This is a genomic window from Pseudomonas saliphila, assembly GCF_008638345.1.
Classification (GTDB): Bacteria; Pseudomonadota; Gammaproteobacteria; order Pseudomonadales; family Pseudomonadaceae; genus Halopseudomonas; species Halopseudomonas saliphila.
On sequence record NZ_VTVA01000005.1, the window covers coordinates 1 to 115,343 of the forward strand.

General features: G+C 58.4%; 109 protein-coding genes (1 of these 109 running past the window's edge). 32 read left to right on the forward strand and 77 right to left on the reverse strand.

All coding sequences use genetic code 11. The features are described 5' to 3' along the window. Window positions 1-71 precede the first annotated feature (71 nt). The 7 genes from FHK95_RS07180 to FHK95_RS07210 form a co-directional block, all read right to left on the reverse strand. Complete coding sequence (locus FHK95_RS07180; RefSeq protein WP_150303922.1) at window positions 72-791, reverse strand: YebC/PmpR family DNA-binding transcriptional regulator; 720 nt, start codon at window positions 789-791, stop codon at window positions 72-74. A 111-nt stretch (window positions 792-902) separates the two neighbouring features. After that, entirely contained in the window at window positions 903-1,370 is a 468-nt protein-coding gene (locus FHK95_RS07185) for a DUF3429 domain-containing protein (RefSeq protein WP_150303923.1), read from the reverse strand. A 45-nt stretch (window positions 1,371-1,415) separates the two neighbouring features. Continuing rightward, complete coding sequence (locus FHK95_RS07190) at window positions 1,416-3,440, reverse strand: transglutaminase family protein (protein ID WP_150303924.1); 2,025 nt, start codon at window positions 3,438-3,440, stop codon at window positions 1,416-1,418. Next, window positions 3,437-4,396 (reverse strand): DUF58 domain-containing protein, encoded by a 960-nt coding sequence (locus FHK95_RS07195; protein ID WP_150304107.1) that lies wholly within the window; start codon window positions 4,394-4,396, stop codon window positions 3,437-3,439. Before FHK95_RS07195 ends, FHK95_RS07190 begins: the two co-directional genes overlap by 4 nt. Beyond that, on the reverse strand, window positions 4,396-5,313 hold the full coding sequence (locus tag FHK95_RS07200; protein WP_150303925.1) for an AAA family ATPase: 918 nt from the start codon (window positions 5,311-5,313) through the stop codon (window positions 4,396-4,398). The genes FHK95_RS07195 and FHK95_RS07200 overlap by 1 nt, the downstream gene beginning before the upstream one ends. Before the next feature lie 65 nt (window positions 5,314-5,378). Next, complete coding sequence (locus FHK95_RS07205) at window positions 5,379-6,731, reverse strand: TAXI family TRAP transporter solute-binding subunit (RefSeq protein WP_150303926.1); 1,353 nt, start codon at window positions 6,729-6,731, stop codon at window positions 5,379-5,381. Window positions 6,732-6,849: 118 nt separating this feature from the next. Beyond that, complete coding sequence (locus FHK95_RS07210) at window positions 6,850-7,098, reverse strand: acyl carrier protein (protein ID WP_150303927.1); 249 nt, start codon at window positions 7,096-7,098, stop codon at window positions 6,850-6,852. 408 nt (window positions 7,099-7,506) lie between these two features. On the opposite strand from FHK95_RS07210, the gene rnk reads away from it, so the two are divergent. Next, window positions 7,507-7,914, forward strand: coding sequence for a nucleoside diphosphate kinase regulator (gene rnk, locus FHK95_RS07215; RefSeq protein WP_150303928.1), 408 nt, complete (start codon window positions 7,507-7,509; stop codon window positions 7,912-7,914). A gap of 301 nt (window positions 7,915-8,215) precedes the next feature. On the opposite strand, the gene rmuC is transcribed toward rnk, so the two are convergent. From rmuC to FHK95_RS07245, 6 genes are all read right to left on the reverse strand, one after another. Continuing rightward, window positions 8,216-9,769 carry a DNA recombination protein RmuC gene (gene rmuC, locus FHK95_RS07220; protein ID WP_150303929.1) on the reverse strand — a complete coding sequence of 518 codons (1,554 nt, stop codon included), beginning with the start codon at window positions 9,767-9,769 and terminating at the stop codon, window positions 8,216-8,218. An 84-nt stretch (window positions 9,770-9,853) separates the two neighbouring features. After that, window positions 9,854-10,555, reverse strand: coding sequence for a TSCPD domain-containing protein (locus FHK95_RS07225; protein WP_150303930.1), 702 nt, complete (start codon window positions 10,553-10,555; stop codon window positions 9,854-9,856). A 50-nt stretch (window positions 10,556-10,605) separates the two neighbouring features. Beyond that, complete coding sequence (locus FHK95_RS07230) at window positions 10,606-12,759, reverse strand: adenosylcobalamin-dependent ribonucleoside-diphosphate reductase (protein WP_150303931.1); 2,154 nt, start codon at window positions 12,757-12,759, stop codon at window positions 10,606-10,608. A 245-nt stretch (window positions 12,760-13,004) separates the two neighbouring features. After that, a complete protein-coding gene (locus FHK95_RS07235) occupies window positions 13,005-13,598 on the reverse strand; it encodes a DUF1285 domain-containing protein (RefSeq protein ID WP_150303932.1) in 594 nt (197 codons plus the stop codon). Between the two features lie 14 nt (window positions 13,599-13,612). Beyond that, window positions 13,613-14,197, reverse strand: a complete 585-nt coding sequence (locus FHK95_RS07240) for a DUF4823 domain-containing protein (RefSeq protein WP_150303933.1) — start codon at window positions 14,195-14,197, stop codon at window positions 13,613-13,615. Window positions 14,198-14,458: 261 nt separating this feature from the next. Continuing rightward, window positions 14,459-15,352, reverse strand: coding sequence for a radical SAM protein (locus FHK95_RS07245; RefSeq protein WP_150303934.1), 894 nt, complete (start codon window positions 15,350-15,352; stop codon window positions 14,459-14,461). Window positions 15,353-15,510: 158 nt separating this feature from the next. On the opposite strand from FHK95_RS07245, the gene FHK95_RS07250 reads away from it, so the two are divergent. Next, window positions 15,511-17,157 (forward strand): carboxylesterase/lipase family protein, encoded by a 1,647-nt coding sequence (locus FHK95_RS07250; protein WP_150303935.1) that lies wholly within the window; start codon window positions 15,511-15,513, stop codon window positions 17,155-17,157. 31 nt (window positions 17,158-17,188) lie between these two features. Here the strand turns inward: FHK95_RS07250 and FHK95_RS07255 are convergent, their stop codons facing one another. The 15 genes from FHK95_RS07255 to FHK95_RS07325 form a co-directional block, all read right to left on the reverse strand. Beyond that, a complete protein-coding gene (locus tag FHK95_RS07255) occupies window positions 17,189-18,181 on the reverse strand; it encodes an amidohydrolase family protein (RefSeq protein WP_150304108.1) in 993 nt (330 codons plus the stop codon). Between the two features lie 218 nt (window positions 18,182-18,399). Further along, the gene (locus FHK95_RS07260) at window positions 18,400-19,044 is read right to left on the reverse strand and encodes a TetR/AcrR family transcriptional regulator (RefSeq protein ID WP_150303936.1); all 645 of its coding nucleotides are present in this window, start codon (window positions 19,042-19,044) and stop codon (window positions 18,400-18,402) included. A gap of 366 nt (window positions 19,045-19,410) precedes the next feature. Then, window positions 19,411-20,187 carry a TatD family hydrolase gene (locus tag FHK95_RS07265; RefSeq protein ID WP_150303937.1) on the reverse strand — a complete coding sequence of 259 codons (777 nt, stop codon included), beginning with the start codon at window positions 20,185-20,187 and terminating at the stop codon, window positions 19,411-19,413. Window positions 20,188-20,189: 2 nt separating this feature from the next. Next, window positions 20,190-20,543, reverse strand: a complete 354-nt coding sequence (locus FHK95_RS07270; protein ID WP_150303938.1) for a PilZ domain-containing protein — start codon at window positions 20,541-20,543, stop codon at window positions 20,190-20,192. Between the two features lie 75 nt (window positions 20,544-20,618). Then, complete coding sequence (locus tag FHK95_RS07275; RefSeq protein ID WP_235906731.1) at window positions 20,619-21,614, reverse strand: DNA polymerase III subunit delta'; 996 nt, start codon at window positions 21,612-21,614, stop codon at window positions 20,619-20,621. Continuing rightward, window positions 21,607-22,239 carry a dTMP kinase gene (gene tmk / locus FHK95_RS07280; RefSeq protein ID WP_150303940.1) on the reverse strand — a complete coding sequence of 211 codons (633 nt, stop codon included), beginning with the start codon at window positions 22,237-22,239 and terminating at the stop codon, window positions 21,607-21,609. The genes FHK95_RS07275 and tmk overlap by 8 nt, the downstream gene beginning before the upstream one ends. Then, a complete protein-coding gene (gene mltG / locus FHK95_RS07285; protein ID WP_408003592.1) occupies window positions 22,236-23,312 on the reverse strand; it encodes an endolytic transglycosylase MltG in 1,077 nt (358 codons plus the stop codon). Before mltG ends, tmk begins: the two co-directional genes overlap by 4 nt. Next, entirely contained in the window at window positions 23,309-24,133 is an 825-nt protein-coding gene (gene pabC / locus FHK95_RS07290) for an aminodeoxychorismate lyase (protein WP_150303941.1), read from the reverse strand. Before pabC ends, mltG begins: the two co-directional genes overlap by 4 nt. Before the next feature lie 8 nt (window positions 24,134-24,141). Next, the gene (gene fabF, locus FHK95_RS07295; protein WP_150303942.1) at window positions 24,142-25,383 is read right to left on the reverse strand and encodes a beta-ketoacyl-ACP synthase II; all 1,242 of its coding nucleotides are present in this window, start codon (window positions 25,381-25,383) and stop codon (window positions 24,142-24,144) included. Between the two features lie 194 nt (window positions 25,384-25,577). Beyond that, window positions 25,578-25,814 (reverse strand): acyl carrier protein, encoded by a 237-nt coding sequence (gene acpP, locus FHK95_RS07300; RefSeq protein ID WP_150303943.1) that lies wholly within the window; start codon window positions 25,812-25,814, stop codon window positions 25,578-25,580. 180 nt (window positions 25,815-25,994) lie between these two features. Beyond that, complete coding sequence (fabG, locus tag FHK95_RS07305; RefSeq protein WP_150303944.1) at window positions 25,995-26,738, reverse strand: 3-oxoacyl-ACP reductase FabG; 744 nt, start codon at window positions 26,736-26,738, stop codon at window positions 25,995-25,997. 2 nt (window positions 26,739-26,740) lie between these two features. Beyond that, window positions 26,741-27,688: an ACP S-malonyltransferase gene (gene fabD, locus FHK95_RS07310; RefSeq protein ID WP_150303945.1), complete on the reverse strand. Its 948-nt coding sequence runs from the start codon at window positions 27,686-27,688 to the stop codon at window positions 26,741-26,743. 79 nt (window positions 27,689-27,767) lie between these two features. Further along, window positions 27,768-28,793 (reverse strand): phosphate acyltransferase PlsX, encoded by a 1,026-nt coding sequence (gene plsX / locus FHK95_RS07315; RefSeq protein WP_150303946.1) that lies wholly within the window; start codon window positions 28,791-28,793, stop codon window positions 27,768-27,770. A gap of 52 nt (window positions 28,794-28,845) precedes the next feature. Continuing rightward, a complete protein-coding gene (rpmF, locus tag FHK95_RS07320) occupies window positions 28,846-29,028 on the reverse strand; it encodes a 50S ribosomal protein L32 (RefSeq protein ID WP_150303947.1) in 183 nt (60 codons plus the stop codon). Between the two features lie 19 nt (window positions 29,029-29,047). Continuing rightward, window positions 29,048-29,569, reverse strand: a complete 522-nt coding sequence (locus tag FHK95_RS07325; protein WP_150303948.1) for a YceD family protein — start codon at window positions 29,567-29,569, stop codon at window positions 29,048-29,050. 180 nt (window positions 29,570-29,749) lie between these two features. On the opposite strand from FHK95_RS07325, the gene FHK95_RS07330 reads away from it, so the two are divergent. Then, a complete protein-coding gene (locus tag FHK95_RS07330) occupies window positions 29,750-30,328 on the forward strand; it encodes a Maf family protein (RefSeq protein ID WP_150303949.1) in 579 nt (192 codons plus the stop codon). Between the two features lie 5 nt (window positions 30,329-30,333). Here the strand turns inward: FHK95_RS07330 and sppA are convergent, their stop codons facing one another. The 4 genes from sppA to rluC all read right to left on the reverse strand — a co-directional run bounded on the left by sppA (window position 30,334) and on the right by rluC (window position 34,416). Continuing rightward, the gene (gene sppA / locus FHK95_RS07335; RefSeq protein WP_408003593.1) at window positions 30,334-31,344 is read right to left on the reverse strand and encodes a signal peptide peptidase SppA; all 1,011 of its coding nucleotides are present in this window, start codon (window positions 31,342-31,344) and stop codon (window positions 30,334-30,336) included. A 2-nt stretch (window positions 31,345-31,346) separates the two neighbouring features. Further along, on the reverse strand, window positions 31,347-31,538 hold the full coding sequence (locus tag FHK95_RS20440) for an HAD family hydrolase (RefSeq protein WP_408003594.1): 192 nt from the start codon (window positions 31,536-31,538) through the stop codon (window positions 31,347-31,349). A gap of 22 nt (window positions 31,539-31,560) precedes the next feature. Continuing rightward, window positions 31,561-33,198: an NAD(P)/FAD-dependent oxidoreductase gene (locus tag FHK95_RS07345; RefSeq protein WP_150303951.1), complete on the reverse strand. Its 1,638-nt coding sequence runs from the start codon at window positions 33,196-33,198 to the stop codon at window positions 31,561-31,563. 240 nt (window positions 33,199-33,438) lie between these two features. Beyond that, window positions 33,439-34,416, reverse strand: coding sequence for a 23S rRNA pseudouridine(955/2504/2580) synthase RluC (gene rluC, locus FHK95_RS07350; RefSeq protein WP_150303952.1), 978 nt, complete (start codon window positions 34,414-34,416; stop codon window positions 33,439-33,441). 539 nt (window positions 34,417-34,955) lie between these two features. Between rluC and rne the strand changes: the two genes are divergently transcribed. Continuing rightward, window positions 34,956-38,342 carry a ribonuclease E gene (rne, locus tag FHK95_RS07355; protein WP_150303953.1) on the forward strand — a complete coding sequence of 1,129 codons (3,387 nt, stop codon included), beginning with the start codon at window positions 34,956-34,958 and terminating at the stop codon, window positions 38,340-38,342. Between the two features lie 122 nt (window positions 38,343-38,464). On the opposite strand, the gene murB is transcribed toward rne, so the two are convergent. The 8 genes from murB to FHK95_RS07395 form a co-directional block, all read right to left on the reverse strand. Continuing rightward, complete coding sequence (murB, locus tag FHK95_RS07360) at window positions 38,465-39,487, reverse strand: UDP-N-acetylmuramate dehydrogenase (protein ID WP_150303954.1); 1,023 nt, start codon at window positions 39,485-39,487, stop codon at window positions 38,465-38,467. Between the two features lie 2 nt (window positions 39,488-39,489). Then, entirely contained in the window at window positions 39,490-39,972 is a 483-nt protein-coding gene (locus FHK95_RS07365; RefSeq protein ID WP_150303955.1) for a low molecular weight protein-tyrosine-phosphatase, read from the reverse strand. Continuing rightward, complete coding sequence (gene kdsB, locus FHK95_RS07370; protein WP_408003595.1) at window positions 39,972-40,730, reverse strand: 3-deoxy-manno-octulosonate cytidylyltransferase; 759 nt, start codon at window positions 40,728-40,730, stop codon at window positions 39,972-39,974. Before kdsB ends, FHK95_RS07365 begins: the two co-directional genes overlap by 1 nt. Window position 40,731: 1 nt before the next feature. After that, a complete protein-coding gene (locus tag FHK95_RS07375) occupies window positions 40,732-40,917 on the reverse strand; it encodes a Trm112 family protein (RefSeq protein WP_150303956.1) in 186 nt (61 codons plus the stop codon). 20 nt (window positions 40,918-40,937) lie between these two features. Next, window positions 40,938-41,936 (reverse strand): tetraacyldisaccharide 4'-kinase, encoded by a 999-nt coding sequence (gene lpxK / locus FHK95_RS07380; protein WP_150304112.1) that lies wholly within the window; start codon window positions 41,934-41,936, stop codon window positions 40,938-40,940. A gap of 5 nt (window positions 41,937-41,941) precedes the next feature. Continuing rightward, window positions 41,942-42,373 (reverse strand): ExbD/TolR family protein, encoded by a 432-nt coding sequence (locus FHK95_RS07385; protein ID WP_150303957.1) that lies wholly within the window; start codon window positions 42,371-42,373, stop codon window positions 41,942-41,944. A 2-nt stretch (window positions 42,374-42,375) separates the two neighbouring features. Continuing rightward, window positions 42,376-43,050 carry a MotA/TolQ/ExbB proton channel family protein gene (locus tag FHK95_RS07390; RefSeq protein ID WP_150303958.1) on the reverse strand — a complete coding sequence of 225 codons (675 nt, stop codon included), beginning with the start codon at window positions 43,048-43,050 and terminating at the stop codon, window positions 42,376-42,378. Between the two features lie 81 nt (window positions 43,051-43,131). Then, the gene (locus tag FHK95_RS07395; protein ID WP_150303959.1) at window positions 43,132-45,384 is read right to left on the reverse strand and encodes a DNA internalization-related competence protein ComEC/Rec2; all 2,253 of its coding nucleotides are present in this window, start codon (window positions 45,382-45,384) and stop codon (window positions 43,132-43,134) included. Window positions 45,385-45,482: 98 nt separating this feature from the next. Here FHK95_RS07395 and FHK95_RS07400 point away from each other — a divergent pair, with 98 nt between their 5' ends. Continuing rightward, a complete protein-coding gene (locus FHK95_RS07400; protein WP_150303960.1) occupies window positions 45,483-46,007 on the forward strand; it encodes a DUF2062 domain-containing protein in 525 nt (174 codons plus the stop codon). 23 nt (window positions 46,008-46,030) lie between these two features. On the opposite strand, the gene FHK95_RS07405 is transcribed toward FHK95_RS07400, so the two are convergent. Next, on the reverse strand, window positions 46,031-46,522 hold the full coding sequence (locus tag FHK95_RS07405; RefSeq protein WP_150303961.1) for an Lrp/AsnC ligand binding domain-containing protein: 492 nt from the start codon (window positions 46,520-46,522) through the stop codon (window positions 46,031-46,033). A gap of 144 nt (window positions 46,523-46,666) precedes the next feature. Between FHK95_RS07405 and FHK95_RS07410 the strand changes: the two genes are divergently transcribed. From FHK95_RS07410 to FHK95_RS07420, 3 genes are all read left to right on the forward strand, one after another. Further along, complete coding sequence (locus FHK95_RS07410; RefSeq protein ID WP_150303962.1) at window positions 46,667-47,965, forward strand: D-amino acid dehydrogenase; 1,299 nt, start codon at window positions 46,667-46,669, stop codon at window positions 47,963-47,965. Then, complete coding sequence (locus FHK95_RS07415; RefSeq protein WP_150303963.1) at window positions 47,940-48,296, forward strand: RidA family protein; 357 nt, start codon at window positions 47,940-47,942, stop codon at window positions 48,294-48,296. The genes FHK95_RS07410 and FHK95_RS07415 overlap by 26 nt, the downstream gene beginning before the upstream one ends. Window positions 48,297-48,493: 197 nt before the next feature. After that, window positions 48,494-49,591 (forward strand): YkvI family membrane protein, encoded by a 1,098-nt coding sequence (locus tag FHK95_RS07420; protein ID WP_150303964.1) that lies wholly within the window; start codon window positions 48,494-48,496, stop codon window positions 49,589-49,591. Between the two features lie 79 nt (window positions 49,592-49,670). Here FHK95_RS07420 and lolD read toward each other — a convergent pair whose 3' ends face one another. Beyond that, a complete protein-coding gene (lolD, locus tag FHK95_RS07425; RefSeq protein WP_150303965.1) occupies window positions 49,671-50,357 on the reverse strand; it encodes a lipoprotein-releasing ABC transporter ATP-binding protein LolD in 687 nt (228 codons plus the stop codon). Then, a complete protein-coding gene (locus tag FHK95_RS07430; protein WP_150303966.1) occupies window positions 50,350-51,594 on the reverse strand; it encodes a lipoprotein-releasing ABC transporter permease subunit in 1,245 nt (414 codons plus the stop codon). The genes lolD and FHK95_RS07430 overlap by 8 nt, the downstream gene beginning before the upstream one ends. Window positions 51,595-51,688: 94 nt before the next feature. On the opposite strand from FHK95_RS07430, the gene FHK95_RS07435 reads away from it, so the two are divergent. From FHK95_RS07435 to FHK95_RS07445, 3 genes are read left to right on the forward strand one after another with little or no spacing between them, the layout of a single operon-like run. Next, window positions 51,689-52,270 carry a PilZ domain-containing protein gene (locus FHK95_RS07435; RefSeq protein ID WP_150303967.1) on the forward strand — a complete coding sequence of 194 codons (582 nt, stop codon included), beginning with the start codon at window positions 51,689-51,691 and terminating at the stop codon, window positions 52,268-52,270. Further along, window positions 52,267-52,566 (forward strand): phosphodiesterase, encoded by a 300-nt coding sequence (locus FHK95_RS07440; RefSeq protein ID WP_150303968.1) that lies wholly within the window; start codon window positions 52,267-52,269, stop codon window positions 52,564-52,566. The genes FHK95_RS07435 and FHK95_RS07440 overlap by 4 nt, the downstream gene beginning before the upstream one ends. Window positions 52,567-52,571: 5 nt before the next feature. Then, on the forward strand, window positions 52,572-53,318 hold the full coding sequence (locus FHK95_RS07445; protein WP_150303969.1) for a glycerophosphodiester phosphodiesterase: 747 nt from the start codon (window positions 52,572-52,574) through the stop codon (window positions 53,316-53,318). Window positions 53,319-53,335: 17 nt separating this feature from the next. Here the strand turns inward: FHK95_RS07445 and sthA are convergent, their stop codons facing one another. The 10 genes from sthA to FHK95_RS07495 form a co-directional block, all read right to left on the reverse strand. Next, window positions 53,336-54,733: a Si-specific NAD(P)(+) transhydrogenase gene (gene sthA, locus FHK95_RS07450; RefSeq protein WP_150303970.1), complete on the reverse strand. Its 1,398-nt coding sequence runs from the start codon at window positions 54,731-54,733 to the stop codon at window positions 53,336-53,338. Window positions 54,734-54,787: 54 nt separating this feature from the next. Next, complete coding sequence (gene nqrM / locus FHK95_RS07455) at window positions 54,788-55,021, reverse strand: (Na+)-NQR maturation NqrM (protein ID WP_150303971.1); 234 nt, start codon at window positions 55,019-55,021, stop codon at window positions 54,788-54,790. Between the two features lie 3 nt (window positions 55,022-55,024). Beyond that, complete coding sequence (locus FHK95_RS07460) at window positions 55,025-56,047, reverse strand: FAD:protein FMN transferase (protein ID WP_150303972.1); 1,023 nt, start codon at window positions 56,045-56,047, stop codon at window positions 55,025-55,027. A 1-nt stretch (window position 56,048) separates the two neighbouring features. Further along, window positions 56,049-57,272, reverse strand: coding sequence for an NADH:ubiquinone reductase (Na(+)-transporting) subunit F (gene nqrF, locus FHK95_RS07465; RefSeq protein ID WP_150303973.1), 1,224 nt, complete (start codon window positions 57,270-57,272; stop codon window positions 56,049-56,051). A gap of 15 nt (window positions 57,273-57,287) precedes the next feature. Further along, window positions 57,288-57,896, reverse strand: coding sequence for an NADH:ubiquinone reductase (Na(+)-transporting) subunit E (gene nqrE / locus FHK95_RS07470; RefSeq protein WP_150304113.1), 609 nt, complete (start codon window positions 57,894-57,896; stop codon window positions 57,288-57,290). A gap of 6 nt (window positions 57,897-57,902) precedes the next feature. Then, the gene (locus tag FHK95_RS07475) at window positions 57,903-58,574 is read right to left on the reverse strand and encodes an NADH:ubiquinone reductase (Na(+)-transporting) subunit D (protein WP_150303974.1); all 672 of its coding nucleotides are present in this window, start codon (window positions 58,572-58,574) and stop codon (window positions 57,903-57,905) included. 1 nt (window position 58,575) lies between these two features. Further along, on the reverse strand, window positions 58,576-59,352 hold the full coding sequence (locus tag FHK95_RS07480) for a Na(+)-translocating NADH-quinone reductase subunit C (protein WP_150303975.1): 777 nt from the start codon (window positions 59,350-59,352) through the stop codon (window positions 58,576-58,578). After that, window positions 59,342-60,556, reverse strand: coding sequence for an NADH:ubiquinone reductase (Na(+)-transporting) subunit B (locus FHK95_RS07485; RefSeq protein ID WP_150303976.1), 1,215 nt, complete (start codon window positions 60,554-60,556; stop codon window positions 59,342-59,344). Before FHK95_RS07485 ends, FHK95_RS07480 begins: the two co-directional genes overlap by 11 nt. Before the next feature lie 3 nt (window positions 60,557-60,559). Next, the gene (locus FHK95_RS07490) at window positions 60,560-61,897 is read right to left on the reverse strand and encodes a Na(+)-translocating NADH-quinone reductase subunit A (protein WP_150303977.1); all 1,338 of its coding nucleotides are present in this window, start codon (window positions 61,895-61,897) and stop codon (window positions 60,560-60,562) included. A gap of 376 nt (window positions 61,898-62,273) precedes the next feature. Beyond that, window positions 62,274-63,719 carry a glyceraldehyde-3-phosphate dehydrogenase gene (locus FHK95_RS07495; RefSeq protein ID WP_150303978.1) on the reverse strand — a complete coding sequence of 482 codons (1,446 nt, stop codon included), beginning with the start codon at window positions 63,717-63,719 and terminating at the stop codon, window positions 62,274-62,276. Window positions 63,720-63,882: 163 nt separating this feature from the next. Here FHK95_RS07495 and mfd point away from each other — a divergent pair, with 163 nt between their 5' ends. Next, a complete protein-coding gene (gene mfd, locus FHK95_RS07500; RefSeq protein ID WP_150303979.1) occupies window positions 63,883-67,368 on the forward strand; it encodes a transcription-repair coupling factor in 3,486 nt (1,161 codons plus the stop codon). Further along, a complete protein-coding gene (locus tag FHK95_RS07505; protein WP_150303980.1) occupies window positions 67,365-67,919 on the forward strand; it encodes a CsiV family protein in 555 nt (184 codons plus the stop codon). The genes mfd and FHK95_RS07505 overlap by 4 nt, the downstream gene beginning before the upstream one ends. Before the next feature lie 637 nt (window positions 67,920-68,556). Here the strand turns inward: FHK95_RS07505 and FHK95_RS07510 are convergent. From FHK95_RS07510 to FHK95_RS07525, 4 genes are all read right to left on the reverse strand, one after another. Further along, window positions 68,557-69,297, reverse strand: a complete 741-nt coding sequence (locus tag FHK95_RS07510; RefSeq protein WP_150303981.1) for an S-methyl-5'-thioinosine phosphorylase — start codon at window positions 69,295-69,297, stop codon at window positions 68,557-68,559. Beyond that, window positions 69,297-70,283 carry a beta-N-acetylhexosaminidase gene (gene nagZ / locus FHK95_RS07515; RefSeq protein WP_150304114.1) on the reverse strand — a complete coding sequence of 329 codons (987 nt, stop codon included), beginning with the start codon at window positions 70,281-70,283 and terminating at the stop codon, window positions 69,297-69,299. Before nagZ ends, FHK95_RS07510 begins: the two co-directional genes overlap by 1 nt. 75 nt (window positions 70,284-70,358) lie before the next feature. Then, window positions 70,359-70,844 (reverse strand): L,D-transpeptidase, encoded by a 486-nt coding sequence (locus tag FHK95_RS07520; protein ID WP_150303982.1) that lies wholly within the window; start codon window positions 70,842-70,844, stop codon window positions 70,359-70,361. Between the two features lie 56 nt (window positions 70,845-70,900). Continuing rightward, entirely contained in the window at window positions 70,901-71,584 is a 684-nt protein-coding gene (locus tag FHK95_RS07525) for a TetR/AcrR family transcriptional regulator (RefSeq protein ID WP_150303983.1), read from the reverse strand. A 222-nt stretch (window positions 71,585-71,806) separates the two neighbouring features. On the opposite strand from FHK95_RS07525, the gene lexA reads away from it, so the two are divergent. Then, window positions 71,807-72,415 carry a transcriptional repressor LexA gene (gene lexA, locus FHK95_RS07530; protein ID WP_150303984.1) on the forward strand — a complete coding sequence of 203 codons (609 nt, stop codon included), beginning with the start codon at window positions 71,807-71,809 and terminating at the stop codon, window positions 72,413-72,415. 30 nt (window positions 72,416-72,445) lie between these two features. Then, on the forward strand, window positions 72,446-72,949 hold the full coding sequence (locus FHK95_RS07535) for a SulA-like leucine-rich domain-containing protein (RefSeq protein WP_150303985.1): 504 nt from the start codon (window positions 72,446-72,448) through the stop codon (window positions 72,947-72,949). Window positions 72,950-72,978: 29 nt separating this feature from the next. On the opposite strand, the gene FHK95_RS07540 is transcribed toward FHK95_RS07535, so the two are convergent. From FHK95_RS07540 to FHK95_RS07570, 7 genes are all read right to left on the reverse strand, one after another. Beyond that, the gene (locus FHK95_RS07540; protein ID WP_150303986.1) at window positions 72,979-73,212 is read right to left on the reverse strand and encodes a hypothetical protein; all 234 of its coding nucleotides are present in this window, start codon (window positions 73,210-73,212) and stop codon (window positions 72,979-72,981) included. A 108-nt stretch (window positions 73,213-73,320) separates the two neighbouring features. After that, entirely contained in the window at window positions 73,321-73,830 is a 510-nt protein-coding gene (locus FHK95_RS07545; RefSeq protein WP_150303987.1) for a DUF6586 family protein, read from the reverse strand. Window positions 73,831-73,832: 2 nt separating this feature from the next. Further along, a complete protein-coding gene (gene topA, locus FHK95_RS07550; RefSeq protein ID WP_150303988.1) occupies window positions 73,833-76,460 on the reverse strand; it encodes a type I DNA topoisomerase in 2,628 nt (875 codons plus the stop codon). Window positions 76,461-76,561: 101 nt separating this feature from the next. Continuing rightward, a complete protein-coding gene (locus tag FHK95_RS07555) occupies window positions 76,562-76,780 on the reverse strand; it encodes a DUF1653 domain-containing protein (protein ID WP_150303989.1) in 219 nt (72 codons plus the stop codon). A 68-nt stretch (window positions 76,781-76,848) separates the two neighbouring features. Next, window positions 76,849-78,024, reverse strand: a complete 1,176-nt coding sequence (fadA, locus tag FHK95_RS07560) for an acetyl-CoA C-acyltransferase FadA (RefSeq protein WP_150303990.1) — start codon at window positions 78,022-78,024, stop codon at window positions 76,849-76,851. A 27-nt stretch (window positions 78,025-78,051) separates the two neighbouring features. Continuing rightward, window positions 78,052-80,199, reverse strand: coding sequence for a fatty acid oxidation complex subunit alpha FadB (gene fadB / locus FHK95_RS07565; RefSeq protein WP_150303991.1), 2,148 nt, complete (start codon window positions 80,197-80,199; stop codon window positions 78,052-78,054). A 326-nt stretch (window positions 80,200-80,525) separates the two neighbouring features. Continuing rightward, window positions 80,526-80,963 carry a hypothetical protein gene (locus tag FHK95_RS07570; RefSeq protein ID WP_150303992.1) on the reverse strand — a complete coding sequence of 146 codons (438 nt, stop codon included), beginning with the start codon at window positions 80,961-80,963 and terminating at the stop codon, window positions 80,526-80,528. Window positions 80,964-81,101: 138 nt separating this feature from the next. On the opposite strand from FHK95_RS07570, the gene FHK95_RS07575 reads away from it, so the two are divergent. Continuing rightward, the gene (locus FHK95_RS07575; protein ID WP_150303993.1) at window positions 81,102-81,548 is read left to right on the forward strand and encodes a universal stress protein; all 447 of its coding nucleotides are present in this window, start codon (window positions 81,102-81,104) and stop codon (window positions 81,546-81,548) included. 55 nt (window positions 81,549-81,603) lie between these two features. Here FHK95_RS07575 and FHK95_RS07580 read toward each other — a convergent pair whose 3' ends face one another. Continuing rightward, a complete protein-coding gene (locus tag FHK95_RS07580) occupies window positions 81,604-83,517 on the reverse strand; it encodes an ATP-binding cassette domain-containing protein (protein ID WP_150303994.1) in 1,914 nt (637 codons plus the stop codon). Between the two features lie 315 nt (window positions 83,518-83,832). On the opposite strand from FHK95_RS07580, the gene FHK95_RS07585 reads away from it, so the two are divergent. Next, window positions 83,833-85,788: a transglycosylase SLT domain-containing protein gene (locus FHK95_RS07585; protein WP_150304115.1), complete on the forward strand. Its 1,956-nt coding sequence runs from the start codon at window positions 83,833-83,835 to the stop codon at window positions 85,786-85,788. A gap of 89 nt (window positions 85,789-85,877) precedes the next feature. Here FHK95_RS07585 and FHK95_RS07590 read toward each other — a convergent pair whose 3' ends face one another. Together FHK95_RS07590 and nfuA are read right to left on the reverse strand one after the other, a co-directional pair. Further along, window positions 85,878-86,810 (reverse strand): chemotaxis protein CheV, encoded by a 933-nt coding sequence (locus FHK95_RS07590; protein WP_150303995.1) that lies wholly within the window; start codon window positions 86,808-86,810, stop codon window positions 85,878-85,880. A gap of 106 nt (window positions 86,811-86,916) precedes the next feature. Then, a complete protein-coding gene (nfuA, locus tag FHK95_RS07595) occupies window positions 86,917-87,501 on the reverse strand; it encodes a Fe-S biogenesis protein NfuA (protein ID WP_150303996.1) in 585 nt (194 codons plus the stop codon). Window positions 87,502-87,690: 189 nt separating this feature from the next. Here nfuA and metH point away from each other — a divergent pair, with 189 nt between their 5' ends. The 4 genes from metH to FHK95_RS07615 all read left to right on the forward strand — a co-directional run bounded on the left by metH (window position 87,691) and on the right by FHK95_RS07615 (window position 93,843). Further along, on the forward strand, window positions 87,691-91,383 hold the full coding sequence (metH, locus tag FHK95_RS07600; protein ID WP_150303997.1) for a methionine synthase: 3,693 nt from the start codon (window positions 87,691-87,693) through the stop codon (window positions 91,381-91,383). Between the two features lie 141 nt (window positions 91,384-91,524). Further along, window positions 91,525-92,049 carry an AAA family ATPase gene (locus tag FHK95_RS07605; RefSeq protein WP_150304116.1) on the forward strand — a complete coding sequence of 175 codons (525 nt, stop codon included), beginning with the start codon at window positions 91,525-91,527 and terminating at the stop codon, window positions 92,047-92,049. 150 nt (window positions 92,050-92,199) lie between these two features. Beyond that, a complete protein-coding gene (locus FHK95_RS07610) occupies window positions 92,200-93,549 on the forward strand; it encodes an MATE family efflux transporter (protein WP_235906733.1) in 1,350 nt (449 codons plus the stop codon). Between the two features lie 102 nt (window positions 93,550-93,651). After that, the gene (locus FHK95_RS07615; protein ID WP_408003600.1) at window positions 93,652-93,843 is read left to right on the forward strand and encodes a DUF2970 domain-containing protein; all 192 of its coding nucleotides are present in this window, start codon (window positions 93,652-93,654) and stop codon (window positions 93,841-93,843) included. A 43-nt stretch (window positions 93,844-93,886) separates the two neighbouring features. Here FHK95_RS07615 and FHK95_RS20335 read toward each other — a convergent pair whose 3' ends face one another. Continuing rightward, window positions 93,887-94,009 (reverse strand): hypothetical protein, encoded by a 123-nt coding sequence (locus FHK95_RS20335; RefSeq protein ID WP_268977555.1) that lies wholly within the window; start codon window positions 94,007-94,009, stop codon window positions 93,887-93,889. 247 nt (window positions 94,010-94,256) lie between these two features. On the opposite strand from FHK95_RS20335, the gene FHK95_RS07620 reads away from it, so the two are divergent. Further along, window positions 94,257-95,915 carry a nitrite/sulfite reductase gene (locus FHK95_RS07620; protein ID WP_150303999.1) on the forward strand — a complete coding sequence of 553 codons (1,659 nt, stop codon included), beginning with the start codon at window positions 94,257-94,259 and terminating at the stop codon, window positions 95,913-95,915. After that, a complete protein-coding gene (locus tag FHK95_RS07625; RefSeq protein WP_150304000.1) occupies window positions 95,899-96,396 on the forward strand; it encodes a DUF934 domain-containing protein in 498 nt (165 codons plus the stop codon). Before FHK95_RS07620 ends, FHK95_RS07625 begins: the two co-directional genes overlap by 17 nt. A gap of 63 nt (window positions 96,397-96,459) precedes the next feature. Here FHK95_RS07625 and FHK95_RS07630 read toward each other — a convergent pair whose 3' ends face one another. Further along, window positions 96,460-97,446 carry a YhdH/YhfP family quinone oxidoreductase gene (locus tag FHK95_RS07630; protein ID WP_150304001.1) on the reverse strand — a complete coding sequence of 329 codons (987 nt, stop codon included), beginning with the start codon at window positions 97,444-97,446 and terminating at the stop codon, window positions 96,460-96,462. A gap of 8 nt (window positions 97,447-97,454) precedes the next feature. Continuing rightward, a complete protein-coding gene (sohB, locus tag FHK95_RS07635; RefSeq protein WP_150304002.1) occupies window positions 97,455-98,474 on the reverse strand; it encodes a protease SohB in 1,020 nt (339 codons plus the stop codon). Window positions 98,475-98,640: 166 nt separating this feature from the next. On the opposite strand from sohB, the gene FHK95_RS07640 reads away from it, so the two are divergent. The 3 genes from FHK95_RS07640 to FHK95_RS07650 all read left to right on the forward strand — a co-directional run bounded on the left by FHK95_RS07640 (window position 98,641) and on the right by FHK95_RS07650 (window position 100,743). Further along, a complete protein-coding gene (locus FHK95_RS07640) occupies window positions 98,641-99,345 on the forward strand; it encodes a histidine phosphatase family protein (RefSeq protein ID WP_150304003.1) in 705 nt (234 codons plus the stop codon). A gap of 52 nt (window positions 99,346-99,397) precedes the next feature. After that, window positions 99,398-99,712, forward strand: a complete 315-nt coding sequence (locus FHK95_RS07645; protein ID WP_150304004.1) for an SCP2 sterol-binding domain-containing protein — start codon at window positions 99,398-99,400, stop codon at window positions 99,710-99,712. Window positions 99,713-99,975: 263 nt separating this feature from the next. Next, on the forward strand, window positions 99,976-100,743 hold the full coding sequence (locus FHK95_RS07650; RefSeq protein ID WP_150304005.1) for an SDR family oxidoreductase: 768 nt from the start codon (window positions 99,976-99,978) through the stop codon (window positions 100,741-100,743). A 31-nt stretch (window positions 100,744-100,774) separates the two neighbouring features. Here the strand turns inward: FHK95_RS07650 and FHK95_RS07655 are convergent, their stop codons facing one another. The 7 genes from FHK95_RS07655 to FHK95_RS07685 form a co-directional block, all read right to left on the reverse strand. Beyond that, the gene (locus tag FHK95_RS07655) at window positions 100,775-101,425 is read right to left on the reverse strand and encodes a hypothetical protein (RefSeq protein ID WP_150304006.1); all 651 of its coding nucleotides are present in this window, start codon (window positions 101,423-101,425) and stop codon (window positions 100,775-100,777) included. Window positions 101,426-101,452: 27 nt separating this feature from the next. Continuing rightward, window positions 101,453-102,292, reverse strand: a complete 840-nt coding sequence (gene nudC / locus FHK95_RS07660; RefSeq protein WP_150304007.1) for an NAD(+) diphosphatase — start codon at window positions 102,290-102,292, stop codon at window positions 101,453-101,455. A gap of 7 nt (window positions 102,293-102,299) precedes the next feature. Continuing rightward, entirely contained in the window at window positions 102,300-103,961 is a 1,662-nt protein-coding gene (locus FHK95_RS07665) for a ferrous iron transporter B (RefSeq protein ID WP_150304008.1), read from the reverse strand. Window positions 103,962-104,005: 44 nt separating this feature from the next. Next, window positions 104,006-104,818 carry a crotonase/enoyl-CoA hydratase family protein gene (locus FHK95_RS07670; protein WP_150304009.1) on the reverse strand — a complete coding sequence of 271 codons (813 nt, stop codon included), beginning with the start codon at window positions 104,816-104,818 and terminating at the stop codon, window positions 104,006-104,008. A 215-nt stretch (window positions 104,819-105,033) separates the two neighbouring features. Further along, window positions 105,034-105,756, reverse strand: a complete 723-nt coding sequence (dnaQ, locus tag FHK95_RS07675; protein WP_150304010.1) for a DNA polymerase III subunit epsilon — start codon at window positions 105,754-105,756, stop codon at window positions 105,034-105,036. Continuing rightward, window positions 105,749-106,210 (reverse strand): ribonuclease HI, encoded by a 462-nt coding sequence (rnhA, locus tag FHK95_RS07680; protein ID WP_150304011.1) that lies wholly within the window; start codon window positions 106,208-106,210, stop codon window positions 105,749-105,751. The genes dnaQ and rnhA overlap by 8 nt, the downstream gene beginning before the upstream one ends. Continuing rightward, the gene (locus FHK95_RS07685; RefSeq protein ID WP_150304012.1) at window positions 106,207-106,980 is read right to left on the reverse strand and encodes a class I SAM-dependent methyltransferase; all 774 of its coding nucleotides are present in this window, start codon (window positions 106,978-106,980) and stop codon (window positions 106,207-106,209) included. Before FHK95_RS07685 ends, rnhA begins: the two co-directional genes overlap by 4 nt. Before the next feature lie 74 nt (window positions 106,981-107,054). On the opposite strand from FHK95_RS07685, the gene gloB reads away from it, so the two are divergent. From gloB to FHK95_RS07715, 6 genes are all read left to right on the forward strand, one after another. Continuing rightward, window positions 107,055-107,834: a hydroxyacylglutathione hydrolase gene (gene gloB, locus FHK95_RS07690; protein WP_150304013.1), complete on the forward strand. Its 780-nt coding sequence runs from the start codon at window positions 107,055-107,057 to the stop codon at window positions 107,832-107,834. Between the two features lie 145 nt (window positions 107,835-107,979). Continuing rightward, window positions 107,980-109,524 carry a LysM peptidoglycan-binding domain-containing protein gene (locus tag FHK95_RS07695; RefSeq protein WP_150304014.1) on the forward strand — a complete coding sequence of 515 codons (1,545 nt, stop codon included), beginning with the start codon at window positions 107,980-107,982 and terminating at the stop codon, window positions 109,522-109,524. A gap of 158 nt (window positions 109,525-109,682) precedes the next feature. Beyond that, the gene (locus FHK95_RS07700; protein ID WP_150304015.1) at window positions 109,683-111,521 is read left to right on the forward strand and encodes an extracellular solute-binding protein; all 1,839 of its coding nucleotides are present in this window, start codon (window positions 109,683-109,685) and stop codon (window positions 111,519-111,521) included. Window positions 111,522-111,534: 13 nt separating this feature from the next. Further along, window positions 111,535-113,541, forward strand: a complete 2,007-nt coding sequence (locus FHK95_RS07705; RefSeq protein WP_150304016.1) for an extracellular solute-binding protein — start codon at window positions 111,535-111,537, stop codon at window positions 113,539-113,541. Then, window positions 113,542-114,615: a microcin C ABC transporter permease YejB gene (locus FHK95_RS07710; RefSeq protein ID WP_150304017.1), complete on the forward strand. Its 1,074-nt coding sequence runs from the start codon at window positions 113,542-113,544 to the stop codon at window positions 114,613-114,615. Between the two features lie 20 nt (window positions 114,616-114,635). After that, a protein-coding gene (locus FHK95_RS07715; protein WP_150304118.1) for an ABC transporter permease crosses the window boundary here: on the forward strand, window positions 114,636-115,343 show its 5' portion. Its footprint extends 309 nt past the window's final position; 708 of the gene's 1,017 nt are visible here — the first part of the coding sequence; the start codon lies at window positions 114,636-114,638; the stop codon falls past the right edge of the window.

Consider the following 115,343-nt stretch of genomic DNA (forward strand, 5'->3'; position numbering starts at 1 on the left):
CGACGCTGGCCGCCAGGCCAGCCGATCTAACCAGCATCACAGGCCGGAAAGCTCCCGGCCCCAAAAACAGCTTAAGCCACTTCCGCGTTATGGTAGATGTTCTGCACATCTTCCAGATCGTTGAGCATGTCGATGAATTTCTCGAACATCGGCACATCTTCACCGCTCACTTCGGTCATGATCTGCGGCAGGAACTGAATCTCGTCCACCGCAAAATCCACATCCCCCAACAAGTCTGCCAGCGCTTGCTTGGCCTTGGCGTACTCTGTGTGCGGGGTAAACACCGTGATGGTGCCGCCCTCATTCTCGATATCGCTCACGTCCACATCAGCCATCATCAGGGCTTCAAGCACCGCGTCCTCATCATCGCCGGCAAAGGCGAGAATGGCGCAGTGATCGAACATGTGGCTCACGCTGCCGCCGGTGCCCAGCTTGCTCTTGGTCTTGGTGAAGCAGTTACGAACGTCGGAAATGGTGCGATTGGGATTATCGGTCAGGCAATCGACGATCACCATGCAGTTACCCGGACCAAAACCCTCATAGCGCGCAACGGCGAAATCCTCACCGCCGCCGCCCTTGGCCTTGTCGATGGCCTTGTCGATGACGTGCCCTGGCACCTGGTCTTTCTTCGCCCGCTCGATCAGACCGCGTAATGTCAGATTACCCGTGGGGTCAACACCGCTTGATTTGGCGCAAACGTAGATCTCGCGAGCATACTTGCTGTAGACCTTGGTTTTTGCGTCAGCCGTTTTGGCCATTGATTCTTTGCGGTTTTGATAAGCGCGGCCCATGGGTGTGCTGTCCTGTAGGTTGTCGGAAAACTCCGGATTTTACGCTCAGATCCCGGCCAGATCCATTGCCATGGTCGTGGGCGGCGGGTATTGGCAGCGCGAGCTATGCACTCAAAGCAATGGCGTAACCGTTGCCAGCCAGGCAATCAGTAGAAAGATAACGACCACAATGCTCAGGGGTTTACGCAGCGCTGGATACCACACCGGTGCCAGCCCCTGTTTGACAGCCCAGATATCGGCGTAATACAGCGTGCCAAACGCAATCAAGAAAATGGGTACAGCAAAGTGAACCGGCAGGCTCAGCCCCAGCCAGCCAAGCAATGGCGGGATGACTGACAGCCCCAACTGAATCGGCGCTTTCTCACTGGACTCTTCAGCGCGCATGGCCAGCCCCCAGTGAATGGCACCCATAAAGGCCATCACGATCGCGGCGTAGGTGAGTAACTCCTCAAGCACGCGCTCGCGCCAGGCCTCGGGTGTGACCCAGATGCCAAGCGACCCGGTGATAAACGGGACCAGCCCGATGAAGCCCAGGCTGATAGCCAGTTTCGGGGGGCGGATGGCGCTGAAAGGGTGCATGAAAGCTCCGTTATCTGTAATTAAGCACTGAGTCAGACCACTCCCTCAGTCGATCAAGGTGACCGGGCCGGGCCGGCGCTTGCGTGGCAGGCGCTGCAATAAAGATCCTAGCCTGGATCTGAGTACCGCCGCGCTGGCTGGGTCGGCGACCGGCACGCTACGCGCATAGGTCTGCTGCACGTACTCGTCGAAGAAAGCATCCAGCTCAGGCTTCTGTGCGGGCAGCGCTGTCACCAATCGCGCATGCCAATGACGTGGTCCCTCCCCATCGCGGGCCTGGAGCCTGAGCCGCGCAAGTCGACGATTGAGCTTGTTCCATGCACGCTTGCGCGGGTCATTAGACCGCTTTTGCGGGCGCAACGTCCAGAGCGCCAGTGGCAGCATGACCACTGCGGCGGCAATCAGCGCGATGATGGCGATGCGTTGCCAGTCAGCGGTACCAAACCAACGGCGGAAAAAATCCAGCTGGCGTTCGCTCTCATAACCAAGCACATGCAGCTGCCAGCGGTAGTTCACATCATCCCAGGCCAGCCGGATGTTGTTGATCCAGCCGATGCTGCGATAACGCGCGCCGGACAAGGGCGAATCCTGCAAAAAGCTGCCTTCGCCGCGCAAAGCCTCCTGCAAGCCGCGCTCGATGCGCTCCGGTGCTACCTGGAAGGTGGGATCGACCGAGATCCAGCCGCGGCCCGGCAACCAGGCTTCGACCCAGGCGTGGGCGTCAAACTGATGCACCAATACATGGTTGCCACGCGGATTGACCTCCCCGCCCTGATACCCTGCAACGATACGTGAGGGTACGCCGGCTGCACGCAGCGCAAAGGTCATGGCGCCAGCGAAATGCGCGCAGAACCCGCGCCGCGTGTCGAACAGGAACTCGTCGTTGGTATGTTCCCCAAGCGTATCCGGACGCAGCGTGTAGTGGTATGGCTCGCGGTTGAAATGCTGCAGCATGGCCTGGATCAACTCGGCATCATCCGGGTATTGCCGCCGCAGGGTTTGAGCCCATTCCCGGGTGCGCGGGTCACTGCCCTCGGGAAACGCCAGATACAGCCGCCGTTGCAGCGCGTCCAACCCCTGTGGGTCGAGCAGACTGTCCGGCCAGGAGGTCGCGGAATACGCGGTGGTCTGACTGATCGGGCGTCTGGCGCGCAACATGAAATCCCGGGTCAGGACCAGTTCATCCGTCGTCGAGGTAGCGCCACGCAGGCTGAACAGCCAGGGCTGATGACTGGCGCCGGTTACGACGCGGTAGCCGATCGATGCACCCTCCACCTGTAACGCTCCAGGTCCACCGCCAGAGCCAACCGCCGTGTGGCTCCAGCGACGCCCATCAAATTGACTCAAGGTCATGGCGCGCCAGTACAGCTGCTCGTGTGCGGGAATCGGACCCTCGAAGTTGACCCGAAACGCCAACGCACCTGACTGCGCAAGATCTGCTACATCACCCGGCGCCATACTCTCCGAAAGCCCGGTGGTCGCCTGCTGCCCCGGTGAGTTGACTGCCCACAGCGGACCCAGCCGTGGAAATACCAGGAACAGCACCAGCATCAGCGGTATTGCCTGCGCCAACAGCACCCCAGCCGTGCGCAGGGCGCGTCCCGGATCGTTGCGCCCGGATGTCTGTTGCAGGCCTACCAGCGCCGCAATCAGCACCAGCAGCGAGACGCACTGGTACAGCGCCAGCAGAATGCTCTGGTTGAACAGGAAGGCTGTCGCGATGAGAAAAAAGCCCAGGTAGATCACTACCAGAGCGTCCCGCGGCTCACGCATTTCCAACAGTTTGAGCATGAACAACAGCAACAACAGCAACACGGCCGCATCGAGCCCGATCAACGTACCCTGGGTGACATACACCCCGACCACGCTGACCAGAATGGCCAGCGCCTTGCTCACTATGCCGGGATAACCCCAGCGCATGCGCTGAATCTGCACCCGCCATAACGCGCAGACCATCCAGAGTACCGCGACCCAGATCGGCAGACGTGGCAGATGCGGTAATAGTACGACCACCTGAGCGGTCAATAGCCACGCCAGACTGTTACGCGGGATCAGTGCCGAGCCCGTCATGGCGCCACTCCATACAGCGCTATAGCGAGCAGGCAGGCATCACGATGCGCGTCGCCGAGTGCGGGCCCCTGCTGCTCCCCTGCCAGGCTCAAACCATAGGGCTGGCTGGATTGCTCCAACTGCAGTATCCAACCCGCCAGACAACCGAGGCGCTGTTCCAGATCAACCCCCGGAGCAGCGTCAAGATCCAGCCAGATGCTGTCCTGCAGCGGCTCGGCAAACACCTTGCTGTGTAGGCCCTGTCCCCGTGACCAGGCGCGCCAATCCAGGCGCCTGCGTGAATCGCCTGGCTGATAGGCGCGCAACCCCTGAAAATCATCGACTCCTTCACCATAGGGCTGTTCACCCTCGCCTTCACCGCTACGCCCGGCACCGGGCAAGGGTGCATCTACAGGTTTGGGATACACCAGCACCTGCAGGTTCAGATCGACCAGACTCCAGGCGACAAACCAGCCAAGCGGGTAACGGGTCTCGATGCGCAAACGCCGCGGCTTGAACCAGCCCCGTTTTTGCACAGCGTGATAAAGCGTTACCTGCGCCTCCTGGTTGCTGTTTACATCCGCCTGTTGCGGCGTCTCCCCGGGCCACATCAGGCGTACCGACTGATGCTCGCGGTCCAGGGCGCGCAAGGTCAGATCGAAGGGAGCCGATTCGCCAGCAAATACCGGACGGCTGCCGGCGCCATGCACCTGCAGACCCGACAAATTGCGATAGGTATGGTACAGGCTGACCCAGAACAGGCTGGCTAGCACAAAAGTGACCGCGTATATCAGGCTGTTCTGGTAGTTGATTGCGCCGATGAGCATGATCAGCAACAGCAGCATCAGGCCCAGCCCCGCGCGGCTGGGCAGAATGAAAATGCGCCGGTGATTGAGCTGCACCTGGCTGGCGGGCGGTATGCGCTTGTTCAGCCACCGTGCAAAGACGCCACTGGCCTGGCCACCGAGGCGCGCGATCACACCGCTGGCACCCCGTTCAGCAGCCACTGCGCAAGCCCGCCCCCACCATGCCCTGCTGGATCCTCGCTGGCTCGCAAACGGTGACTCACCACAGCCGGCAACACCGCCTGCACATCCTCTGGAATCACGTAACCGCGATGTTCAAGCATGGCCCAGGCGCGGGCCGCGGCAAGCAGCCCCAGACTGGCGCGCGGCGATAATCCCCAGGCACATACCTGGCTCTCGCGGGTGCGGTTTACCAGCCGCAGAATGTAATCGATGATCGGCTCGCTGGCGGTGATCTCGGGGACGGCCTGCTGCAACATATGCAGCTGCTCGCGGGTCATCGCCGGCTCGATATTATCCAGCCTGGCACGTCGACCGCCGCGCAGCAGCAGCGCTTTCTCGGCGCTCAGGGACGGATAACCGAGCGACAGGCGCATCAGAAAGCGGTCGAGCTGGGATTCAGGCAAGGCGAAGGTGCCGCTTTGCGACACCGGATTCTGCGTCGCGATGACGAAGAACGGATCAGGCAACGGGCGAGTCGCACCGTCGACCGTCACTTGCCCCTCCTCCATTGCCTCAAGCAACGCACTCTGACTCTTGGGCGTAGCGCGATTGATCTCGTCAGCCAGGATCAGCTCGGCAAAAATAGGCCCCGGATGGAAGACGAACTCCGCGCTGTTACGGTCGAACACCGAGGTGCCGAGAATATCTCCCGGCAGCAGATCACTGGTGAACTGGATACGCTGATAGCTCAAGCCCATCACCCTGGCCAGCGCCTGGGACAAAGTGGTCTTGCCCATTCCCGGCAAATCCTCAATCAGCAAGTGCCCGCGGGCAAGGATGCACGCCACCGCCAGCTTTACCGCGTGCGGTTTGCCCAGCAGAACCTGATCAACCGCATGCAGCGCCCCGTTTAATACATCCCTCATTATTCACCTCGTATCTGTCCTGCCTTCCATGGTAGAGCTTGCCAGGCGCGGCGCAAAGCCCGTTGTCAGCCCTGGTCCGCCGTGTCCTGCTCGGCGGGCTCAGGCTTCATCGCCTCGAGGCGGTTGATCATGTAACGCACGTGCAGGTGCAGACTGTACAGCTCGTGGGCATAGGACAAGGGCACTTCCACCCGACTCAGATCGCTCTCCAGCGCGCGCAAGCCAGCGATCTCCGTGTCGATACTGCCCTCGATTTGGCCGTTGATGATCAACCGGTCAACGCGGCGCAGATGTTCGTACCATCTGAAAACTCGCGCGCGCATGCGCCAGGTGTAGATCGGGCCCATACTGCGCAGCAGCGGCAGCATGATCACAATGAAGGGGATCAGCAGGACGACATAACGGTCGGCAATGGAGGCAATCCAGAATGGCAGATGGCGCTGCAGCAGCGGCACGCCCTCGCGGTGGTAGTATTCAGCCTCACCGGTGAGTTCCAGCTCCATTGGCGCCGGCGCAGGGAAGGTATTCGGCGCATCGAGCAGATTGCCTTCACGCAGCACCTCACGTGAGGCTTCCAGAATCAAGGATGTCAGCGCAGGGTGGAATTCATTATTCGCGACCAGCATGGCCACCGGCGAAAGCAGCGAGGTGTCCTGGGGAGGCACATTGCCTGCCAGGTCCAACAGCCCCTCGGGCACGATGATATGTTCGAGGAAGGACAACCGCGATGCCAACGCCTCGCTCTGGGCCAAGTTTACCAGTTGAACATTTGGGTCGGAGATCAGCCCCGCCAGTAGACTGTTACCCACCGGGAGCACAAGAAAGGCCGCATCCAGCTCGCCGTCGAGCAACGCCCGAGCACTCGCGGCGCTACCCAGCGCCTGCCAGGTGCCGGCCTCAAGCAACTCCAGCGCACGCCCATTACCGACCTGCCCGAACAGGCTGCGTACCACCGACCAGGTTCCGCTGCCCTCGGTACCCACCGACACCCTGTGATCGTGCAGATCGGTTAGCCGCTGAATTTCGAGATCACTGCGCTGAAACAGCCATAAGGGTTCGCGGTAGAGCGCAGCCAGGCCACGCAACCGCCGCAGCTGCTGCCGCTCAAGCATGGCGGTAGTGCCGCTCTGGACCAGGCCAAGCTGTACGTCATCCGACCCATCGGTCAGACGCTGGAGATTGTCGACACTGCCACGACTGGGATACAGCTCAAGCGTCAACCCGTCACGTGCCAGACGCTCCTTGAGCTTCAAACCAAACTGATGATAGCCACCGTTTTCGCTGCCGGTCGTCATGCCGACGGTGCGTGGCGGAGCAGGATCCAGAAACCGAAAGAGTATCCAGATCACGCCCGCGGCCAGAGGAATAATCCAGAGATTGGCGCGAACGAATACTGCAGCCTGTTTAAAGACGTTCAATGACGGACTCCGGCGCGTTAGACGATCCACCCAGTCTAACCGCAGCCCGGTGTAACGGCGAATGGCTATCTGACACCCCGGTCTTCGGGTAGCGCCATTCAACCGCTAACTGAGCCTGCTATGAGCCCAGGCGCGCCGAGACGAATTCATACAGCGACCCTACGGTTGCAAACGCCTCGCCTTCGATCTCGTCATCGGCGATCTGTATACCAAAGGTGCTTTCGATTTCGCCAAGGATGACCACTACCGCCATCGAGTCGAATTCAGGCAGCCCCCCGAGCAGCTCGGTATCTGCATCCAGTACCACCTCATCATCGAGTTGCAAACTACGGCGCAGCAGTCCCTGGATTTCGGCAAATCGGTCCAATCAGATATCCTCCGGTCACATCGGGCTTATCCCGAAGAGCGGCGGATTCTGACAAATATCCACGGTCGCCGCTAGGGTCTATTAAAGTCGACACTGGCCGCATCGACCGCACTCAGGGCCCAACAGCTTCCGTCTGGTTATCTTTTGCCACAACCACGGCTTGCAACCTTGCCCGGTTCTGGTAGTGTCGAGGGGTGCCGGTGTTCTGCTGGCCATCGCTTCACAGGCACTTGAAATAGCCACCTGCGTTGCTGTTACCGGATCTGAAGTCGCGTCGATGAGCTCAGTTACGAGTCGTTAACTGCGCCTTTTCGGCGTTTGTGCCGTATCTGAACCAGTTTGCGCATGCTTTCAAGTCTTACAAAACCAATGAATTATTATTCCTGACAAGGAGTTGTGCCGTTCGCCATGAACAAATCACCCGCAATTGTGATGACAAAATTGGATATCCAGCGACTGGACGAGTTGCTCGCGACCATGGATGCGCCCATTGACCTGCTCGAAGCCCTCGAAGGCGAAATGCTCCGAGCGAGGGTAGTCAGTCACAAGCGCATTGCAGCCGACGTGGTCACCATGAATTCTACCGTCCGCTTCGTTGACGAGGCGAGCGAGCGCGAATTCGTCCTGACCCTCGTGTATCCGGAACAGGCCGGCCGTGCCGGAAGTATTTCGATTCTGGCGCCAGTAGGCATCGCCCTGCTTGGGCTGAAAAAAGGACAGAGCATTTCTTGCACGGGGCCCAATGGCCGACCGCAGAAGCTCAAGATCATCGATATTCTCTATCAGCCTGAAGCCAGCGGCGACTTTCACCTGTAAGACAAAAGGCCCGGTTAATCCGGGCCTGATATATCAACCACTCTTTCTTCTATCCTCCAAATTTGCCTCTACTCTCGCCTCTAGCCCCCAGCTCGACCAGCGGGGTTTCCTGCGCAGCCCTCTGGTTACGATGAAAACCTGACCTTACAACCGATCGCTTGGACCAGACGCGGGCAGTGGACGGTCGAGTTCCATCTCGACCAGCGGCGTGGCTGGCGAGTGCTATGGCCGGGATGGAACCCGGCCCTCCATAGCGCGCCGAAGCTTTCCATTCCGCACTCTTTTGGTAGCCAGCTTCTAATCAATCCGTCGACGCCGATGACTCCCGAGTCAACTCCAAACCCGCTCTATCCGTCCAGCCTTCTTCCAATTCGGCTTTAACAGACACACCCAAGCCCTTGAAATCACTAACTTGCTTGACGAGATTTCCGCGCCCATTCACCAACTGATCACAGGCCCGCTGATAGGCTTCCGTGGCGCGCTCCAGGCTCTTACCAATACCGTCCATGCTGCCGAGAAACGTGCGCAACTTGTCATACACCTTGCCTGCACGATCTGCCAATTCGGCGGTATGCCGGTTCTGATCCTCGAAGCGCCATAGCTGGCGTACGATATTCAGACTGGTCAGCAAGGTGGTCGGTGTCGCGACCAGCACGTTCTGTTCGATAGCTTTCTGAAACAGCGTCTCGTCTGCCTTCAGCGCCTCGACAAAAGCCGATTCGATGGGGATGAACATGAACACCATTTCCGGCGCGTTGAGCCCCGGCAACTCGAAATAGTGCCGATCAGACAGTTCCCGAATGCGCTCGCCAATGGCCTGCACGTGTTCGGCCAGGGCGATACGCCGCTCACCTTCGTCTTCGCTATTGATGTAACGCGTATAGGCATTCAGCGACACCTTGGCATCGATGATCAGATGCTTGTCCTGCGGCAGGTAGACCAGAACGTCCGGACGCTGGCGCTTGCCCTCGCTGTTATTCATGCTCACTTCGCGCTTGAAGTCCTGGCCCTGGCGCAGGCCTGAACGTTCGAGCACATTCTCCAGGATCAGCTCGCCCCAGTTGCCCTGGGTCTTCTTCTGCCCGCGCAGGGCCGTGCTGAGATCATGCGCCTCCTGGGTAATCTGTCGATTCAGCTCCTTGAGGTGCTGAAGCTCCTGAGCCAACGCGGCCTGCTGCTGGGTGTCCTTGTGGTGGATGTCCTCGACCTTGCTGCGGAACTGGTCGATCTGCTCGCGGAAGGGCTTGAGCAGCGCATCCAGCGACTGCTGGCTGTGCTGGGAGAACGCCTGACCCTTGGCTTCGAAGATGCGGCTGGCGAGCTGCTCGAACTCCAGCTTGAGCTGCTCGCGACTGTCCTTGAGCAACTGTTGCTGTTCGGTGAAGTGCTGCTGGCGTTGCTCCAGCGTGCTCAACAGGGTGGAGTGTTCGACGTTCAATTGCTCATGGGTGACCTGCAGATCCAGCAATCTGGTGTTGAGCGCTTCGCGTTCGCCGCGCAGTTCGGCCAGCTGCCGGACCTGCTCGCTGCTGAGCGTTTGCGCCCGCTCCGCCTGCACCTGCCATTGGTGACATTGCTGTTCGGCCTCACTCAGCCGTTTGCACACTTCGGCATGCTGGTCGCGCAGCACATCCAGTGTGTCCTGGATGTGTTCAACGCGCGCGTCCAGTGCGCCCTGACGGGCCAGCTGCTGGTGTGCTTCCATTTGCAGATGCTGGTAGCGCTCGCGCTGCGCTTCCAGCTCGTTGCGGGACTCGGCCTGACGTCGCGACATAAGCCAGACCGTTATCCCCCAACCCAGCACGGTTGCCAGCAGGACGCCGGGCATCAATGCTTCGAGATCGCTCGGGCTCATCACCTTTCTCCTTGTTACCGATGCAACTCACAGATGCAACAAAGCCCCTCGAAAGGGGCTCTGGTCACGTACAGGTGCTACAGCTCAACCGCACTTGCTGTCGCCGCAGCTCAGGCAAGTCATGCAGCCGTCCATCAGAACGGCCGCCTGCGTGTGGCACTTGGCGCACATCTGCGCGCCCGGTGGATACTCTTCAGTGCTGTCATCACACTCGGCAGACGCCTGGCTCTGGGCCGAAACGCCCATGAACTCGGCACGTTTCTGCTCGAGATACGCGCGCTGGTGGTCGTCCATCCCGTCCTGAATCATGCCGATGCGCTTGAGATGCTGGTCCAGCACTTCGCCAATCTCGGCCACCAGTGACGGCATCCAGCGCCCACCGCGCTTCATGTAGCCGCCCTTGGGGTCGAATACGCTGCGCAGCTCTTCAACCAGGAAGGTGCAGTCGCCGCCCTTGCGGAACACGGCAGAGATAATCAGCGTCAGGGCTGAAATCCACTGGTAATGCTCCATGTTCTTCGAGTTGATGAAGATCTCGAAGGGCCGACGCGTTTCATGATCACTGCCGTGATTGAGAATCACGTCATTGATAGTGACGTAGATCGCGTGCTCGGACGTCGGCGTCTTGATCTTGTAGGTAGAGCCTTCAAGAAACTCCGGACGCTTGAGCTTCTCATGCATCTCTTCCAGTTTCACCACAGGCGTCTGGACTTCCACTTCCCGGCTCGCGTCGTCCGGCTTGACGACCGAATAGTCGACAATCTTGCTGCTGATTTTCAATGCCATGTTAAATCCTTCCTCGCCCCGCCGCGACGGGGCTCAATCATATCTTGGGTTCAGAACTTGCCGTAATAGCCTTCTTTGAGGGCATCATACAGATTGGCGGCGCTGTGCATCTCGCCGTCGTACTCGATTTCATCTCCGCCCTTGGCTTCAACAAAGGATCCGTCTTCCAGCTTGAAACGATAGGTGGTGTTAGCCAGATCCTGCTCCTTGACCAACACGCCCTGGAAGGCTTCCGGGTTGAAGCGGAAAGTCGTACAGCCTTTCAGGCCCTTTTCGTAGGCGTACCGGTAGATGTCCTTGAAATCCTCATAGGGATAGTCGGTTGGCACGTTGGCGGTCTTGGAAATCGATGAGTCGATCCACTTCTGCGCCGCTGCCTGCACATCAACATGCTCGGTCGGTTTGACGTCGTCGGCGGCAATGAAATACTCGGGCAGATTGCGGGTGCCCGCCTCCATGCTCGGCAACGCTTCCGGATTGACGAAATGCCGGTAAGCCAGCAGCTCGAAGCTGAAGACGTCTACCTTTTCCTTGGACTTCTTGCCTTCACGGATCACGTTACGGAAATAGTGATGCGCAAAGCTCGGCTCGATGCCGTTGGAGGCATTGTTGGCCAGCGACAGCGAGATGGTACCCGTCGGCGCGATCGAGCTGTGGTGCGTAAAGCGTGAGCCCTTCTCGGCGAGTGCGGCAACCAGCTCCGGATCTTCAGCAGCGACCTGCTGCATATAGCGGCTGTATTTCGCCCACAACAGCTTGCCGGTCACCTTCTGCCCCGCCTTCAGACCGTCCTTGCGCATTTCCGGACGCTTGGCGAGCATGGCCTCGGTGACGATGAACTCTTCGTCCATCAGCGGTGCGGCGCCCTTCTCTTCACTCAGCTGCAGACCTGTGCGCCAGCCCTGGATGGCCATTTCCTTCGATACTTCTTCGGTGAACTCCAGCGACTTGGGTGAACCGTACTTCATGCACAACATGGTCATGGTCGAACCCAGACCGAGGAAGCCCATACCGTGGCGACGCTTGCGGTAGATCTCGTTGCGTTGCTGTTCCAGCGGCAAGCCGTTGATTTCCACCACGTTGTCCAGCATGCGCGTAAAGATATCGACAACCTTGCGGTACTCATCCCAATCGAAACGCGCCTTCTCGGTGAAGGGATCGCGCACGAACAGCGTCAGGTTGATTGAGCCCAGCAGACAGGCACCGTAGGGCGGCAAAGGCTGCTCGCCACAGGGGTTGGTGGCGCGAATTTCCTCGCAGAACCAGTTGTTGTTCATTTCGTTGACGCGGTCAATGAGGATGAAGCCGGGTTCGGCGAAGTCATAGGTCGAGGTCATGATCATGTCCCAGATGCGCTTGGCGCGCATGACCTTGGACACACGGCACGCCACCTTGCCATCGGCACGGGTCAGGTAGCGATCATTGGACGGCAGGTTACGCCAGATCACCTGATTTTCATCGTTCAGGTCGATGCCATCAGCGTCGACTTCGGACTGGGTAACCGGAAAGGACAATTTCCAGTCTTCATCAGCGGCAACCGCTTTCATGAAGGCTTCGGTAATCAGCAGCGACAAATTGAACTGACGCAGCCGGCCGCCTTCGCGCTTGGCCCGGATAAAGTCGGTGACATCCGGATGGCCCACATCGAAGGTTGCCATCTGGGCGCCACGACGGCCGCCAGCGGATGACACGGTGAAGCACATCTTGTCGTAGATATCCATGAACGACAGTGGCCCGGAGGTATAGGCACCAGCGCCAGACACATAGGCGCCGCGGGGACGCAGCGTGGAGAATTCATAACCGATACCGCAGCCGGCTTTCAACGTCAGCCCGGCTTCATGCAGCTTGGACAGAATGTCGTCCATCGAATCGCCGATAGTCGCCGACACCGTGCAGTTGATGGTCGAGGTCGCTGGCTTGTGTTCCAGCGCACCGGCGTTGGAGGTGATCCGTCCGGCCGGGATGGCGCCATGGCGCAGCGCCCACAAAAACTTGTCGTACCACTCTTCACGCAGTTCGGGAGCTTCGACATCAGAAAGTGCCCGCGCTACGCGCTGGAAGCTTTCATCCACAGTCTTGTCGATAGGTGACCCGTCCTTGGTCTTGAGTCGGTACTTGGTATCCCAAATATCTTCCGACGCAGGCTGCAAAGTGATACTGGTGACGACGTTATGCAGGCGCTGCACCTTGGCTGTCTGACTCATTGCTTTCTCCCGAAATACTAGGCTACGCCGGAAAAGTCCCACCTGAACAACAGCTTGCTGTCAATGGGCATCCGGAAACGAAAAACACTACTTGTAGTGCATAAAGCGCAATCCTAGCCCCACATATGGATTTGGGCAACTGCTTTAATTGTGATTTTTCAGGCTGCAGGAACTTGACAGGCGGGGAAGCGCGTCTTGACTGGGATCGGCGCCGTCGGAGCGACGACGCTGATCGATGACCGGTGTCAGCTAGCCGCTGACGTGCCGTCGATGGGGAAGAATGTGCCGTGGCTCCAGAGGCCGAAACGGCTTTTACCGTCGACCTTATGCTCTACCGCACGCTCAGCCAGGTCATAGAACACGTTGCGGTTGATCAAGGCTTCAAGATTGGTACGTAGCAGCACATAGGGCGAGGGTTCCTGCGTGTCAGGATCAACGACGACACGGATCGGGTTGTCCGGGCCCGCCTCAACGCTGTCATCAAGGTTGGTGGTAAAACGGAGCACCTGGTGTTCACCCTCCCCCTCGACCTCCAGCGAGACCGCTACAAAGGGCGCGTCCTCAACCTGAATGGCCCAGCGCTCGACTGGCGTGACCAGGTAATAACGTTGGTCCTCGTCGAAGCGCAGAATCCCCGCAAAAAGCTGGACCAGGGGTTTGCGGGTGATAGCGGTGCCTTCGTGGATCCAGGTACCGTCACGGGCAATACGCATGTCCATCTCGCCGCTTACCGGCGGATTCCACAGGTGCACCGGTGCCGGTGCCCGCCGCGGCGTACTCAGCTCAGGCTCGGGAATACTTTGCAGAATGGATTCGGCAGTCGGTTTTTCACTCGTCATGCTGTTACCTCGGGTCAACGGCCCAGCAGTTGACGGCTGTAATCCTCAAGGGGAGGACGTAACAGCGTCGATGGCTTGGCCTTGAAAAATTGAAGGAAGCCGCCCTTGGTTTCGATCGTTACAAAATCGACAACGTGACGGGTGGATGTTTCCATGAGAATGAGCTGCAGCATGGCTTTGTCGACGCCCAGTTCGCTCCACTGATCCTGCTGTTGTTTGGGCTCGGCACCTTCCGCACTGGCAAAGCGCGTGTAAAGCAGAAAGTCAGAGCGCTGCAAGCGTGCCTGATCCAGCGCCTCCTCCAGCCCTGCAGGCTGCTGCGCTCGTTGTACCAGGGGAAATACCTGAGCCGCCGCAGCAAAGGCCTCTTCGGCCACCACGTTCGGCCGCGAATAGGGATGGCCGACAGGCAAAAAATGACCCTGTGCGATATACAGGCTGGCATCGGACTCCAGGGTCCAGGTCGCGCTCCGGTTGATACGGTAGTTATTGGTCAGACCCGCATCGTCGAGGTAATACCGCGCGCTTTCGCGCATATCAGACGGCTTCATGCAGCCGGTCAGCACCGCCAGTCCCAGCAACAACGCAGTCCACCGCATGCTGTCTCTCCCTGTTTTTGAATACCCAGATCCCGGAACGAGCCGGGATATTCTTTAGTGAGCCATGGCTCAAAAGCCAATCCCCCTAGCCCCCTTTTTCAAAGGGGGAACCGGTCGGAGTGGCTGGTGGCTTATATCTCAAGCAATAGCCATTTATCAGAACGGCAGACATCCGCCAGGTCTCGCACGTACAGTCCCCCCTTTGAAAAAGGGGGCTAGGGGGATTCAGGGTTTCGATCCCGAATCCATGCGTCACCTACATCAAAGCGCACGCATCCATTCCGGCCGCAAACCGGCGCTGGCTGGGTGCCTGATGGCAGTACTTACCTGCTCCAGCATACGTGCCTTGTCGGCACCGAGCACACCTTTGAGCACCAGATAGTTCGATGCGTGGTCACTGCGAAATACCGTGTTCTCAAGTTCAAGCGCGCCCAGGAACTGTTCTATCTCACGGAACAGTCCAATCTGATCCAGCGGCTGAAAGTCCGGGAACTGCGCGCGGTAACGCTCCATGCCCTGCGGGAAGCTCACCACCAACGTAGAGAGAAACTCCGGCTGGATAGCGTTCATCAGACGCGCGGAGTTGAGAGCGTGCTGAGTGCTCAGGCTCTGTCCGCCCAGGCCGTTGAGTATCATCACCGAACGCTGCAGACCCGCCGCACCGGCCTTCAACAAGGCCTCTTCGGTCGATTGCCCCGTCTCGCCCTTGTTCACCCGCGCGAGCACTTCATCATCACCGGACTCCGCGCCGACATACAGCATCGCCAGGCCGGCATCACGCAACTCCTTGAGCTCCTCCACCGATTTGCGCTTGAGATTGCGCGGCAGGCAATAGGAGGTGACCCGCTCCACCGTCGGCATGTGCTCGCGAATAGCCTGCAGGATGGTCAGCAACCGACGCGTGGGCAGAATCATCGCATCGCCATCCGCCAGAAAGACGCGTTGCACGATCAATTGCTCACCGCTGCGACGTATCTCCTCCAGCACCTGCGACTCGTCCCGCGCACGGAATTTCTTCTGGGGGGCGGTATACATCTCGCAGAACGTACATTTGTTCCACGAGCAGCCATTGGTTACCGGCAGGATCAACGAATGCGCTTCGCTTGGCGGACGGAATACGGGTTCTATGTAATCGATGGGAAACGAATGGGACACAGGTTCTCCGGGGATACTGGACTGAGCGCCAGTTTAAACCAATCTATTTTCACCCGTATGGGTTTAGCGCCAGACCCGCGATTATTTTATCGTTCAGATTGAATCGGGACGATTTTAAATTCTGGCTCAACCTCATCTATGTTACGGATAATTAGAAAATGACGCTGACAACAATAAATAGAACCTCCCCAAAATTCTTGCTCTCAACCCTATCCGCCGTAGTGATTGCTGCAAGTTTGAGCGGCTGCTTGTCCAGTGGCGGTGGCAGTGATGACGACGATCATCAAGAACCCACAAACCCGCTGCAGCTATCAACACAGCAAGGGGACTACATTGGCATTTCGGAAAACGGTATGCGCGTCTACCGCGGCATTCGCTATGGCGAAGCGGAGCGTTTCGCCGCCCCGGCATTCCCTGCTGCACATTCGGCGCCCGTACAACTGAGCACTGAATTTGGCAGCGACTGTCCGCAGAACGCTAGCGCCTTTGGCACAGCCAGCGTCAACGAAGACTGTCTGTTCCTCAACGTCTACGCGCCAGAGGAGCCAGGCGAGTATCCCGTCATGGTCTGGATTCACGGCGGCGCCTTTATTTATGGCTCTGGCGGTGAAAGCTATGAGCCCGCGCGACTGGTTGACAAAGGCGTAGTCGTTGTCACCTTGAACTATCGTCTGGGTGCTTTGGGCTTTCTGCCACATGCAAGCCTGGGAGATAGCAACTTCGGATTGCAGGACCAGCAGTTGGCCTTGCAATGGGTGAAGGAGAACATCGGCGCGTTCGATGGTGATGCGGATAATGTCACCATCTTCGGTGAGTCTGCCGGCGGACACAGCGTCATGAGCCAGCTAGCCTCTCCCGCTGCAGAAGGTCTGTTTCATAAGGCGATTGTGCAGAGTGGATCCTATAACGGGGACCAAGTCTCGCTGCCGGTAGGTCAAGCACTATTTGGCAATCCCACTGTCGCCGCCACCGAGTGCGCAGACGATACCGGAGATCAGTTGGTGGCCTGCCTGCGGTCGCTCTCCGTAGAAGACATCCTTGCGGCTCAGCCGGGCAATATTCTGCCCGCGACCGGTACCGAGGTTCTGCCGATTTCCATCAACCAGGCACTGACTACCGGCGAGTTCAACCAGGTACCGGTAGTGATGGGCAGCAACCGCGATGAAGGTGCGCTGTTTACCCTACTGGCGCTGGGAGAGGGAAAGGATCTGTCCACCGGGGACGGATACGATGCAGCGGTCCAGGAGCTCTTATCTGAAGATCCCAGGCTTGACGCCAAGCAGATCGCCGACGATTACCTCGCTTTGCAACAACCGAGCCCCCTGTATTACATCAATGCCTACACAGCGATAGGCACCGATTGGCGCTTCAACTGCCCCAACGATGCGCAATGGGAGCTTTTACAAGGTCAGGTGAACACATGGGGTTACTGGTTTACTGATCGCGACGCGCCGAATGCACTGGAAGGCTTAAACCCGCCCTTCCCCCTTGGTGCCGCTCACTCGTTCGAGATCCAGTATGTACTGAGCTCCGAGGAGACACTAACCGAGCGTGGTGCCGGCCCTGACCAACTCGCGCTGGCAGAATACATGGCGCAATACTGGACCCATTTCGCGAAATACGGTAACGACCCGGCTATTGGACCTAATGGCACTGACGGAGCGTCAGAAGCCGTGGAGTGGCCACGCTTGACCGCTAATGGCAACATCCTTCGTCTTGACGCGCCGACACCAGCTGCCGTTGCCAGGAGCGAGTTCAGTACTACGCACCGATGCGACTTCTGGAACTCACCGCAACCCCAATAGGCCGTCTCCACGCACCGGGACTGAGCCGATCTCAGTTCCGGTTACCATCATTACGCTTCGCGCTGACGTCAGTCTTCGGCAATATCGCCAGGAAATTATCCCGCGCCACTCTTCGAGCGACATCTTCAGACAACGCATCAAGAAACACATCGAACCCCTTCATATTGCCACCTAAACTCTTGAACTTACCCACCACGTCCGAGCCAATCATAAAGCGGTCCGGGTAGGTTTCAACCAACTTCACCCAGTCCGGATCAGGCTGCCCCTCGTCGTCGAGCAGATACTCGTCGAGCATGCTCCAGGACAGATCGATATACAGGTTTGGGTAAATCTCCAGCATGCGTTCGAGGGTCGGGAAGATGAAATCCAGACTGCCCTGTCGGCGGTGAATCTCTGCGCTGGTGCCTGCGTGTGCCCAGATAAAACGCACCTGCGGATGCTTGCTTAACGGCTCCTCGAACTCCTGAAGGTACAGCGGGTTACGCTCTCTTTTTGAAGTGATATTGCTGTGAACCATCACCGGCAGATCGAACTCCTCGGCCAGGTAGTAGATCCGCGTCATGGCTTCACTGTTGGCGCGCGGCGCATCGCCGTGGGTGAGCGCAGTCAGATCATCGTGCCGGGTAAACACCTCGCCAATCCCTTTCCACATACCAGCATACATCTCCAGCATCCGCCGCAGATGTTCGTCCGAATTCTTGTCGTTGGGATTGAAGCCCGAGAGAAAGGGATGAAAGCGCTGACGCTGATCTTCCGGTATCTGCTGCATGGCATGGGCAATAATGGCGTCGGTGCCGCTGTACCAGTAGGCGCCGGCGTCGTCACCAGTATAGTAACGAGGACGCTTGGGCTCATTCTCGTGCCATTTCTTGGCGACAGGAATACCCGAGAACATGATGTGATCTATGTCGTGCTGGTCCATCTGCTGCAGCAGTTCCTGGACCCCGTCGCTTTCCTGGAAAAAGTCCACAAAATGCAGGTGTGCATCGGAGTAGGAATAATCGCGCGCGTGGGCTGAAGACATCAACAGAGCGGCAATAGTGGCGGGCACTAGGTAGCGTAAAGCGGGCAAGGAACTCTCCTGGAGGGGTACTCGGATGCGCCATGGCGCACACAACTAAGGCTGACGTCAGCCACCTGGCGGTGCAAGGAAGCAGATCGGCGCGACGCCAGTCGCACCCTCAGCAGGCAGCAAGACGGCATCCAAAAGACCACTTGGACCCCGGTGAGTTCAGCAACCGGTCAGGAGGTAACTGTATCTTCATCCTTCCGGCGCTTGGAACGGTTGCCCATGCGCACGCCTATATCCGTCAGAAACTGCATGTACCCCTCTTTGTCCTCTATGACATCCTGCCAGAAAGGTGAGTGATACATCGCCATGGCGCCGTGCACGAGTGCCCAGGCGGCGCAGTAATGGAAATAAGGGGGCACATCCTCAAGCTTCCCGTCGTCGATCCGTCCCTTGATCACGTCGGTGAGGTTGTTGAAGTTGGACGCGCGGATCTGATGGAGCTGCTCAATCATCTCCGGCATCTGGCTGGCCTTGACCACCTTCTCCTCCAAGCGGTCAAACAGGCGGTAGCGGTCAGGGTCGCTCATGCGGAACGCAAAGTACTCACGGGCCAGCGCTTCCTTGTCCCGCTCAATCGTCTCGGAATGCAGGAGTACCGCCAGCTCACGCTCATAATCGAGCATCAGGCGCAGGTAGATCTCAGCCTTGGATTTGAAATGCTTGTAGATGGTCCCTTTGCCAATACCGACTTCGTCCGCAATCATCTCGACAGTAACGCTGTCCTCGCCCTGCTCCAGAAACAGGCGCAGGGAGGTATCGAGAATTTCTTGTTCTCTTCGGCGAAACTCGCGGACTTTTCTGGATTCTTTTTGCATGCGGCGCACCCGGCTTCCCTAACGTCATTTAGCCGCATTATGCCAACTTTATGACCGAAGGGACATATTTGGTTCAAAGCTGACTGCAAGGTTCAACCGGGTAACAAATTGGCCGTCGAACTGAGTCTAAATAACAACGGTTCACGATAAGCGGAGTAGCGAACTATTCCGAATCAGTTTATCAACTGCGTGACACAGGCTGGAAAGTTCGGCGAAATGGTCAATACTCAAAGCTAACAGGGCGGCATTTCCCCCAATGCCGTCTTGTACGGTCAAGTTCAGGCTTGGCCTTGCAACACTCCTAATGGTCTTGACCCGAATCCATCCCCCAGGATTCGGGTTTTTTTTTGGCCTGCTTGGGGCTGCCTATGCGGCGCCGGTGAACAGCCGGTGAAAGTTTGTCGTGGTATTTTCCCAGAGCGACTCCACAGGCTCCCCACGCAACTCCGCCAGGAAGGCAGCGACCTCGCAGACGAACTGCGGCTCATTGGGTTTGCCCCTGTGAGGCACGGGGGCGAGATAGGGAGAGTCGGTTTCGACCAGCAGGCGGTCGGCAGGAATGCGCCGTGCGACGTCACGCAGGGCTTCGGCATTACGGAAAGTGACGATTCCCGACAGCGAGATGTAATACCCCATATCCAGGGCGGCCTCGGCCATATCCCAGTCTTCAGTAAAACAATGCAGCACACCTGCCTGAGACAGGTCCGCCTCGCGTAGCAGGGACAACGTGTCAGCCCGCGCTGAACGGGTATGAATGATGACGGGTTTGCCGGTCTGCTGCGCTGCCTGCAAATGCACTCGGAATGACGTCTGTTGCTGTTCGGCCATATCGGGTTCGTAGTGATAATCGAGCCCGGTCTCACCGATAGCGACGCACCGCGGATGGTCTACCGCCTGCACCAGCCAGGCGAGATCGGTCGGCTGTTCGCGGGTCAGATCCAGCGGGTGAATGCCGACACTGCAATACACGTCGGCGTACCGCTCAGCGAGCTGTTTCACGATAGGCGCGTTATCGGCATCAACGCCGATACACAGGAATTTGCCGATGCCGCGTGCGCGGGCCGCGTCAAGCGCGGCGTCGAGGGAGCCCTCATGGGCCGTCAGGTCCAGTCGGTCAAGGTGGCAGTGCGAATCTATCAACATGGTTACATCGTATGCGTAGGCCGGTCCGACTTGAGCGCACCAGCGAGGTAGGTTTCGATCTTGCTGCGTGCGGTGTTGTCCTGATCACTGAACTGGACGCCAATACCGGCAGCGCGGTTACCCTGCGCGCCCTTGGAGGTCACCCAGACCACCTTGCCGGCGACCGGGATTTTCTCGGGCTCGTCCATCAGGTTCAGCAGCATGAACACTTCATCGCCTGGCCGGTAGGTCTTGTTGGTCGGGATAAATAACCCGCCGTGCTTCACAAAAGGCATGTAGGCAGCATAAAGCACCGACTTGTCTTTGATCGTCAGCGAAAGAATACCGTTACGTGGCCCCGCGCTCGGATTGCTCATAATTCATTCAGTCCTTTGTATACTGGCTAGGGCCATGACGGTGCCTCACAGGCCCTCAAGCGTTGCGCAGTCAGGTTAACGTCTTTCAGCTAGCTGTTTCCACTGTATCAACAACGATTCGACAAACAGAATGCGGTTGAGATTAGCCTTGCCGAGAATCTTGCCGCGGTGGTCGAACAGCCAGGCCTGCCAGTCCATCAGCGGGCGGACGTCCAGCCGTTGCGCCATATAGCCGAGAACCTTGTCCATATCCTGGTTGGCAATCGTTTCAGCCGCTCCCGTTTTCAGCTTGAGCAGGTCCAGCGTCCAGCTGCAAAACCAGTCAACCAGAAGCTCCAGCGGCACGCTATTCCACCGCTCTGCGAGCTGCGAAGCGGAGCACTGATTCTTCAGCAGCTCCTTGGTGCCATCGACCACCAGCTTGCGTAGCGCCAGCGCGTCCATTTGATGCAACCCTACGGCGCGCAGCGGTGCCCCACCGGCCATCAACAAGAGTCCCGCGTGCTGCTCTGGCGAAAGATCTGGAAGTTCCTGGGCGAGCCAGCCAAGCGCTTCACCGGGCACAGGGGTCTTCAGCATCTGCACTCGGCAGCGGCTGCGTATCGTCGGCAACAGCCGACTCGGCTGATCGCTCACCAGTAACAGAAAGGTATCCCGGTTAGGTTCTTCCAGCGATTTCAGCAAGGCGTTGGCTGCGTTCAGGTTCATAGCTTCGGCGGGATGCAGGATCACCACCTTGCGTCCGCCCTGCTGAGCCGATTGCGCGATGAAATCACCGAGCTGACGGATGGCATCGACCCGTATCGCCTTGCCCTCTTCTTCCGGAGCGATGAGAAGATTATCCGGATGGGTGCCGGCCTTGCGTAGCAGGCAGCTGCGGCAACGCTCACAGGCCATGCCTCGCTGCGGGTCGGTACACAGGAGCAGCGCACTGAAGGCGGACGCGAAGCGGCGCTTGCCAACACCCGGCAGACCAGCGAACAGGTAGGCATGGGCGTGTTGCGACTGCTCAGCCAGCGCAGTCCACAGCGGCGTGTGCCAGGGGCATGGCAACAGGGCGGTATCAAGCACGCCAGCGCTCCAATACTTCATCAATAACAGGCTGCATGGCCTGCCGCACCTGTTCGAGGCTGCCACTGGCATCAATCACCCGGTAGCGCTGCGGGTTCAGGGCAGCGCGCTGCAGGTAGGTAGCCCGAACGGCCTCGAAGAAGGCAGTTTGCTCCTGTTCGAAGCGGTCCAGCTGGCTGCGCGCGCGAGCACGCGCCATGCCCAGCTCCACCGGGACGTCGAACATCACTACCAGATCCGGCCGTACCGACCCTTGCACCCATTCTTCCAGCGCTGCGATACGCTGCGGATCAATACCTCGCCCGCCGCCCTGGTAGGCGTAGGTGGCGTCGGTAAAACGATCACTGATGACGACCTGACCGCGCGCCAGGGCCGGCTTGATCAATGTATTCAGATGCTGTGCGCGCGCGGCAAACATGAGGAGCAGTTCTGCATCGGCATCCATCGGTTCATCATGGTGGCTGAGGAGCACTTCACGGATCCGCTCGGCCACCGGCGTGCCACCCGGCTCACGGGTAACCACCGCCTGACAACCCGCGTCGGCCAGCGCTTGCGCGAATACCTTGAGGTTGGTCGACTTGCCGGCGCCTTCCGGTCCTTCGAAAGTAACAAATAATCCACTCACTGCTGTGCCTCGCTGGTGTCTGGCTCGACCGGCGCCGGGCTCGAACGATAACCCTCCGCCCTGTTGAGCTGGTACTGCCGGACCGCCCGGTTATGCTCTTGCAATGAATCGGAGAAGACATGCGAACCGTCCCCGCGTGCCACGAAATACAGGCTGCTGCCCGGTTTCGGATTGACCGCTGCCAGCAAGGCTTCACGACCAGGCATCGCAATCGGCGTTGGCGGCAGACCGTCAATAACGTAGGTGTTGTAGGCGGTGGCGGCGCGCAGATCGCTGCGACGGATTTTCCCCGCATAGTCATCGCCCATTCCGTAGATCACGGTCGGATCGGTCTGCAGGCGCATGCCGTTTTGCAACCGGCGGGAAAACACGCCGGCAATTTCGTCCCGCTCGTGGGGCACACCGGTTTCGCGCTCGACAATCGAGGCCAGAATCAGTGCTTCGTAGGGTGTGTCGATCGGCAGACCCTCTGCCCGCTGTGCCCAGACCTCGGCCAACACCTTTTGCATGCGCTCATAGGCACGCAACAAAATGTCCCTGTCGCTCATACCCAAGGTGTATTGATAGGTATCCGGGAAGAACAATCCTTCGGGGTGCTCTTCTTCAAGTCCGAGTTCGGCCATCAGCTCACGGCCGCCCAGATCTTCCGGCAGCGTCTGGTTCAATCGTTCGGCGGTGCTCAGCGCTTGGCGGAACTGCGCGAAGTTCCAGCCATCGACGAGCGTGACGCTGCGCTGAAGCACATCACCGCTTTCCAACAGACTCAGCAGGGCATGAACATCCATGCCGGGCTGCAATCGGTACTCACCGACCTGCAGCACAGTACTGGGCATCTGCCACTGCCAGTAACGGCGAATCCAGGTTGAGCGTTCAAGAATACCCTGCTCTTCCAATGATCTCAGTACCTCGCCGGGCGTACTTCCCGGTTGGACTTCAAGCGTGTCCACCACCTGCAAATTCAACTGCTGATTCAGGGTTGCCTGCAGCACAAGGTATCCACCGATGCCTGCGGCCACCAATAAAAAACCAATAAATACAAAGAGTAATAATATATTTCTAATAAATGACTTCACATTAATACTCGCCTCGCCAGCGCTTGCGCCTGACGCGTAAATGATCCCGGGATCCAGGTTCTATCCATGAAGCCAGCCACCGGCCACACCCCGAACACGCTGTTGCAGCAGAACAGCTCTTCGCTATCGAGCAACTCCGGCAGTTCCACCGGCCGCTGCTTCACGGGCTCACCCTGCCCCGCAAGCGCGGCAACAAGGTAATCACGCATGACGCCGCGAACGCCACACTGATCCATTTCAGGGGTAACCCATACACCCTTGCTGCGCACGAAAAGATTGCTCATGGTGCATTCCACCGGTGTGCCCAGCATGTCGCACACCAGTCCTTCGCCGAATGGCGCCTGCCACTCTGCACGAGCCAGGACCTGTTCGAGCCGATTGAGGTGTTTCATGCCTGCCAATGCAGGCTGGAGCGCCAGGCGGGTTGTGCAGGGGTAAAGCACGACGCCCTGCTCTTGGCGTTCCGCCGGGTAAGGCGGAAGCGGGCTGCTTAGCATGATACGCGTGGCCGGCCCGTTGGTGGGCGCGTAGCCCCGTTCGCCGGCTCCCCGCGTGATGATGAGCTTGATCACCCCCTCGCCGAGTTGAGATGCCAGCTCAGAGGCTTCTGCCGTAAGGCATGCTACATCTACCGCGATACGCAGTCGGGCAGTGTCTCGAGCCAATCTGGCGAAGTGATAGTCGGCCAGCGTGAGCTGGCCCTGGCTAACCCGTATGGTCTCGAACAGTCCATCACCATACGCCAGGCCGCGATCCCCGACAGGGATCTGGCCAACGGGCTGTCCGTTCACAAGGCAAAGATCACCGGTGCCGGAAGCCATTGACTGAGTCATGCCGGGCGACGGAAGACCAGACTACCGTTAGTGCCACCAAAACCGAAGGAGTTGGAAACAGTGACCTCCAAGGATCGAGGTTGCGCCTCATGCGCGACGTAATCCAGGTCACAGCCTTCGTCAGGGTTATGCAGATTGATCGTCGGCGGAGCGACCTGATCGCGCAGCGCCAGGATACTGAAGATAGCCTCGACCGCACCAGCGGCGCCCAGCAAATGACCTGTCATGGATTTGCTGGAACTGATCGCCAGTTTCGCAGCGTGGTCACCGAATACCGTCTTCACGGCACGGGTTTCAGCCAGGTCCCCAGCCATGGTAGATGTGCCATGGGCATTGATATAGCCCACCTGCTCGGGGGTGACACCGGCATCGCGCAGCGCATTGGTCATGCACTTGGCTCCGCCACGGCCATCTTCAGGTGGCGCAGTCATGTGATAGGCATCACCGCTCATGCCAAATCCAATCAACTCAGCGTAAATGGTCGCCCCGCGGGCCTTGGCTTGCTCGTATTCTTCGAGCACGACCGCACCGGCACCGTCGGACAGTACAAACCCATCGCGATCCTTGTCCCACGGACGGCTTGCCGCCTGCGGGTCGTCATTTCGAGTAGAGAGTGCTCGTGCTGCACTGAAGCCACCGAGTCCGAGCCCGCTGGTCGCCATCTCCGAGCCGCCGGCAACCATAACGTCCGCTTCGCCATAGGCAATATTGCGCGCAGCCATTCCGATACTGTGGCTGCCCGTGGTGCAGGCTGTCGTCAGCGCATAATTCGGGCCTTGCAACCCGTACTGAATCGACAGATAACCGGCAACCATGTTGATGATCGAACCGGGCACGAAGAAGGGGGAAATCCTCCGGGGACCACTGGCCATCAACAACTCGTGGTTCTTCTCGATATTGGTCAAACCACCAATACCAGAGCCCATGGACACACCGATACGATCGCGGTTGGCATCGGTGACTTCGATTCCCGAGTCGCTCAACGCCTGCATACACGCCGCAACACCGTACTGAATGAACAGATCGAGTTTGCGTGCTTCCTTGGCAGCCATGTACAGCTCGATATCAAAGTCTCTGATCGAGCCACCAAAGCGAGTGCCAAAGGCGCTGACATCCATGTGTTCTATCGGGCCAATACCGCTTTTGCCTGCCAATGCGGCCTGCCAGCTACCTTCTACCGAATTACCCAGCGGGGTCAGCATGCCCAGGCCAGTTACCACGACGCGTCTGCGCGACACAGGAAACTCCTTATTCAACGATCGGGAACCACGGGAAGCCATGAGCTCCCGCGAGCGCGGTATTGTCGCATAATGCGCGACCACAGCAACTCAAGCGAGTACGTCAGATTTCCGAACGCTCGCTGCAGATACTAAAAAGCCGCAGTACTTAAGCAGGACTGCGGCTTTTTACTGGCCCTTATCAGGCTACGCAATTACTTCTGGTTAGAAGTTACGTAGTTGATAGCTTCCTGGACAGTGGTGATCTTCTCGGCTTCTTCATCCGGGATTTCGGTCTCGAATTCTTCTTCGAGAGCCATCACCAGCTCGACGGTATCGAGGGAGTCAGCACCAAGATCCTCAACGAAAGAAGCGCTGTTGGTCACTTCTTCTTCTTTGACGCCGAGCTGTTCGGCAACGATTTTCTTGACGCGTTCTTCGATGGTACTCATACCTTGTTCTCACTCCTATTTGCAGTTCCGAGAAGCCGGACTGCGGGTAGTTTATAGAAACGATTCGCGATTTTTCAAGCGCCAAAAGCATCTATGTGTAAACGATGCCGGCCATTTAGCCACCACCGAGAGATTTTTAACTGCGAAAGCATACCCTTGCCACTCGAAAGTGGATAGGGATTAGCTCATGAACATGCCGCCATTGACCGGAATTGTTGCCCCGGTAATGTAGCCGGCAGGCTCACTTGCCAGGAAGCCCACCACTGCTGCGATTTCTTCCGCCTGGCCCAGACGCCCCAATGGGATCTGCTCCAGCATCACTGATCGCTGACTTTCGTTAAGGGCCCGGGTCATATCAGTATCGATAAACCCTGGCGCCACGGAATTCACAGTAATCGATCTGGATCCTACTTCCCGTGCGAGCGACCGTGCAAACCCTTCCATGCCCGCCTTGGCTGCAGCATAGTTGGATTGTCCGCCATTGCCCATCCCGCTGACTACGGAACTGATGTTAATGATACGTCCCCAGCGCGCCTTGGTCATACCCCTGAGTACAGCCTTTGACAGACGGTACACGGAACTCAGATTAGTACTGATGACGTCATCCCACTCGTCCTCTTTCATCCGCATCAGCAAGTTATCGCTGGTGATGCCCGCATTATTGACGAGAATCAACGGCGCACCGAATTCGCTGGTGACGCGCTCCAGCACCCCGGATACCGACTGCGGATCACGCACATCGAGTTTGAGTCCGGTACCTTTGAAGCCTGCTGCAACGAGTTTTTCGGCGATGGCATCCGCACCCTTGTCGCTGGTGGCAGTGCCGATTACGACCGCGCCCTGAGCAGCCAGCTCATGGGCGATGGCCTGGCCGATACCCCGACTGGCGCCAGTGACCAGCGCTACCTTTCCTTCCAGACTCATGCTCAAGCTCCTTGTTTCAACGTTGCTCTGGCGGCTGAAAAACCGTCGACCGTATCCAGATGATGGGTATTGACCCCTTTCGCGCAGCGCTTGTTCAACCCTGACAATACTTTTCCGGGCCCGCACTCCACCAGATCGGCGACCCCTTGAGCCGCCAGATATTCAATGCTTTCTACCCAACGCACCGGACTATATAGCTGCTCAACCAACAGTGAGCGTAGCGCATCAGTGTCGACCGCCGGCCGCGCACTTACATTCTGTACCAGCGTAATGGCTGGAGTTTTCCACTCAAGCGCAGCAAAATCGACGGCCAGCTGCTCTGCTGCCGGCTTCATCAGTGCGCAATGCGACGGCACGCTAACCGGCAAGGCGATGGCGCGCTTGGCGCCGGCACCCTTGCAGGCATCAATTGCGCGCTGCACGGCGCTCGCCTGACCGGCAATAACCACCTGTCCTGGCGCATTGAAGTTGACTGCACTGACCACCTCGCCCTGCGCAGCGCCGGCGCACAGCTCGATGACCTGCGCGTCGTCCAGACCGAGAATTGCTGCCATGCCGCCCTCGCCCTCTGCCACAGCCTGCTGCATCAGCTGACCGCGGCGCTCAACCAGCCGCAGCGCGTCGGCAAATCCGATCACCTCAGCCGCCACCAGCGCCGAGTACTCACCGAGACTGTGTCCGGCAACGAAGCCCGGGCGCGCCTCACTCTGCACGCACCACAGACGCCACAAGGCGACTGACGCAGCCAGGATGGCTGGCTGGGTTCGATCTGTGCGGTTCAGCTCTTCAGCCGGACCGTTCTGGCATAGCTGCCACAGATCGTAGCCCAGCACACTGGACGCTTCAGCAAAGGTCTCGCCAATCAGCGACTCCTGCTTCGCTAGCTCCGAAAGCATGCCTACCGCCTGGGAACCCTGACCGGGAAATACAAATGCGAGGGATTGAGTCATACAGCCTTCCTCGTTATTGAAGTAATTGAAGGATTGAGTGGTTCTGAATGCAGGTTGGATGCATTACCGCAACGCCAGGTCACACCCCAGGCCGCCGGCAACTATCCAGCCGCTTTGCTATACGTTGCGACAGCCCCGCCTGACTGGCCAGTATCGCCTGCCCGATCGCTGCCTCGAAGGCCGCCTGATTGGCAGAACCGTGGCTCTTGACAACCACCCCCGACAGACCCAAAAGCGTCGCGCCGTTGTAACGACCAGGATCGTGACGATCAAAAACCGGGCGTAGTACGCGTCGCAAAAGCGGACCCATCAGGCGAAGCGTGCGACTGCTGGTCAAGGCGCGACGCGTCTCCCCGCGCATATAATCGGCCAGGCCTTCGCAGCTCTTCAGCATTATATTGCCGACAAAGCCGTCGCACACCACCACATCCGCCTGGCCCCGGAATAACCCGCCACCTTCTACATGACCGATATAGTTGAGCTCCTCACAGGCGCGCAACATCTCCGACACCTCCCGAACCTGCTGATTGCCCTTATTGATCTCCTCGCCGATGTTCAGCAGACCAACACGCGGCCGAGCAATGCCGGTCAGCTCGCTCACGGCCTCGGAACCCATGACCGCAAACTCGAACAACTGCTTTGCTGAGCAGTCGACGTTAGCCCCGAGATCAAGCACATAACAGGCATGGCCAGCTACCGGCAACGCCGCCATGATCGCAGGCCGCTGAATCCCTTCGAGCGTTCCCAGCACGGACTTGGCCAGCACCATCAGTGCACCCGTGTTGCCGCCACTCAGGCAACCATGGGCCGCACCGTCGCGCACCTGCTCGATCGCCACGCGCATGGAAGCGTCCGGCTTGGCGCGCAGGATGCTGGAGGGAGAATCTGTAGGGAGTATAACGTCGGAGGTGAACACGTATCGCACACGCTCGGGTGGCAAAACATGGTCTCTACACAGATGCTGCACTGGATCAGCGGAACCAACCAGCACGACATTCAGTTCAGGATGCTGCTGCAAGCAGCGAGATATGGCAGGGATAATGCAGCGGGGACCGAAGTCCCCGCCCATCACATCAATTGCCAAGGTGAGCTGACGTTTCGTCATGGACTGCGACGCACTGTCAACTGACCTCGAGCGAATTGATGCAGACAACGACTTACTCGTCGTTGTCCTTGTTGATCACCTGACGGCCGCGGTAGAAGCCATCTGGGGATACGTGGTGACGAAGGTGAGTCTCACCGGTAGTCTTGTCGACCGACAAGGACGGTGCGGTCAGGGCATCGTGTGAACGACGCATATCACGCGCGGAACGAGACTTTTTGTTCTGCTGTACAGCCATGACTATAAGCTCCTAAGCTTTAGGTATCACGTTTCAACTTGGCCAGCACGCTGAAAGGATTGGGTTTTTCAACCTCCTCCTCCGGCTCCGTGGTATCGGGCTGATAACCTGGCGGATGCTGACATGTTCCCGTTGGATGCATCGGAACGGCTGGCAATGCCAGCAAGAGCTCATCTTCGATCAAAGCGTGCAGATCGAGTTTCTCATCATCCAAGATAACCGGTTCATAGTTCCGGGGCAGATTTCGGGCCGCCTCGTCACTGTTTACAAAACCCACGACGCACTCACTGTCGAGCGGAACCATTACCTGCTCAAGGCAGCGCTGACAGATCAGCGCCACTTTGACCTTATAATGGCCGTGCATGGCATGCACGCCCTGTTCGTCACGCAAAAATGACAGTTTTACCTGCACATCTTCAGCGGGAGCGTCCAGTAAAGCGCCAAGACGCGTCAGCTTGCTCGCAGAAACCGTTCCTTCCAGAACGATGCTACGGTCAATCAGCTTGTGCGGCTCGATGTGTGCGGGTATAGGTCCTGACATAAGCGCGCAATTCTAGGGACCAGGCCCCCTGCTGTCAAAACTATTTGCAGAAAACTGACCAGGATCTGCTCTCGCTTCATCGCGAGCCGTGTTGCGGTGTCGCCCTGGGATCGCGACCGACGACACATCCGCCTTATGATAGCGCCTGTGACGCGCACTCCACCGCAAAAGGATCTCTCTATGCCTGCCCTGGTACTGGCTTCCAGCTCCCCTTATCGACGCGAGCTGCTACAGCGACTGCAACTTCCCTTCGAATGCGCAGCACCCCATATAAATGAACAGCCCGCACCCAACGAAACGGCAGAGCAATTGACCCTGCGCCTGGCGTTGGAAAAAGCCAGCGCCCTGGAGGAGCGATTCCCGCAGCATTTGATAATTGGCTCGGATCAGGTGCTGCTGCTGGGCGATAGACCGGTGAGCAAACCCGGGGATCATGCTGCTGCCAAAGACCAGCTACGGCAGTGCAGCGGGAAGACAGTCCGCTTTGTCACCTCGCTGTGCCTGCTCAACAGCGCAACGGGCGACTATCAGCAGGGCAATATACCCTTCGAAGTCGTATTCCGGACGCTGGATGAGGAGAGCATTGAACGCTACCTTGTCCGCGATACGCCCTACGATTGCGCGGGCAGCTTCAAAGCGGAAGGTCTGGGCATCAGCCTGTTCAGCGCACTACGCGGGGACGACCCCACCAGCCTGATCGGCCTTCCACTGATCAGGCTGTGCGAGATGCTCAGGCAGCAAGGCGTTGAGATCCCCTGACCGCCCTAGCGCAGCACTGGAGCCGGTGCAGTACTGGCCAACTCCAACTGCTTGGCGATTGCGGCGCCCATGCTTGCGCCGAGCTGCCGAGTGAATCGCGCCAATGGCGAATCCCGGTGGGTGAAGTCCACCGTTTCTTCAGCACCAATGATGTCGCGCGCGACACTGGACGTGCTGGCCAATCCGTCAATCAACCCCAGCTCGAGGGCTTGCTCACCGGACCAGACCAGGCCGCTGAACAGATCAGGGTGGTCAGCCAGACGATCGCCACGTCCAGCCTTCACCTGGTCGATAAACTGCTGATGGGTGTTGTTTAGCACCGACTGCCAAAACTGACGCTCCTCAGCCTTTTCCGGCTGGAAAGGATCGAGGAAAGTCTTGTGCTCGCCCGCCGCATAGGTGCGACGCTCTACACCCAGCTTATCCAGCGTACCCACAAAGCCGAATCCGGCCGCCGTCACTCCGATGGAGCCGACCAGAGAGGCCTTGTCGGCATAGATCTCGTCCGCCGCCGCCGCAATATAATAGGCACCCGACGCACCGATATCAGCGATGACCGCATACAGCTTGATATCCGGGTATTCGCCGCGCAGCCGCTTGATTTCGTCGTAGACATATCCGGATTGCACCGGACTGCCGCCGGGACTGTTGATACGCAGCACCACGCCCCTGGTGTGCTTGTCCTTGAAGGCGCGACGCAGACTGGTGACCAGATTATCGGCGCTGGCTTCTTCAAGATCAGCAATGGTTCCGCGCAATTCGACCACGGCGGTATGTGGCTTCGTTGCACTGGCGCCATCCCCACTGCCCCAGGGCGAGAACAACAGGAAAGCGCCGAGCAGATACAGGAATGTCAGTGTCTTGAAAAAGATACCCCAGCGACGAGACCGGCGCTGCTCCTGGATCGACGCCTGCAGCGTCCTGTCCAGCAATTGCCACGCCTTGCGATCTTCCTTCTCCACTGCAACCTCCTCCTTGGAGCGCATCGACCCTTCGGTCCACTCATCCCCTTGCATGCTCATACCTCAATTGTCTGGCGGGCACCGAAACGCGGCATCACCCTACCGTGAAACTCATTAAATTCGTCGATGCAATGTACCGGGTCGCAGCACAGCAACTGATTTCTGCTCCGCGCACCACAACTGACCGCAACACCCACCATGCTGGCGTTACGCGCCATGATCATATCGAACTCGTTGTCACCAATCATCAGTGCATTTTCAGGCGCAACATCAAGTGGCGGTAATATGAGCCCCTTCCAGATCGGCCAGCATGGCTTTGGCCAGCGCTTCGGCCACCTTGATGCCATCCACCCCCGCCGAAAGAATTCCGCCGGCGTAACCGGCGCCTTCCCCTGCCGGGTAAAGCCCTCGTGTATTCAGGCTCTGCAAGGTGGCGTTGTCCCTGCTAATGCGCACCGGTGAGGAGGTACGGGTTTCGATACCGGTCAGTATGGCGTCCTGTTGATCAAATCCGCGGATCTGCTTGCCGAAGGCCGGCAGCGCTTCGCGAATGGCATCAATGGCGTAAGCGGGCAAGGCAGCGGCCAGATCCCCGAGGCGGACACCCGGTTGGTACGAGGGCTCTACCGCACCCAGTTCGGTGGAGGGCCGGGCCTTGATGAAATCACCTACCAGTTGTGCCGGCGCGCAGTAATCACTGCCGCCCAGGATATAGGCATGGGATTCCAGTTGTTCCTGCAGCTCCACGCCGGCCAGCGGCCCGCCCGGGAAATCCTGTTCCGGGTGGATGGCCACCACAATGCCTGCGTTGGCATTGCGCTCATTGCGGGAGTACTGGCTCATGCCATTGGTCACCACCCGCCCGATTTCGGACGTGGCGGCCACCACCATGCCGCCCGGACACATACAGAAACTGTAGACCGCGCGGCCGTTGCTGGCGTGGTACACCAGCTTGTAATCGGCGGCGCCGAGCGCCGGGTGGCCAGCGTATTTGCCGAGGCGAGCGTTATCGATCAGCGATTGCGGATGCTCGACCCGGAAACCCACCGCAAAGGGCTTGGCTTCCATAAACACGCCGTTGCGATGCAACATGCGGAAGGTTTCCCGGGCGCTGTGGCCCAGGGCAAGCACTACATAGCGACTGTCGATCTGCTCGCCGCTCTCCAGCACAACGCCTTCCATCCGCTCGTCGCGAATGATCACCTCGGTCACTTTGCTTTCAAAGCGGATCTCGCCACCCAGCGCGATGATCTCCTCCCGCATGGCGGCGACCACGCCGGTCAGACGGAAAGTCCCGATGTGCGGCTTGCTGACGTAGAGGATTTCGTCCGGAGCACCGGCCCGCACGAACTCGTGCATCACCTTGCGGCCGTAGAATTTCGGGTCCTTGATCTGACTGTAAAGCTTGCCGTCGGAGAACAGGCCCGCGCCGCCCTCGCCGAACTGGACATTGGATTCCGGAGACAGCTGCTTTTTGCGCCACAGAGCCCAGGTATCTTTGGTTCGGCGGCGCACGTCCTTGCCCCGCTCCAGCACAATGGGCCTGAACCCCATCTGGGCCAGCAGCAGCGCAGCAAACAGACCGCAGGGGCCAAAACCGATTACCACCGGGCGCTCGCTGAGCCCCGCCGGCGCCTCGGCCACGGGATAGTAGCCGGTGTCCGGCGCCGGCCGAACGTGGTTATCGCCAGCAAAGCGGGCCAGTACGGCTTCATCGTCCCGGGTGGTCAGGTGGAGAATATAGACGAACTTGATCTCGGAATTCTTCTTGCGGGCGTCGTAGCTGCGCTTGAACACTGAGAAATCCAGCAGGTCAGCATCGCGGATATTCAACCGCTCGACAATGGCGGTGCGCAGGGCGCTTTCAGGGTGGTCCAGTGGCAAGGCCAGTTCGGTAAGGCGGATCATAAGTCAGTCCTGCCGGGAAGCACCCTGGGGATAAGCCCAGAGCGGGTTCCGGAAATGCCTGGTGGCGGTGTTGGTTGAGATCAGGTTTTAAAGTGCGACGATTGTACGTGCGCCGGGCCTGCTTGTCAGGGTCATGCCGCAGTCAGATGAGGTGCGTAAAATATCGCTCGGATTAATTCAGGTGCCGGGCGGTGCAAGACGCCTTACCTGAGAAAGAATCGCTAGATCAGGATATTGAACTCACTCATAGGCAGTCAGCCTGGCCAACGTGCTGTCCCACATCTGACCGGGCTCGGCGCTGATTTCAAGCACCGTACCGTCTGGCAGCTCTGTGCGCAGGGACGCCGCGTGGAGAAACAGTCGCTTGCCACCCAGCTCCTTTATCTTCTGGGAGAAGTCATCATCACCGTACTTGGGATCGCCAGCAATGGGATGCCCGGCATGGCGTGCGTGCACCCGGATCTGATGCGTTCTGCCGGTGATAGGCTGCGCCTCGACCAGCGTCGCAAAATCACCAAAGCGCTTCAGCACACGAAACTCGGTCAAGGACTCCTTGCCCTCTGCGTCCACCTCAACCATTCTTTCGCCAGAGCGCAGATTGTTTTTCTGCAACGGCGCATGCACCCGGCGTGTAGTGGCCGGCCAGCGTCCGCGAACCAGCGCAATATATCGTTTGGTCACGCTCTCGCTACCGCTGTCGCCGCGCAGGGCCGCATGAAGATGGCGTAACATGCTGCGCCGCTTGGCAATCATCAGGCAGCCGGAGGTATCACGATCCAGTCGGTGCACCAGCTCCAGCTGACTGCCATTTTCCGGCCGTAACTGGCGAATAGCCTCGATGACGCCAAAATCAAGACCACTGCCGCCATGCACAGCCAGCCCTGCGGGCTTGTTCACCACAATCAGCGCCTTGTCTTCATACAGAATACTGGCTTCCAGCGCCTGAAGGATGCCACGACCGACCAGCGCCGGTTCATTGGGCTCAGGCAGGCGTACAGGCGGGATCCGTATGCTATCGCCGGTCTTCAAACGGTAGTCCGGCTTGATCCGCCCCTTGTTCACGCGCACTTCACCCTTACGGAGAATGCGGTAGATCAGTGTTCTCGGAGCGCCCTTCAGGCGAGTGAGCAGGAAGTTGTCAATACGCTGACCGGCCAGGTCCTCAGGAATCAGCACAGTTTGCACGGCGGAAGGCACTTCAGATGCAGGAATTTTCATCCGCGCATCATACATTTTTTCATGCAATTGAAGCACTTAAAAAATGCTGATATAGTCCGGCGAGCTGCGGTTATTGCAGCCGGGGAAGAAGGATGAAAGACAATCCTGAAAATATCCCCAGAAATACCGAGATAGAGGCTTCGCCAGGCCAAAAGAGATGCCGGCTGCCACTATCATCGACACGCTGCTTGCCAAATGGGCAAACAGAATATAAACCCGCTCTCCGGAAAACGATGAGCGGCACCCGATTCAGATGGGTAAGTGTTTAGGTGGAGATGCACAGCTTCAGGATCATGTGACGAGCGCTGACACTTGCCATTTCATTGTGTCCCCGTTCCCAGTCCGGCTGATTCCTCCCTAAAGTAACGTTTCTCTGTACTCGCCACAGACTCAACTGTCGACGCCGATGGCGCGCGATATGATCTCTGACCAAGGGCAAGGTTTGGCCCAAGCAGAAACACACACCTGACACCTAACGGAAGAGTCGCAGGTGCCGTTCTCGTGTTACCCAGAGAAGCACTGGAACACAACGGTACTTCATGAAAAGAATGCTGATCAACGCAACTCAACCCGAAGAGTTGCGAGTAGCCCTGGTAGATGGCCAACGCCTGTACGATCTGGATATTGAATCCGGCGCACGCGAACAGAAGAAAGCCAACATCTATAAAGGCCGGATCACTCGAGTTGAACCCAGCCTGGAAGCCGCTTTCGTCGATTTCGGCTCGGAACGCCATGGCTTTCTTCCCCTCAAGGAAATCTCCCGCGAGTACTTCACCAAGCAGCCCGAAGGCCGCGTCAACATCAAGGAAGTGCTCAAGGAAGGCCAGGAAATCATCGTCCAGGTCGACAAGGAAGAGCGCGGCAATAAAGGCGCCGCATTAACCAGCTTCATCAGTCTGGCTGGCCGTTACCTGGTTCTGATGCCAAACAACCCGCGCGCTGGCGGCATCTCACGTCGTATCGAAGGCGAAGAACGCAACGAACTGCGCGAGGCGATCAATAGCCTGAACGTGCCACCAGACATGGGCATGATCGTACGCACCGCAGGGCTGGGCCGCAGCGCAGAAGAACTTCAATGGGATCTCGACTACCTGCTCCAGCTATGGGAAGCCGTCAAGTCCGCCTCCTCCGAGCGTAGCGCCCCGTTCCTGATCTATCAGGAAAGCAACGTCATCATCCGCGCGATTCGTGACTACCTGCGTCAGGATATCGGCGAAGTACTGATCGACAGCGAAACCGTGAAGCAGGAAGCACTCAACTTCATCAGCCAGGTCATGCCGCAGTATGCGTCCAAGGTAAAGCTGTATGAAGACAGCGTGCCGCTGTTCAACCGTTTCCAGATCGAAAGCCAGATCGAAACCGCCTTCGAACGCGAAGTAAAATTACCCTCCGGCGGCTCGATCGTTATCGACCACACCGAGGCGCTGGTATCCATCGATATCAACTCCTCGCGTGCGACCAAGGGTACCGATATCGAAGACACCGCGTTGCAGACCAACCTGGAAGCGGCAGAAGAAATCGCCCGCCAGCTGCGTCTGCGCGATATCGGCGGCCTGATTGTCATCGATTTCATCGATATGAGTCCGGCGAAGAACCAGCGTGCCGTTGAAGAGCGTGTCCGTGAGAGCCTTGAGGCTGACCGTGCCCGTGTTCAGGTGGGTCGCATTTCGCGCTTTGGCCTGCTGGAAATGTCTCGTCAGCGTCTGCGTCCGTCACTCGGCGAAACCAGCGGCATCGTCTGCCCACGCTGTAATGGTCGCGGCACCATCCGTGACGTTGAGTCCCTGTCGCTGTCCGTGCTTCGTCTGATCGAAGAAGAAGCGCTGAAGGACCGTACCGCCGAAGTGCGCGCACATGTGCCTATCGCGGTTGCTACGTTCCTGCTGAACGAGAAGCGCGAAGCACTGGCGCTGACTGAAGCCCGTAATAAAGTGCGCGTACTGATCCTGCCCAGTGAGGAAATGGAAACCCCGCACTTCGAAGTCCAGCGACTGCGTGATGACCACGAGTCAGTGCTGAACGGCGAAACCAGCTACACCATGAGCGCGGACATCGTCGCCGACGAGCCGACACCGGTCAGCCAGACCCGCGCCATCGTTCGCCAGGAAGCCGCAGTCAAAAGCATTGCCCCTTCCCGTCCTGCGCCGACCCCAGCTGCGCCTATCGCGGCAACACAGGTGATCCACGAGACCCAACCCGGCCTGTTCAAGGGCCTGATCAAATCACTGGTCAGCCTGTTTGCCAGCGATGAGCAACCTGCGGAAGAGAGCAAGCCTGCGGCGACAGCTACGCCCGAGCGCAAGCCACGCGAGAGCAATCGCAGCAGCGAGGGCCGCAACCCGCGCAACCGCCGTCAGCGTACTGACCGTGGTGATCGCACAGACAAGCCTCAGACGCCCCGCCCGCCACGTCCGGAACGCGCGCCGAAGCCTGAACGGGCCGAGCGCAACACCGAAGAGCAGCCAGCGGCAGCAGCGACGGCGACGCCAACGGCAAGTGAAAGCAAGCCGACTGAAACCCCAACGCGTCGCCGCCGCCGTAGTAGCCAGGAAACGCCCAGCGAGCCGCGGGTCCAGCAGGATACCGAGACAGCCCGCAGTGCCGCCCCAGCAGAGCGTCGCCCCCAGCGCAACGAAGAGATTGCGGAAACCACCACGGCTGATGAAGAAGCGGTGACTACCGATCTTCAGAGCGATGACGCAGGCAACGAGAGCGACCGTCCAAAGCGCCGTTCACGCAACAGTCAGCGCCGCCGCAACAACCGTCGCAGCCGTCCCGCTCAGGACGACGCCGCTGCAGCGGAGACCAATGCAGAGGCATCTGCCTCAAGCCAGGATGTCTCTGCTCCAGACAGTGATGCGGTGCCAGCGGCAGCAGCCATTGCGGCCACCGCCGCGATCGCCTCGTCAATGGGTGAAGAGCCGCAAGCTGTATCCGAGTCGCAAGACCAGCCGCAGACTGCCGACGTCGTGAACCCGCTGGATGAAGTGAAGATGCCGGTCGAGAGCGGCCTCAACCAGACCGCCGTCAACGCCGAGCAGTCAATTGAAAATGCTGTAGAAGCCTTCAGCCAGTCCAGCCGCCAGGATGCCGGCGACCAGACCGAAGAAGCGTCTACCCAGCCCGTTGCAATCGAAGCGCCTGCTGCATCACACGCAGTAGCCGCTGCGGAGTCAGAGGATCGTCCGGCCGCCAGCGTCAGCGAACATGCAGCTGAGAGCCCGGCGCGCGAAGCAGAGCCTGTTGTTCAGGACGCGATCAAGGAAGAGGCTCCAGTGGCAGAAGCGGTCGAGCAGCCCGCCGAAGCACCAACCCCTGAACCCGTTGCCGAGGTCCAGACGCCGGAGCCAGAAAAGGCAGCGGAACCAGCAGCGGCAGCAGAGCCTGTGTCCAAGCCAGCGCCAGCAGTGACTGAAAGCGGCCGTGCTTACAATGACCCACGGGAAATTCGCCGTCGCCAGCAGGAAGCCAAGCGCCTTGCCGAAGAGCAGGCTAGCGAAGCCGAAAAGCCAGCGGTCGCGGAGACACAGACGCCCCTCGAGACTGTGGAAGCGCCTGCATCAGCTAACGCGACTGGAGACGATCAGCACCCTGATACGCACGTATTGGATCAGCAGTTCGTCACGGCCGAAGAAGCGGCAACCGAGGCGCCAAAGGCAACGCACGATGCCACTCCAGACGAGACGCATCCTGCCACCAGCGCGGTGGAGCAGCAGCAAGAGCCGCTGAACCGTACCGACCTGGAAGCGACTGATGTGCTCCCGGAGCCCAAGGACCTGAAGGATCACCCGGACACCCATGTCCAGGCCCAGCAGCGTGACGAAGCAACCGAGAAGACGGCTACGACCGCGGACGGCACGGACCAGGAAGATGATTCCGAGGCCCGAGCACTGAAGCAACAACAGGATGAGCCCAGCAAGCACTAACGGGCGACCATAAAAAAGGGATGCTTCGGCATCCCTTTTTTTATGCTTCCCATTTGACCTGCCTGCACCGCAAGCTCGCCGGCTTTCCAGCCTGGCGTCCAAGCGAGCCATTGCGCTACGTCTTACTCTCCCAGTACGATCGGCTCCATCTCCAGCAAGACCCCAAAGCGTTCCTGAATATCGGCCTGGATGCGGCTTGCCAGGGTCATGATGTGCTCTCCCCTTGCCTCGCCGTAATTGACCAATACCAGGGCTTGCTCCCGATGCACTCCAGCATCTCCGTCGCGATAACCTTTCCAGCCTGCCTGATCAATAAGCCAGCCGGCGGCCAGCTTGTAGCGCCCATCCGGCTGCACAAAGCTTGGCAGTCCAGGCCACTGATGCTGCAACTGCAGCGCCAATTCAGCGGAGACCAGCGGGTTCTTGAAGAAGCTACCGGCATTGGCCAGTTGCGCAGGGTCCGGCAGTTTGGAGCGGCGGATCTGGCAAACAAGCTCACTGATGACCCGGGCATCGACGCGCTGCAGACCGGTTGCCTGCCAGGCATTGGCCAGCGGGCCGTAATCCAGTTTCGGCTCGGTGACTGATGACAACCGCAAGCGGACCCGCAGAATCACGTACCGTCCCGCTTCCTGTTTGAACAGGCTGTCGCGATAGGCAAAGCGGCACTGGCCGGGGCTCAACTGGCATGTCGTCGCGGTGAGTCGGTCATACACCTCAACGCTTTCGAGAACATCCTTCAACTCTACGCCGTAGGCACCGATATTCTGCACGGGGGCGGCACCAGCGGTGCCAGGGATCAATGACAGGTTCTCAAGGCCGGACAGACCCAGATCCAGAGTCCAGTTGACCAGAGCATGCCAGTTCTCGCCTGCCTCCGCCTCGATGACGACGCTGTGACCGCTACGAGTGATCACCCGGCGCCCCCGGCTGCGCATCACTACTACCAGCCCCTGAACCCGCCCGGCCAATACCAGATTGCTGCCGCCGCCAAGGAGTGTCACGGCCCAGGCATGCTGATCAGCGAGAGACAACGCTTCGGTTAACTCGCGGTCGTTCTCGACGAAGACCAGCCGTTCGACCTGTTCACTGATGCCTAAGGTATTGTGCGCGCGCAGGTCCGCATTTTCGATTAGCGCGAGCACTGTCAGCTGACCAGAGGTGATTGCGGGTGCTCTCTGAGGCTTGCCAGCAACCCCTGCGACGCGCGCTCGAGCATGTCGAGCACGTCCTCGAAGCCCTGCTCGCCGCCATAGTAGGGATCCGGTATTTCCTCACCGTCATCCGGGGCATAACTCATGAACAGTCGGAGCTTCGCGGCGCAGTCAGCCGGTGCGCGACGCATCAGCTCCTGCAGGTTGTCATGGTCTGCAGCCAGGATCAGATCGAATTCGGCAAAATCACTGTCAGCGACTCTTCTGGCACTCAGCATGCTGATATCCACCCCTCGCCGCGACGCCGCAGTAATGGCACGCCGGTCTGGCGGCTTGCCAATGTGATAATCAGCGGTACCCGCGGAGTCCACCTTGATACTGCCGGCAAGCTCATCCGCCGCCAGCAATTTCTCGAACACGCCCTGGGCCGAAGGAGAACGACAGATGTTGCCCAGACAGACAAAGAGCACCCGCATTACCGGGCCTCCAACACAGCGCGGACGCGATCCAGGTCAGCCGCTGTGTCCACACCGGCGGGTGGTATTTCACACGCCTGGGCAACATGGATCCGGCAACCGAACCAGAGCGCGCGCAGCTGCTCCAGGGCTTCCGCTGTTTCCAGAGGGCTCGGGGGCCAACGAACATAGTCGTGCAGGAAGCCGACTTTATAGGCATAGAGCCCGATGTGCCGCTGAAAAGGAACGCCATCCGGAAGGTACTGAGGTTTTTCGACGAACTGATCCCGACACCAGGGAATGGACGCTCGGCTGAAGTACAGCGCGAATCCGCGACTATCAGTCACCACCTTGACCGCATTGGGATTGAACAACGTCTCGATATCCGCCAGGGGCTCAGACAGCGTCGCAATGCTCGCCTCGGGGTATTTGAGCAGATTCGCAGCCACTTGATCGATCAATGCCGGGGGAATAAGCGGCTCATCGCCCTGCACATTGACCACACAGGCACTTTCGTCGAGACCCAGCTGGGTGACCACTTCCTGCAGACGATCAGTGCCCGAGGGATGGTCGGCACGGGTCAGGATAACCTCGGCGCCGAAGCCGCGGCAGGCGTCGGCGATTCGCTGATCATCGGTCGCCACGGTCACGCTTTCGGATCGGCTTTTATTGGCCTGGTTCCAGACGTGTTCGATCATCGGCTTGCCGGCAATGTTCTGCAGCGGTTTGCCCGGCAAGCGCGTGGATGCATAGCGAGCCGGGATGATGACGTGGTACATATCAGCGATCCAGCCGTTCGTCGGCGTCGAGCGACCGCGCCTCACTTTCCAGCATCACGGGGATGCCGTCGCGAACGGGAAACGCCAGACCGTCGGCGCGGCACCAGAGCTCGGTTTTGTCCTTGTTCTGGACCAGCGGCCCTTTGCACAAGGGACAAGCGAGAATATCAAGCAGTTTGGGATCCATGGTGCAACTCCTGGGAACAGTTAATGAGTGCTGCTTAGCCTGGCGTCCAACGCCTGAACGAAGGCATCGCTCAACTCGGCATCGACGGCCAGATACCACCAGCTGGCTTGCGCAAAGCTGATGCATTTGACCGCGTCTTTTTCCGTCATGATTATCGGCAGAGCTACATCCAGCCCGGCGAAACTGTCGGCATTGTAATCGGCATGATCACCAAAGGCATACTCCCGCGGACTGAACGACAAACGCCTCAGGGTATCGAAGAAACGACCCGGGTTACCGATACCGGCGACCGCGATGATCTCCTGGCCATGTGGCCAGTCATCGATACTGCAGCGTTCCCCGGACACCAGATTCACCAGCGCGGCTGGCCGCAGCTGCATAGCGAACCCATCAGAATGATCAGCCTCGGCGCCATTACGAATAACGAAATCGACGGTATCGAGCCGTTCGGCAGGTTCACGCAAGGGACCTTCTGGAAGGCACCGCGCATTACCCAAGCCACGGGCAGCATCGATCAGCACCAGCTCAAGCGTGCGCCCCATCCGGTAATGCTGCAATCCATCATCACTGATGATCAGATCAATGTCCCGTTGCGCCAGCAGTTGTCGGGCGGCACGGGAGCGGTCCGGGTCTATGACGACCGGCACATGGCAGCGTCGCGCTACTAGCAGAGGCTCGTCACCGACCTGTGCAGACGTGTCCGAGTCAGGATTGATCAGCCAGGGGAGTGCCGGCGGCGTCGCGCCATAGCCTCGACTGATCACACCGGGCCTGAGCCCTTGGCGCTGAAAGTGCTCGATCAGCCAGATCGTCATTGGCGTCTTGCCCGTGCCGCCCAGGGTAATATTGCCGACCACAATCAAGGGAACAGGCGGCTGCCAACTGGCGGCGGGATCAGTCAGGTAGGTGCGTCGGCGGCGTACCGCCACCGCCCGGTACAGCAGGGACAGGGGTCGCAACAACTTCAGCCACGCGTGTCCTTCATACCAGGCACGGAGCATGAATTGTTCGAGCGACAGCCGCTTCACTGGCCGGCGCCCGCCTCCAACTCGCTGGTGGTCAGTCGCAGACGGCTGAAGCCGAGCTGGCCTGCCGCGTCCATGACGGTGATCACCGACTGATGGGAGGCTTGGCCATCGGCAGTGATTACCACCGGCAAGCTGGTGTCGCCACCCGACTCACGCTGTAGTGCACTTTTGATGGTATCCAGTCCCGGTGCCAGCAACGCCTTGTCATTGATCGCCACTTCCCCCGCAGCTGAAATAGTCAGTTCAATCTGCTGGTTGCGACTTTCCACGGGATTGCCTGAAGCGGCTTCAGGCAGGTCGAGTTCCAGCTGAGTTTCGCGGGTAAAGGTCGTCGAGACCATGAAGAAAATCAGCAGCAGGAACACCACATCAATCAACGGAGTCAGGTTAACGCTGATCTCCTCGGGTCGTGTACGCCGGAAATTCACGGTCAGGCTCCCTTGCGGACGCTGCCGGGGCGCAACGCGATGCCATCCTGAGCGGGTACAGACGCATCCACATCACGATTGCCCTGAATCACTTCGACCAGCTTGGTGGCTTCCTGCTCCATGGCGATCACCAGCTCATCGATGCGGCGCATCAGAAAGCGGTGAAAGAACAGCGCCGGAATCGCGACGGTAAGACCCGCTGCGGTGGTCATCAGCGCCTTGGAGATGCCGCCAGCAAGGACGCCGGTATTGCCGGTACCCTGAGCCATGATTGCGCTGAACACATCGATCATACCGACCACCGTGCCAAGCAGGCCAAGCAGCGGCGTAATGGCTGCGATGGTGCCAAGGGTGCTCAGATACCGTTCCATCTCATGGATGACCTTACCGGCCGCTTCCTGAATGCTTTCCTTCATGATTTCGCGGCCATGGCGGGAGTTCGCCAGACCCGCGGCAAGAACCTCGCCCAGGGGTGAGTCGGCACGGAGTGTTTTCAGCTTTACCGCATCCAGCTTGCCTTCCTTGACCCAACGCCACACTTGCCCAAGCAGACTTGGCGGTGCGACCTTGCTGATACGCAGCGTCCACAGCCTCTCTATTACAATGGCGACGGCGATTACCGATGACACCAGGATTGGCAACATTAGCCAACCACCCGCACTGATCAATTCCCACACAAGCGATCCCTCTCCCAAATGGTTGAATACTCTAGCACAGGCCACGTAGACCGCGGCCCCGGCGCGATATCGAGCGCCGTTCTACTCGTGCCAGAAGCGCCTCGCATACTCGCGCCAGCTCCATAGTTGTGTGTTCTGCCCTTGTCCATTCAGGGCGAACCGCACAGCTCCAGACGTGGCAGTATAAACAGGTTCGGCGCCGAGTTCGCGGTAGCGTTGCACAACCGTCTGATGCGGGTGTCCGAACCGGTTGTTATGGCCCGCGCTGAACACTACCCAGCGGGGGGCAACTGCGCGGATAAAGGCATAGGACGAGGAGCTATGGCTGCCGTGGTGTGGCGCAAGGAGCAGGGTTGCCTGCACATCCTGTCCCAACAATTCGTATTCTCCGGCCATGCCCAGGTCGCCAGTGAGCAACAGGCTCGACTCGCCCGCCGATACCTTCAGCACACAGGATCGATCATTGGAATCAGCGGGCGCGTCTGCGGCAAAAAGAACCTCGAAATGCACGCCGTCCCATTGCCAGCCATCACCTGCATGGCACTGTTCTGCAGCCAGCACGGCTTCCTGTCGCTCCTGTTCCCCCGACAGGATTCTACGCACCGGCATCAGACGCTGGATAGCCGACGCGCCACCGGCATGGTCGTTGTCTGCGTGACTGAGCAGCATGGTATCCAGCTCCCTGACGCCGAATGACACCAGCGCCGGATGAACCACCGCCTCGCCCAGATCGAACCCACTGCTCAGCCGCGCCCCGGCATCATAGAGCAGTGCTTGCGTGCGGGTTTGAATCAGCACCGAAGCCCCCTGCCCCACATCCAGCACAGTCACCCACACATCTCCCTGCTGCGGACGTTCGCGTGCCGGCATTATTAGAACCACAAGACAGAAAACCGCCGGCACGAAGAGCAGCCGGCTCAGAGGGCTGAGCAAAGCAAGCGTACCGAGTGCGCCCAGCAGCCACCCCAGCCAGCCGGGAAAGGCCATTCTCAGCGGCGCCTGTAGAGCCGCTATCAGCGCCAAGCCGTCAAACAAAGCATTCAGCGCACGCGCTGCGGCCCATAACAACCACGGCCAGCCGAACACCAGCTCGATCACCGCCCCGAGCAGTGCAACCGGCACCACAACCAGACTGACCCAGGGAATCGCCAGGGTATTGACCAGCGGTGCCGATAGGCTGGCGGGCATACCCCAGAGCAGAAGCCAGGGCCATAGCCCGACGTAGATCACCCATTGCGCTTTCCCCCAGCGCAGCCAGATACCCCGCACAGCAAGCCTGCCGCTCATGCCAAAGATGAGCAGGCCCACTGCCATGAAGGACAGCCAGAACCCAGCCTGGAGCGGAGCAGCCGGGGAAACAATGACGACGGCGCACAAGGCAGCCAACCAGGTTACCCAGAGACCCGGTTGCCGGTACAGCAGGCGGGCAATCAGCACCAGCAGGATCATCAGCAGCGCGCGCTGGGTTGGGACTGCAAAGCCTGCCAGCGCGGCATAGCCGGATGCGAGCAATACCGCCAGCGGTGCGGCGAACCAGAATCGTGGCCAGCGCGCTGGAAACAGTCGTAACCGGGCAAGCACCGCCATGATCAGAAAAGCCATCGATGCCAGCATGCCGACGTGTAAACCCGAGATCACCATCAGGTGGCTGGTGCCCGTCGCCTGCATGATGGTCCAGTCGGCGGCGCTCAAGACACTGCGATCACCCACTATCAACGCCAGCAACCGCTGCTCGCCCGGACGGCTTTCGAGCGCGGTACCAAGTCGGCTTTTGATCAAGCTGCGCAAACCAGCCAACCTGACGGGCGGCTGCTCTATCAATCTGCCGGCACGAATGCTCGCCAGCGCACCGACCCCCTGTGCATACAACCAGGCTTCATAATCGAATCCACCCGGGTTGGACATTCCTCGGGGGCGTCGCAGGCTGGCTTCGAATTGCCAAAGCTGATTGTTCGCCACCGGCTCACCTGCGTACCAATGCGCGCGAATCAGCGGTAACGCCTCGCCAGTACCCACCACCCGGGCCTCGGTTACTTCAAAACGCCAGCCGGTAACGGTCGGCTCCGGCAGCCCTCTGATGCGCCCTTCAATTGATATGATCTGGCCGTCCAGCGCGGGTACGAGACGCTGCTCCAGCGCCTGGTGGTGAGAGTAACTGGCCCATATGACGCCCGCCAGACATGCCGCCATAACCCGGCCGTACGGACGCGACCATGCGGCTCCCAGCATGAACAGCAACGCGAGCACCAGCGACCATGCGGGCAACAGGCCTGGCAAGGCCAAGGGCGTGACAAGCCCTACAAATAAAGCAAAAAGCGTGGCTGACAACGCCATGGTGGAAACATCCTGTTCACCTGAACTGCCGCCAGCCGGTAGTTTGACCGTGACATTCCATGCATAATTGATTCACTTCCAGCAGCTGGCTAGTCGCAATGCCCCGCCGCCTTCTCAAGCGCTACATGCCAAGTCCTGAACGCATCAAGCAGAGCAAGTCCCTTCGCTTCATGGGCACTCTTTTGCACGATCCGAATCTCTGGCATCTCAATCGCCACAGCGTGGCGCGGGCAATGGCGATTGGGCTGTTTGTAGCGATGTTACCCATCCCCATGCAGATGCTGTTGTCGGCCTCCATCGCGCTACCCGCACGAGCCAACCTTCCGGTATCGATTGGCCTGGTCTGGTTAACCAACCCGGTGACCATGCCGCCGATATTCTTCGTTCAGTACAAGGTGGGAACGATGCTTCTGGGCACACCGGAACGCACCATGCCCATGGAACTATCCTTTGCCTGGCTTAGTTCCGAATTCCATCATATCTGGCAACCGCTGCTGCTCGGATCGGTGTTGTTTGGCATCCTGCTGGCCCTGCTTGGCTACGGCGCCACCATGTTGTATTGGCGAGTGTGGGTCTCGCGCAACTGGCAGCAGCGCAAACTGCGACGTCGTAGCCATAGCTGAGTGCCCGCGGCGCCCCGGCAGCCCTATCGTTCGGGCACGGGCAAGATCAACGACTCCTTTACCTCTTCCATCACGATGTAACTTTTGGAGTCTCGGACGTTAGGCAGCTTCAACAGGATATCGCCCAGCAATTTGCGGTAGGACGTCATCTCGTTGATGCGTGCCTTGATCAGGTAATCAAAATCCCCTGATACCAGATGGCATTCGAGGACATGCGGCAAGGTGAGCACCGACCGGCGAAACTCCTCGAAAATATCCGCCGACTTGTAGGACAGATTGATCTCGACAAACACCAGCAACCCGGCTTCCAGATGCTCCGGGTTCAACCTTGCCGAGTACCCCATGATTACCCCTTCGCGCTCCAGTCGGCGCACACGCTCAGTACAGGGGGTGGTCGAAAGACCAATACGCTCACCGAGTTCGGTAAATGCCAGCCGCCCCTCTGCCTGCAGCTCACGAAGAATCTGCCGGTCTATTCGATCTAGCTCTCGTTGCGTCTTGTATTTGGCTCTCATGGTTATATGCACTAGACCTTTGGCTAATTGAACGTCGATTTACCCTGAATATAACCGTTTATTCAGTGAATTCCACCATTCGACCTTTCCTATAATCCGGTGAAAGCAACGTGCCCTGAGCGGGCAATGACATTGGAGAAGCACATGCGCGTTCTAATCCTCGGTAGCGGCGTAGTGGGTACCACCAGCGCCTACTACCTGGCCCGGGAAGGATTTGAGGTTACGGTAGTCGACCGTCAGCCCGCAGTGGCAATGGAAACCAGTCACGCCAACGCGGGTCAGATCTCACCCGGTTACGCCTCACCCTGGGCCGCGCCGGGCGTTCCGCTGAAAGCTATCAAATGGATGCTGCAGCAACACGCGCCGCTTGCTATCAAGCCGACGGGTGATATCAATCAGTATCTGTTCATGGCCCGCATGCTGCGCAACTGCACCGCCGCGCGGTATGCGGTGAACAAGGAACGCATGGTGCGCTTGTCAGAGTTCAGCCGCGACTGTCTGGACGAGTTGCGCGCAGAGACAGGAATTGAGTATGAAGGCCGGCAGCGCGGTACCACTCAGCTGTTCCGCAGCCAGTCTCAACTTGAAGGGGCGGCCAAGGATATCGCGGTGCTCGAGCGGCTGTGCGTGCCATACGAACTGCTCGATCGCGACGGCGTGTGCCGGGCCGAACCGGCGCTGGCAAAGGTAAAGCACAAACTGACCGGCGGCTTGCGCTTACCCAACGATCAGACGGGTGACTGCCAGATGTTTACCACTCGCTTAGCCGAGCTGGCAGTGCAGGCGGGCGTTGAGTTCCGCTTTAATCAGAACATCGAACGCCTGGAATACAGCGGGGATCGCCTCAGTGGCGTGGTGATCGATGGCCAACTGGAGACCGCCGACTATTACGTGGTCGCGCTCGGCAGTTTCAGTCCGCAGATGCTCGCTCCGCTAGGCATCACGGCCCCCATGTATCCACTCAAGGGGTATTCGATCACCGTCCCGATTACCAACTCGGACATGGCGCCGGTATCCACCATGCTGGACGAAACCTACAAGGTGGCGATTACTCGGCTGAACGACCGGATCCGGGTGGGCGGCATGGCCGAACTCCGCGGTTATGACCTGAACATCGATGCACGCCGTGGGGAAACACTGAAAATGATCGTCAAGGATCTGTTCCCTGAAGGCGGCAACCTGGCAGATACCGAACTCTGGACCGGCCTGCGTCCAGCGACACCGGACGGCACGCCAATTATTGGTGCAACCCGTTACCGCAATCTGTTCCTGAATACCGGTCACGGCACCCTTGGCTGGACCATGTCCTGCGGCTCCGCTCGCTTGTTGGCGGACCAGCTGGCCAATAAAACATCCCGGATCAGCATCGAGGGTCTGGATATCTCCCGCTACACAAACACTAAAGAGGCCAGAAAATATGCACATCCAGCGACAGCACACTGATAAGCGCATGAGTCAGATTGTCATTCATCAGGGCACCGTTTACTTGTCCGGGCAGGTCGCTGACAATGTCAACGCTGATGTCGAGCAGCAGACTCGCGATACTCTGAAGGAGATCGAGAAGCTGCTTGTCGAAGCAGGCACCGATACGCGACACCTCCTCTCGGTGACCATATACCTCAAGGATATTATGCGGGATTTTGCAGGCATGAATACCGCCTGGGATCAGTGGCTGCCTGAAGGGATCGCACCTGCCAGAGCAACCGTCGAAGCAAAACTCTGCGACCCGGACATTCTTGTCGAGATGTCTGTTATTGCTGCTCTGCCCGCGTAATGTATCGACTTTTTGGCCAACCGTTAAGCACTGGCCACTGAGCCCTGCATCGCTGTTGAAAGCTACGGCCTCAACATGCATGGAGGCAGTGAGCGGTTCTGGAACAATCAATCGAACCTGAGTTCGCCCGTCATATCAACCACGGGCGCGGGCACCAATCGCGTCCGGGTTCATAATTCAAATAAGAGAAACATGAGATGAACAGACAGTCCCTTCAGATAGCCATGGCCTACATGTCCGTTGTTATCGGCGGCGGCTTTGCCTCCGGACAGGAAGTATTGCAATTCTTCACAGGCTTTGGAGTCATCGGCATTCTCGGCACTCTGGTCAGTGGCGTACTCTTTGCCTTCCTGGGTATGCAGATAGCCCGCATCAGCTCAAAAATGAAGGCCGACTCCCACAAGGCCGTGCTTTATATCCTGTTTGGGCAGAAAGCCGGATTCCTGGTGGACCTGGTGTTGTCGTTCTTCCTGTTTGGCGTCGGCGTCGTGATGCTGGCCGGTACGGGTTCGATTTTCAGTCAGCAGTATGATTGGCCCCCGCTTGCTGGCGGCATCCTGATGACGACGCTCGTTATCATTACGCTCTGCCTTAACGTCAAGAGCATCATTCGACTGATCAGTGCGGTATTGCCGTTCCTCCTGGGACTGGTGCTGATTATCACCACCTACTCGATCTTCAGCTACGACGCTCCCCTGGAAACCCTTGACCAGATAGCCAAGGAAGGTGACACAGTCAGCTCCAACTGGATCCTTGGCGCATTGCTCTACGCCTCATTCAATATCGCTGTCGGTTTTCCGATGCTGGCTGTCATTGGCGGCATGGTCAAATCGCAGCGAGCGGCCAGCCTCGGGGGCATTCTCGGTGGTTTGGGTCTGGGGCTTCTGATCCTGCTGCTGAACGTCGGTCTGTTCGCAAATATAAACCAACTGCAGGGTGTTGAGATGCCGACCCTGGCGCTGGCGGCGAACATCTCACCGGTTCTCTCGGCAATCATGTCGGTCGCCCTGGTCTGCATGATCTATAGCACTGCAGTGGGGATGTTCTTCGCTTTCAGTGCGCGTTTCGCAGCACCGGATACCCTGCAATTCAAGTCAGTCAGTACGATTTCCGTATTGATTGGTCTGGGTCTGAGCATGGCAGGCTTCAGCAAGTTGGTTGGCACCGTGTACCCCTTGCTGGGTTACGTTGGATTCGCCCTGATCCTGGCCATCGCCTTCAGCTGGATCCGCAACCGTCATCAACGTACTGACGATGCGCCAGAGATCACTGTGACCTCTGCCGAATCCAGATAATACCGACCCAGCGCAACGAAAAACGGCCGCTAAATCAGCGGCCGATTTTTTTTGCGGGTATACACCCAAGGGACCTGGATCAATCCACTCGCGCCTGCAGGTGACCCTCATGCAGGGTCAGCACGCGATCCATTTGTCCGGCCAGAGCCAAGTCATGGGTAACCACCATAAACGCCGTATTCAGACGCTGGCTCAGCTCCAGCATCAGCTCCTGAACCCCCCGCGCGGTGTGATGATCGAGGTTGCCGGTGGGTTCATCCAACAGCACGCAGGCAGGCTGATTGATCAACGCCCTGGCGATCGCTACCCGCTGACGCTCACCGCCGGACAGCTCAGCCGGCTTGTGCCGTGCGCGCTGGGCAAGCCCAACACTGGCGAGCATCGCGTTGCCACGCTCGCGCACCTGGGCAATGGGCATATTGCCAATCAGCAGCGGCATGCAGACGTTTTCCAGTGCGGTGAACTCGGCCAACAAGTGGTGAAACTGGTAAACAAAACCCAGACCACTATTGCGCAACCGGCCACGCTCGGATTCTTTCAATGCCGACATCTGATGGCCGGCTAGCCACACCTCACCTTCACTCGGCGTATCCAACCCACCAAGCATGTTCAACAGGGTGGTCTTGCCGGAACCCGAGCTGCCGACAATCGCTACGCGTTCCCCGGCCACCAACTTGAGATTGACTCTGTCCAATACTCTCAAGCGCTGAGGCCCGACGGCGTATTCCTTGCTCAGCTCGCGACATTCCAGAACAGCTTCAGTCATAACGCAAAGCCTCCGCCGGCTCGGTACGGGAGGCCCGCCACGCCGGATACAGTGTTGCAAGAAAACTCATGCCCAGGGCTGCAGAGCAGATAAGGATGACATCGGTCCAGATCAGTTGGGACGGCAAATAGTTGATGAAATACACATCCGAGCTGAGGAACTGCATTCCCAGCAGTTTTTCCAGCCCGGCCACCAGCGCGGAGACATTCAGCGCGGCCAGCACCCCCAATATTCCGCCTACCAGCGTGCCTACCACGCCGATCACCGAACCCTGCACCATAAAAATCCCCATGATGGTTCCCGGCGACGCACCCAGAGTACGCAGGATGGCGATATCGGCTTTCTTGTCAGTAACGACCATAACCAGCGTAGAAATAATATTGAATGCGGCAACGGCCACGATCAGCAGCAGCAACAGGCCAATCATGGTTTTTTCCATGCGGATCGCCGCAAATAGATTGCCGTGGCTGCGTGTCCAGTCCTGCGCGTAGTAATCACCCGATAACCCGGAGACTAATTCCCAGGACACAGTCGGGGCCTGGAACAGGTCATGCAATTTGACCCGAACGCCCTGCATCTGACCGGACGGCCAACGGCTCAGGCGAGCTGCATCGCCAGCATGGATAATGGCAAGTGAGCCATCCAGCTCGGCGCCCACCTTGAAGATCCCCTTGACCTCGAAACGCTTGAGCCGGGGGAATACGCCGGCTGGTGTCACGGAGGCCTCAGGAAGCACAAAGGTCAGCTTGTCACCCGGACGCACGCCGAAACGGTTAGCGGTCAGTTCGCCAATGATGATGCCGAATTCCCCATCCACCAGATCGTCGAGAGTGCCCTCTTCCATGTGCTGATCAATGATCGACACGCGTTTCTCAGCTTCGGGAATGATCCCGCTCACCAGTACCGGCGCCACGCTGCCGTCATGCGTGAGCATCCCCTGCAGCTGAATGAAGGGTGCAGCGGATTCAACCTGCGGATGCTCTTCCAGTTTGGACGTCAGCGTCGGCCAGTCATCGATCGGTTGATAACCGTTAATGGTGGCATGCGGCACCATGCCAAGAATGCGCGTGCGCAACTCCCGGTCGAAACCGTTCATGACAGACAACACGAGAATCATCACCAGCACGCCCAGGGTTAGACCCAGCATGGAGATTAGCGATATAAAGGAGATGAAATGATTGCGACGTTTCGCCCGCGTATAACGCAGGCCAATAAAGAATGGCAAAGGTCTGAACATGAAATATCAGGTCCCTGACGGGGGAATAGACCCGTAAGTGGCTATTGGGGCTGACATGTTACACTGAAATCGGTTGGGATAAACGGACGATGACATGCAACTGATAGACGAAAGTAATCAGGACAAAAGGGATTTTTACCGTATCGAGGATCAGCTAGCCCTCGACTATCGGGTTATCAACGGCCCAGACCTGGCTGATGCGCATTTTGGGTCTTCACAGTTCCAGATGCTCAGTGAGCTTCAGGTTCTGGAGCAGGAGTCTCAGCATCTGCTGCGCCAAATCAGTGAACGTGACCGCTCACTCGGTGGCTACCTTAAAATCATGAACAAGCGTATCGAACTGATCGCCAGAACACTGGTTAGCCAGGCGACTGATACGCCCACATGCAAACTGTCGGTGACGCTGAGTGAGGGCGGAATGTCTTTTGCAGCCGCCGAACGCCTCGATCCAGAAACCTGGCTGGCGTTACGCATAGTGCTCATGCCAACGCCGCTCGGACTGGTCGTTCCGGCGCGCGTACTGCGCTGCGACCCTGTGCCGAACGGCGAAGGCTGGACCATAGGGGTCAGCTTTGAAGCACTCAGTGATCCAGAGCGACAGCTGCTAGCGAAACACATTCTGCAGAAACAGGCACAGGAAATCCGTGCCGCAAAAACGGAAAGGACTCATACATGAACGACCTGAAAGCCCGACTATTCGCGCTCTCCTTGATCGTCACAACGCCGGTCACCTTTGCCGACACCCTCACCATCCCCGTCGGCCAACAGCACGGTTCAAGCATCTCAACTGATCTGCCGCAACGCGGCTTATCGGCTGCAACGGTACTGCAGCGACATGGCGACCCGGCGCTACGGCACGCAGCAGTTGGCGAACCGCCCCTCAGCCGCTGGGACTACCAGGGTTTCAGCGTGTACTTCGAGGCAGGCACCGTGGTGCACAGCGTGCTCCAACATCGTCCGAGGTCTAACTGAGCACAATGGCAATACTTTACGGTCACCGCGGGGCTCGCGGTGAAGCCCCGGAAAACACCCTCCCCAGTTTCCGCCAGGCGCTCGATGCGGGCGTAACGCGGATGGAGCTTGACCTGCATTTGTCGTCCGACCGCCAGTTGATGGTTATCCACGATCCCACACTCAAGCGCACCACTGGACTACGCGGCAAAATCGCACAGCACACGGCGGCGCAGCTGATGGAAATGGATGCGCGCTTCGCTCCGCCGGGCTGGCCGACCGCTTGCCCGATACCGAGCTTGAAACAGCTATTCGAGGCATTTCCGGAAATCGAGCATTATCAGCTTGAGGTCAAGTCGGGCTCGATAAACCAGTCGCGCATCGTCCTGAACGCCATCAATGCCTTGGTGGCGGCGTTCGGGTTGCAAGACCGCGTAGTGATTACCTCCAGCAGCCGGACACTGCTCAAGGTAGCGAAGGACACAGGGTTTAATTTGCCCACCGGACTAGTGGAAGAATATGGTCTGCTTGATCCGATACGCAGCGCATTGCGCTATGGCTGTCAGTTCCTGGTGTTGAACTGGAAACTTTGCAATCCCGATCGGATTAGTCGTGCGCAGCGTAAGGGTTTGCATGTGTCGGTGTGGACGGTTAATGATCCGGCTCTGATGGATCGGCTGGTCGACATGGGTGTCGACAGCATCATCACCGATGTACCGCACCTGGCTGTAAAGACCATAGGGTTGGGCACGTCAGACGAACTGCCCGGCTGAACGCCGGGCCTGTCACATCAGAATAAACGGTTCAGACCATCAAGCGCGGCCACGCGATAGGCTTCGGCCATGGTTGGATAGTTGAACGTGGTATTGACGAAATATTTGATCGAGTTGGAGTCGCCCTTCTGGGTCATTATGGCCTGACCGATGTGAACGATTTCCGACGCCTGGTCTCCGAAACAGTGGATACCCAGCACCTCCAGCGTTTCCCGATGAAACAACAGTTTGAGCATACCCACCGGCTCGCTACTGATCTGCGCCCTGGCCATGTTCTTGAAGAACGCCTGGCCAATTTCGTAGGGTACCTTTTCCTCAGTCAGTTCACGTTCGGTCTTGCCCAGCGAACTGATCTCGGGAATGGTATAAATGCCCGTCGGTACGTCGTCGACATAACGCCAGGCATCGTTACTGACGATATTACCCGCAGCGGAACGTCCCTGATCGAAGGCCGCACTGGCCAGGCTGGGCCAGCCAATTACATCGCCAACGGCGTAAATATTCGGCACTTCGGTGCGGTAATTCTCATCGGTGCTGAGCTGCCCGCGGCCATTGGCTTGCAGCCCGACATTCTCCAGACCGAGACCGTCAGTGTTGCCGGTACGGCCGTTGCACCAGAGCAACGCATCCGCCTTGAGCTTCTTGCCCGACTTCAAATGCAGCACCACGCCCCGGGTATCCAGCCCTTCGATCTTTTCATACTCCTCGTTATGTCGAATCAGCACCGCGTTGTTACGGAGGTGGTAACTCAGAGCATCAGAGATTTCGTCATCGAGGAAGCTGAGCAATCGATCGCGGTTATCAATCAGATCGACCTTCACCCCCAGTCCGCAAAAGATCGACGCATATTCGCAGCCGATTACTCCGGCGCCATAGATGATGAGGGTCCGCGGCGTATGGTTCAGCTTGAGAATGGTGTCGCTATCATAGATTCGAGGATGACTGAAGTTCACGTCGGCCGGACGATAAGGGCGCGAACCGGTCGCAACGATGATTTCCTTCGCTGCCAGGCGCTCTACCACGCCCTGGGCGTTTACCAGCTCGATGGTATTGGCGTCTGCGAAGCTGCCGCGACCAAAAAACAGATCAACACGGTTACGTGCATAGTAGCTGGTGCGCGAGGCGACCTGCTTGGCCATCACGCTTTCCGCACTTTTCAGCACGTCGGGAAAGGAGAACCAGCGCGGATCGCCAATAACGCGAAACATCGGGTTGGTATTGAAATGGATGATCTGCTTGACCGAATACCGCAGTGCCTTGGACGGGATCGTGCCCAGGTGAGTGCAATTGCCACCCACCAGGCTGTGGGCTTCAACCACTGCGACCTTGCGACCATGCTTGGCAGCATTCATCGCAGCGCCCTCGCCCGCAGGCCCCGAGCCCAGCACTACTACATCATAGTTATATACGGCCATACTTCGATTTCCTTGTTCCAATACCCGAATGCTTTCATAGTGCCAGCGTGCTAACTACTCGACCTTGGTCGCGTCGTAGGCCAGATCTGCTCTGGGCTTTTTCTTCGCCTCCAGGCTGCTTTCATCACACTTTTCGGCATTTCCGCCGCAAATCGAACAGCTCGAGTCCAGCCCCGTTGCGCCAATGCCGCCGCACGAGCCTGCGATCGGCTTGCGGCCCATCATCACACCAACAGCCATGCCGGCCACGACCAGGCACATCAACAAGAATGCCAATAACCAGACCATTTTTTACTCCTTGCCCTGTTTGAGGGCCTTGAATCGGGGCGTGCTTCGGGATTCGAAACCCACCCCTTTGCGTATTACAAATAGTGCAGCAATATCCTGCTCTACAGCATACAGCCAACCCTGCTCCGGACCCTTGACCAACAACAAGGTCGAGAGTCCGTCGGCCCGCGCTGTATCAGGATGCAGCACCGTCACGGCGGCCAATTGATGCATGACCGGCTGCCCGTTACGGGGATCAAAAGTGTGCGAATACCGTTTGCCGTCGAGTTCGAAGTAATTACGGTAATCACCCGAAGTGGAGACCCCATGACCATCAAGCGGGAGGATCAGCTGCGCGATCCGGCTGTCATCCCGGGGCTCTTCGATCGCTATCCGCCAGGGCACATCACCTGGCTTCAGGCCCGCCGCCTTGAGCTCCCCGGTGATTTCAACCATATAACTTGTGATGCCCTGTGCCGCCAGGTGTTCAACTACCCGATCAACCACATAACCGGCTGCCACACCGCTCAGATCCACTTGCACGTTGGCATCCTTGCACAGCTGACCGTCTACCGTACGCAGATGTTGCTGACCAACGTTCTGCAACACTTCGGCCAGCGCGGCGGCTTCGGGTATTGTCTGACTGGCCAGGCCGCCATGGAATCCCCATAAATCGAGCAAAGGCCCAATGGTGATGTCGAACCCACCATCACTGTGCTGGTGCAGCTCTTCGGCGAGCGACACCAGCTCCAGCACGGATTCGGGCATATCCTGGCACGAGCCAGCGGGCAGGCTATTGAAGCGCGCCAGATCGGAATCGTCACGCCAGGTCGAGACCTCGCTGTCAAATTCCGCTAGCAGCGCTTCGACACCCGTTTGTAACGCTTCCGGCGGCGGCGTCTCGTCCGTACCTACCCATTTTATCGAATAGGTACTGCCCATGGTGCCGCCGTAAATCTCGGAAACGGTTTCTGCAGAATTGAAACAGCCCGCTAACGCAGCTGCGAGAGCAACTACGAGAACGGGCCGAGTGGCGCTATGCAGCATGCTAGCCGCCGAAGTCATCGAGCAGGATATTCTCCGGCTCAACACCCAGATCTTGCAGCATCTTGATCACCGAGGCGTTCATCATCGGTGGACCACACATGTAGTACTCACAATCCTCAGGCGCCACATGGTCCTTGAGATAGTTCTCGTAAAGCACGTTGTGAATGAAGCCGGTTGGACCTTCCCAGTTGTCCTCAGGTAATGGATCGGACAATGCCAGGTGCCATTCGAAGTTTTCGTTCTCTGCCGCGAGTTTATCGTACTCCTCGACATAGAAGGCTTCGCGCAGCGATCGCGCCCCGTACCAGAAGGAAATCTTGCGCTTGGAGTGCAGTCGCTTCAGCTGGTCGAAGATATGCGAGCGCATCGGTGCCATGCCTGCACCACCGCCGATGAAGACCATTTCCGCCTCGGTATCCTTGGCGAAAAACTCACCAAACGGACCGTAGACAGTGACTTTATCCCCGGGCTTCAGACCGAACACCCAGGAAGACATCTTGCCGGGCGGCAGCTCATCACGACCGGGTGGCGGTGAAGCCACACGAATGTTGAACTTCACCAGGCCGCGTTCTTCCGGGTAGTTCGCCATGGAGTAGGCACGAATAACCGTCTCGTCGACTTTGGACACGAATTTCCAGAGGTTGAACTTGTCCCAGTCGCCGCGAAATTCCGGCTGAATATCGAAATCCTTGTAATGCACGGTATGCGGTGGGCATTCCAGCTGGACGTAACCACCGGCACGGAAATCGACGTTCTCGCCTTCCGGCAACTTCAGCGTCAGCTCCTTGATGAAGGTCGCGACGTTGGGGTTTGACACCACGGTGCATTCCCACTTCTTGACGCCGAAAACCTCTTCGGGCACTTCAATCTTCATGTCCTGCTTGACCGGAGTCTGGCAGGATAGACGCCACCCTTCTTTTGCTTCGCGCTTGGTGAAGTGGGTCTCTTCGGTGGGTAGCATTTCGCCGCCCCCGCTTTCGACTATGCACTTGCACTGAGCGCAGGTGCCGCCACCGCCACAGGCTGACGACAGAAAGATGCCGTTGGACGACAGCGTGTTCAGCAGCTTATCGCCTGCAGCAACAGTCACAGTGCGTTCACCGTTGATCTCGATGTTGACATCACCGCTGCTGACCAGCTTCGAGCGTGCAATCAGGATGACAGTCACCAGCGTCAGTACGATCGCTGTGAACATCCCTACGCCGAGATAAATTTCCATCTCCATCAGTTCAGCTCCTCTTTACAGTTGCACGCCGGAGAACGACATGAAACCGAGGGACATCAGACCCACGGCGATGAAGGTTATACCCAGGCCACGCAGGCCATCGGGCACGTCGCTGTACTTGAGCTTCTCGCGAATCCCCGCCAATGCGATGATCGCCAGCGCCCAGCCGACACCCGCGCCGAAGCCGTACACCACGCTTTCGCCGAAGGCGTAATCCCGCTCAACCATGAACAGTGCAGCACCCATGATCGCGCAGTTCACCGTAATCAGCGGCAAAAACACGCCCAGCGCGTTGTAGAGAGCAGGGACAAACTTGTCGAGCAACATTTCCATGATCTGCACGATCGCGGCGATAACGCCGATGTAGCTCAGCAGACCCAGGAAGCTGAGGTCGACATTGGGCAGGCCAGCCCAGGCTAATGCGCCATCCTTGAGCAGATAGGTATAGATCAGGTTGTTGGCCGGAACGGTGATCGTCAATACGACGACGACCGCGAGACCCAGACCAATTGCTGTCTGTACCTTCTTGGAGATGGCGATAAAGGTACACATCCCAAGGAAGAACGCGAGGGCCATGTTCTCAACAAAAATGGCCCGGACTGCGAGGCTTATATAATGTTCAATCATGGTTTACATAGCCTCCTTCACGGCACGGGACTGCGGCGCCATCGGGTAATCCTTCGCTTCAACCTGCTCGGTCTTCCAGCTACGCAACGCCCAGATAATCAAGCCGATGATAAAGAATGCGGACGGTGGCAGGAGTAACAAACCGTTGGGCTGATACCAGCCGCCTTCGCTGACCAGCGGCAGGATTTCGTAGCCCATCAACTTGCCCGCGCCAAGCAGTTCCCGAATGGTCGCAACCACAATCAGAATGAAGCTGTAGCCCAAGCCGTTACCCAAACCATCCAGAAAGCTGAGATGTGGCGGGTTTTGCATGGCGAACGCTTCGGCCCGTCCCATCACGATGCAGTTAGTGATGATCAGGCCGACAAACACCGATAGCTGCTTGCTGATATTAAAGGCATACGCCTTCAATACCTGATCCACCACGATAACCAGCGACGCAATGATCACCATCTGTACAATCATCCGGATCGAGCCAGGAATCTGCGACCGGATCACCGAGATGAAGGTGTTAGACAGAGCCACTACCGAGGTCAACGCCAGGCACATGACCAGGGTCACGTTGAGGCTGGTGGTGACTGCCAGAGCCGAACAAATACCCAGAATCTGGAGGGCGATCGGGTTGTTCTTGAATACAGGATCGAAAAGGACCCCTTTGGCACTTACGTTAGCCATGTCATGCCTCCCCTGCTTTCAGGTTTTGCAAGAAGGAACGGAAACCGGTGTCGCCCATCCAGAACCGAACCAGGTTCTCGACGCCGCGACTGGTTAGAGTGGCGCCTGCCAGACCATCAACCTTGTACTGACGACGCGGATCGCTGCCATCGACCGTACCTTTGACGACCTGCACGCCGACCTCGCCGTCGTCGGTGTATACGACATTACCTTTCCACAGCTCGCGCCAACGGGGGTTGTCCACTTCACCACCGAGACCGGGCGTTTCACCGTGCTGATAAAAACCCAGGCCACGGATGGTGTTCAGATCGCCTTCAAGTGCGAGAAAGCCGTACAGAGTGGACCACAGACCATAGCCATGAATTGGCAGTATCATGGTTTCGATGCCGTCTTCGTTCTCGATCATGTACACCGTAGCGTAATGCTCGCGACGACGAATGCTGGCGACATCTTCATGTGATTCCAGCGCCCGCGACAGATTCGGATCCCGCGCGGCGGCTTGCTGATCATAGGTCAACGGCTCTTCGGCATCGCTGAACTCACCGGTACGCAGGTCGACCAGACGCGCAGTAACCTGCTCGAACTGCTCGGCCACGCTCGGCCCTTCCTCCAGCAGACCGGCGATCAACAGAATGTTGCGCTGTTTGTCGAGCAACTGGTTCTTTACCTGCACCGGCTTGAGCGATACAGCAGCAACCGACACCACGATCGAGCACACCAGACAGACCAGCAGCGCGACGATAATGGTACGGCTGACGGATTCTTTTTTACTGGACATTACGTGCAAGCCTCCGTTTGATGTTGGCCTGAACGACGAAGTGATCGATCAGGGGAGCAAAGAGGTTGGCGAACAGAATCGCGAGCATCATGCCCTCCGGGAACGCTGGATTCACTACACGAATCAGCACCACCATTAAACCAATCAGCGCACCGAACACCCACTTGCCGGTATTGGTCATCGACGCCGACACAGGATCGGTCGCCATGAAGATCATGCCGAAGGCGAAACCACCAGTGACCAGGTGCCAGTACCACGGCATCGCGAACATCGGATTGGAGGTCGATCCCAGCACGTTGAACAACAGGCTGGTTGCGATCATACCGATCATCACACCCAGGACAATCCGCAAGCTGGCGATGCGGGTCATCAACAGCACTGCGCCACCAATGAAGATCGCCAGCGTTGAAGTTTCGCCCATCGAGCCGTGGATGCTGCCAAGGAAGGCATCCCACCAGGTGATACCCTGGCCAAGGACCGCTTCGAGACCACCCATCGCCATAGCACTGAGTGCAGTGGCACTGGCGTAGCCGTCAACCGCTGTCCATACCGCATCACCGGAAATTTCCGCGGGATAGGCAAAGAACAGGAAGGCCCGGCCGGTTAGCGCCGGGTTAAGGAAGTTCTTACCGGTACCGCCAAAGACTTCCTTGCCGATGACCACACCGAAGCTGATGCCCAGTGCAACCTGCCAGAGCGGGATATCCGGTGGAAGAATCAGTGCAAACAGGACCGACGTCACGAAGAAGCCTTCGTTGACCTCATGCTTGCGGACCGTTGCAAACACCACTTCCCAGAAACCACCGACCAGGAACGTCACCAGGTAGACAGGCAGAAAGTACGCCGCGCCGTGAATGAAGTTATCCCACAGACTGGCTGGATCGAAGCCGGCGAAAAGCTGGATCAACCCAATGCGCCAGCTGTCCTGCATGCCCAGCATCTCGGGGTTTTCAGCGTAGACACTGTTGGCCTGAAAGCCCACGTTGTACATCCCGTAGAACATTGCCGGGAAGGTACACAGCCAGACGGTGATCATCATCCGCTTGAGGTCCAGACCGTCGCGTACGTGAGCGGTAGTCCGGGTAACGCTGCTCGGCCGATACAGGAAAGTATCTACCGCCTCATACAAGGCGTAGTACTTCTCGTGTTTGCCGCCTTTTTCGAAGTTATGCTCGATCTTGTCAAGCAATGCACGAAGACCCATGGCTTAACCCTCCTTTTCAATGCGGGTTAGGTTATCCCGCAGAATCGGGCCGTATTCGTACTTACCGGCACATACGTAACTGCACAGCGCCAGATCTTCTTCGTCCAGTTCCATACAACCAAGCTGCTGCGCCACCTCGGTATCTCCGACAATCAGCGCACGTAGCAACTGGGTCGGCAGGATATCCAGCGGCATGACCTGTTCGTAGTTGCCCACCGGAATCATGGCGCGCGGGCTGCCATTAGTAGTGGTGGTCATGTCGAACAGCTTTGACGGATTGAGCTTGGACAGGAAGATATTCATTACCGAATGCTTGTCAGTACCCGCACGCAGATAATGCAACATTTGCCGGTCAGTGCCTTCGAGCAACACTGATGCCTGCAGATGGTAGCGGCCGAGGAAGCCCACCGGGCCACGGGCATGACGCCCGCCGAATACCGAACCGGAAATGATGCGGTTGTCGCCTGGCTTGAGCTCACCGGCGGTCAACTCCTCAAGGTTGGCACCCAGACGGGTTTTCAACAGACGTGGCTTTTCGACTTGCGGCCCACCCAGCGCAATGACGCGCTCGGTCCAGAGGCGGCCTTCGGTAAACAATTTACCGACCGCAATCACATCTTGATAGTTGATATGCCAGACCTGACGGGTTTCGCACACCGGATCCAGCATGTGGATATGCGTACCGGGCAAACCAGCCGGGTGCGGACCCGTAAAGCTTTCTGCGCGGACGCCATCAAGGTTTTCACCAGGGATCGTCGCGCCTTCAGCCTTGCATAGCCAGACGCGGGCTAATCGGGAAAGAACCTTCAGACCGTTTTCAAAAGCGTCAGCCTGACCGGCGAGCACGACAGCCGGGTCAGCTGCAAGAGGATGGGTATCAATGGCGGTGACAAAAATCGAACTGGGCTTTGCGTCGACCTCGGGGACTTTGCTGTATGGCCGCGTGCGCAGGGCCGTCCACATGCCTGAGTTGATCAGCTGCTCACGCACTTTGTCTGCATCAAGCGCGCCCAGGGTTGCCGCATCATGCGCATCGAATTCGACGGCGTCGTCACCTTCGACATCGATCACGACAGATTGCAAAACACGCTTTTCGCCACGATTGATGGCGCTGATTACGCCGCTGGCAGGAGCGGTATACACAACTCCAGGTGTTTTCTTGTCACTGAACAGGAGCTGTCCCAATCTGACCCGGTCACCCAATTGCACTTCCATGGTAGGTTTCATACCTTGGTAGTCGAAGCCGATTACGGCCACGCTGCGTACCTGACGGGCTTCGTCAATACGTTGCTCGGGCGACCCGGTGATTGGCAAGTCCAAGCCCCGTTTGATTTTTATCATACGAATAGCCTAATCACTGGTTGGAATCTATAAGGGTGTGCCGCTACCGAACCGGGAAACCCGACGATATGGCGCTGAAAACAGACGCGGAATCAATGCAAGACGGCAGCAAACCCCCACCAAAAATCCCGCTAAGTATAAAGACCCTGCCTAACCAAAGCTACTCAAGCACTTGAATATTTCGGGGTATCCGCTTCATCCGGCCGCAGTGACAATCAGTCGCATTTGATTCGCATCCCGAACAGGAGCGGCGCTTTGCGGCCACGCGCCTTCTGCGATTTCCGAGGCTCACTCCCCCTGCCCCTCCCACGGCCGGGCACCTCGAAATCTGAGCAACAAAAAAGGCGCCTGAGCGCCTTTTTTGTCAAACCGCTGTTCAGCCCTTCGACGGAAATGCCGGTGGGTTCACATTGGCCAGATCTTCAAGAATCCGTACAACCTGACAGCTGTAACCGAATTCGTTGTCGTACCACACGTACAGGATCACGCGATTGTCATTGCAGATAGTGGCTTCAGCATCCACTACGCCAGCATGGCGGGAACCGACAAAGTCGGTGGAAACCACTTCCAACGAGTTGGTGAAGTCGATCTGCTTGTGCAGGTCGGAGTGCAGCGCCATGTGGCGCAGGTAGTCATTCACCTCGTCACGGTTGGTGCTGCTCTTCAGATTCAGGTTCAGGATTGCCATCGAAACGTTAGGGGTGGGCACCCGAATCGCGTTCCCGGACAGCTTGCCTTCCAGTTCCGGGAGCGCCTTGGCCACGGCTTTGGCGGCACCGGTCTCGGTGATCACCATGTTCAGCGCGGCGCTTCGACCACGACGATTGCCCTTGTGGAAGTTGTCGATCAGGTTCTGGTCGTTGGTGTAGGAATGCACCGTCTCGACGTGACCATTCTCGATACCGTACTTATCGTTGATCGCCTTGAGCACCGGCACGATAGCGTTGGTGGTACAGGACGCAGCTGAAATAATCTTGTCTTCAGGGGTGATGGCAGCGTGGTTGATACCATGCACGATATTCTTCAGATCGCCCTTGCCCGGCGCGGTCAGCACGACCTGTGAAGCGCCCGGACATTTCAGGTGCTGGGACAGACCTGCTTCGTCACGCCATACGCCGGTGTTATCGACGACGATAGCGTCCTTTATGCCGTACTGGGTGTACACGACGCTGCTTGGGTCGCTGGCGTAAATGACCTGGATCACATTGCCGTTAGCTGTGAGCGTATTGCTCTCTTCATCAATGGTGATGGTGCCCTGGAATGAGCCATGCACGGAGTCGCGGCGCAGGAGACTGGCGCGCTTGGCCAGGTCATTTGCCGCACCCTTGCGCACGACGATCGCGCGCAGACGCAGACCGTCACCAGCGCCGGTCTTCTCGACCATAATGCGTGCGAGCAGACGACCGATACGACCGAAACCATACAGCACCACATCACGCCCTTCGCGACGCGCACCTTTCTTGCCGATGACTTCAGCCAGCTCATCACGCAGAAAGGAGTCCAGGTCATCGCCACCGGCAGCGCGGAATTTATTCACCAGACGGCCGAGATCGATCGATGCCGGCCCCAGATCCAGGTCCAGCAGCGCCTTGATAACCGGGAAGGTGTCATGCACTGACAACTCGTTATCATCAATCTGACGAGCGAAACGGTGAGATTTGAGCAGACTGATAACAGAACGGTTCACCAGACCGCGGCCATAGATTGAGGTCACCACGTTGTTCTCGCGGTACAGCCGACCGATCAGCGGAATCATCGCCTCAGCGGTGGCTTCTCGTTCAGTCCAGGCTTCCAGGCATTGATCGTATTGGGCTTGAGTCACGGTGTTTCCTTCCAGGTCTTGGGAGCTAAAGGGCCAATATTATGCGTTTCGCGGGCAGGAGAGGCAATCATCCTTGGAAAAAGCCGACAGACTAGAACAGTCCATGTCGGACAGACCGTACCAGACGGCGTTACACTAGCGCTTTTCCTGATGGACCCCAAGCATGCCCGCCAGTCAGACGATTTTACCCCTCGAAAAGTTCAACATTAATAGTGGCAAAGTTGCGTGGGGCCGGCTCGAGGGCGCGGCGCGCGCCCTGGCGATTGCTGAAGCGGCGAGTCGGCACCAGGGCCTTAGTCTGGTCATTACGCGGGACACCGCAATGGCCGATCGCCTCGAGCGTGAGCTGCGCTTCTTCGCACCCCATCTGCCCGTGCTCACTTTTCCCGACTGGGAAACCCTGCCCTATGATCGCTTCTCACCACACCAGGACATCATCTCTCAGCGTTTGAAAACGCTCTACCAGCTGCCCCAGGTCAATCAGGGCATTCTCGTCGTCCCGATGACCACCCTGCTCCACCGCATTCCGCCGCGCCCGTTCCTCGGCGGTTCGGTACTGATGATGGAAACCGGTCAGCAGCTGGATATCGACCGCATGCGTATGAACCTCGATGCCGCCGGTTACCGCTGCGTGGATACGGTCTATGAACATGGCGACTACGCCGTACGCGGTGCGCTACTGGACTTGTTCCCGATGGGCAGCAAACTGCCCTACCGGATCGACCTGTTCGACGATGAGATCGAGACACTGCGGACCTTCGATCCGGAAACCCAGCGCTCTATCGATAAGGTCGAGCGAATCCACCTGCTTCCGGCCCGTGAGTTCCCGCTGGACAAGTCCGCTCTCACCGGCTTTCGCGCGCGCTTTCGCGAACGTTTCTCGATTGACCATCGTAAGGTACCGCTTTACCAGGACATGTCCGAAGGCTTGATCCCGCCGGGCATCGAATACTACCTGCCGCTGTTTTTCGAGGAACTGGGAACGCTGTTCGACTATCTCCCCGACAATACGCTGCTATTCAGCGAGCCGGGGATCGAAGCCAGCGCAGAGCAATTCTGGAATGATGTGCGCTCGCGCCATCAGGACCAGAGCTTCGACCCGACCCGCCCTCTGCTTCCGCCCGCAGAGCTGTTTCTGACGGTGGAAGACTGCTTCGCCCAGATCAAAGCCTATCCGCGCATTGTCTGTCATACCGAAGAGGTAGCGCCTGGCGCCGGTCGCAGCAACCTGCCCTGCGAGGCGCCACCCGAGCTGCCGCTGGACAATAAGCGTGAGCGCCCGCTGGCGGAACTGGAAAGCTTCCTGCAGGCTTTCGCCGGCCGCGTGCTGTTCACGGCGGATTCGGCCGGGCGCCGGGAAGCCCTGCTCGAACTGCTGTCGCGCATCGACATCAAGCCGGAACAGTTTGATACCTGGCATGGCTTCACCCAGTCCCAGAGCCCGCTCGGCATTATCGTAGCGCCGGTGGACCAGGGACTGGTCGTGACTGAGCCGGCGGTTGCGCTGATATCCGAGACCCAGCTGTTCGGCAAACGCGTCATGCAGCGCAGGCGGCGCGGCAAGGTCACCGACCTGGGCGATGCGGTGATCCGCAACCTCACCGAACTGCGCGAAGGCGCGCCGGTGGTACATATCGATCACGGTGTCGGACGTTACTGCGGCCTGGTCAATCTGACGATCGAGGATCAGGAAGCAGAATTTCTCAAGCTGCTCTACGCCGACGAAGCGACGCTCTATGTGCCGGTATCGAACCTGCACCTGATCGCCCGCTACACCGGCTCGGAAGATGAAAACGCCCCGTTGCACCGGCTCGGCTCGGAGCAATGGCAGAAAGCCCGACGCAAGGCTGCTGAACAGGTGCGTGACGTGGCGGCCGAGTTGCTCGATGTCTACGCGCGACGCGCAGCGCGCATCGGCTTCAAATTCAGCGAGCCCGAGCATGACTACGAGGCGTTCGCCGATACCTTCCCGTTCGAGGAAACGGCGGACCAGCAGGCAGCCATCGAGGCCGTCATCAAGGACATGACCGGCGGTCAGCCGATGGATCGTCTGATCTGCGGCGACGTCGGTTTCGGCAAGACCGAGGTGGCCATGCGCGCGGCGTTCGTCGCAGTACACAGCGGCAAACAGGTCGCGGTCCTGGTACCAACGACATTGCTGGCTCAGCAGCACTTCAACAGTTTCAGCGACCGCTTCGCCGACTGGCCCGTCAAGGTCGAGGTTATGTCGCGCTTCAAGTCCGCCAAGGAGATGAAATCCGCCGTCGCCGAACTGGGTGACGGTAAGGTCGACATCATGATCGGCACCCACAAACTGCTGCAGCAAGACATCAGTTTCAAGGATCTGGGGCTGGTGATCATCGATGAAGAACACCGCTTTGGCGTTCGCCAGAAGGAACAGTTCAAGAAGCTGCGCAGTGAAGTGGACATCCTGACCCTGACCGCCACACCGATTCCGCGAACCCTGAACATGGCAATGTCGGGCATGCGCGATCTGTCGATCATTGCCACGCCGCCGGCCCGCCGGCTTTCGGTCAAGACCTTCGTCATGCAGCAGCAGCCCGCCGTACTCAAAGAGGCGATCCTGCGCGAATTGCTGCGTGGCGGGCAGATCTACTATCTGCACAACGAAGTACAGACAATCGAAAAGTGTGCAGCCGACTTGGCCGAACTGGTACCCGAAGCGCGCATTGGCGTCAGCCACGGACAGATGCCAGAACGCGCGCTGGAACAAGTGATGCGTGACTTCTATCACCGGCGGTTCAATATCCTGGTCACGACAACCATCATCGAGACAGGCATCGACGTCCCCAGCGCCAACACCATCATCATCGAGCGCGCCGACAAGTTCGGCCTGGCTCAATTGCACCAGTTGCGTGGCCGGGTCGGCCGCAGCCATCACCAGGCCTACGCCTACCTGCTCACCCCCCACGGCAGAAAAGTCACCGGGGATGCGGAGAAGCGCCTTGAAGCCATTGCCATGGCGCAGGATCTCGGCGCCGGTTTCACCCTGGCGACCCACGATCTGGAAATTCGCGGAGCTGGCGAGCTGCTCGGCGATGGCCAGAGCGGACAAATTCAGGCGGTTGGTTTCACGCTGTATATGGATATGCTGGAGCGCGCGGTCAAAGCGATCCAGAGCGGCAAGGAACCGTCACTGGACAAGCCGCTCGGTGGTGGACCGGATATCAACCTGCGTCTGCCAGCCCTGATACCAGACGACTATCTGCCGGACGTACATACCAGACTGATCCTCTACAAGCGCATCGCCAATGCCAACGATGAGGATGCATTACGCGACCTGCAGGTAGAGATGATCGATCGCTTCGGCCTGTTGCCAGGACCGGTGAAGACCCTGTTCCGGGTTACCTCGCTCAAATTGCGTTGCGAGCCGCTGGGGATCTCCAAGGTCGATGTGGGGCCGGAACATGGCAGGGTCGAGTTTGCGGGTGAAACCTCAGTCGACCCACTGGTACTGGTGCGCCTGATACAGGACAATCCCCAGCGCTATCGACTGGAAGGCGCCACCATGTTTCGTTTCAATGCGCCGATGGCTAATGCTGAGCTGCGGCTCAATACGGTCGAAGCGCTTATCGAACGGCTGGAGAAGCCGCCGATCGAACCGAAAGCCAAAGGAAAACGCAAATGAAAACACCCGTCTCTCGCTTGCACGCCATGCTGTTTCTGCTGATGTGCAGCGTGACATCCCTGGCCAGCGCACAGGACTACATCGTCGAAGTCGTGTTGTTCACCCAACCGAGCAGCCGTATCGTTGCGGGCCCAGCCCCGGAACTGGACTGGAAAGCTGACGCGGCCGAACTGGACAGCACCACACGGAGCAACGTGCGCCCCATTGATGACTCCCGCCATCGCCTGGCAAACGAAGCCAGAAAGCTGTCCGCCCAGGGGTCCAGGATTCTGTTTCACCAAGCCTGGACTCAGCCCGCCGGCACGCCGGTCGCCGTAACCAAAGGGGAAGACCTGACTGGCTTCGATTTGTATCCAGTGCAAGGCGTAGTCAGCCTGAGCCGTGACAACACGCTGGAGGCCAACGTCGCCTTCTGGGTTAATCACGAAGCAGCCTCGATGGATAGCGAGCCGGTCAGCGAACGCTTGAAACAGAGCCGCCGCCTGCGCCCTGACGAAGTTCACTACCTGGATCATCAAAGCCTGGGAATGCTGATTATCGTTAGCCGCTAGACTAAAAGTTGTCGGCGACTCCAATCTCCACCGCGGAGCGAGGCGGCAGGGTTGCGCTGACCGTCCGATGACATGGATGTCATCGTCGAGCTTACAGGGACGTACTTGCAGCGTGTCAGCGCGGCCCTGTCGCCTCGCGGAAGCTAGCTCAAAACTCATAAATATTGTGCTGCGATTCTGGAGCTCAGCGCCCGCCAACTGTCAGTGATTGCGCAAGACGCCGTGAACCCGTCCCTGGGGGCTTGACGAAAACATCCCTGTTTTCAACACTTGCTCCACCCTGACAGCCGACGGACTCGATCAGGCATAGATGCGGCAGCGAGATTAGAACCGATTTCAAGAACTGGCCGGCAACTCCAATCTCCGTGGCGGAGCGAGGCGACAGGGTTGCGATGACCGTTCGATGACATGGATGTCATCGCCGAGCTTACAGGGACGTACTGGCAGCGTGTCAGCGCGGCCCTGTCGACTCGCGGAAGCTAACTCACAACTCACAAATGCTGCGCTGAGACTCCGAAGCTAACCGCCCGCCAGCGCAAGACGCCGTAAACCCATCCATAGGGGCTTGGAGAAAACATCCCTGTTTTCAACACTTGCTCCACCCTGACAGCCGCGGAAGCAGACTTCAGATCACCGCTCAGGCCTCAGTGATCACACGAGTCAGGATATTCCTGACCTGCCCCATCCCCTCGGCGACCACCTGCTCGATAGACTCCATGCTGATCAGGTCTGAGTGCGTGCCTGCGGCAGGATTCACCACCAGGGCCAGACACGCGTATGGCAGTCCCAGCTCGCGCGCCAAGGCCGCTTCCGGCATGCCGGTCATGCCCACGATGTCACAACCATCGCGCTGAAGCCGACGTATCTCCGCCGCCGTTTCCAGACGCGGGCCCTGAGTCACCGCGTGCACGCCATGCGGACTATGCGCAATCGACTGGCGCGCCATAACGCCGACCAGCTTCTTGCGCAGACTTTCATCGTAGGGATAGCTGAAATCGATATGGGTGACGTGGTCAAGATCGACCTCGAAGAAGCTGCCTTCGCGGCCCCAGGTATAGTCAATCAACTGGTCAGGCACACAAAAGTGCCCCGAGCCCATCGCGCTGTGGATGCCGCCGACAGCGTTTATCGCTATCACAGCATCGGCACCCGCCTCTTTCAGGGCCCACATGTTGGCTCGGTAGTTGATCTTGTGCGGTGGCAGGCGATGCGGATTACCGTGGCGAACCAGAAATAGCACTTCACGACCGGCGAGCAGGCCTTTTATCACCGGACCTGATGCCCTGCCGAACGGAGTTGCCGGATCCAGTTCCGCAGTTATCTGCAACTCATCCAGTGTGCTCAGCCCGGTGCCACCAATGATCGCGACGCTATCCATCAGAGTAACTCCAGACTTTTCAGCAGACCTCTGGCCTGCAACCATGTCGGCGACGACTTGTATTCAACGCCGGGTAGGTGACGGGCGAGCATGCGGTCCAGATTGTCCGGTGCCTGAACACCGAGCTGCTGTACATGCACCAGTGCCTGCTCCGCCGCGCTGCGATCATTGCAGACCAGCAGCATATCGCAGCCGGACTGCAGCGCCGCATCCACACGCTCACTCATGCCGCCCACCGCATGCGCACCCGCCATCGTCAGGTCGTCACTGAAGATGACGCCTTCGAAAGCCATCTCGGCGCGCAGGATATCCTGCAACCAGCGCCTGGAGAATCCGGCGGGCAGCTTATCCACGGAGGGGTATACGACGTGAGCGGGCATGATGCCGTCCAGTTGCGCGGCTAGCGCCGCAAACGGCAACAGATCCGTGGCGCGAATTTCCTCCTCCGATCGCTCATCAACTGGCAAGTCAAAATGCGAGTCAGCTTCAGCCCAGCCATGGCCCGGGAAATGCTTGCCGGTTGCGGCCATGCCCGCCTGCTTGAGACCTTCAATGTACGCCTTGGCCAGGCGGATAACCTGCTGGGGATCGCCACCCAGTGAGCGATTACCGATGACAGCACTGCGCCCGTAATCCAGATCCAGCACCGGCGCGAAACTGATATCGATGCCGCATGCGAGCATTTCGGTTGCCATCAGCCAGGCCGCTGCGGTGGCTGCCTGTTCGGCCTGTTGCCCGCTCAGGGCGGCCACGTCGCCTAACGCAGGCAAGCGCAACACACCGTTGCGCAGCCGCTGTACCCGTCCGCCCTCCTGATCGATGGCAACGATCATATCCGGACGCACCGCGCGGATCGCCTTGACCAACTCGCGCACCTGCGCAGGTGATTCGGTGTTACGGGCAAACAGTATGATGCCGCCGACTTCCGGCTGCCTCAGTATCTGGCGGTCGGCTGCATCCAGCCAAGTGCCTGCCACGTCCAGCATCAGGGAACCTTGATTCAATCCTATTACTCCTGCCTAACAAATAAGGTAATGACGCAAATCCAACCGCCGGGATGATTATTCAGCAATCTCAACCTTGCAACCGATCGGGGTCATATCGAAAAGCGCGACGATATCGACACTGCGCAGCCGCACGCAGCCGTGTGACAAGGCCACGCCCATGGGTTGATCATCGCCGGTACCATGCAGATAAATGTAACGCCGCTGGGAGTCGCAGTTTCCGCCCCGATTAAAGCCGGGCTGCTCGCCACACAACCAGAGGATGCGCGTCAGAATCCAGTCGCGCTTGGGATGCTGAGCGGCAAGTTCAGGCGACCACACTTCGCCAGTAGGACGTCTGCCAATGAATACTGCCCCCTGGGGCTGACCACCACCAATGCGCGCGCGCACCCGATGCAGGCCGCGCGGCGTGCAACCGCTGGCATTCTGCTCGCCTGGCCCACTGAGTGCGGTCGAAACGGGAAACGTGCAAACACGCTGACCGGACGCATATCCGGTCAGCTGTTGCGAAGAAAGCGATATGTGGATCAGATCCAGTTGCATGCACGCCCCTGCAAAAGTGCACACGATAACGGATCAGGAGGCGGGAGGTAAGCCCATCACGCGGTTTGCAGGCGTCCTTCGGGCGGCGCTGCGCGCCCTGCCGTACTGCCTTCGGCACGCATACCCGCGGCCAGGAAAGGCACCATCAGCCGGAGCACACGGTCCACACCAAGATGCACACCAAATTCAGCCTCCGCGATGGCCCTGAGCGCCTTCATACTGGACATGGTGAAGGCGGCGCTACCGAGCATGAAATGCACCCGCCAGAACAACTCATCGGGCGGTAGTTGCGGCGCAGCGCGGTACACCAGCGCCATGTAGCGCTGAAATACCTTGCCGTAGACTTCGCCCAGATATTTGCGCAAATGCCCCTGACTCTGACTGAAAGCCAGGCCCAGCAGCCGCATGAATATGGACAAGTCATTACCGCTGCGCGGTTTTACCGTGAGCACCTGGCTGACCAGCATCTCGAGAAGCTCTTCAAGACTGGGATCAGCGTCTTCGGCAGCTTCCTGACGACGATCGAGCTCCCGCTCAAGACTCGAGACAAACGGATCAAGGAACCGCACGAATACCGCCTGGATCAACGCTTTCTTGGAACCGAAGTGATAATTGACCGCTGCAAGGTTTACCCCCGCCTTGCTGGTGATCAATCGTAGGGAGGTTTCTGCAAAGCCTTTTTCAGCAAATGATTGCTCGGCTGCATCGAGAATTCTTTGAACAGTATCAGAATGGGCCATCTGGATTCCAAGGACGCCAACAGGTGTTTGAAACATACGTATCAAACGGCAGAGCTGTCAAGTGCCTCCCGAGGATCACTGCGGAAAGGCAAATCCCTGATGCAACTAGCGTTCTAAACAACCTGCAGGGACGATGCAAGCTTTTGAATACTGGCAAGCTTGTACTGACCAGTTAACTGTATATAATCACAGCTACTGTATAAAAAAACAGGCACCAATTGAATGCAAAAGCTAACCGCACGGCAGCAGCAGATCCTTTCCTTTATCAAGGATTACATGGATGCCCACGGATATCCGCCGACCCGTGCGGATATCGCCCGGGAAATCGGTTTCAAATCGCCGAATGCAGCTGAGGATCATCTGCGCGCCCTCGCCCGCAAAGGGGCCATTGAGATGATACCCGGTGCATCGCGCGGCATTCGCTTGCCAGCTGACATGCTTAACGCTGCCGACGATCGTTTGCCGGTCATAGGCCAGGTGGCCGCCGGCGCACCGATTCTGGCGGTCGAGAACATTGAAGACCATTGCCGGGTCGATCCGGACTTCTTCCATCCCAGGGCCGACTACCTGCTCAAGGTCAAAGGCATGAGTATGAAGGATATCGGCATTTTCGATGGCGATCTGTTGGCTGTTCACCGTACCGCCGAAGCACGCAACGGTCAGGTGGTTGTCGCACGCATCGGTGATGAGGTCACTGTAAAACGCTTCATGAAAAAAGGACGCAAGGTGTCGCTGATCGCGGAGAACCCCGAGTTCGCGCCGATTGACATTGACCTTGCCGAACAGGAATTGATTATCGAAGGATTGAGCGTCGGCGTCATACGCCGCTAGTCATCTATCGTTCATACCAGGAGTTGACCTATGCCGTACTTCCAGGAAACGCGTCTCGAACAGTCTGATCTAGTCAGAAACGCATTGCTCGCCTCTCGGTACAAGGCGCCGCTGGGGCTCGTTAATCAGCCGTCAGGGACGGATCTCGTAGAGGAACCGGAGGATATCGGATTCAGTGAGATCAGCCTGAACGGCGCTCCGCGGCAATGCCTGCAATGGCTCGCACCGGTACTACGCGACCTGAGCGAGAGCCGAACCCCTCGCTGGCTGACGCTGATCGACCCTCCGCAGAACCTGAGTCATGGATGGCTGCGTAAAGCCGGCCTGGATCCGAGCCAGATTCTGATAGTACGGCCAAAGCGTGGCATGGACTGTCTGACGTTCTGCTGCGAGATTCTCGCCCTGGGAAACAGCCATACCGTGGTCAGCTGGCTTGCAACAGGCCCGCGCGAGGCCAGTATGCTGGAAAGTGCCGCATGCTCCGGCAACTGCCGCAGCCTCAACGTACGGATCGACGCGGCTAGAGCTGCCTGACGTCAAGCAAGCGGTCGAGCACCGGCAGATCAGTGGAGAACGCGGTCCTCGGGGATCGTATCGTCCTGCTCCATGACCTGCCCCGCCACCTGCATACCCGCAGTGATCATCGCCTTGGCGACTTCGATGTAATGGCCCTGCAAAAAGTCCTTCGCATCGGGGGAGAACTCGATGACCAGCAAGGGCTCACCGTCCTCGTCGGAACGCCGCAATGCGACCTTACCGTTGGGGAGTTCTACGATTTCGAGAAAGGGTGAAGGCATGTTCTGGTCTCCTGGCTACTGGCGCGCAGTGTATCACAGGCGCCACTCACCCGCGCCGCGTTGGGATGTGCCGGTCCCGGACCGGCCGTGGCGCAATAACAGCTGCGCTTAATATTCCACCATGCCATCGCGGTAGCGTCTGACCAGCTCATTCAGCGCGTGGGCAGCCTCATCGGCGTCCGCTAGCGACCACTCGGCGTGAGCAGGAACAGCACTGCTGGCTATCAAGGACGCGTCCTGCGGCTTGGCAGGAGCCGGCACTGGCGGTGCATGCAGCGCTTGCCAGCCGGCCAGCAGCCTGCCCAACCAGTTGTCCTTTCCACGCGCCAATTCGCTCAATTCAGCCAGCTCCGGTCCGGGATAACGTTTTGCCGCTTCCCCATCCAGCGCCTGCTCAACTGTGCGCAGCTCCATCAGTGGCCAACGGTAATGATCGGCCACCTCGTGGACAATCGCCAGTACCGTGCGATACAGATGAAAGAGCGCGTGCTCCCGGTGGTATAGCGTCTGCGTTCGCGCATCCAGCGCTGCAGAGTCTGCTGCCTCATGCCAGGCATTGATTGCCTTACCGGCAAAGAACAGTGCCTGATTGGTCCGGGTGTAGACTTCGTTAGCCATGTTCAAGCCTCTTTGCGCTTGGCCTTGGTCCGTCCGTCTTCGAGGTTCCAGCCCTTGTCACCATAAAACGCGCGCCATCCAGTCGGTTTACCCTCGATCTCACTCTGAACATACTGCTCTTTTGTCTTGCGACTGTAACGTACAACCATCGGATTACCGTCAGGATCAGCAACCGGCGCATCCATCAGAAAGTGATACTTCGGATCGATTTCCGACTTATGCGGCAACAGTTCCTTGACCAGTGGCGCACGTGTCTCCCGGTTCTTGGGAAATTTGCTGGCGGCCAGGAACAGCCCGGAAGCACCGTCACGCAGAATGTAAACGTCGTCCACCTTCTCGCACTTCAGCTCCGGCATCGGCACCGGATCCATCTTCGGCGGAGCCGCTTCGCCGCTCCTCAACAGTTTGCGGGTGTTCTTGCAGTCAGCGTTGGTGCAGCCGAAATACTTGCCGAACCGGCCCGTCTTGAGCTGCATTTCGCTGCCGCATTTGTCGCACTCGATAATCGGGCCGTCGTAGCCCTTGATCTTGAAGTGGCCTTCCTCGACTTCGAAACCTGTGCAGTCGGGGTTGTTACCGCACACATGCAGCTTGCGCGTTTCGTCGACCAGGTAGCTGTCCATGGCCGTCGAACAGATCGGGCAACGGCGCTTGGCGCGCAGAATCCGCGATTCGCCCTCTTCGTCATCGGCGGCTACTTCATTGCCGGGTACCAGGTTGACTGTTTCCTTGCAGCGCTCCTTCGGCGGCAGGGCATAACCCGAACAACCCAGGAATACGCCAGTGGAGGCCGTACGGATCATCATCGGCCGACCGCAAGTGGTGCAGGCGATATTGGTGGGCGTAGGCATATTGGTGCGCATGCCCTTGCCTTCATCCGCCGCGGCCGCTGCGCTGAGCTTCAGTTTGAAGTCAGCATAGAAATCATCGAGCACCCGCTTCCATGGCACATCACCCTGAGCCACGTCATCCAGCGACTCTTCCATCCGCGCGGTGAAGCCGTAATCCATCAGATTGGGGAAGCTCTCGGTCAGCCGCTCGGTGACAATATCGCCCATCTTTTCAGCGTAGAAACGGCGATTATTCAGCTCGACGTAACCGCGCTCCTGGATCGTGGAAATGATCGAGGCGTAGGTGGACGGGCGACCAATACCGCGCTTTTCAAGCTCCCTGACCAGACTGGCTTCGGCATAACGCGCCGGCGGCTTGGTGAAGTGCTGCTTGGGGTCAAGCTTGTTGAGCTTGAGCGCGTTGTCGACCTGTAGATCGGGCAACACCTCGTCTTCGCCACCCTTGCCCTGCGGCGGCTGAACCCGGGTATAACCGTCGAACTGGAGAATCCGGCCTTTAGCACGCAGATCGAAATCGCCGGCCTTGACGGTGATGCTGGTCGACAGATAACGCGCCGGTGGCATCTGGCAGGCAACGAACTGACGCCAGATCAATTCATACAGCCGCTCGGCATCGCGCTCCATGCTGTTCAGATCCGAAGTTTTGATCTTCACATCCGAAGGACGGATTGCCTCGTGCGCTTCCTGGGCACCCTCCTTGCTGCTGTACAGATTGGGCTTTTCCGGAAGGTACTTGTCGCCGTAGTTCTTCTCAATGAAGTCCCGCGCCATGGCGATGGCGTCGTTCGACAAGTTCGTCGAGTCGGTACGCATATAGGTGATGTAACCGGCTTCATAGAGCCGCTGCGCCATCATCATGGTCTTCTTCACGCTGAAGCCTAGGCGCGTACTCGCAGCCTGCTGCAGCGTGGAGGTAATAAAGGGAGCATTGGGGCGTGTGCTGGTCGGCTTGTCTTCGCGCTTGGCAACGCGGTAATCGGCCGCCTTCAACTTGCCGAGCGCGGTGTCAGCCTGCTCCTTGTTCAGCGGCCTGAAGGCTTCACCCTTCTCACGTACCACCTCGAAACGCACGGAATCGGCCTTGGGCGAATCCAGCAAGGCGTGGATTTCCCAGAACTCCTCAGGGATGAACGCGCGAATTTCGCGCTCGCGATCGACGATCAACTTGACGGCGACTGACTGCACCCGGCCAGCGGACAGACCACGGGCGATTTTCTGCCACAGCAGCGGCGACACCATGTAGCCCACTACGCGATCGAGGAAGCGGCGCGCCTGCTGGGCATTAACGCGGTTGATATCCAGCTCGCCGGGCTTGGAGAATGCCTCCTGAATGGCCTTCTTGGTGATCTCGTTGAATACCACGCGCTTGTACCGCGCGTCGTCGCCACCAATGGATTCGCGCAGGTGCCAGGCAATGGCCTCCCCTTCGCGGTCCAAATCCGTCGCGAGATAAATGGCGTCGGCATCCTTGGCCAGGCGGCGAAGTTCATCGACCACCTTCTCCTTGCCGGGAAGGATTTCGTAATGAGCCTTCCAGCCATTTTCCGGGTCGACCCCCATGCGCTTGACCAGCTGCATGCGCGCCTTGGTCTCCTTGTCCAGCTCCGGAGCGGAGGCGGCTTTCTTACCCTTTGGTTTGCTCTCGGTCTTGCTGCTGCCACTGGTTGGCAGGTCCCGGATATGGCCAATACTCGACTTCACGATGAAGTCGTTGCCAAGGTACTTGTTGATCGTCTTGGCCTTGGCCGGAGACTCCACAATGACCAGTGCTTTTCCCATGGGTAATCGTATTCCTAACTCATTCGTCTGAATTGCCCAATGCGGGCAAAGAATAGCTGGCATGGCCGAAAAACCCGGCCAGTCCGCTGGAGGGCCAGAGCCTACACGTCTTCGCTGATAAAGGTAAAGCGCGGGATAGCCACGTCGTCAACCTGAACCTGCTCGATAAACATGCTCACCGGCCGCACCCAGAGATCAAAATCACCATACAAGGTGCGGTACACCACCAGCTGTTCGCCGGTCTCTGAATGCTGCGCTACGCCAATGACCTGATAATCGCTACCTTTATAGTGGCGATACCGGCCAGGAAGGATTCTCATCCTGCACGCTCCTGTTTTAGCAATAAAAAAGCCGGGGCAATGCCCCGGCTCATTCAACCCACCTGGCTTCAGACGCGCTCGAAGACCGTGGTGATGCCTTGGCCGAGGCCGATGCACATGGTTGCGATACCGATGGTACCGCCCTGCTCTTTCATGACATTGAGCAGGCTGCCAGAGATCCGCGTTCCGGAGCAGCCGAACGGGTGACCCAGGGCAATCGCGCCGCCATGAAGGTTGACCTTCTCTTCCATCTTGTCCAGCAACTTCAGATCTTTCAATACCGGCAGAGCCTGCGCGGCAAACGCTTCGTTCAGCTCAACATATTCCACGTCGGCCATGGTCATGCCCGCACGCTTGAGCGCCTTCTGCGTGGAAGGGACTGGACCGTAACCCATTATCGCTGGATCAACGCCAGCTACTGCCATGGAGCGGATCACCGCGAGCGGCTCCAGACCCAGGGCCTGAGCGCGCTCAGCAGACATGACGATCATGCAGGACGCACCGTCAGTGATCTGCGATGAGGTTCCTGCTGTGACCGTGCCGCCCTTGGGATTGAAGGCCGGACGCAGTGCTGCCAGGCTTTCCACCGTTGTTTCAGGACGAATAGTCTCGTCAGCAGTAAAGATCTTCAGGAAGCCGTTCTCGTCATGGCCTTCCATCGGCAGAATCTCGCGATCGAACTTGCCGTCCAGCGTCGCCTGGTGTGCCAGACGATGCGAACGTGCACCGAACTGGTCCTGCTGCTCGCGGGTAATGCCGTGCATCTTGCCCAGCATTTCCGCCGTCAGACCCATCATGCCCGATGCCTTGGCTGCGTACAGCGACAGCGCCGGGTTCGGATCGACACCGTGCATCATGCCGACGTGACCCATGTGTTCAACGCCACCGACGACAAACACATCACCGTTGCCGGTCATGATGGCTTGGGCGGCGGTATGCAGCGCGCTCATCGAGGAGCCACACAGACGGCTGACCGTCTGCGCGGAACTGGTGTGCGGGATCGGCGTCATCAAGGATGCCATGCGGGCGATGTTCCAGCCCTGCTCCAGGGTCTGGTTTACACAGCCCCAGATCACATCTTCAACTTCCGCCGGATCGAGCTTTGGATTGCGCGCCAGCATGCCGGTAATCAGGTTTGCTGAAAGGGATTCGGCACGGACGTTACGGTACATGCCGCCCTTGGAACGGCCCATTGGGGTGCGACCGAAGTCGACAATGACGACGTCTCTCGGATTCAGGCTCATAAATTCACTCTCGCTCTGTGCGTTCCGTTAACCGAAAAATTTCTTGCCGGCTTTGGCCATTTCACGCAACTTTTCAGTTGGGTGATACATGGCGCCGAACTCGGCGTACTTGTCGGCGATGGCAACAAACTTGGCCACGCCAATGGTGTCGATGTAGCGCAGTGCGCCGCCACGGAAGGGCGGGAACCCGATACCGAAGATCAGACCCATGTCAGCGTCGCCAGCGGACTCCACGATACCGTCTTCCAGGCAACGTACCGTCTCCAGGCACAGCGGAACCATCATGATCTCGACGATTTCCTCGTCGGTGAACTCGCGCTGCTCGAGCACGATCGGCTTGAGCAATTCGTAAGCCTGGGGATCAACGACCTTCTTCTGCTTACCCTTCTTGTCCAGCTCGTAGGCGTAGAAACCCTTGCCGGATTTCTGACCCAGACGGCCTTCGTCATACATGACGTCAACGGCGGTACGGGTCGTGTCAGCCATACGGTCCGGATAGCCCTCGGCCATGACGTCCCGGCCATGGTGACCAGTATCCATGCCTACCACGTCCATCAGGTACGCAGGACCCATCGGCCAGCCGAACTTTTCCATCAGCTTGTCGACGCGCTGGAAGTCGGCACCCATGTTGATCAGACGGGCGAAGCCACCGAAGTACGGGAAGAGTACGCGGTTGACCAAAAAGCCAGGGCAGTCGTTGACTACGATGGGCGTTTTGCCCATTTTCTTGGCGTAGGCCACGGTGGTTGCAACAGCCTTCTCGCTGGACTTCTCGCCACGGATGACCTCAACCAGCGGCATCATGTGCACCGGGTTGAAGAAATGCATGCCGCAGAAGTTTTCCGGACGCTTGAGCGCCTGGGCCAGGTAGGTGATGGAGATGGTGGACGTATTGGATGCGATGATCGCATCATCCTTCACGTGGCCTTCCACTTCAGCCAGCACGGCGTGCTTGACCTTGGGGTTCTCGACCACTGCCTCGACCACGATATCGACATTGCCGAAATCGCCGTAGGACATGGTGGGCCGGATCGCATTCAGTGCGGAAGCCATCTGGTCCGGCGTCATGCGGCCCTTGGCAACGCGCTTACCGAGCAACTTGGAGGCTTCATCCAGACCCATCTGGATCCCTTCTTCACGGATATCCTTCATCAGGATAGGCGTGCCCTTGGAAGCCGACTGGAAAGCAATACCGCCACCCATGATGCCTGCACCCAACACAGCGGCAAGCTTCACATCAGCGGCTTTCTTATCGTACTGCTTGGCCTTCTGTTTGAGAGCCTGATCATTGAGGAACAGACCAACCAGGCTGGCAGCCACAGACGTCTTGGCCAGCTTGGCAAACCCGGCAGCCTCGATTTCCAGCGCTTTGTCGCGACCGGCGTTGGCCGCTTTCTGGATGGTCTTGATCGCTTCAACCGGGGCCGGATAATGCGGGCCGGCCTGGCCAGCGACGAAACCCTTGGCAGTCTCGAACGCCATCATCTGCTCGATGGTATTGAGCTTGACCTTTTCCAGCTTGGGCTGACGCTTGGCGCGGAAGTCCAGCTCGCCGGAGATGGCACGTTTGCACAGATCGATCGCGCCTTCCTTCAATTTGGCCGGCTCAACCACAGCATCCACGGCATGCACACTCAGCGCCTTGTCAGCACGCTGCTCGCCACCGCCACAGATCCATTCGATGGCGTTGTCGATACCCATGATACGCGGCGCACGCACGGTGCCACCAAAGCCCGGGTAGATACCCAGCTTGGTTTCCGGCAGGCCGACCTTGGCGGTCGCAGCCATGATCCGGAAGTCACAGGCCAGGCACATTTCAAAACCGCCGCCCAACGCCATGCCATTGATGGCAGCGACTGTTGGAACATTCAGATCTTCGAATGCATTGAAGATCTGATTGGCTTCCAGGTTGCCTGCAACGAGGTCTTCCTCGGGCAACTGGAAGGTATTGACGAATTCGTTGATATCGGCGCCGACGATGAACACGTCCTTGCCGCTGGTAACGATAACACCCTTGACGCTGGTGTCGGACTGAAGGGCCTCGACGGCGGCTTGCAGCTCCGCCAGGGTGGCACGATTGAACTTGTTGACAGACTCGCCCTGCAGATCGAACTTGAGCTCGACGATGCCGTCTTCAAGGGCTTGAACCGTGATGGCTTTACCTTCGTAAATCATCAACTGATCTCCACGCTATAAAAGCACTTGAGAAACAACGTCCTGCAATGCCAAACCGATCTTTTGACGAGTTCGGCCTTTACAGAACGATGCCATGAACGTTCCCGATGCGGTGAAGCTGCGCGATGCAAACACAGAAATTCATACGCTTGTTTGATTCGGGTGTGCACACCTTCGGGGAAAACCTGCTAATTGTCAATCAGCTACTGGGTAGCGGCAGCAAAACAGCTTCCGGTAGGCATTAGATTCGATTTAATACTTCTTTATATTCAGCACGTTAAATACTTATCAAAGAATACACATTAATACTTGAGCACTGATCCTTCTCATCCGACAGGCTGATGATGCAGAGGTTGCAAAGCCGCATAAAGGCTATCCAGCGCCTGCGGATTATCCGGTTCGACCCAATGTACAATGACCGAAAAACTCGACCGATCAAGACCTGCAACGCTGATCGGTAACGCCGCGAGCAGGCCTTCGACTTCAGGGTCCCCGTCCGGCCCAAAACTGCGCTGCCATCCCGCCCCGCCCCGGCGATAACTGAATTCGGCAGCCATAGGGCATTTTTCCAGGGCCAATCGATAGCCGACACACCCCTCGAGCGCTGGTTCGCGGGCGCTGCCCTGCTGCCGCTCGACAACAAACCCAAGCTTTCGGCCATGCTCACGAAGACGATGCAGGTGCAGCTGGCGTCCCCGCGGCAACACTTTATGCAACGACGAGATAAATATAGCGGCAACCAGCCCAAAAGCGATCCAGATCATGATGCAATACCGCTGCACTGCCTACCTGGCCGCGGGTAAATGCCGCTGCCATCGCAAAAAGACTGATTAATGATAAATCCTCCGCGGATTGCGGTATAAAGGCTGCTAGTATCAGCGAAAAAGCCAGGAGGAACCTGCATGCTTTACTCTCATGTGCTAGTGGCAGTGGATTTAATAGACGAATGCCGCTCGGTAGCAGACCACGCCATGGCGCTTGCCAAGGTGCTGGAAGCGGACCTGACGCTGTTACACGTAGTTGAACCGCTTGCCATGGCCTACGGCGGCGATGTCCCCATGGACCTGTCCATGTTGCAGCAACAGCAATTCGAGCAGGCTCGCGAGCGGATGCAGGTTTTTGCCGCCGATTACAGCCTGCCCGAAAGCCAGCTGCAAATTGCCTTCGGCCACCCGCGTCAGGAGATCCATCGTGTCGCCACCGAACAAGGATGCGATCTGATTGTAGTCGGTAGCCATGGGCGGCATGGCCTAGCGCTCCTGCTCGGTTCTACCGCAAACGATGTGCTGCATGGTGCACCCTGCGACGTCATCGCTGTGCGCCTGGAAAAGAAAAAGAAAGCCAGTTAACGACCCAATCGACATTCGCAGCTGACTAAAACTTGCCAGCTGCGTTCGTTGCGCCTCAGCCTTGCATATCATCCAACTCAGCCCAGCGCTCCAACGCCCGATCCAGCTCCGCCTGCTTGGTTTCCAGCGCCTCGATTGCCGGAGCGGTCTGCTCGTGCGACTGCTGATAGAAATTCGGAGCGTTGACCTGCTTCTGAACGGCCTGCAGCTCGCTTTCCAACCGCTCCAAAAGTTCAGGTAATGCATCAAGTTCGCGCTGTAACTTATAGCTGAGCTTGGCTTTCGGCGCGGGCGCAGCAACAGGTGCGGGAGTCGGAGGCGCATCATGCTCCGCCGCCTGTGCAGCAGCATCATCGCCCCACTCAGCCAGTGCTTCGATCTTGCCGCCCTGGCGTAACCAATCGGCATATCCGCCGACGTACTCGCGTACCTTGCCATTGCCCTCGAACACCAGACTGCTGGTCACCACGTTATCCAGGAACGCCCGATCGTGGCTGACTATCAGAACCGTACCGTCGAACCCGGCGAGCACTTCTTCAAGAAGCTCAAGGGTTTCGACATCGAGATCATTGGTCGGCTCATCCATTACCAGCATGTTCGCCGGCTTGCTGAACAGACGCGCGAGCAGCAACCGCGCGCGCTCGCCACCCGACAACGCTTTCACCGGCGTTCTGGAGCGTTCCGGGGAAAACAGGAAGTCACCAAGATAGCTAATGACGTGGCGACGCTCGCCGTTGATCTCGATAAATTCCCGGCCCTCGGCAATGTTGTCGATTACCGAGCGCTCGAGGTCAAGCTGTCCGCGAAGCTGATCAAAATAGGCTACTTCCAGCCGGGTGCCATGTTTGACGATACCGCTGGTGGGCTCAAGCTGGCCCAGCAGTAACTTGAGCAGCGTACTCTTACCTGAACCGTTATTACCGATCAGACCGATACGGTCCCCGCGCATCACTGCGGTGGTCAGGTTGCGAATCAGCGGCCGCTGGCCTGGATAACCGAACGAGATATTCTCCACTTCAATGACGCGCTTGCCCGATGAATCAGCTGTTTCCAACTGGAAACTGGCGCGCCCCTGACGTTCGACCCGCTGTGCCCGCTCGTCACGCATCGCCTTGAGTGCCCGCACACGGCCTTCGTTACGCGTGCGGCGCGCCTTGATACCCTGCCGGATCCAGACTTCTTCCTGTGCCAGCCGCTTGTCGAACAGCGCGTTGGCACTCGCTTCCGCGGCTAATTGCTGCTCCTTGTGCTCCAGGAAACTTACATAGTTGCCCTGCCAGTCGATCAACTGGCCACGATCCAGCTCCATGATGCGGGTAGCCAGTGCCTGCAGGAACTGTCGATCGTGGGTAATGAACAGAACAGCACCGCGGAAGTCCAGCAACACCTGCTCCAGCCACGCAATGGTATGGATGTCCAGATGGTTGGTCGGCTCGTCGAGCAACAGCACGTCCGGCTCGGCGACCAGCGCCTGCGCCAGCAGGACCCGACGGCGCCAGCCACCAGACAGCTCCGACATGGGTTTTTCGGCGGGCAACCCCAGACGAGTGAGGGTCGTCTCAACCAACTGGTTCAGACGCCACCCATCCTTGGCTTCGAGGCGACTCTGAACCTTCTCGAGACGCTCCAGTTCGGCCTCGCCCATCTCGCCATGTACCAGATGGTGGTATTCGGCGAGCAGCTCACCCACGCCGATCAAACCGGCCGCCACGACGTCATACACCAGCTGATCGCCAGCCTCAGGCAGTTCCTGCGGCAATTGGCCGATTTTCAGCCCCGGCGCATACCAGATTTCACCATCGTCGGCGGTCTGCTCGCCATTCACCAGCTTGAACAGACTGGACTTACCCGCGCCGTTGCGACCGATCAGGCACGCGCGCTCCCCGCGTTCCAGTTGGAAGCTGACTTTTTGCAGGAGCGGATTGAGGCCGTAGGCCAGGGATACATCAGTAAACGAGAGCAGCGCCATATAACACCTTTTGCGGAGCGCTGAAAAACGAGCAACCTAAAGCCAGAGGGAGCGAAATCGAACATAAGGCGGACCGGTCTCGCCCACGTGATAACGAGCCGGGTAGCAGACGGTTTGAGCGATTCCAGCGCCGCTTGGCTGAGCGCAGGTATTTTCAGAGGATCTTTAACTTGTATAGGCGAGCATTCTACTCTTCCCGTCACTTTGCTGCATTGCTTATTCCCGGCGCCCAGCCCTATGCCGGCCCAGAGCAACAGGCTAAGCTGTGACATATGTTGTCGCCCGCCTCGATCACCCCTCCTGCCAGGATTCATGATGCGCCGTAATATCTTCAAAAGCCTGACAAGAGCATGCTCCATGCTATTGATATCCCAGGTATTGTTAACATCTCCTGCATTAGCTGATAGCCGTCTGGAAGCCCAGCGAAAAACCTACGACCAGGCCATGACCGCGCTCAAACAGGGACAATACAGTCGCTATCTGCAACTCAAGGAAGGCTTGAGTGACTATCCTTTGTATTCCTATTTGTTGCTGGAGGAAATCAAACGGCAGGACCCGCCGCAGGATCACGAGGTCCAAGCGTTTCTGGTTACCCAGGGCGATCTGCCGGCTGCGCAGGCGGTGAAGAACACATGGTTACAACGGCTGGCAAAGGAAGGCAAATGGGACCTGTTGCGCAAGCACTACGACAGCGCCAGCCAAAGCACCGAGTTGGACTGCCAACTCGCTCTTCAGATGTGGCGTGATGGTGATGCAACGCTCGCTCGAAAGCGCGCTGCCGAGCTCTGGACAGTGGGCCATTCGCAGCCGAACGCGTGCGACCCTCTATTTGACAGATGGCAAGCGGCGGGAGGCCTCACGGAGGATGTAGCCTGGCAGCGGCTGCGGCTGGCTCTGCTGTATCGCCAGGACGCCCTGGCTCGCTATCTGGTGCGCTACCTGCCTGAACACAAGGCGCTGGCCGAGCGTTTTATCGAAGCGGCGACCAAACCGAGCCGCCTCAGTGAAACCGCACGGTATCGGCCCGGTGCCGGGCAACCGTCCGAGCGCCTGACGGATATCGTCACCGTGGCGCTGCGCCGCATGGCCCGGGATGATCCGACCGCGGCAATGGCGCTGTGGCCGTTCTACCGCGACCTTCCCTTCCCGGAGAGTGACCGCCTGGCGATCACCCGCGACATTGGCGTGCGTCTGGCCAAACGGCATGATCCCCAGGCATTGCCTTTCATGGCCGCAAACGATCCCTCAATGGCCGACGACCAGGTCAGCGAATGGCGGATTCGACTGGCATTGCGCACCGGCCAGTGGCGTGAGGCGCATGATCTGACGCAGGCGATGCCTGACTCGTTACAGCAACAGAACCGTTGGCGTTATTGGCGCGCACGCAGCACCCAGCTTGCGTTTCCGGATCGCGACGTCGCTGAACAGTACGCTGCACTGGCCGATGAACGTGACTTCTATGGGTTCATCGCCGCCGAACGCAGCCGCAAACCCTACGCGCTCAATCATCGACCCGCTGATGTGGAGCCGCGCGCCCATGCCCGGGTAAGCCAGACAGCGGGCATTCGGCGTGCCCGGGAGTTTCTGGCCCGGGGTCAGATAGTCAATGCCCGGCGCGAGTGGTATCACGCGGGCCGCACCTTCAGTCGCGAAGAGCTTATTGCCCAGGCGGCCATGGCTCGCGATCTGGGCTGGCATTTCCCGGCCATCCGCGGCATCAGCCAGGCGCAGCACTGGGACGATCTGGACATCCGCTTCCCCCTCGCCTACCAGCAGCCCATCACTCAGCAGGCCCGCGCGCGGCAGCTCAATCCGACTTGGGTGTACGCGATCACCCGCCAGGAAAGCGGCTTCATGGAGGACGCGCGCTCGCACGCCGGTGCCATGGGACTCATGCAGTTGATGCCCGGCACAGCCAAGGAAACGGCGCGGCGATTTGGTATTGCGCTCAGCAACCCCAACGATGTGCTCTTGCCGGAACGCAATATTGCCTTAGGCACGGCGTATCTGGCGCAGCTGCATGAGCAGTTCCAGGGTAACCGGGTACTGGCTTCGGCGGCGTATAACGCCGGCCCGGGGCGCGTACGTCAATGGACCCGGGGCGTCGATAATTTGCCCGCAGATGTCTGGATCGAGAACATCCCCTTCGACGAGACGCGGCAATACGTTCAAAGCGTTCTGAGCTATGCCGTGATCTATGGCGATAAACTGGGAATAGAGCAGCCCGTGATGGATAACACCGAGCACATGCTGAATTTTCCGGCACGTTGATACAGTAGAGGTATGCTGCGGCTCGGATGTGCAGGCAACGCTGCATCCGAGCCTGAGGCGGGATCGTCGTACCCGTCGGAGCGAGGCGCTCAGTCAGGCAGGCGGCTCAAGCGCTCGCGGACGACTTCAACCAGTTGGTCTGGCTGAAACTTGGACAGGAATCCGTCACAGCCGACTTTCTCGACCATCGCCTTGTTGAAGTTGCCTGAAAGCGAGGTGTGCAACACAACGCAAAGGTCCTTGAGTCGCGGATCCTTGCGGATTTCGGAGGTCAGACGGTAACCGTCCATTTCCGGCATCTCGGCGTCCGTGATGACCATCAACAACCGGTCACTGACCTGCTCCCCTGCGTCAGCCCAGGCCTGCAGCTGTCTGAGCGCGCGTAAACCATCGGTTTGCACATGCATCGTAAGTTCGAGCTGGGACAGTGTTTCACGCAGCTGGTTGATGCCGGTGGGCGAGTCATCGACCAGCAAAACCTCCCTGCCCCGCGCCTTGTTCAGAAGCGCCGGATCCAGCAACGCGTCGCTGACCCGGGTGTTGAACGGCACGATCTCCGCCAGCACTTTCTCCACGTCGATGATTTCGACCAGGCGCTGGTTCTCGAGCCGCGTGATGGCGGTCAGGTAATGGGCGCGACCAGCACTACGCGGCGGAGGCAGCACGGTATCCCAGTTCAAATTCATGATGCGGTCGACTGCCCCGACCAGAAACGCCTGAACCGATTGATTGTATTCGGTGACAATAATGGTGCTTTCGGCCGTAACCGGCTGCGCCCGCATGCCAATGGCCGCCGACAGATCGATAACCGGGATGGCCTGACCGCGCAGATGGATCACGCCGAGCACATGGGGATGGCTTTTGGGCATCTGGGTCAGACGCGGTAACTGAAGTACTTCCCGGATCTTGAACACGTTGAGCGCGAACAGCTGCGCTCCGGTCAGCCTGAACAACAGGATTTCCAGACGATTCTCGCCTACCAGGCGCGTTCTCTGGTCTACGCTATCCAATACTCCGGCCATACGTTCCCTCGTCGATTCAGCTGAGCTATGCGGCCAACCATACGCCACGCCACGCCGGCAGAATACCGCGTTGCCGCGGCATTTTCAGCAGCCGATCGTGACCCGGTCAATAATAGGCGTTCTCGGTGACGGTGTGGTCGGTTACGTCACGCACCGCTGTCAACTCAGAAATGCGTGCCACCAGCGTCTTCTCGATACCTTCCTTGAGCGTCACGTCGACCATCCCACAACCCTGACAGCCGCCACCGAACTGCAAGATGGCAACACCACCTTCCACCACGTCGACTAGTTTGACTTCGCCGCCATGACTGGCCAGCCCCGGGTTGATCTCGGTTTGCAGCAGATAGTTGATGCGGTCATTCAAGGGGCTGCCGTCGTTGACCATGGGCACCTTGGCGTTAGGTGCCTTGATGGTCAGCTGCCCGCCCATGCGATCGGTAGCGTAATCCACCACCGCATCTTCGAGAAAGGGCTCACTGATTGAATCGATCCAGACCCCGAAGGAATCGAGTGTCATCACCCGATCTTCGGGCTTTTCTTCACCCGGTTTGCAGTAGGCGATGCAGGTCTCAGCATAGGGCGTGCCCGGCTGGGTAATGAATACCCGGATGCCAATACCCGTGGTGTCCTGTTTTGCCAGCAGCTCAGCCAGATAGGCTTCAGCTGCGGAGGTAAGAGTAATGCCTGCCATGTAATGCCTCGTACGCAATGGGTTCAATGGCGACAGTGTACGGGAGAAGGCCGACCGGTTAAAGTCCCACTGTTTTGGTAGGGTATTTATTGACGCGTCCAATCGGCCCGCCCGCCGGCTGCAATTCAGTGTTGCAGACGCATCTGATAGACTAGCCGGCTATCCAGTTTGCAATCCCCCGGAGTCCCGATGCTTGATCTGAATGCTCGATTGACCGCCCTGCATGAGGCGCTGCGCCAGCGCATCCTGATTCTCGACGGTGGCATGGGAACCATGATCCAGAGCTACCGGCTTGAAGAGGCTGATTTTCGTGGCGAACGCTTCGCCGATTGGCCGACGGACCTCAAGGGCAACAACGACCTGTTGATCCTGACGCGCCCCGATGCGATCGGCGCCATGGAGAAAGCCTACCTTGATGCCGGTGCTGACATCATCGAGACCAACACCTTCAACTCGACGCGGGTGTCCCAGGCCGACTACGGCCTGCAGGAGCTGGCATATGAGCTGAATCTCGAAGGCGCACGCCTGGCTCGCCGGGTGTGCGATGCCAAGACTGAAGAGACGCCGGACCGCCCCCGCTTCGTCGCCGGAGTGCTCGGGCCGACCAGTCGGACCTGCTCGCTGTCGCCCGACGTGAACAACCCGGGCTATCGCAACGTCACCTTCGATGAGCTGGTCGAGAACTACAGCGAGGCCACCCGCGGGCTGGTGGAAGGCGGCGCCGATCTGATTCTGATCGAAACCATCTTCGATACGCTGAATGCCAAGGCGGCGATCTTCGCTGTCCAGCAGACTTTCGAAGACCTGGGTGTGGAACTGCCGATCATGATATCCGGCACCATCACCGATGCCTCAGGCCGAACCCTTTCCGGCCAGACCACTGAAGCCTTCTGGAACTCGGTGCGCCACGCCAACCCGCTGTCGGTCGGCTTGAACTGTGCACTGGGCGCCAAGGAGCTGCGTCCCTACCTGGAAGAGCTGTCCGACAAGGCCGATACGCATATCTCGGCGCACCCTAACGCGGGCCTGCCCAACGAGTTTGGCGAGTATGAAGAGTCGGCCGCCGAGATGGCCGCTATCGTTGAAGAGTTCGCCGCTGCCGGTTTTCTGAATATTGTTGGTGGCTGCTGCGGTACCACGCCTGAGCATATTGCAGCGATCGCCAGGGCGGTCGCCAAGTATCCACCGCGTCAGATCCCGGATATCCCCAAGGCCTGTCGTCTGTCCGGCCTGGAGCCCTTCACTATTACCCGCGACTCGCTGTTCGTGAACGTGGGAGAACGAACCAACATCACCGGCTCGGCGAAGTTCGCTCGACTGATTCGCGACGACAATTACACCGAGGCCCTATCCGTTGCCCTGCAACAGGTCGAAGCCGGTGCGCAGATCATCGACATCAACATGGACGAGGGCATGTTGGATTCGAAGACGGCGATGGTCACCTTCCTCAATCTGATTGCCGGCGAGCCGGATATCTCCCGCGTGCCGATCATGATCGACTCGTCTAAATGGGAAATTATCGAGGCCGGCCTCAAGTGCATCCAGGGCAAGGGCATCGTCAACTCGATATCCATGAAGGAAGGCGAGGATCAGTTCCGCCAGCAGGCTCGACTGTGCAAGCGTTATGGCGCTGCAATAATCGTCATGGCCTTTGACGAAAAAGGTCAGGCGGATACCGCCGCTCGCAAACGCGAGATCTGCAAGCGTTCCTACGACATCCTGGTCAATGAGGTGGGTTTCCCGGCGGAAGACATCATCTTTGACCCGAACATCTTTGCCATCGCCACGGGCATCGAGGAACACAATAACTACGCCGTCGATTTCATCGAGGCCTGTAGCTATATCCGCGACCACCTGCCCCACGCCCTCACCTCCGGTGGCGTATCGAACGTGTCGTTCTCCTTCCGCGGCAACAACCCGGTGCGTGAAGCCATTCACTCGGTGTTCCTGTTCCACGCGATCAAAGCCGGCCTGACCATGGGCATCGTCAATGCCGGTCAGCTGGAGATCTATGACCAGATCCCGACCAAATTGCGGGACATTGTCGAAGACGTCGTGCTCAACCGTTCGGAGGGTGGTACCGAAGCGCTGCTGAACATCGCCGATGAGTACAAGGGCGACGGCAGCGTCAAGGAAGTCCAGAACGAGGAGTGGCGCAGCTGGGATGTGAACGCGCGCTTGTCGCATTCGCTGGTCAAAGGCATTACCACGCATATCGTTGCCGATACCGAGGAAGCCCGTCAGCAGTGTGCGCGACCGATTGAAGTGATCGAGGGGCCGCTGATGTCCGGGATGAACGTGGTCGGCGACCTGTTCGGCTCGGGCAAAATGTTCCTGCCGCAGGTGGTGAAATCCGCGCGGGTCATGAAGCAGGCGGTGGCGCACCTGATTCCCTTTATCGAAGCCGAAAAAGGCGATAAGCCCGAAGCCAAGGGCAAGATCCTGATGGCGACGGTCAAGGGCGATGTGCATGACATCGGCAAGAACATTGTCGGCGTGGTACTGGGCTGTAACGGCTACGACGTGGTCGATATGGGCGTTATGGTGCCGGCGGACAAGATTCTGAAAACCGCGATCGAGGAAAAATGCGACATCATCGGCCTGTCCGGGCTGATCACGCCCTCGCTGGATGAAATGGTGCATGTCGCCCGCGAAATGCAGCGCCAGGGCTTCACCCTGCCACTGATGATCGGCGGCGCCACCACCTCCAAGGCGCACACAGCGGTGAAGATCGACCCGCACTACAAGAACGATGCGGTGGTGTATGTCACTGACGCATCCCGCGCCGTGGGTGTAGCTACGACTCTGTTGTCGAAGGAGCTGAAGCCGAGCTTTGCGACCAAGACGCGGGAAGACTACGCGGTTATCCGGGAGCGCACCGCCAACCGCTCCGCACGCACCAAGCGCCTGAGCTATCGGGCCGCGCTGGCCGCCGGCCCGCAGTTCGACTGGGACAGCTACAATCCGGTCAAGCCGACCTTTACCGGCTCACGGGTGCTGGACGACATCGATCTCAGAGTGCTGGCCGAGTACATTGACTGGACACCCTTTTTCATCTCCTGGGATCTGGCCGGTAAGTACCCGCGCATCCTTGAGGATGAGGTAGTCGGCGAAGCCGCCACCTCACTGTTCGCGGACGCCCAGGACATTCTCAACAAGCTGATCGACGGAAAGCTGATTCGCGCCCGGGCCGTGTTTGGCTTCTGGCCCGCCAATCAGGTCGACCGTGACGATATCGAGCTGTATGACGACGCCGGTCAGCCGATCAAACGGCTGCATCATTTGCGTCAGCAGATCGAAAAAACCGATGGCAAGCCCAACTTCTCTCTGGCGGATTTTGTCGCACCCAAGGACAGCGGCGTGACCGATTACGTTGGCGGGTTCATTACCACCGCCGGGATTGGCGCCGAAGAGGTGTCCAAGGCCTACCAGGATGCGGGTGACGACTACAACGCGATCATGGTCAAGGCACTGACTGACCGTCTCGCCGAAGCCTGCGCGGAATGGTTGCACCAGCAGGTTCGCCGGCAATACTGGGGCTATGACCCGGAAGAACAGCTCAGCAATGACGAGCTGATCAAGGAGCAATACAAGGGCATCCGTCCGGCGCCTGGCTACCCGGCTTGTCCGGACCACACGGAAAAGGCGGCGCTGTTCGAATTGCTGGATCCGGACAGCGAATCCGGCGTTACCCTGACTGAGCACTTTGCCATGTTCCCCACCGCTGCCGTCAGCGGCTGGTATTTTGCGCACCCCAAGGCGCAGTACTTCGCGGTCGGCAAGATCGACAAGGACCAGGTCGAGAGCTATAGCCAACGCAAGGGTCAGGATATCGAAGTGACTGAGCGGTGGTTGATGCCCAACCTCGGCTACGACGTGTAAGAAAGGGATAGGGGGTCGGTGGCTCAGCCTCTGGCGCTGAGTCACCGCCCTCCCCTGATTACGCCCCACCATGACTCCACTCGAAATCACCGCCGCGCTGGTGGGCTGGCGCGAATGGCGCACTTCAATGGCAACTCCCGCATGCGCGTAGTGGTCCTCACGGGCCCTGAGTCGACCGGCAAGAGCTGGTTGGCAAAGGACCTGCAGCGCCATTTTGGAGGCCTACTGGTCAGTGAATACGTGCGCGAGTTTATCGACGCGGAAAAGCGCGACACCTGTTTCGCGGATGTTCCCGTCATTGCGCGTTGTCAGTTGATGCAGGAGGATGCCGCACGCCAGCGACAACCTGAGCTGCTGATTCTGGACACCAACCTGCTGAGCAACGTGCTCTGGAGCAGAACGCTTTTCAACGACTGTCCAGAGTGGATGGAGGCTGAGCTGCTAACGCGCCAGTATGATCAGTATCTGCTGCTCAGCCCGGAAGGCGTGCCCTGGGTAGCCGACGGCCAGCGCTGCCAACCGGAACCTAAGCAGCGTCATGCCTTCTATCAGGCCTGCAGGAGCTGGCTGAACTATCACCAGCAGCCCATGACTGAAATCACCGGCTCCTGGTCACACAGGCAGGCGTACACTCGAGACCTGGTCGCACAGTTGCTCACCCGATAGAGCCTGCATTGCTGGTCGCACCCGGACATGCCTAACGGCAGTCGTGCAGAGGCCACGGCAACTTTGTTATATTCAAGCAGCCATGTGTCCATCATCAGCGTCTCCGGCGTGGGCAGCTGACAAGTCATCGTTTACTGGTACGCCGTCATTTTGAGACATTCCCGATTCCGCATTCTTCCCAGCCCGAGTCGCCTCAAGAGCATTGGCCTGATAGGCCTGCCCATCATGGGCGGGATGCTCAGTCAGAGCCTGCTCAATCTGGTCGACGCCGCCATGGTTGGCTCGCTCGGCAGTGAGGCGCTCGCTGGTGTGGGCCTGGGAAGTTATGCCACCTTCATGGCCATCGCATTGGTCATGGGTCTGGGCGCCGGGGTGCAAGCTATGGTCGCACGGCGGGGGGGCGAAGGAGACACCGCCAACATCGCGCGCCCCCTTAACGAAGGCCTTTTGATAGCCGCTATACTGGCAGTGCCCCTGACGCTGTTCTGCTGGCTCAACGCAGCGCGCATTATCGGCTTCCTGTCTGAAGACCCGGCCGTAATAACCATCGGCAGCGAGTATTTCCAGTGGCGAACTCTGGCGATCATTGCGGTAGGGGCGAATTTCGCGTTCCGGGGTTACTGGAACGGGATTCGCCAATCCGGACGCTATCTGCAGATCCTCGTGGTCATGCACCTGTGCAACGTGCTGATCAGCTATGGCCTGATCTTCGGCCAGCTCGGTCTACCCGAGATGGGCGCTGCCGGGTCGGGGCTGGGCACCTGCATCGCCATGTTCCTCGGCTCGCTGCTCTATATGCTGATCACCTGGCGATCCGGACGCGAACACGGTTTTCTGCGTACGCGTCCCCGTGGCCGCGGCTTGCGCGCGATGCTCAGATTGTCCATCCCCAATTCGCTTCAGCAGTTCTTCTTCGCCACCGGCATCACCCTTCTGTTCTGGATCATCGGGCAGGTGGGCACCCCCGAACTGGCTATTGCCCACATACTGGTGAACCTGGCGCTGTTTTTGATTCTGCCAGGCGTGGGCATGGGCATGGCCGCCACGACCCTGGTCAGTCATAGCCTGGGGCAACGGCAGCCGGAAGAAGCCTACCGCTGGGGCTGGGATGTGGTCCGTGTGGCCGCCTGCGCACTGTTCGTTATGGGCATGCCATTCTGGCTGATACCGGAGCAGGTACTGGGGCTCTTTACCCGGGATCCAGACCTGCTGGCGCTGGGTGAATGGCCGTTGCGCATTACCGGGCTGGGCATGGCACTGGACGCCACCGCACTGGTTCTGACCCAGGCACTGCTGGGCGCTGGAGCCAGCCGCACCGTAATGGGAGTAAATCTAGGAAGCCAGTGGCTGATTTTTCTACCCTGCGCCTATGTGGCTGGCCCGGTTCTTGGCGGCGGGCTCTTGACCATCTGGCTGATGCAGAGCCTATACCGGGCGATGACCTCGGTTATCTTTGCCGTCATGTGGCGCCGTCGACACTGGGCAGAGATCCGGATATAAGGCAGGATGGCTTTACGGGTTGGCAGACGCCGAATGCAATCGAATGACGAGGTAGTCATGACAGAAGAAAAACAACCGCGCCCTGACGACGAACCGCAGACAATGCGGTTTCGCGACACTCTGAGCAGTGTGTTATTTGGAGCACTAGGGGTTCAAAGCAGTAAGGCCAGGGAACGCGACTTCACCAAGGGCAAGCCAAGCCATTTTATCGGGCTTGGCATTGCCTTTCTGGTGGTGTTCGTCCTGGTCATAATCGGCGTGGTAAAGCTGATATTGCACTTCGCCGGGGTCTAATCAGCCGACTGGCGACCACATATGATCGGGCTCGGAGCGATTATTATTGCTGGCTCACCCAGAATACCGCGGTAAGCACGGCCACCAGGATGAGCGCGACGGCGGCGAATGCATCAAGATGGCTATCGGAATGATGAGAATCGGTTGAATCATGGTGCTCGGTCATTAGCTTTCCCTCTATGTCTTATTATTCTTGCGCGCGGCATGGTCGATACTTACCCTACGCAGTTAAGCCCATCGCGCACTCAAGCACAAGAGGCCGCAGTGTAATGCGGTTTCGGTCTAAACATATAGATAAACATTCCTTTTGTGCATAACGGAAAACTGCTATCGTCTGCCCGCTTCAGAGCCCTGCAGGGGCGAAGCCATCCTTAGATCAGGGGCGTGCAGACGTCCCACGAACAGGTTGCGACATGTATATCTACGACGAATATGATCAACGGATCGTGGAGGACCGCGTCAAGCAGTTCCGCGATCAAATCCGCCGTTATCTCCAAGGTGAGCTCAGCGAAGCTGAAATGCTGCCCCTGCGTCTGCAAAACGGACTGTATATACAGCGTTACGCTCCGATGCTGCGCCTTGCGGTGCCTTATGGCGCCCTGTCCTCCGCCAGGCTGCGCAAGCTCGCCTACGTGACTCGCCGGTACGACAAGGGCTATGCGCACATCACCACTCGCCAGAATATTCAGCTCAACTGGCCTGAGCTGGAGGATGTTCCCGATATCCTCGCCGAGCTGGCGACGGTACAGATGCATGCTATTCAAACCAGCGGCAACTGCATTCGCAACACCACCACCGACCAGTTCGCCGGTGTTGCCGCCGATGAAGTCGTTGATCCTCGCCCCTGGTGTGAAATCGTGCGGGAATGGTCCACCTTCCATCCCGAGTTCGCGTTTCTGCCGCGTAAATTCAAGATCGCCATCAACGGTGCCCGCGAAGACCGTGCGGCGGTGGGCGTGCATGACATCGGGCTCAACGCCATACGTAACGAAGCCGGTGAACTCGGCTTCGAGGTCCTGGCCGGTGGTGGACTCGGACGTACGCCAATGGTCGGCGCGGTCATCCGCCCCTTCCTCCCCTGGCAGCATCTGCTGACCTACCTGGAATCTATCCTGCGGGTGTACAACCGCTATGGCCGCCGCGACAACAAGTTCAAGGCGCGCATCAAGATTCTGGTCAAGGCACTGACACCCGAAGTGTTCGCCGGGAAGGTTGAAGCCGAGTGGGCCAGCATGAAGGACTCCGGCGCCACCCTGACCCAGGAAGAAGTCGACCGGGTCAGCCAGTACTTCCAGGAGCCGGCGTACGAAGCCTTCGACGGTGATGATGCCTCCTACCTGGAGAAGCGCCGTACTGACAAGGGATTCGATAACTGGGCGATGCGCAATGTGCATCCGCACAGGGCCCCCGGCTACGCTGCCGTGACGCTTTCACTGAAACCGACCTCCGTCGCGCCGGGCGATATCACTGCCGAGCAACTGGAAGCCGCTGCCGATCTGGCAGATCGCTACAGCCTGGGCGAGATTCGCTCGACGCATTATCAGAACCTGGTGCTGCCCTACGTGCAGCAACGGGATCTGCCGGAGCTGTGGCAAAAGTGCCGTGAGCTCGGCTTTGCCACGCCCAACATCGGCTTACTGACGGACATCATCTGCTGCCCGGGCGGTGACTTCTGCTCGCTGGCTAACGCCAAGTCGCTGCCGATTGCCGAAGCCATTCAGCGCACCTTTGACGACCTGGATTACCTGCACGATATCGGTGAGCTGGAACTGAATATCTCAGGTTGCATGAATGCCTGCGGCCATCACCACATCGGTCACATCGGGATCCTTGGGGTAGACAAGAAAGGCCAGGAGTTCTACCAGGTTTCCCTGGGTGGCCGAAGCGGTCGGGATGCGGCCATCGGCCAGATTCTCGGGCCATCCTTTGCTGCCGAACAGATGCCTACCGTCGTCCAGAAGGTGATTAACGTATATGTCGAAAACCGTACCCCTGAAGAACGCTTCATCGACACCTACCAGCGAATCGGCATGGCTCCATTCAAGGAGAGCGTCTATGCAGCGAATCATTAAGGGCGATCAGGTCATAGATGAGACCTGGCATCTGCTGCCACGGGATGTGACCCTCGCCGAGCTGTCCAATTCCGACGACCTGCTAGTGCCTCTGCCGCTCTGGCAGGAGCACTCCCACGCCCTGCTCGCCCGCGATGGCGGGCTGGGTGTCTGGCTGGAGGCCGATGAAGAGGTCGAGTCTATTGCCGATGATCTGCAGCATTTTCAGGTCGTTGCGCTGAACTTCCCGGTATTCAGCGATGGCCGGCACTACTCCAGCGCTCGGCTGCTGCGTGAGCGCTACAAATATCAGGGTGAAGTACGCGCGATTGGCGATGTATTACGCGACCAGCTGTTCTTCATGAAACGCTGCGGGTTCGACGCCTTCGCCCTGCGCGCCGACCGGGATCCCTACGAGGCGCTGGAAAGTCTGAAGGACTTTTCGGTTACCTATCAGGCTGCCACCGACGAGCCGCTGCCGCTGTTCCGGCGCCGCCGCTAGGTCTTGCGCTGCAGATCCTACGGCGATGCCGTGGGATCTGCAGGCGTTTAATGCTGAACTGAATCAGTCCAGATTAACCAGCACTCGGCCTACCATCCGCCCCGTCAGAATACGCTCGATCTGGTCCGGCAACTGATCCAGCGTCACCTCTTGTGCCAACACCTCAAGATCGACCTTCCATTGCAGGGACAGGCGATCCCACATTGACGCCTTCACTACCAACGGCTGTTCCACCGAATCGATCCCCAGCAGATTCACGTTGCGCAGGATGAACGGCAGCACATTACCGCTGAAGGCTGTGCCCGCCGTCAGTCCGCAGCAGGCAACGCTTGCCCCATAGCGCAATGATTTGACTACATTGAACAGGATTTCGCCGCCGACTGTATCCACCGCGCCAGCCCATTGTTCTTTCAGCATCGGCTTGTCATTGCCGGCCTCCAACACGGTGCGGTCGATAATCTGCGATGCGCCCAACCTCTTGAGAAACTCGCTCTGTAGCGCCTTGCCGGTTGAAGCGGCGACTTCATAGCCAAGACTTGCCAGCATCGCTACGGCGATACTGCCAACGCCACCGGTCGCGCCGGTGACCAGGATAGGGCCTTGACCCGGCTGCACTCCGGCTTGCTCGAGCTTGTCGATGCACAGGGCGGCGGTCAGGCCAGCAGTGCCCAACAGCATACTTTCGCGCAGGCTCAGGCCCTTTGGACGCCTGAGCACCCAGGCTGCCGGGACACGGATATATTGACCAAAGCCCCCAGAGGTCCCCATGCCCAGGTCGTAGCCGGTGACGATAACTTCATCGCCGACCGCCAGCTCGCTGACCGAACTGGCCTCGACTATCCCCGCGGCGTCGATGCCCGGCGTATGCGGGTATTGACGGGTAACGCCCTTGTTGCCGGACGCCGACAAGGCGTCCTTAAAATTCAGGGAGGAGTATTTAACGCGAATAAGCACCTCACCCTTAGGCAGATCATCCACATGGCGCGCCTTCACCCGAGAGACGTACCGGCCCTCCTCCTCACTCACTACCAAAGCCTTGAATTCCGACATATTGCCTCCTACCAGAAACGCTGATTATGAAAGCGCGACGCCCAGGTCAGCAGCAACCGATCCAGCGATGCCGAGAGTCCTGACGCCAATTTATCCTGCATCCGCTTGCGCACCGCATAGTGCACCTCGAACACATCAGCCGTGCGGATTCGCTGGCTGATGTACTCGTCGCTGGTCTTCAGTTCATCGGCGAGGGCGTTCTCCAGGGCCTCCAATCCGAACCAGACCTCACCGGTAGCGACTGTTTCGATATCAAGTATGGGACGGTAACGCCCGACAAAGTCCTTGAAGAGTCGATGGATGCTTTCCAGATCCTCCTGAAATTTCTCCCTACCCTTGTCGGTATTTTCACCAAACAGGGTAAGCGTGCGCTTGTACTCGCCAGCGGTGAGCATTTCGTAGTCCACGTCGTGCTTGCGCAGCAATTTATTGAAGTTCGGTATCTGCGCCACGACACCGATGGAACCCAGCATGGCAAAGGGCGCAGCGAGGATGCGATCGCCGATACAGGCCATCATATAACCGCCACTGGCGGCCACCTTGTCAACGCACACGGTCAGGGGCACACCGGCGTCACGCACCCGCACCAGCTGTGATGCGGCCAGCCCATAGGCGTGCACCATGCCGCCACCGCTTTCAATCTTGACCACCACCTCATCCTTCGGCGTAGCCAGCTCCAGAACGGCAGTGACTTCATGGCGGAGGTTTTCCAGGGCGGTGGCCTTGATATCGCCGTCAAAATTCAGCACGAAGACCTTAACGCGAGCAGGATCACCCTTGGCCCGGCCCTTCTCGGCGAGTTTGCGTGCTTTCTGCATCGACTTGAACGCGGCTTTTTCCAGTACCGCGCTGCCGAGCCGCTCAGTGGACCGAGCCAGCTGTTCATTAAGTCTGTTGACGGTCAACACGCCTTCGTTTCGCCGCGACCTGCTCTTCAACGCAGCGAGCATCATCAGTACAAGAAAAATCGCCACCACAATGGTGAAGGCTTTCGCCAGAAACAGGGCATATTCCGCTAGCCATTCCACAAACATCACTCCAGCACGTCGTATAGTTGGATCCAAGCATACAGGATGTATCTGGCACTCGGCACATAACGGCCAGCAGCCGGTTTCAAACGATCGTATGATTCTGGTTGACAGCGTTCGTGCCTATCCATAACCTCGGATTCATTCAATTAAAAGGCTATTACACGTGGGCGATATTTATCTGATCAGACATGGCCAGGCGTCCCTCGGCGCGGAGAACTACGACGTACTCTCTCCGATCGGTATCAAACAGTCGCAGCTGCTTGGCGGTTATCTGGACGAGCTAGGTGTCAGCTTTGACCGCTGCGTCGCAGGCGAAATGGTGCGACAGATTGACACCGGCAAGCACGCTCTGGAGGAAATGCCAGGCACGCAAACCAGAGAGATCGATATTGACGCGGCGTTCAATGAATATCAGTCGGATCGCGTCATGGCAACCTACTTGCCCCGCGTACTGGAAACCCAGCCTGACGCGCTGCACTACGTGCAGAACGCCGGCCAGCATCGCAAGGAATTCCAGCGCATCTTCAGTCAGGTAATCACTCACTGGATCACCGACCCTGGCCGCCCTGACGACTGCGAGCCCTGGACGGATTTTGTCGAGCGCGTGCAAGGCGGCTTGCAACGCGTCCTCGCGGCTGCCGGTCGGGGCCAGAATATTGCGATCTTCACCTCCGGGGGCGCCATCACTGCCACCTTGCAACTGATCACCAGCATGCCGGCGACCAGCGCTTTCGAACTTAACTGGCAGATAGTGAATACCTCGGTAAGCCGACTGCAGTACCGTAAAGATCAACTCAGCCTGGCGTCGTTCAATAGCCAGGCCCACCTTGACGTGCACAAGCGCTCGGAGTGGGTGACTTACAGATAACTCCCGGTGACGATCATAGGACCGTCGCCTTCAACCAAGAAAGGACAGGCTCATGGCTACTGTTTCAGACATCATCAGCAACATGGATTCCAAGTTCAACCCCGCCGCCGCGAAGGGCCTGGACCTGGTATTTCAATTCAATATCGAAGATGACGACAACTTCTTTGTCACCGTCAAAGACGGCACCTACAAAGCAGATAAGGGCGAAGCTACCGCCCCTGACGTTACCCTGATCATGGACAGCGAAACACTGTCCGGCGTCATCAGCGGCGAAACCGATGGCATGCAGGCCTTCATGGCCGGCAAGCTTCGCGCCGAAGGCGACATGATGCTGGCTCTGAAGCTCGGCGAACTGTTTCCCGCCTGAAGCTGATTGCCGTAAAAACCGGAGCCCTGCGCTCCGGTTTTTTTATCGAACCGACACGCGTATTTGAGCAATGCGCCTGCTCGGCGATCAGACTTGCTGACGGAACTGTTACCCATTGATACCGACAATCGCTGCTTAACACCCGAGCTGATAAACCGCTTCAAACACTCGTTTGAGGTTGTTGCTACCCCGGCACTCCTTTAGATTACTCTGTCTTCAGGCACCTAAAGCCAGGCACCCGCCTCACCACAAGGACCATGTTCATGCAGAAGACTCAGCTATTCGATCTTGACGGCAAAATTGCGTTAGTCACTGGCGGCAGCCGCGGCATCGGCGAAGCAATCGCCAAGCTACTCGCCCAGCAAGGCGCACACGTTATCGTTTCCAGTCGGAAAATCGAAGGCTGTCAGGCCGTTGCCGACGCCATCGTGGCGGCAGGTGGCAAAGCCAGTGCCATTGCCTGCCATATCGGCGAGATAGAGCAGATCAGCGCAACAGTGGAGAACGTTCGCAACCAGTTCGGCAAACTCGACATCCTGGTCAACAATGCGGCGACCAGTCCCTATTTCGGCAATGTGCTGGATACCGACCTCGGTGCATTTCAGAAAACTGTGGACGTAAATATCCGTGGTTATTTCTTTATGTCGGTCGAAGCGGGCAAATTAATGCGCGCCAACGGCGGTGGCGTGATTCTGAATGTAGCGTCGGTCAATGGCGTAGTGCCTGGTGAAATGCAGGGGATCTATTCCATCACTAAAGCCGCGGTAATCAATATGACCAAGGTGTTTGCGAAGGAATGTGCTCAGTTCGGCATCCGCTGCAACGCTCTACTGCCTGGTCTGACCGACACCAAGTTTGCCTCGGCCCTGACGTCCAATGATTCGATCCTCAAAGGCGCGCTCCAGCGCATTCCCCTGCGGCGTGCGGCGGACCCCAGTGAAATGGCCGGTACCGTGTTATATCTGGTCAGCGACGCATCGAGCTATACCACCGGCACTGCGATCAATGTAGACGGCGGCATGTTGTCCTGAACCAATCGGGCCGGGCTGATGCCCGGCTCGCTCACTCGCTCGGCTTCAAAGCTTGCAATGCCGCCGGGTTCAACGGTGCCGGCGTCACACCGGTAGCTTCCAGATCAATGGCGAACCGCGCGCCATCCGCCAGCGGCATATACCGCACGACAAAGGCATCGGCTTCGACAAACAGCGGCGTGTCGAGTTTGTCCAGCCAGTTCCACAGATCACGCCATGGCGGCGAGTTGTACAAGCGTCCCGAAGTTCCTGCGTTGCGGCCTTGCTGCTGCTCCAGCGCAATATAACGCCCATTCAGACGAGCAAGACGGTAGCCATCGGACAATCCGAGTGCCTTGCCCAGCCCCATCCAGCGCAGCACTTGCACCTGCAATTCCCAGGTATCGCCTTCGAGCTGCAGGGGGCGCCTGACGCCCTGACTCGACAGGGTGGCGTCATACCGCTGAGGCGCCACTTCTGTGAGCTCCAACACTGCCGCCGGCCTACCCTGTTCGATAGGCCGAAACTGCTGCAATTCCCAGGCTGCCAGTCCCAGCACCACGGCCAGGGTCAGCAATACCATAAGAAAGCAGCCCTTGAGCCAGGCCAGCAGCCAGTCCAGACGCCAGCCAATACGCGCCATCACCAACAACAATGCGAGGCCAACGCTTCCCAGCAAAGCGGCCAATCCGAAATATTGCATGCTACTCCTTGCGTGCCCGCGTCCGGCTTACGCTGGTACTGACGGTAACGGTTGTCCCTGTTGGCGTGCGAGATGACAATCAATCAGCCAGCGAGAAATAGTACCCCGTGGCGGTATAGCGGGCAGCCGGTCAATATGCCACCAGTCAGCCTCTTCAATTTCACCCGGTTGGGGTACGATTTCACCGCCGACATAGCGCGCATGAAATCCCAGCATCAGTGAATTAGGAAATGGCCAGTTCTGGCTGCCGAGGTATTCCAGCTGGTCCACTTCCAGATTGACCTCTTCCATGACTTCACGATGCAAGCATTCTTCGGCAGACTCACCCGGCTCGATAAACCCAGCCAGGGTGCTGAAAAATCCTGCTGGAAACCGGGGCGATCGAGCGAGTAGCACCTCGTCGCCTCGGGTAATCAGAACGATGATGCAAGGTGCCAGCTTGGGATACTGCCTCAGGCCACAGCTGGTGCACTCCATGGCTCGCTCGTCAACCCGCACCTGCATCGGCTGACCGCAATGGCCACAAAAACGATGACTGTCGTGCCAGGCGTCAAGCTGCTGCGCCAGACCCAGCATGCGAAAGGTGTCGTCATCCACCTGGCCGATCAGCCCCCGCAGCCCATGCCAGCTGAGACCAGGAAGATCTACTGGCCGCTCCAGGCGCAGCAGCCGGCAGGGTTTGCCATCCAGAAAGCCGAGCAGCAGATCAAGATCAGCATCGCCCAGATAGCGCGCCATGTCCGGGTCCAGTAGCAACCGTCCATCAAACATGGCAAAACTCTGCTGATAGTAGACGATTACCAGACCATCAGTGCGCGACTCCCCGGCACTGCTGGCCGGAACAAAACGACTGCCTGGTCTATGCATACGACACTTATACCTCGGTAATATTGAAACCCAGCTCGGCCAGACTGTCTTCGGCCAGCGCGAGAACATCGGCGGTGGTCACGGAACTCCGCTCCGCCGACTCCAGATAGAACTCGATGCCGGTCAGGGCATCAGCCAACACTTCCAGCTGCTGCGGATGGGGCAGCAGTTTTCGATCCAGCATGTTCTCCTTGATAAAGCATGCTGCCAGACGAATCACATTCGCTGCGCGACTCATACCCAGGAAAATAAGCCCACCGCGCACTGTTTCCAGCGAATCGGGCACGTTCATCAGGTGCATTACATCATTGCCCGATTCCATATAGGCAGTCACCGCCCGCTTGGCCAACGCCAGCCCAGCCTGAGATTCCTCGATCAAAACAATCCGCGCTTCCTTCAACGCGAGCGGCTCGTCGGCCTCATCGGTACCCGCGGCGGCATCCGGCTCACCGTCGCCATCCAGTCGATCCACTGCTGTTTCAGCCTGAAGCACCGCATCGGCAATCTTTTCCAGCACGCCCGTGTCGCCGAGACGCCAGGTTTCCAGCTTTCCGGATGTGCTTTCAATATAGGACGACACAGCCTCGATCTCGAGCATTCTGAAGGTTTTCCAGAGTCGCTGGAGGGAGAGCTTTAGCGTTTCGAGGGATTGTTCCGGGTCGCCGGCGTTCCGCGCCAGCAAATCAAGCAGATCCTTGATCGCGGCAATTTCTTCGCGAAGCGCCTCGGCCACTGAGCGCATGACATCCACGCCCGGCCCCCGCAATCGATCGAAAGCCTGCAATATCTCGTGTTCTGTATAGTCGAGTTCCGGCAAGGCGAATGCCGCTTTCACTTCGGCGCAACGGGGGCTGTTATCGCCCGCGAGCGCCACCAGATACAGCAACTCGCCCAACAGCTGGCGCGGCGGCTGAGCGTCACTGGCTTCGTGCTGACCATTGCGCTTCCTGACCTCGCGGTCCACCTGGGCGAACAGTCTTTTGCGGGCGTTGGTCAAATGCAACGGCGTTTCTTCGACCGCCTCAAGCGCCGCCGAAGCGACCCAGCAAAGTGTAGCGACCGGACTCGCCAGGTAGCTTTCCCAGCGCTGCAGTGCCCGCTTCATCAGAGGTGTTGCAGCTGTAATACCGTCGTCGCGAATTAGCGCCAGTAGACCAAGCTGATACATCTGGCGCAGCCGGTTGAAGGCGCGTGACTCGATCCCCTCGCTGGAGCCTGGCCGCAGGCTGGTATTCAGGCCTACGACATCCAGTTGATAAAAGTGACTTTCGGGAAGCGGAGCGGCGTCAATGCGGTGTTTACGCAGTTCGTTGATCGCTGGCAATAGCAACTCTGGACGTTCAAAGCCCTGATGGCGGCACTGCTCAAGGTAGCGCTCCAACAGGAACAGACTATCGCAGAGCGAAGAGAGCGGACCATTGCGTTCCGTACCGTCATGCTCAGGCACGTCAGTGGCCAATGCGACCATTTCCGTCAGAAGAACAGTGGCACCGTTCAGCTCGATCAGTTCAAAGGTACCTCGCAGTTGCTGCAGGCTTTCAATAGCCTGTTGCAGTAAGCTGCCATTATGTCTGTCCTCAAGAAACTGCTGTAGCAGATCTTCTGCTTCGCCCATGCTGGCGAAGAGCTCTTCCCTGACAAGATCAAGTGATGTGGCACCCGTTAACATCGCATTCCGTCTCCCCATCGTCCCTGCAATCTGACTGATAACGCTCAGTCGGCAAATTCAGCAGTCTTCCTGGTCATGTGAGCAGCCATCGCTACCTTGAGATCCTCAGACTGCAGCATAGCCGCGTTCCAACTGGCGATATAGTTGAGGCCATCCTCGACACTATGATCCCGGCTGTAGCGTATCATCTCCTTGGTACCACGCACCGCGAGCGGCGATTTGGCGGCGATGGTGCCAGCCACTTCCATGACGCTCTCAAACAGTGCTTCAGGCGAGGCGAAGTGCCGGTTAACCAAGCCTATCCGCTCCGCCTCCACACCGTCGATCATGCGTCCGGTGTAGGCAAGTTCTCGCATCATGCCATCCCCTATGATGCGCGGCAATCTTTGCAGCGTGCCGACATCGGCCGCCATTCCCATGTCAATTTCCTTGATCGAGAACAGCGCTTCGGAGGTGGAATAGCGCATATCACAGGCCGAGATCAGATCAATCGCTCCACCAATGCAGTAGCCGTGCACCGCGGCGATGACCGGCTTGCGGCAGCGATCCACAGCGTTAAAGGTATTCTGCAGCCGGAATATCTGCCGCCGCAGAGCTTCTGCGTTGCGTCCGATATCAGTGCCCAGCTGACTGCTGGCACTGGCCAACAGAGCCAGATCGATACCGGCAGAAAAATGCTTTCCGACGCCGGAAATAACGACCACCCGAATGCTGTCAGTCTCATCGATCCACTCAAAGGCCTGGATAAGCTCATCCCAGAACGGCTTATTCATCGCATTCGCCTTGTCAGGCCGGTTGATGCGCACGTGGGCGATCTTGTCGATCTGTTCAACAAGCAGTGTCTGATATTCGGGCATGCTAGCGCTCCTGACAGGGTTCAAGTGAGTTGAATTCGAGACTCTATATACGGACAAATCCATTGGTCGTATCGGCTTGATGCCGAATGCTGGTCCCGAACCGCTCAGCTTTGTAGCAAGGCGGTGACAATACGCGTTTCGGGACAATTTTCGGGGTTATTTGGGCCAGGCTTTTGTGACACCCATCCCAGTTCAATGATTCAGCCAGCTCAGGGTCAGTCAACGGACGCAGCATTCCATGCGGAAAAGCCGGCCGCTTTCTCGATCGCTGCCAGACGCTCTGCATGTGCTTCGAGCTCAACAGGACTGGCCTGAACCACCTTCAGGCGTGGACGCGCTGGATCCAGACGACGAATAACGCTGATGCCGTCAGCTCCGGTGTCCTGATCCGAGCCCTGCCCTGCAAGCGTCAGCGCGGTCTGACCACCGGTCATGATCAAATACACGTCGGCGAGAATTTCCGCATCCAGCAGGGCGCCGTGGAGGTCGCGCTGGGAGTTGTCGACGCCGTATCGTTTACACAGCGCATCCAAGCTGTTGCGTTGCCCAGGATGCTTGGCTCTGGCCATCAACAGGGTATCGACGACCGAGCAGTGGTCAGCCATCAGTCCATGGCCGGCATTCAACCGTCCGAGCTCGGCATCCAGGAAGCCGATATCGAACGCGGCATTGTGGATCACCAGTCGGGCGCCGCTGACGAAATCCATGAAGTCATCGACCACATCAGCGAACAACTGCTTGTCCGCGAGAAACTCGGAACTGATGCCGTGTACCGCGAAAGCACCCTCTTCGATGTCGCGCTGTGGATTCACATACACATGGAAATGGCGTCCTGTCAGACGTCTGTCTATCAGTTCGACACAACCAATTTCGATGATTCGATGGCCTTCTCTGACCTCGATACCGGTCGTTTCCGTATCCAGTACCACTTCACGCATTGTTCAGCCTCCGTTCAGCCAGAACCTTTTCCACGCCCAGATTGGCCAACTCGTCGGCCAGCTCATTTTCCGGGTGGCCGCTATGGCCCTTGACCCAGCGCCACTGAACCTCATGCTGGCTGACCAGATTGTCCAGCTCCTGCCACAGATCGGCGTTCTTGACCGGCTGTTTACTGGCTGTTTTCCAGCCGCGCTTCTTCCAATTCGGCATCCATTCCTGAATGCCTTTCATGACATATTCAGAGTCGGTAGTCAGCACCACCTGCGCCGGCCGCTTGAGTGCTTCCAGGCCGCGGATAGCAGCAGTCAGCTCCATACGGTTATTGGTCGTTTGCAGCTCGCCGCCATATAGGGTCTTTTCATGAGGTTTGAGGCGCAACAGGACCCCCCAACCGCCGGGCCCCGGATTTCCCTTGCAGGCGCCGTCGGTGAAAATTTCAATGGTATGCGTCATTTCTTGTTCCGTTTTTGCGACCGCCTCGCTCCGGCCACCACCGGGGGCAAGGTCAGCGCGGGGAAAACCCGCCCGCGCTGGCGTCGCGGGGTCACTCCAAGCATCTGCCGGCGCGCCATGAGGAAATAAAAGCCGCCACCAGGCAACTGATGTTTGCCGCCAAATTCCTCGAGACTGCGCAAGCGCTCGAGCCAGCGCTGGGACATGAGCGGCGGACGATAGCATCCATCAATGCGTTTCTCCACCGAAAAACCCAGCAGTTCCAGCCAGTCCACGAGCCGTGATGGCGACACAAAACCCGCTTCGCTGAACCACTCCCGGCCGGTGAAATGATTGATCCCCCAGGCACTCCATGGATTGAAACCGAAGATCAGCAAATGGCCGCCCGCACGCACCGCCTGGCTGGCTTCGCGCAGCAGAACACGTGGGGTCAAACAGAAATCCAGCCCGTGATGCAACAGCACAACGTCGAGACTTTGCGGCGAAAATGGCCACTGGGTTTCCTCAGCGGGGATCGCTGCAGGTCCGGCGAGCAGATCCAGTTGCCAGTGATTGCGCAGAACACTGCGATCGGTATCCAGCAGTTCAGGGGCCAGACCGTACTGCACCAGATGCTGGCCGAAACAACGCTGGATCTGTTGCTGCATGACGCCGCGCTCGGTTTCCATCAGCATCTGCCCGGGGGGCGAGTCCAGCCAGGCGCGCGCCCCTGCCAGAAGTCTCAGAAGGTCGTCCTGACTGATGGATCGGGAAATACCGGGAATTGCCATGATGCCTCCGGGTTGGCCTCGCACGGCTTGCGTCCTATAAGATAAAGCACAATATCCCAAAAGGCGTCTTTACCATGCCACAGTTCATCGCTTTGCCTGCTTTTCAGGATAACTATATATGGATGCTGGTCGACGAGCACACCAGTCAGGTAGCAGTAGTCGATCCGGGCGATCCGGCGCCTGTCGTGCGTTGGCTCGGCCGGCACCCCGAGTACAGCCTCAAGACCATGCTGATCACCCACCATCATCGTGATCATACCGGCGGCCTGAGCGCCATCAAGGCAGCGACCGGGTGCAAGGTCTATGGTCCTGCGGAAGAAAGCATCCCGGGTATCGACCATCCGCTGAAGGACGGTGAAGAGTTCAGATTGTTCGGATCCGTTGTCCAGGTGATTGCGGTGCCCGGGCATACCAGCGGCCATATCGCTTTGTTCTGTAATGATGAAAAAGATCCGTGGTTACTCTGTGGCGATACGCTGTTCGCCGGGGGCTGCGGACGACTGTTCGAAGGCACGCCGGCACAGATGCACCATTCTCTGCAACGCCTTGCAGCACTGCCGGATGAAACGCGCGTGTTCTGTGCCCATGAGTATACCCAGTCGAACCTGCGTTTCGCCCACGCGGTGGAACCCGAAAACCGCGACATAAAAGTCCGGCTCGAAGTGGTCGACGATCTGCGCGCCGACGGGCGAATCACCCTACCCTCGACGATAGGTCTGGAAAAACTGACCAATCCCTTCCTGCGCTGTGACCAGCCGGAAGTAATCGCAGCAGCCACCCAGCACTCGGGAAAAGCGCTGGAAGCCGGAGAACAGACACTCGCAGCCGTGCGCCAGTGGAAAGATAACTTTTGAAACAGTTGAGTCTGTGGCCGCTCAGCGACGAGCGGCGCAGCCTGCAACCCAATGAATACGTATAGCAGTTGGCGTTCGCCCGTTTGCTTCCTTGACCCTAAAGGGGTCACTACCTAGACTCGGGCAAACTTTCAGGGACTTGCTGATGCTTTTCATGACAACCAACGCACTCAAAAATGGATTTTTGGCGCTGGGACTGCTGGTGATCGCCGGCTGCCAAACCTCACCAGAAACTCGCCCTGCCCATCCAGAGGATGTGCCGCGCATCTCGCTCAAACAGGCCGAGCGAATCCTGGGATCCGAACCAGACCGGGACCGCGGCCGCAGGGCACTGGTAAAAGCTCAAACCTCCCCTACCCTCTGGTCACGCATACGTGAAGGTTTCCTGCTCGACCCGGCAGTGATCGACAATCCCCGCATCGACCATCAGCGGTCGGTGTACACCAGCCAGCCACGTTACTTTCAGGCTACCTCCGCTCGCTCCCAACTCTATCTTCATTATGTAGTCGAGCAGATTGAGGCACGCGGCCTGCCCCAGGAGCTGGCGCTGTTGCCCTTCGTCGAGAGCTCCTACAACCCGATGGCCTACTCCAGCTCAAACGCCGCAGGGTTATGGCAGTTCATACCGTCCACTGGAAAGTTGTTTTCCCTGCGCCAGGACGGCTGGTACGACGGGCGCCGTGACGTTACCGCCTCTACCCATGCTGCACTGGATTATCTTTCCAGCCTGAACAAGACGTTTGACGGCGACTGGCTGCTGGCACTTGCCGCCTATAACTGTGGCCCAGGCTGTGTGGGCCGAGCAATCAAACGCAACCGGGCGCTTGGTCTGCCTACCGACTACTGGAATCTGCAACTTCCGCAAGAGACCATGAACTACGTGCCGAAGCTGCTCGCAATGGCGCAGGTTATCGAGAGTCCGACTGAATACGGAGCCTCTCTGCCGAATCTGAAGAATGAACCCTACTTCGCCGAAGTCACCATCGAGCGGCAACTCGATCTGCACAAGGCAGCTGAGCTGGCTTCGATTTCGCCGGAAGAACTGCTAAGCCTCAATCCCGCGTTCAAGCAACGGGTCACCGCGCCTCAAGGACCTTATCAATTACTGGTCCCAATCGTTAGAGCGGATCAATTCATCGCAGGGCTGGCCGAGCTACCGACGAGCGAGTACATCAGTTTTCACCGGTACAACGTGCGCCGGGGCGATACGCTTTCACAGATCGCTACCCGCTACCAAGTGAGTGTCAGCGCCATCAAGCAGGCAAACGACATGGGCAGCAATACCACCATCCGCATTGGCCAGACGCTGATGCTGCCAGGCACCTTCGATGACATTAATGAGCCCTCGTCAATCAAGGCCCTGGCCATGGCTGAGCCCTTGACCTACAAAGTCCAGCCCGGCGACAACCTCTGGGGAATCGCCAAACGCCATGGACTGAGCGTTACCGCCATTACCCGCGACAATAGCCTGAGCACTCCGGTGCTGCGCGTTGGGCAGCAGCTGGTTCTGGCAAGTACGGATACAGGTGGCGGCGCGACCGCACGCAAAGTACTTTACACGGTCAAGCCAGGGGATTCGCTCTACAGCATTGCGCGCGAATTCAAGGTGCAGATCGACCACATACGTGACTGGAATGAGCTGGGCTCAGTGCTGCGCCCCGGACAACAGATTACTTTGCATCTGCTTTAACCACGCACTTCCATGAGCGCGGGACAGGCCGCCCGCTTCCGGCGGCCTGGCTGGCCGGCGCTAACGGTCCTGGATGAACCACCCATAAAGCCAGACGGCACTTCCGTTGACCCTACAGCAATGGTAGCGTTGCAGTTGCTTTCACTGAACGGCCGCCCATGACGCTTTACCCTACCCTCATCCTTGCAATATTGCTCGCCTCACTGCCCTGGACCACAGCTGGTGCAGCGGTCTATAAACAGCACGGCTACGCCCTCTTCGGTCAGCCTGCCTATACCGATGACTTCGAGCACCTCGAATACGTTAATCCGGACGCTCCCAAAGGCGGCACGCTACGGGTAATGGGCAGCGGGACCTTTGATACGCTCAACCCTTATACACTCAAAGGCACCAGCCCAATCAGCACCGGCAGCTTTGCAAACTATGGCATCAGCGAACTGAATGAGCCGCTGATGGCGGGCAGTGGCGTCTATGATCCCTCAGCAGATGAGCCCTACTCAGCTTACGGCCTGATCGCAGAAACTCTGGAGTTTTCCGATGACCGCAGCTGGGTAGTCTTCAACCTGCGAGAAGAAGCGCGCTTTCACGACGGCACGCCTATCACCGCGGCCGACGTCGCGTTCTCCTATCAGCTGTTGAAAACCCAGGGGCACCCGAACTACCGGACCATGCTGGAGGCAGTGGAGCGCATCGATATTCTCGGCTCCCACCGAATCCGATTTATATTCGATCAAAGCGATAACCCCTTGCTGATTCTCCGCCTCGGCGAACTGCCGGTCCTGCCCGAGCACTACTGGACGGGCCGTGAGTTTGGCGATACCACCTATCAGGCTGGATTGAACAGCGGCCCCTACCGAATCACCGAAGTGCGCCCAGGCCGCCGACTGGTGTTCGAGCGGGTCAAGGACTATTGGGGAAGCGCGCTGCCCATCAACCGCGGCAAGTACAATCCTGATCGGATGGAGGTCGAGTTTTACCGAGACAACAATGTGGCGTTCGAGGCATTCAAGGCGGGCGAATTCGACATTTACTTCGATCACAAGGCCAGCAATTGGGCTAACGCCTATGAGTTTCCCGCCGTGCAGCGGGGTGATGTACTCAAGCGGGCCATTCCGCACGAAATCCCTAGCCCCACTCAGGCGCTGTTTTTTAATACGCGGCGCACGCCCTTTGACGATCGCCGGGTACGCCAGGCACTGGGCATGCTTTTCGACTTCGAGTGGTCCAACCGGGTACTGTTCTACGGCGCCTATGAACGCTCGCTGAGCTATTTCCCCAACAGTCCCTTCTCTGCTACAGAGCTGCCGGCCGGCCAGGAATTTCTCTATCTCGAGCCCTACCGCGAGCAGCTACCCGATGAACTGTTCCGCGAACCTTTCACTCTTCCGGTTACCGATGGCCGGGGTATCCCGCGGGAGACACTGCGCGACGCCGTAGCGTTATTCGAGGACGCCGGCTGGTCGATACGAGACGGCCGTTTGCGCAATACTGACGGTCAGCCTCTGGTGTTCGAGGTGCTGCTGGTCAATCCGAGCCTGGAGCGCATCCTCCAGCCCTATCGAAACAACCTGTCGCGCCTGGGCATCGACATGCATATTCGTACCGTTGACAGCGCGCAGTACCGTGCCCGCCTGGACCAGTTCGATTACGACATGATTCTGGCCACGCTGCCACAGGGGCTATCGCCGGGAATGGAGCAGCATAGCTACTTCCATTCCAGCCAGCGCAGTGTTCGCGGCAGCCGCAATTACGCGGGGATCGCCAACCCCGTAGTCGACAAGATGCTGGAGCATCTGTTATCGGCCGGCAGCCGCGCTCAGCAGGTCGCCGCCGCCAAGGCCCTCGACCGCGTGATGCTCTGGGAACACTATACAATTCCGAACTGGTATATAAACTACCACCGCATAGCGCACCGCTCCTGGTTGCGTTCAGACTCTACACCGCCTTATTCGCTGGCAATCCGCACCTGGTGGATTGATAAAGCGGTCGAACAATAATCAAGGTCATCCAATGCGTGCCATGCTGAAAACCACAACCGGACTGATTCTGCTGACATTGGCCACATTCAGCCAGGCGCAAAGCACCGAAAGCCATGCGCTCACGCTGTATGGCGAGCCACCGAAATATTCGGCGGACTTCAGTCACTTCGATTACGTCAATCCGCAGGCGCCCAAGGGCGGCACGCTGCGCCTATCCGGTTTTGGTAGCTTTGACTCGCTGAACGGCTTCATCAGCCGCGGGGCCGCTGCCGACCAGCTCAATCTCCTCTATGACACCTTGACCTTCCACTCGCTGGATGAACCCTTCACCGAATACGGTCTGCTGGCTGAGCGCATTGAACGGCCAGAGGACAACACCTGGGTGCGCTTCCACCTGCGCGACGAAGCGCGTTTTCACGATGGCCAGCCGGTGACCGCCGAGGATGTAGTGTTCACCTTCAATACGCTGGTGGAGAAAGGTGCGCCTTTCTACCGTGCCTATTATGCGGACGTGAAGGAAGTGGTCGCCGACAGCGAGCGCAGTGTCACCTTCCATTTCCACAACGGTCAGAATCGCGAGTTACCCCTGGTACTGGGGCAACTGCCAGTATTACCCGCGCATTACTGGGCCGAGCGCGACTTCGAGCGCAACGGACTTGAGCACCCTCTGGGCAGTGGCCCCTACCAGGTCGAGAATGTCCGTCCCGGTCGATCGATAACCTATAAAAGAGTCGAGGACTACTGGGCTGCAGATTTGCCGGTCCTGCGAGGCTTCTACAATTTCGACCGCGTTGTCGTCGATTACTACCGTGATACCGGTGTCGCCCTGGAAGCATTCAAGGCCGGACAGTTTGATTTCAATCAGGAAGTCAGCGCGCGCAATTGGGCGACAGGTTACGACAGCCCGGCTCTAAAGGCAGGCCAGATCATCAAGGAAGAAATTGCCAACCAGAATACCCAGGGCATGCAGGGTTTCGTGTTCAACCTGCGGCGCCCCCATTTCCAGGACCGCCGCGTTCGCCATGCCATAAGCCTGTTATTCGATTTCGAATGGGCTAACGGGCGGCTTTTTCACAGCGCCTACACGCGCAGCGCCAGTTACTTCGCCAACTCGAAGCTGGCCGCCACCGGCACGCCCACCGAGCAAGAGCTGAGCCTGCTTGACCCCCTGCGCGACCAACTGCCTGACGAAACCTTCGGCCCCGCGTACACACCACCGAAGACCGACGGCAGCGGCAATATTCGTGAACAAATGCGTGAAGCCTATGCGTTGCTGCAGGAAGCCGGCTGGCGGATCGAGAACGACCAGCTGGTCAATGAGCAGGGTGAGCCGCTGAGCTTTGAATTCCTGCTGGTACAAGCCGACTTTGAGCGGGTGCTGTTGCCCTTCAAACGCAATCTGGCTTCGCTTGGCATCGAGCTGAATTTGCGCCGCATCGATACCTCCCAGTACATCAATCGTCTGCGTTCACGGGATTTCGACATGGTCGTGTCCGGCTTCGGACAGTCCAACTCGCCTGGTAATGAGCAACGTGAGTACTGGCACTCCTCCAGCGCGGACAATCCCGGCAGTCGCAACCTGATGGGGCTGAAAGACCCTGCAGTCGACACGCTGGTGGAAGGCTTGATTCAGGCGGATAGCCGCGAAGCACTGGTGACGCATACCCGCGCGCTGGACCGCGTGCTGCGCGTCAGTCATCTGCTGGTGCCCAACTTCCACACTGACGTGTACCGCGTCGCCTACTGGAACAAGTTTGCCCATCCGACGCAGCCGCCCAAATATGACATCGGTCTCTTTACCTGGTGGGTCGACAAGGACAAGCCCGGTGCGATTGGCGAGCCGCTGCTGATCATGGATCCCGAGGCCGACAATTCAGACCCTGCTCCTGAACCAGCTGCCACGACGGCCCCCCTGGACTCGACAGAACAGCGAGATCAACCGATAGCACCTGAAGAAGATGGCAAGGAAGTCCCTGCGTCGCCTGCTCTCGCCACAGACCCGTCTGACAGTACGGTCCCAGGCGAGGGTACCGAGTAGATGCTTGCCTATATCATTCGACGGCTGCTGCTGATCATCCCGACCCTGTTCGGTATTCTCTTAATCAACTTTCTCATCATTCAGGCCGCCCCAGGCGGGCCAGTAGAGCAGATGGTCGCCAAGCTTGAGGGCTTTGAAGGTGCCACCAGCCGCATCTCCGGCAGTGCCCAGGGCGAGGTGGCCAGCGGTAGCAACTATCGCGGGGCGCAGGGTCTGGACCCCGACATCATTGCTGAAATCGAGCGCATGTACGGCTTCGACAAGCCGCCGCACGAACGCTTCTGGCTAATGATCAAGGGGTATATGACCTTCGATTTCGGCGACAGCTTTTTCCGCGATGCCAGCGTGATCGACCTGATCATCGAGAAGATGCCGGTCTCCATTTCCCTGGGTCTGTGGACGACGGTACTCACTTATCTGATCTCCATTCCGCTGGGCATCCGCAAGGCGATCACCCACGGCTCAACCTTCGACATCTGGACCAGCTCGCTGATCATTGTCGGTTATGCAATTCCCGGCTTCCTGCTGGCCATTCTGCTCATCGTGCTGTTTGCTGGCGGAAGTTACTGGGACTGGTTCCCGCTGCGCGGGCTGACCTCGAACAACTTCGAAGATCTGGACACCTGGGGCAAGATCAAGGACTACCTGTGGCACCTGGTATTGCCGATCACCGCGATGGTAATCGGCAGTTTCGCGACCCTGACCATGCTCACCAAAAACTGCTTCCTCGACGAGATCGGTAAGCAATATGTCACCACCGCCCGGGCCAAGGGCTTGTCTGAGCGCCGGGTTCTCTACGGTCATGTCTTCCGTAATGCCATGCTGTTGATCATCGCCGGCTTCCCCTCGGCACTGATCAGCGTGTTCTTCACCGGTGCCCTGCTGATAGAAGTGATTTTCTCTCTTGATGGGCTGGGTCTGCTCGGCTTCGAGGCAGCGATCAACCGCGACTATCCGGTGATGTTCGGCACCCTCTATATCTTTACCCTGCTCGGCCTGGTGGTAAAACTGATCGGCGATATTGCCTACACCCTGGTTGATCCACGCATCGACTTTGAAAGCAGGGAGGGCTGAGTATGGGTATGCGTTTCACAATGTCTCCGCTCAACCGCCGCCGCTTCGCACTGTTCAGAGCCAATCGTCGTGGCTGGTGGTCGCTGCATATCTTTCTGGTGCTCTTTGTACTCAGTCTCGGCGCTGAGCTGCTGTCCAATGACAAACCCTTGCTGGTGAGTTATCAGAACGAATTGTATTCTCCGATCTTCACCCGCTATGCAGAGACCGAATTCGGCGGTGAGTTTCCCATTGAGGCCGATTACCGCAGCAGTTACGTGCGCGAGCTGATCGAGGACAAGGGCGAGGGTTGGATGCTCTGGCCGCCAAACCCCTACTATTACTCGACCATCAACTACGATCTGGAGGTACCGGCCCCTGCCCCACCCTCAGCGGAGAACTGGCTCGGCACCGACGACCAGGCCCGGGACGTGTTTGCCCGCGTGGTCTATGGCTTTCGCATCTCGGTGTTGTTCGCACTTACGCTGACCATCGTCAGCTCCATCATTGGGGTTATTGCAGGGGCCGTCCAAGGATTCTATGGCGGGCGCATCGACCTCTTCGGGCAGCGTTTCATCGAGGTGTGGTCGGGGCTGCCGGTGCTGTATCTGCTGATTATTCTCGCCAGCTTCGTGCAGCCCAGCTTCTGGTGGCTGCTGGGCATCATGCTGCTATTCTCCTGGATGTCGCTGGTGGATGTGGTACGCGCGGAGTTCCTCCGTGGCCGCAACCTTGAGTACGTCCGCGCT

What these genes read in the sequence shown, in the direction of transcription:
- mfd (WP_150303979.1), top strand. Translation starts at nt 63,883, where the DNA reads ATGCCCGCCAGTCAGACGATTTTACCCCTCGAAAAGTTCAACATTAAT.
- FHK95_RS07270 (WP_150303938.1), bottom strand. Translation starts at nt 20,543, where the DNA reads ATGAGCAATCCGAGCGCGGGGCCACGTAACGGTATTCTTTCGCTGACG.
- FHK95_RS07650 (WP_150304005.1), top strand. Translation starts at nt 99,976, where the DNA reads ATGCAGAAGACTCAGCTATTCGATCTTGACGGCAAAATTGCGTTAGTC.
- FHK95_RS07365 (WP_150303955.1), bottom strand. Translation starts at nt 39,972, where the DNA reads ATGCGGGTGCTCTTTGTCTGTCTGGGCAACATCTGTCGTTCTCCTTCG.
- FHK95_RS07520 (WP_150303982.1), bottom strand. Translation starts at nt 70,844, where the DNA reads ATGCAACTGGATCTGATCCACATATCGCTTTCTTCGCAACAGCTGACC.
- topA (WP_150303988.1), bottom strand. Translation starts at nt 76,460, where the DNA reads ATGGGAAAAGCACTGGTCATTGTGGAGTCTCCGGCCAAGGCCAAGACG.
- sthA (WP_150303970.1), bottom strand. Translation starts at nt 54,733, where the DNA reads ATGGCCGTATATAACTATGATGTAGTAGTGCTGGGCTCGGGGCCTGCG.
- FHK95_RS07435 (WP_150303967.1), top strand. Translation starts at nt 51,689, where the DNA reads ATGCAACTGATAGACGAAAGTAATCAGGACAAAAGGGATTTTTACCGT.
- nfuA (WP_150303996.1), bottom strand. Translation starts at nt 87,501, where the DNA reads ATGGCAGGCATTACTCTTACCTCCGCAGCTGAAGCCTATCTGGCTGAG.
- FHK95_RS07605 (WP_150304116.1), top strand. Translation starts at nt 91,525, where the DNA reads ATGCGCGTAGTGGTCCTCACGGGCCCTGAGTCGACCGGCAAGAGCTGG.
- pabC (WP_150303941.1), bottom strand. Translation starts at nt 24,133, where the DNA reads ATGGCTTCCGGCACCGGTGATCTTTGCCTTGTGAACGGACAGCCCGTT.
- FHK95_RS07250 (WP_150303935.1), top strand. Translation starts at nt 15,511, where the DNA reads ATGACGCTGACAACAATAAATAGAACCTCCCCAAAATTCTTGCTCTCA.
- rne (WP_150303953.1), top strand. Translation starts at nt 34,956, where the DNA reads ATGAAAAGAATGCTGATCAACGCAACTCAACCCGAAGAGTTGCGAGTA.
- FHK95_RS07405 (WP_150303961.1), bottom strand. Translation starts at nt 46,522, where the DNA reads ATGAGAGCCAAATACAAGACGCAACGAGAGCTAGATCGAATAGACCGG.
- FHK95_RS07410 (WP_150303962.1), top strand. Translation starts at nt 46,667, where the DNA reads ATGCGCGTTCTAATCCTCGGTAGCGGCGTAGTGGGTACCACCAGCGCC.
- FHK95_RS07630 (WP_150304001.1), bottom strand. Translation starts at nt 97,446, where the DNA reads ATGTCGGAATTCAAGGCTTTGGTAGTGAGTGAGGAGGAGGGCCGGTAC.
- FHK95_RS07585 (WP_150304115.1), top strand. Translation starts at nt 83,833, where the DNA reads ATGCGCCGTAATATCTTCAAAAGCCTGACAAGAGCATGCTCCATGCTA.
- FHK95_RS20335 (WP_268977555.1), bottom strand. Translation starts at nt 94,009, where the DNA reads ATGACCGAGCACCATGATTCAACCGATTCTCATCATTCCGATAGCCAT.
- FHK95_RS07240 (WP_150303933.1), bottom strand. Translation starts at nt 14,197, where the DNA reads ATGCGGTGGACTGCGTTGTTGCTGGGACTGGCGGTGCTGACCGGCTGC.
- FHK95_RS07420 (WP_150303964.1), top strand. Translation starts at nt 48,494, where the DNA reads ATGAACAGACAGTCCCTTCAGATAGCCATGGCCTACATGTCCGTTGTT.
- FHK95_RS07235 (WP_150303932.1), bottom strand. Translation starts at nt 13,598, where the DNA reads ATGACGAGTGAAAAACCGACTGCCGAATCCATTCTGCAAAGTATTCCC.
- FHK95_RS07570 (WP_150303992.1), bottom strand. Translation starts at nt 80,963, where the DNA reads ATGATCTGGATCGCTTTTGGGCTGGTTGCCGCTATATTTATCTCGTCG.
- FHK95_RS07185 (WP_150303923.1), bottom strand. Translation starts at nt 1,370, where the DNA reads ATGCACCCTTTCAGCGCCATCCGCCCCCCGAAACTGGCTATCAGCCTG.
- FHK95_RS07645 (WP_150304004.1), top strand. Translation starts at nt 99,398, where the DNA reads ATGGCTACTGTTTCAGACATCATCAGCAACATGGATTCCAAGTTCAAC.
- FHK95_RS07225 (WP_150303930.1), bottom strand. Translation starts at nt 10,555, where the DNA reads ATGGCATTGAAAATCAGCAGCAAGATTGTCGACTATTCGGTCGTCAAG.
- FHK95_RS20440 (WP_408003594.1), bottom strand. Translation starts at nt 31,538, where the DNA reads ATGATTGGTGACAACGAGTTCGATATGATCATGGCGCGTAACGCCAGC.
- nudC (WP_150304007.1), bottom strand. Translation starts at nt 102,292, where the DNA reads ATGCATAGACCAGGCAGTCGTTTTGTTCCGGCCAGCAGTGCCGGGGAG.
- FHK95_RS07445 (WP_150303969.1), top strand. Translation starts at nt 52,572, where the DNA reads ATGGCAATACTTTACGGTCACCGCGGGGCTCGCGGTGAAGCCCCGGAA.
- rluC (WP_150303952.1), bottom strand. Translation starts at nt 34,416, where the DNA reads ATGAAAATTCCTGCATCTGAAGTGCCTTCCGCCGTGCAAACTGTGCTG.
- FHK95_RS07590 (WP_150303995.1), bottom strand. Translation starts at nt 86,810, where the DNA reads ATGGCCGGAGTATTGGATAGCGTAGACCAGAGAACGCGCCTGGTAGGC.
- nagZ (WP_150304114.1), bottom strand. Translation starts at nt 70,283, where the DNA reads ATGCTGGACGTGGCAGGCACTTGGCTGGATGCAGCCGACCGCCAGATA.
- FHK95_RS07545 (WP_150303987.1), bottom strand. Translation starts at nt 73,830, where the DNA reads ATGGCTAACGAAGTCTACACCCGGACCAATCAGGCACTGTTCTTTGCC.
- FHK95_RS07535 (WP_150303985.1), top strand. Translation starts at nt 72,446, where the DNA reads ATGCCGTACTTCCAGGAAACGCGTCTCGAACAGTCTGATCTAGTCAGA.
- FHK95_RS07525 (WP_150303983.1), bottom strand. Translation starts at nt 71,584, where the DNA reads ATGGCCCATTCTGATACTGTTCAAAGAATTCTCGATGCAGCCGAGCAA.
- FHK95_RS07400 (WP_150303960.1), top strand. Translation starts at nt 45,483, where the DNA reads ATGCCCCGCCGCCTTCTCAAGCGCTACATGCCAAGTCCTGAACGCATC.
- FHK95_RS07665 (WP_150304008.1), bottom strand. Translation starts at nt 103,961, where the DNA reads ATGTTAACGGGTGCCACATCACTTGATCTTGTCAGGGAAGAGCTCTTC.
- sppA (WP_408003593.1), bottom strand. Translation starts at nt 31,344, where the DNA reads ATGCAAGGGGATGAGTGGACCGAAGGGTCGATGCGCTCCAAGGAGGAG.
- metH (WP_150303997.1), top strand. Translation starts at nt 87,691, where the DNA reads ATGCTTGATCTGAATGCTCGATTGACCGCCCTGCATGAGGCGCTGCGC.
- FHK95_RS07510 (WP_150303981.1), bottom strand. Translation starts at nt 69,297, where the DNA reads ATGGATAGCGTCGCGATCATTGGTGGCACCGGGCTGAGCACACTGGAT.
- nqrM (WP_150303971.1), bottom strand. Translation starts at nt 55,021, where the DNA reads ATGGTCTGGTTATTGGCATTCTTGTTGATGTGCCTGGTCGTGGCCGGC.
- FHK95_RS07475 (WP_150303974.1), bottom strand. Translation starts at nt 58,574, where the DNA reads ATGGCTAACGTAAGTGCCAAAGGGGTCCTTTTCGATCCTGTATTCAAG.
- FHK95_RS07375 (WP_150303956.1), bottom strand. Translation starts at nt 40,917, where the DNA reads ATGGATCCCAAACTGCTTGATATTCTCGCTTGTCCCTTGTGCAAAGGG.
- rpmF (WP_150303947.1), bottom strand. Translation starts at nt 29,028, where the DNA reads ATGGCTGTACAGCAGAACAAAAAGTCTCGTTCCGCGCGTGATATGCGT.
- FHK95_RS07330 (WP_150303949.1), top strand. Translation starts at nt 29,750, where the DNA reads ATGCCTGCCCTGGTACTGGCTTCCAGCTCCCCTTATCGACGCGAGCTG.
- FHK95_RS07625 (WP_150304000.1), top strand. Translation starts at nt 95,899, where the DNA reads ATGCAGCGAATCATTAAGGGCGATCAGGTCATAGATGAGACCTGGCAT.
- FHK95_RS07555 (WP_150303989.1), bottom strand. Translation starts at nt 76,780, where the DNA reads ATGAGAATCCTTCCTGGCCGGTATCGCCACTATAAAGGTAGCGATTAT.
- FHK95_RS07180 (WP_150303922.1), bottom strand. Translation starts at nt 791, where the DNA reads ATGGGCCGCGCTTATCAAAACCGCAAAGAATCAATGGCCAAAACGGCT.
- dnaQ (WP_150304010.1), bottom strand. Translation starts at nt 105,756, where the DNA reads ATGCGTGAAGTGGTACTGGATACGGAAACGACCGGTATCGAGGTCAGA.
- FHK95_RS07615 (WP_408003600.1), top strand. Translation starts at nt 93,652, where the DNA reads ATGCGGTTTCGCGACACTCTGAGCAGTGTGTTATTTGGAGCACTAGGG.
- FHK95_RS07705 (WP_150304016.1), top strand. Translation starts at nt 111,535, where the DNA reads ATGCGTGCCATGCTGAAAACCACAACCGGACTGATTCTGCTGACATTG.
- FHK95_RS07485 (WP_150303976.1), bottom strand. Translation starts at nt 60,556, where the DNA reads ATGGGTCTTCGTGCATTGCTTGACAAGATCGAGCATAACTTCGAAAAA.
- rnhA (WP_150304011.1), bottom strand. Translation starts at nt 106,210, where the DNA reads ATGACGCATACCATTGAAATTTTCACCGACGGCGCCTGCAAGGGAAAT.
- FHK95_RS07325 (WP_150303948.1), bottom strand. Translation starts at nt 29,569, where the DNA reads ATGTCAGGACCTATACCCGCACACATCGAGCCGCACAAGCTGATTGAC.
- FHK95_RS07200 (WP_150303925.1), bottom strand. Translation starts at nt 5,313, where the DNA reads ATGAGGGATGTATTAAACGGGGCGCTGCATGCGGTTGATCAGGTTCTG.
- FHK95_RS07440 (WP_150303968.1), top strand. Translation starts at nt 52,267, where the DNA reads ATGAACGACCTGAAAGCCCGACTATTCGCGCTCTCCTTGATCGTCACA.
- FHK95_RS07490 (WP_150303977.1), bottom strand. Translation starts at nt 61,897, where the DNA reads ATGATAAAAATCAAACGGGGCTTGGACTTGCCAATCACCGGGTCGCCC.
- nqrF (WP_150303973.1), bottom strand. Translation starts at nt 57,272, where the DNA reads ATGGAGATGGAAATTTATCTCGGCGTAGGGATGTTCACAGCGATCGTA.
- FHK95_RS07540 (WP_150303986.1), bottom strand. Translation starts at nt 73,212, where the DNA reads ATGCCTTCACCCTTTCTCGAAATCGTAGAACTCCCCAACGGTAAGGTC.
- FHK95_RS07575 (WP_150303993.1), top strand. Translation starts at nt 81,102, where the DNA reads ATGCTTTACTCTCATGTGCTAGTGGCAGTGGATTTAATAGACGAATGC.
- FHK95_RS07260 (WP_150303936.1), bottom strand. Translation starts at nt 19,044, where the DNA reads ATGCAAAAAGAATCCAGAAAAGTCCGCGAGTTTCGCCGAAGAGAACAA.
- FHK95_RS07655 (WP_150304006.1), bottom strand. Translation starts at nt 101,425, where the DNA reads ATGCAATATTTCGGATTGGCCGCTTTGCTGGGAAGCGTTGGCCTCGCA.
- FHK95_RS07580 (WP_150303994.1), bottom strand. Translation starts at nt 83,517, where the DNA reads ATGGCGCTGCTCTCGTTTACTGATGTATCCCTGGCCTACGGCCTCAAT.
- fadB (WP_150303991.1), bottom strand. Translation starts at nt 80,199, where the DNA reads ATGATTTACGAAGGTAAAGCCATCACGGTTCAAGCCCTTGAAGACGGC.
- FHK95_RS07430 (WP_150303966.1), bottom strand. Translation starts at nt 51,594, where the DNA reads ATGTTCAGACCTTTGCCATTCTTTATTGGCCTGCGTTATACGCGGGCG.
- FHK95_RS07685 (WP_150304012.1), bottom strand. Translation starts at nt 106,980, where the DNA reads ATGGCAATTCCCGGTATTTCCCGATCCATCAGTCAGGACGACCTTCTG.
- FHK95_RS07265 (WP_150303937.1), bottom strand. Translation starts at nt 20,187, where the DNA reads ATGTTGATAGATTCGCACTGCCACCTTGACCGACTGGACCTGACGGCC.
- FHK95_RS07505 (WP_150303980.1), top strand. Translation starts at nt 67,365, where the DNA reads ATGAAAACACCCGTCTCTCGCTTGCACGCCATGCTGTTTCTGCTGATG.
- FHK95_RS07710 (WP_150304017.1), top strand. Translation starts at nt 113,542, where the DNA reads ATGCTTGCCTATATCATTCGACGGCTGCTGCTGATCATCCCGACCCTG.
- lexA (WP_150303984.1), top strand. Translation starts at nt 71,807, where the DNA reads ATGCAAAAGCTAACCGCACGGCAGCAGCAGATCCTTTCCTTTATCAAG.
- lolD (WP_150303965.1), bottom strand. Translation starts at nt 50,357, where the DNA reads ATGACTGAAGCTGTTCTGGAATGTCGCGAGCTGAGCAAGGAATACGCC.
- fabG (WP_150303944.1), bottom strand. Translation starts at nt 26,738, where the DNA reads ATGAGTCTGGAAGGAAAGGTAGCGCTGGTCACTGGCGCCAGTCGGGGT.
- kdsB (WP_408003595.1), bottom strand. Translation starts at nt 40,730, where the DNA reads ATGTACCACGTCATCATCCCGGCTCGCTATGCATCCACGCGCTTGCCG.
- FHK95_RS07670 (WP_150304009.1), bottom strand. Translation starts at nt 104,818, where the DNA reads ATGCCCGAATATCAGACACTGCTTGTTGAACAGATCGACAAGATCGCC.
- fabD (WP_150303945.1), bottom strand. Translation starts at nt 27,688, where the DNA reads ATGACTCAATCCCTCGCATTTGTATTTCCCGGTCAGGGTTCCCAGGCG.
- fadA (WP_150303990.1), bottom strand. Translation starts at nt 78,024, where the DNA reads ATGAGCCTGAATCCGAGAGACGTCGTCATTGTCGACTTCGGTCGCACC.
- acpP (WP_150303943.1), bottom strand. Translation starts at nt 25,814, where the DNA reads ATGAGTACCATCGAAGAACGCGTCAAGAAAATCGTTGCCGAACAGCTC.
- FHK95_RS07230 (WP_150303931.1), bottom strand. Translation starts at nt 12,759, where the DNA reads ATGAGTCAGACAGCCAAGGTGCAGCGCCTGCATAACGTCGTCACCAGT.
- FHK95_RS07695 (WP_150304014.1), top strand. Translation starts at nt 107,980, where the DNA reads ATGCTTTTCATGACAACCAACGCACTCAAAAATGGATTTTTGGCGCTG.
- FHK95_RS07190 (WP_150303924.1), bottom strand. Translation starts at nt 3,440, where the DNA reads ATGACGGGCTCGGCACTGATCCCGCGTAACAGTCTGGCGTGGCTATTG.
- FHK95_RS07415 (WP_150303963.1), top strand. Translation starts at nt 47,940, where the DNA reads ATGCACATCCAGCGACAGCACACTGATAAGCGCATGAGTCAGATTGTC.
- FHK95_RS07255 (WP_150304108.1), bottom strand. Translation starts at nt 18,181, where the DNA reads ATGTCTTCAGCCCACGCGCGCGATTATTCCTACTCCGATGCACACCTG.
- rnk (WP_150303928.1), top strand. Translation starts at nt 7,507, where the DNA reads ATGAACAAATCACCCGCAATTGTGATGACAAAATTGGATATCCAGCGA.
- plsX (WP_150303946.1), bottom strand. Translation starts at nt 28,793, where the DNA reads ATGACGAAACGTCAGCTCACCTTGGCAATTGATGTGATGGGCGGGGAC.
- gloB (WP_150304013.1), top strand. Translation starts at nt 107,055, where the DNA reads ATGCCACAGTTCATCGCTTTGCCTGCTTTTCAGGATAACTATATATGG.
- FHK95_RS07345 (WP_150303951.1), bottom strand. Translation starts at nt 33,198, where the DNA reads ATGATCCGCCTTACCGAACTGGCCTTGCCACTGGACCACCCTGAAAGC.
- FHK95_RS07460 (WP_150303972.1), bottom strand. Translation starts at nt 56,047, where the DNA reads ATGCTGCATAGCGCCACTCGGCCCGTTCTCGTAGTTGCTCTCGCAGCT.
- rmuC (WP_150303929.1), bottom strand. Translation starts at nt 9,769, where the DNA reads ATGAGCCCGAGCGATCTCGAAGCATTGATGCCCGGCGTCCTGCTGGCA.
- FHK95_RS07620 (WP_150303999.1), top strand. Translation starts at nt 94,257, where the DNA reads ATGTATATCTACGACGAATATGATCAACGGATCGTGGAGGACCGCGTC.
- FHK95_RS07700 (WP_150304015.1), top strand. Translation starts at nt 109,683, where the DNA reads ATGACGCTTTACCCTACCCTCATCCTTGCAATATTGCTCGCCTCACTG.
- FHK95_RS07480 (WP_150303975.1), bottom strand. Translation starts at nt 59,352, where the DNA reads ATGTCCAGTAAAAAAGAATCCGTCAGCCGTACCATTATCGTCGCGCTG.
- FHK95_RS07395 (WP_150303959.1), bottom strand. Translation starts at nt 45,384, where the DNA reads ATGGCGTTGTCAGCCACGCTTTTTGCTTTATTTGTAGGGCTTGTCACG.